The sequence below is a fragment of the Paenarthrobacter sp. NPDC091711 genome, from assembly GCF_044756605.1.
Lineage (GTDB): Bacteria > Actinomycetota > Actinomycetes > Actinomycetales > Micrococcaceae > Arthrobacter.
This window is the reverse complement of sequence record NZ_JBIVTF010000007.1, coordinates 1-111,719: the sequence shown is the minus strand read 5'-3', so window position 1 is coordinate 111,719 and position 111,719 is coordinate 1. Positions and strand designations below refer to the sequence as shown.

Below are 111,719 nucleotides of genomic sequence, written 5' to 3'. Positions count from 1 at the left end.
GACCTTCTTTGGGAAGAGAACAGCCCTTGGTCAACCTGATGTGGTTGCCCAAGGGCTGTTGGCAGATCAAAGAGGGTCAGGACCCCACGCAGCGCGGGCTTCCGCCGAGGCCAGTACCCTCCCGGGCTGCGTGGTGCTTAGATCGAGTATTCCGGAGCGGCCCAAACGATAACTTCGGGGTGCTCGTAGAAACGGTAGCCCTGGCCGCGGACCGTGCGGACAGTGTTGGCGAGGCGGCCGAGCTTGGAGCGGAGGCGCCGGATGTGGACGTCGATGGTGCGCTCGTTGGGCACCTCTTCGGCGTTGCGCCACAGGCCTTCAAGCAGCTCGTCGCGGCCCACGGTGCGGGTGCCGTTTTCAACGAGGTAGTTGAGGAGTTCGAATTCCTTGAACGTCAGGTTCAGGGATTCGCCGTCGAGGTGCACTTCGCGGCGTGCGAGGTCAATCAGCACGCCGGAGGGGCGGGATTCCTGCTGGGGCGCGGGGCGGGCAGCTTCGGTGCGCTGGCGTGCGGCGACGGTGGGGTCGCCGAAGGTGGAACGCACGACGTCGAGTGCTGAGCCGGGTGCCCCGGCGGGGGCAACTGCGACGGCGGCGTAGCTCTCCGCGCCGGTCACGAGGGACTGTGCGTAGGCCCGGATTTCCTGGGCGAGCTTGGCGATGGACGTTCCTGCCGCGGCTGCGGTGTCTTCGTCAATACCCATGTACAGGACGAATCCGCGGGCCACGTTGTCGTTGGCAACGGGGCGGAGCTTGTCCGACTGCGCAATCACGGGTGTGGGGGCAGTCATGGGTGCCGGCTCTGCCGTGGGGACGGCGCGCAGCTGGCCGTAGGAGTTGGGGTTGTAGCCCTGCGGTACGTAACCGGGGGCCTGCTGACCGGCCCCTTGCGGTGCCGGAGAGTATCCGGGGCGGTTACCGAAGCCGGGGCGAAGCCCTGCGTTCGATGCGGCCTTGTTGGCGTTACGGACGGAGATGTGGACGTATCCAGATGCAACTGACATGGAGTGCTTACCTCAAAAGTGAATAGCCGTCATCGCGGCTTCGAATGCTGGTTGTCCCCGCAATGAGTTTGGGGAGGGGCGCCCAACGCTGGGCTAGGGGGCGAATGCCTGAAACTTCTTGGGGTGGAAAGTTAGGCTTGCATTCGACAACAGCGGTCATCATGGCCAGCGGGTGTGCTGGGCCAGGTTGCTGCGGCTGCAGGTGCTGTTGAGTTCTTGTTCACATTGGAAGTGTGCAACGTAACAATGGCAACACGCAAGTAACAAAGCGCCGAACCGTCCACATTTTGAGACACAGAGGTCTATTGTGCCGCAAATCACAATTCAGCCGAGGGTATAAATGAATGGCATTTCATTCGGTCGCAGAGAGAAATATTCGCCGGAAAGTGAATATTATTCGGCGGATCGGGCATGATGTGCACCGTCCTTCCCGTGAACCGCCGCGCAGCGGAATCTCACGATCTGAAACATTTGTTGTCCAATCGCGGAAAGCCTCCGCCAACAAATTTTCCTGAAAAATCTGCTACAAGCCGTAGAACCTGACGCCACGTCGCCTCAAGTACAGCCGCGGAAAGGGTGTCCTGATTCTCCCTCCTCGCTAGTGTTGACTTCACAGCGTCCTCACAGGACCGGCAAAGCGCTGGCTAACCAGCAGAACGGAGAGTTGTCCCATGGCCTCCTCGCACTCCATGACCAACAACCTCCCCCAGCTGTCCCACCCGGACGGTTCCCCGATCCGCGCCCTGGTGGTGGACGACGAACCAAGCCTCGCCGAGCTCATGAGCATGGGCCTGCGGATGGCGGGGTGGTCCGTGGCCGTGGCCGGCGACGGTCCCGAGGCTGTGAAGCTTGCAAAGGACTTCCGCCCTGACGTGCTGGTCCTGGACGTCATGCTCCCGGGCTTCGACGGCGTGGAAGTCCTCAACCGCATCCGCACCTTCGCCCCGGAAGTTCCGGCACTGTTCCTCACGGCGAAGGATGCCGTGCAGGACCGGATCGTTGGACTCGCCGCCGGTGGTGACGACTACGTCACCAAACCGTTCAGCATGGAAGAAGTCCTCCTTCGCCTCCACCGCCTTGTCCAGCGTTCCGGGGTGGCCGCCATGGACACTGCCGAGCTTGTGGTGGGTGATCTCACCCTGAACGTGGACACCCGCGAAGTCACCCGGGCCGGCGAGGACATCCCGCTCACTGCCACACAGTTTGAGCTTTTGCGCTACCTCATGGAGAACCCCAAACGGGTGGTCAGCAAAGCCCAGATCCTTGACCGCGTGTGGGACTACGACTTCGGTGGCCAGGCCAACATTGTGGAGCTATACATCTCCTACCTGCGCAAGAAGATCGAAGCCAACCATCCGCCCATGATCCACACCATTCGTGGCGCCGGATACGTCATCAAGCCAGCGGACTAGGCGTTGAGCACGCTTTCAGGAGTGGCCAGAAGCTCAGGAAACTCACAGCGCAGCTGGCTCAACCCGTCCACCTGGCATTTGCGCACCCGGCTGGTCCTGGTGGCAATGGCCCTGTTGGTCGCCATTTGTGGAGCCGTCGGCGTGGTCAGCTACGCGTCCATGGACATGGTTTTTAACAAGCAGCTCGACAGGCAATTGGAGCAGGCGTCCAGCCGCGCGAATGACTTCGGCAGGCCGCCGTCGAACTTTCCCACGAACCCCTCCGGAAGGCCTGACCCGCTGGAAGCGCGCGGCCAGGCCGCGGGTACGCTCAATGCGAGGATCGATGGATCAACCGTGAGAAGTTCCGGGCTGATCGACGCCCAAGGAAACCGCGTTTCACTCTCCGCAGCCGACGAGCAAGTCCTGTTGTCGCTCCCCAAGGACAACCTTCCCGTGGATCGGTCCCTGTCCAACGGCGATTACAGGCTGGTGGCAGTGGACACCAACGGCGACGTGATCGTGACAGGTTTGCCTCTGGCGGACAAGCAAAGCGCCGAGGCCTCCCTGGTGTGGACCATGGTGCTGGTTTCGTTGGGCGGATTGGTGCTGATCGGACTCGCGGGAACCGTGATTATCCGGCGGACCATGCGGCCGCTGGAGCAGCTCTCCGAGGTAGCCACCAAGGTTTCGCGCCTACCTCTCGACGCCGGTGAGGTGGCACTAGCGGTGCGCGTACCGGCGTCGGCCGCTCATCCCGGAACGGAAGTGGGCAGCGTCGGCCATGCTTTGAATCTGATGCTGAACAACGTCTCCAACGCACTGGAGGCACGGCAGGAAAGCGAAACCAAGGTGCGACAGTTCGTCGCTGATGCATCGCACGAACTCCGCACACCGCTCACCGCGATCCGTGGCTATACCGAGTTGCTGAGGATGACCGAGACTTTCACCGATGACGGCAGGAGGTCCTTGGCGCGTGTGCAAAGCCAATCCGAACGCATGACCACCCTGGTGGAGGATCTTCTGTTGTTGGCCAGGCTGGACGAGGGCCAGCCCGTGAAAGTCGAGGACGTGGACCTCACCCAGTTGGTGATCGAAACCGTCAGTGACGAAAAAGTGATGGCACCGGACCACATCTGGCAGCTCCAGCTCCCCGATGAACCTGTGACGGTCCGCGGCGATGCAGCGCAACTGCACCAGATGCTGGCCAATCTTCTGTCCAATGCGCGCAAACACACGGACCCCGGCACCACCGTGGTCACGGGCGTCATGCTCTCCGCTGATGGCAGCGCCGTGGTCACCGTGACGGACAATGGCCCGGGCATTCCGGACGATTTTCAGGGCCGCATATTCTCCCGGTTTGCCCGCGCTGACGCCGCAAGGTCAGGCTCCGAAGGCACCTCCGGACTCGGCTTGTCCATTGTGGATTCGATTGTTGCCGCCCATGGTGGCACCGTGGAAGTGACCTCACGGCCGGGCCGTACCGAGTTCGCCCTCCGGCTTCCCACCGTCGGCAGCGAACTCGCATAACGAATCCGGCAAGGCGACTCACCGGCGCCGTGATCTCTGTTACCTAAATGTGACTTCTCGGGAAACCTCCTGTACCGTCGAAAGGGTGGGTCGCCCCAAGCAGGCCCACATCCGGGATGCGCCGAGCTCTGCCACTTCCCGGAGTCCGTTCTTTCTCCGAGGCAGAGACGGGGGACCCAGAGTCTCCGGACCCAGGCATTTTGCCGGTCCTTGGGGTGAAGCCGCAGCGTGATGCGCGGCCGGATGACCTCATCCGAACCCGACAGCTAACTCCGCAGGCGCTGAGAGGTAATCACATGTCTGAATTTAACGATCAGTCGCGCCCTTCCGCGCGTCACCGCGACGAACACAACGCACCGTTGACCAAGTCGCAAGCTGTCCTCAAGAACGCCGCCCGCCAGGGCAAGTCCGGCCACCGCATGTCAGTTGTAGCCGGTGTCGTAGCGGCCGCACTGGGCGTTGCATCGCTCGGAACCGCCGCAAACGCCGCACTGACCCTCCCTGAGGCGAGCCGCGTTGCCGGGACCCAGGCCGCCGCGCAGGTCAGCACCAACAAGTCAGCTGAAATCGCCGCTTCCCTGGATGCTGCCGCCGCCAAGGGCGCAACCGACCGGGCTGCCGCGGACAAGGCAGCTGCTGAGAAGGCCGCCGCCGAGAAGGCTGCCGCTGACCAGGCAGCAGCCGCGCAGGCCGCTGCCGAGAAGGCAGCCGCTGACCAGGCCGCCGCCCAAGCGGCCGCTGAGAAGGCCGCCGCTGACGCTGCTGCCAAGCAAGCCGCCGACGCCGCTGCTGCCGCCGCCGCCGCGGAAGCTGCAGCTGCTGCTGCCGCCCCGAAAGCCGTGGACGACCCCGCTGCTGCCAAGGCGTACGCACTCAGCATCCTGGGCAACTACGGCTGGAGCGCAGCTGAGATGACTGCCTTGAACACCCTGTGGGAGAAGGAATCCAACTGGAAGACCACTGCCACGAACGCTTCGAGCGGCGCCTACGGAATCGTCCAGTCCCTGCCGGCCGGCAAGATGGCCTCAGCTGGTGCTGACTGGCAGACCAACTACCAGACCCAGATCAAGTGGGGCCTGAACTACATCAAGGAGCGCTACGGATCCCCGTCCGCCGCTCTGGGCTTCCACTTGGCCAACAACTGGTACTAAGCCAGACTGCTTGATTGCCGCGCCCGTTGCCGCCGTTCGCACCAGTACCCACTGGAGCGGATGGCGGGAACGGGCGCGGCTTTTGCCGTTTCACAGGTGCTCCCCCGGTTCACAGGCACGGCCCATGGTTCACAGTGGGGTCACAGCTTCCGCCTAAAGCACTCATATTCGGCGGCGCCATTCTGGAAGCATGACGCTTACAGATCCCCGGCCGGTACTCCACCAGCAGCTGCAGCGCTCCCCCGTGGACACACGCGCGCCGGTTCCCGTCCTGGACATCGCCATCCCCGTGTCCAATCAGGAAGCCCGCCTGGAAGAGCAGTTGCGCAGGCTCCACGGGCACCTCATGGACACGTTGCCGCACACCTTCCGGATCACTGTGGCGGATAACGCCAGCACGGACAGCACCCTGAGGATCGCCGAACGTCTGGCGAGGGAACTCCCGGAGATCAAGGTGGTCCATCTGGATCTAAGGGGCCGCGGAAACTCGCTCCGCCGGGTCTGGCTTTCCTCTCCGTCTCCCCTGCTTGCGTACGTGGACCTGGACTTGTCCCTCGACCTTTCGGCCGTGGCACCCCTTCTGGCCCCACTGATCTCCGGCCACTCGGACCTCGCCGTCGGCACGCGGCTGGCAAGAGGTTCGCAGGGGAGATTCAGCCACCGCCGTGACGTCGTTGCGCGCGCATACAATTTTCTGCTGCGCGTGCTCACCGGTGCACGCTTCTCCGATGCGGAGTGCGGCTTCAAGGCCATACGTGCCGATGTCGCCCATCAGTTGCTCCCCCACACCGGCGATGACGCATGGTTCTTTGATACCGAGCTCCTGATCATCGCCGAACGCTGTGCTCTGCGCATTCATGAGGTCCCCCTCGACTGGACCGACGATCCCGACTCGGGCATCGACGTCGTACGCACCCTCCTGACCGACCTCAAAAGGCTGGCGAAACTGACAAGGAAGCTGCACCGCGGGACAATCCCCATCGACGGGCTACGCGCCGAGCTGGGCCGCGGAGCTCAGCGGTGCTGACCTCCGGCGCTGTCCACCGCCTGGAACGCTACGCCTCCGGTTCGGCCTTCACAGCACCACGCACCGCAGCAATGGACGCGGCGACATCACCGGCATCAGTGGTCCAGTTGCTCACCGAGATGCGCAGGATTTCCCGGCCGCGCCACGACGAACCGGACATCCACACAGCCCCCTCCGCCATGAGGCGCTGGGTGACACGGTGCGTGCGATCGTCGCTGCCGAAGCTCACCGAAACCTGCGTGAACACGACGTCGTTGAGCACCTCCACGCCAGGGATCGCGGACAGCCCTTCAGCCAAGGCACGGGCGTTCGCCGCCAGACGCTCCACCATGGAGATCACGCCGTCCCGGCCCAGTTGCCTGAGTGCGGCCCACACCGGAATGCCACGAGCACGGCGCGACATTTCCGGGACCTTCTCGAAGGGGTCCCCCGGTCCGGCATCCGTGGCAATGAGATAGCTCGTGTGCACGCTGAAGGCGCGCCGCAAGGCTTCCGGGCGCGCCACGATGGCCAGCCCACAGTCGTAGGGGACGTTGAGGGTTTTATGCGCGTCCGTTGCCCACGAATCGGCATCCTCCACACCGGCCAACCGGGCACGCAGCGTCGGGCTCACAGCGGCCCACAAACCAAAGGCGCCGTCCACGTGGACCCACGCTCCACGATCATGGGCCACGGCTATGGCTTCCTCCATGGGGTCAAAGGCCCCGGAGTGGAGGTTGCCCGCTTGCAGGCAAACCAACGATGGGCCGGGTTGCTGATCCATCGCCTGGGCCAGGGCATCGGGGAAGATCCGGCCTTCGTCGTCGGCATCTACCGGAACGCAGGCGCCCAAGCCGAGGTATCGCAACGCCAGATCCACTGCGGCGTGCCGTTCCCGGCCTGCGAAGGTTGTGATGCGCGGTGCTCCACTGAGGCCAAGGGCTTGGAGGTCCCAGCCTGCCTCGTCCATCAGGTACTGACGACCTGCCGCCAGCCCTACGAAATTCGCCGTGGTGGCGCCCGTGGTGAATCCGACGTCGGCTGTTGAGGGCAGGTGAAGGAGGTCCAGAAGCCAGGCAGCGGCAGATTCCTCGATGGCTGCAGCCGCAGGGGTGGCGAACCGGAGCCCGGTGTTCTGGTCCCAGGCGGAGACCAGCCAATCGGCGGCCATGGCAGCGGGCAGTGTTCCGCCCATGACCCACCCAAAGAATCGCCCGGACTGGATCGCCATGAGTCCGGGTTCAGCAAGTGCGGCGAGCTCATCAACAACTTCTGCCGCATCAGTGGCCCCGTCGGGGAGACGCGCCAGGATGCTCTCGGCTACCTGGTCGGCGTCAGTGGAAGGGCGGACGGAACGTGTGGGAACAGACGCCAGCCAGTCACCGGCGTGGACCATGGCCCGCTCCAATGCAGCACCGTACGCCTCCGGCATCGCAGACATGCGCACAGCCTACGCCCGGTTCAGCGCTTGGAACAGCCTGAAATGGGTTGGGAAGAAAGTGAGCGACGCGTTGCCTCAGCAGCCCAGCGCAATTAGAGGGTGAGCGTCAGGAGGTGCCCGCCGTCGTCGTCCTTCACTGCGGTGACCGTCACTGCCGAGTAATCCGGGATCCGCCACATACCCGGTTCCAGTTCCGCATTGTGCGTGGCAGCGGCCTTGCCCACCACAACGGTCCGCATCCCCGCTGCACGGGCCGCCGCAATACCGGCAGGCGCGTCCTCGAAAACCACGACGTCGGCAGGGTCGGCTCCCAGGAGCGCCGCCGCCTTAAGATAGCCCTCCGGGTGCGGCTTTCCGCGGGTGACTGACTCGGCGGTGACCGCGGTGGATGGCATGGCGAGCCCCGCCGCCTGCATACGGATCTCCGCAAGGATCCGGTCCGCGGAGGTGACCAAGGCGATGGCCTCATCAGGAAGTCCCGCCAGGAGGGCCTCGGCCCCGGGAAGGGCGATCACCCCATCGGTCCGGGAACGCTCCATCTGGCCGAGCTCAGCGGTCAAAGCCTCAAAATCTGCACCGGCCGGCGCGTACCGGCGAACAGTATCCCCGGCTTGGACGCCGTGGGAAGTGCGCAGGATCTCGTCAAAATCCAGGCCGTACCGCTGGCTGAACTCGAGCCACACTTGCTCAACTATCGCCGTCGAATCCACCAGTGTGCCGTCCATGTCGAAGAGAACGGCACGGACGGTCAGCACTGAGGATTGGGCAGCGGGTCCAGTGTGGGCGGCGGGATCGGCAGGATGGCTCATGGTTCCATCCTGCCGCACGCTCATGGGGTGGTGCCGAAGTGTGACTTAGCCGTTGGGCCGCTGCGGGAGGTACTGCACCGCCCATTTATTGCCGTCAGGGTCCGCGAAATAGACGAAGTGACCCCAATCCTGGACGTCGATATCGCTGACGTCCACGCCGTTGGCCTTGAGTTGCTCATGTGCCTTGTTGATGTCCGCCACCACCACTTGGAGGCTTGGCGCTGTTCCGGGAGGGGCGTCACTGAGACCCTCCCCGATAGCGATGGAGCACGCCGAGCCCGGCGGTGTCAGCTGCACGAAGCGGATGCCGTCCATGGGACGCTCATCGAAATCGGCGTTGAAACCAACCTTGTTGACGTAGAAATCCTTCGCGCGGTCGACGTCGGAGACAGGGACAAACACCAGTTCAAGTTTCCAGTCCATGCGCCACAGGCTAACGAAGCCCGATGAAAACCGGTAGGGGGCTTTCTTAACCCGCTACGCCGTAGAGGCGGTCTCCGGCGTCGCCCAGGCCAGGCACGATGTACGACTTCTCGTTGAGCTTCTCGTCAATCGAGGCCAGGACGATCTTCACGTTGGCGTCGGAAAGCTCTTCTTCCAGCTTGGACAATCCCTCCGGAGCGGCCAGCAGGCAGATGCACGTCACGTCCGAGGCGCCACGCTTGAAGAGGAACTTGATGGCCTCACGCAGGGTGCCACCAGTAGCAAGCATGGGGTCAAGGACGAAGATCTGGCGGCCGGTGAGGTCCTCGGGGAGGCGCTCGGCGTAGGTGATGATGTCCAGGGTTTCTTCGTCGCGGGCCATGCCCAGGAAGCCAACCTCGGCAGTGGGGACCAGCTTGGTCATGCCCTCGAGCATGCCAAGGCCCGCGCGCAGGATGGGGACCACCAGCGGAGTGGGCTTGGTGAAAGCCGTGCCAATGGTGGTGGTGACGGGGGTTTCGATCTCTACTGGCTGCGTCTTGACCTCGCGGGTGGCTTCATATGCCAGGAGGGTGACGAGTTCTTCAGTGAGCTGCCGGAAGACCGGTGAAGGGGTGTTCTTATCCCGCAGAACGGTGAGCTTGTGAGCGACCAGCGGGTGGTCCACGACGAGTGTGCGCATCCCCCAAAACTATCATTGAGACATGAGCGCCACCGAGCCGTATCACGCAGACCACATGGCCTGGATGGGCCTTGCCCTGAACGAAGCCCGGTTGGCGTTGAAAACTGACGACGTACCCATTGGTGCCGTGGTGTTGGGGCCCGACGGCGGCGTGCTGGGTTCCGGACGCAACGAACGGGAAGCGCACGGGGACCCGACCGCCCACGCCGAGGTTGTGGCGATTCGCCAGGCCGCTGCTTCGTTGCGCCAGCGCGCTCAGGATTCCGGTGCCTCCGATGACGGCTGGCGGCTTCAAGACTGCACCCTGGTGGTCACCCTTGAGCCCTGCTCAATGTGTGCCGGGGCCATTGTCCTGGCCCGGATTCCGCGCGTTGTATTTGGTGCGTGGGATGAGAAGGCAGGCGCGGTGGGCTCCGTGTTCGACATCCTCCGCGAGCGCCGGCTCAACCACTGGGTAGAGGTCTACGCGGGGGTTCGTGAGGAAGAATGCTCAGCCTTGCTGAAGGACTTTTTCGCAACGCACCGGGTGCCCTAGCTCGTAGGGGGTTGGAGCGCCTCCAGGACGGCGGCGGCCGTGGTGTCCCAGCCGCTGAGGTGTTCGCGGGCTCGGAGGGCGTTGCTGCGCCAGGCGTGCTGCAGGGCTGGATCGGTGAGCCAGGTCCTTAGCGTGGTGGTCAGGGTGCCTTCCTGCGTCAGGTCCAGCGCGGCGCCTGCCTCTGCGTGGCCGAGGGCTTCCACAGCACCGGTCCCCTGCCGCACAAGCACGGGGACGCCATGAGCCAGCGATTCCGTGACCACCATGCCGAAACTCTCGGAGCGCGAGAGAAGGACGCTGAGGTCCGCTTTGTGCCACTGCGCTTCGAGGGTTGGGCCGGTCAGTTCACCTGTCACCTTGATGCGGTTCTCCAGCCCGTAATGCTCGACGGCGGCCCTCACCTCGGCTGCGTAGCTCGCGTCAGCGTTCTCCGAGCCGATGAGGGCTGCGGACCATTCCACGTCCTGCAGGGTGGCCAGGCACTCCACGAGTTCGAGCTGGCTCTTGTTGGGAAGCAACGCCGCGACGGCGACTATATGCGGTGGCTGCGATCCCTCGGCGAGGTCTGCTTTGTCGGCCCCGGGCGCGGCGATGACCATCCTCTGCGTCCCATGCCTCGTCTCGAGCTCAGCCGCTGCATGGGCGCTGGGGCAGATGATTCCCGTGGCGGCAGCCAACGCCTTTTCCTCAAGCTCGGGGTGGTCCGCCAACGCCATGTGGGACAGTATCCACACCTGGGTTCCGGCGTTGATCGCGCCGGAGATCTCGTCCGGAGCCCCACTCGCTACCAGTCCGTCGGCAATCACTGTTGTGCCGCCGTCGAGCATGTCAGCGAGACGTTGCCGGTCCGCGAGGCTCCCGACCGGCCATTCGCCGTCGACCGTTATTGTCTCAACGGTGACGCCCAAGGCGGTCAGGTGCTCGGCGAGCTTGGCGTTGTACTTGTTGCCGCCGGAGCCGTGCCGGACGTTCCCCGGGACCAGGAAGCGGATGCGCACTTACTTACCGGGTTACTTGACCGGGAGCTCCAGCGAATAGCCTGCCCAAGCGTCAGGGTTTTCGCGGAGGACCACGTCAATGCCGGTGAGGGCCGGACCATCCGCGGTGTCCTGGATTTGGGCGGCCATGGCGTCGGCAATGTGCTTCGCGAGCGCCTCCGTGGTGGAGAGTTTACCCTTGAAGGCGGGGTGCTCGTCCAGGTTCTTGTAGTTCAGGTCAGCGAGTACTTCCTCGAGGATGCCGCCGGCGGCACCGATGTCCAGGACGATCGCGTCGTCGTTGACATTGGGGCGGCGGAAGGTGACCTCGGCGACGAACGTAGCCCCGTGCAGTCCCTGGGCTGGGCCGAAGGCTTCGCGGGGAAGGCTGTGGGCGATCATGAAGTGGCGTCGGACGGTCAGGCTGAACATGTATTAATCCTCCGGCTGGGGGTAGGCGACCACGTGGCAGAAACCGCCGGGCCGCTCGAACAGTTTTGTCAGTGTGGTGGGCAGGTTCCGGAACAGGCACTCGCTGGTCAGGAAGGTGTCGAAGAGCGGGTCCTTCAGCTCGATGGCCGCCTGCTCGAGGCGCTCGGCGTTGGTGCGCCGGTGCCTGCGTGGGAGGGCGACGGCGCCCACTTGGCTGGAGCGGATGTTGAGCCGTCGGGCGTGGAAATCCTCGCCGAGCGGCAGCGTGACTTCCTTGTCCGCGAACCATGAAAGTTCGATCACGTCCGAGTCGTCGCCGGCCAGTTGCAGGCTCAGCTTGAGGCCCTCGTTGGAGGCGGAACAATGGAAGACGATGTCGTTGTCGCTTTTTGCATTCTCTGGTTCGGCGAAGTCGACGTTGATGGTTTCTGCCAGCTTCCGCTTCTCCGGATCCGCATCCACCAACTGCAGGCGGCCCAGCGGATACTTCCGCAGGAGCGTCGCCAGGACGCCACCCACCAAACCACCACCGACGACGGCGACACGGTCTCCCAGCCTCGGCCCGGCTTCCCAAAGCGCGTTAATGGCGACTTCGACGATGCCCGTGAGAACGGCGCGTTTCGTAGGGACTTCCTCTGGGATTGCCGTGAGTTGGCTGGTGGGAATCACATAGAAATCTTGGTGTGGGTGCAGGGTGAAGACCGTTTTTCCCCGCCACTCGTCCGGGCCTTCTTCCACAATGCCCACGTTCAGGTAGCCGTACTTGACCGGGCCCGGGAAGTCGCCCTCCTGGTGCGGGGCCTGCATCAGGTCAGCCACCCGCTCCGGGACGCGGCCTTCGTGGACCACTCGCTCCGTACCTCGGCTGACACCTGAGTACAGGGTCCTGACCAGGGCTTCGCCTTCTTGGGGTTTGGCGATGGTCTCGGAGCGCAGCTCGCCGTCGCCCGTCTCGGTGACCCAGTAGGCGTGAGCTTCGTGTTCGTGTTCTAGTTCGTGTTCCCGCGAAATCGTCATGGTACTTACGAATCTATCGGTGGGGCGCTGCGGACGGAAGTTGGCTGTGCTTTGTCCTGTTCTTCCCGTTGGTCCGCGGGGCCTCGTTTTGGGGAACCGGGCTGAACTCCGGTACCCTATTTCAGTTGGTGACGTGTCCGAGCGGCCGAAGGTGCAACACTCGAAATGTTGTTTGGTGTAAAAGCCAACGTGGGTTCAAATCCCACCGTCACCGCCAATGAGAAAGGCCCTGCTTCCCTTTGTTTATGAGGGATGCGGGGCCTTTTGTTCTGCACGGGTTGGGGCCGGCAGCCAAAGCCACCGAGAGATTGCCACCCGACATCAAGACCTTCGTTAACCTTGATGTTGCTCAGCTGACCACTGCTCGTAGAGTGCTTCCTGGTCTGCAGCGATGAGCTGAAGGTTGCCACACTGCCGGCAGGCGAGTGCCTTGATTGGCACAGTCCGCACCTTCCCGAATGCTCGAGCAGACCCAGACGTTGCGACGAATACTTCGCCCTTTCCCATCCCCGTCTCCGGGTACAGATACAGGGGGCCGAACAAGGAGTCTGCGTTGCAGGCCAGACAGAGCCGGGGAGGTTCTTGCTTCGTGTCGCTCATGGTCCAACTCTAAACACCTTTTGTCATCCCTGACCGGACGAGTACCGTGAGGTCCAAGCGGTGGCTCTGTCGGCTGCCCTGTTTTGGGGGGAAACATGAGAATTGGTGACGACGCAGGTCCATTCTGGGCCGTACTCTTGATGGGCGCCGCTGGTCTCGCGATGACTGCACTCATGCTTAAAGCTTTAGTTCAGATTGCGCAGCGCCCGGCCTTCGATCCTATGACGCGAGCTATCTGGATTCTTATCGTCCTGGTTGCGCCTGTTCTTGGGGCTATCGCGTGGTTTTGGATCGGGCCAAAGGAAATCGAACCATCCTCGCGGGCGAGGTAGTCGTGAGAAGTGAGATCTCGGCACTATCACTTGCGCAAAGCCGCGAGATCTAACCCTTCGGCGTGGGCAGGCGTAGATTGATCCCGGATGCCTTAAGACACCCTCGGAACCGCACTGACCGCGGAGGCAATAATGGCCGGGACCACTAACAAGACAGGCAAAAGCACCGACTACGCGTTCGTCACTGTGTGGCGTGTGCCCGGAACCCGTGAGGAAGTAGTCAACGTCCTCGGCGACGCAAGCACGCTCAAACAGTGGTGGCCCTCCGTCTACCTCACCGTGACACCCGTAGCTCAAGGTGGCCCGGATGGCGTGGGCGCCAGCTTCGACCTGCACACCAAAGGCTGGCTCCCTTACACGCTCAAGTGGCGGCTCACAGTCACAGAACCCGTCACCTTGGACGGCTTCGCGCTCACCGCCAAAGGGGATCTCAACGGTACCGGCCGCTGGACCTTCGAGACTGACGGCCCCGAAGTGGTGATCACCTACGACTGGCGGGTTAGTGCATCCAAGCCCCTGCTTCGCCGCCTGAGTTGGCTGTTCAAACCGGCGTTCTCTGCCAATCATCACTGGGCCATGGCTCGCGGTGAGGAGAGTCTGAAACTTGAGCTTCGCCGTCGACGTTCATCTGCGGGCTCAGCAAGCGCTCCGGAGCCGCCGAAGCCAACGTTCGTTCGGTCCTTGAGGGGTAGCTCTCGGTACTTTCAGGCTGCCAAAGCGCCGGGAGCTCACTCCTCGGCGCAAGTATCCACATAGACACCAATCCGAGACCAGGTCGGCGCCGAACTCCCGATAGAATCAAGACGCTGACAGTCAGGCAGCGGCCACAGAGATGAGGGAGGACCCGTGCGCACATCACAGCCCCGGGCACCCTTTCATGCGTTGCGTTCAGGCGTCATCTCGCTGATTGTGGTTCTTCTCGCCGCAGGAGCTCACATTGTGGGTGGCGGAGAACTTCCCACAACACCGGTCCTCTTGGCGCTCGTTGCGCTGACGGCCCTGGCTGCCACGCTGGCCACTCGGTTCAAGCTGAATCTTGTCACCATGGCCGGAATCTTGGGCGCAGGACAGTTGGCGCTTCACGAGGCTTTCACCGCCTTGGGCCCAATATCGGCAAACGTGCAGGAAACAAAACACCACCTCGGCGCTGAACCTTTGAGCGCCGGGCTGGACATCGCGGCTACACATACCCATGAGCTCGGCACAGCATTCGGCACCATGATGTTTGTAGGCCACGTCGTCGCCACCGTTGCTTCTGCCGTGGTCCTGGCCAAGGGTGAAGATGCCTTGTGGCAACTCGCCGTCTGGCTGCGGCCGTTGCTCTCCTTGCCCACGTTGGTGTTCAGGCCCGACGCCGGCGCCTCGCCTGTCGCAGTTGGCGCACCCGACGTCTTCATCCCCCGCCCTTGGCGGAACCTTAGGCAAGACAGCCGCCGCGGCCCGCCCGCCGTCGTCGTACTTCCTTAGTTCCGCCCGGCACCTTCTGCGCACAACAAATCACGCGCTGCAACAGCACAGCCTTTGCATGGTGACGGGCCTCAAACCCGTACCCCGCGCCGCTTCATCGGCGCCCCCGAAAGGCACTTCCCATGAAATCCACGATTCGCCGCACCCTGTCAGCTACCGCCGTCGCCGGTGGAACCGCTGCCCTGATGATGGCCGGTCTGGCCGGAGCATCCGCCCACGTCGGAGCCGACCCCAACAAGACCGCAGCTAACTCGTACGCGCTGGTGACCTTTGGAATCCCCCACGGTTGCGACACGTCCGGCACCACCAAAGTGGCCATTTCACTCCCTGAGGAACTGAACGACGCCCAGCCCACGGTCAACCCCAACTGGACCGTGGAAAAGGTAACCGAGACGCTCGCTGAGCCCAAGAAACTGGATGACGGCACCACCATCACCAAGCGGACCAGCCAGATCGTTTACACGGCCAAGGCGCCGTTGGATCCGCACCTGCGCGACGCCCTTGTTTTGTCGGTCAAGCTGCCGGACGCAGCGGGCAAGACCATCTACTTCCCCACGCTGCAGACCTGCGAGACGGGCCAAACTGACTGGTCCGAGATCGCCAAGGAGGGCCAGGACCCGCACGATCTCAAGGCTCCGGCACCGTCGGTCACCATCACGGCGGCCGATGCCGCAGGCGACCACCACGCTGCAGAAGCCGTCTCCACCGAGCAGGCCGCCGCTGTAACTGACGACGGCTCGCAGGCGCGAAGCTGGGCCGGCCTGATCGCAGGCATCGCTGGCTTGGGTCTGGGCGGCGCTGCGTTCTTCCGCAGCCGCTCCGCCAAGCCGGCCGTGGCCAAAGCCGACACCAAGTAGTTGACGACGGTTTGGCGCCCGGAAGATCACAATCCGGGCGCCAATCCGCACTCCTGACCGTGGCTGAATTGACTCGGATCAGGGCCGGGGCAAGGCTGGTGCCCATGTGGACTCAGCGCATCAAAACCGGACTTGTGACGACGACGGCAGCCGCTGCGCTGCTACTTCTTGCTGCCTGCGGGCCAAGCCCCAGCCCGTCGGGAAGCAGCAGTGCCCCGCCAACCTCTTCGACGCCTTCGGCCTCATCTCCCTCGGCATCAGCGACGCCTTCCGCAACGGCGACGACGACGCCATCCCCCTCCGCGACAGCAACCTCCGCTGCACCCGCAGCACCCGCGCTGTGCAAGGCGGCATCGCTCACCGCCGCAACGGACGCCACCGGCGGCGGCGCGGCCGGCAGCATCTATGAGAAATTGATCCTGACCAACTCCGGCAGCGCCCCCTGTATCTTGGAGGGCTTCGCAGGAGTCTCACTGACTGCCGACGCCAACGGTGAACCGATCGGCGAACCGGCAACCCGGGAAACCACAACCCCGGTCACCAAAATAGAACTGGCTCCGGGGAAGTCGGCGTGGGCCGAAATCCGTTACACGCAGGCCGGCAATTACGGCGACTGCACCAAGGTGGCCGCCGCCGGCTTCCGCATCTACCCGCCGAACGACACGGCCTCACTGTTCATCCCGGAGCCCCACGATGCGTGCAGCAACGCCGGCATCAAGCTCCTGACCATCACCGCTTTCCAAGCAGTCTGACCGTCTCCTCACGGCTCCGGCTTATTCTGTCGGAGCCGTGAGGCATGATGGAGGAATGCAGGAGCCGAAGGCGTCGGATGGCGCTATCAGCCGTTTCAGCCAGGCAACCAGGGAATGGTTCCTCGGCGCTTTTTCCGAGCCCACGCCCGCGCAGGATGGCGCCTGGAACGCGATCTCCTCGGGCTCCCATGCCCTGGTAGTGGCGCCTACAGGTTCCGGCAAAACCCTTGCGGCTTTCCTGTGGGCGCTCGATCGCCTTCATTCCAAGCCCACTGACACCCTGCCAGGTCTTGAGACTGTCCCAGCCAATGGCAAGGGCAGGGCAAAGCGGCCTAAAACCAAGACCCGCGTCCTCTACATCTCGCCGCTCAAGGCGCTGGGTGTGGATGTGGAGCGGAACCTCCGCGCACCCCTGATCGGCATCACCCAAACAGCCAAACGTTTAGGCCTTCCCGCACCATTGGTGACGGTCGGCGTCCGTTCAGGAGATACGACGGCGGCAGATCGCCGCACGCTGTTGACCAACCCGCCGGATATCCTCATCACCACGCCGGAATCCCTGTTCCTCATGCTGACCTCCCGTGCACGGGAAACGCTCAGCGAAGTGGACACCATCATCATCGATGAAGTGCACGCCGTAGCCGGCACCAAACGTGGCGCCCACCTGGCCGTTTCCTTGGAACGCCTGGATGCTCTGCTTCCGAAGCCTGCGCAGCGCATCGGGCTCTCGGCAACCGTTCAGCCGCGCGAGCTGGTGGCGCAGTTCCTGGCCGGCCAGGCCCCCGTGGAGATCGTCGCTCCACCATCCAAGAAGAACTGGAACCTCACGGTCACCGTACCTGTGGAGGACATGTCCGATCTGCAGGGCGCTGCCGGAGCGTTCGACTCCGGGCCGGCGTCGGGATTGCAGCCTCAGGCGTCCATCTGGCCGCACGTTGAGGAACAGATTGTGGATTTGGTCCTGTCCAAGCAATCCACCATCGTGTTCGCCAACTCCCGTCGCTTGTCAGAACGGCTCACAGCCAGGCTCAATGAGATCTACGCCGAGCGCCAGTTGATGGCGGTAGGCGGCAGCGAGTGGGCCGCCCCCGAATCCAACCCGGGAATCCCGGCCTCGACGGCAACCCCGGCACACATGATGGCTCAGGCCGGAAACACAACTGGCGCCGATCCTGTTCTGGCCCGCGCGCATCACGGCTCGGTGTCCAAAGACCAGCGCGCCATGATCGAGGACGACCTCAAGTCCGGCAGGCTCCGGTGCGTGGTGGCAACATCGTCGCTGGAACTCGGCATCGACATGGGTGCTGTGGACTTGGTGGTCCAAGTTGAATCTCCCCCATCCGTAGCCAGCGGTCTGCAACGCGTCGGGCGTGCCGGACACCAGGTTGGTGAGATCTCCGAAGGCGTCCTCTTCCCCAAGCACCGGGCCGATCTCCTCCACACCAGCGTCACTGTTGAACGCATGCTCAGCGGGCAGATTGAGCGCCTGAGCATTCCGGCCAACCCCTTGGACATCCTGGCCCAGCAAACAGTGGCCGCTGCCGCCCTGGGCAGCATCGATGTTGAGGACTGGTTCAGCACTGTCCGCCGGTCAGCGCCGTTTGCGAGCTTGCCACGCTCGGCATTTGAGGCCACGCTGGACCTTCTGGCCGGCCGGTACCCCTCAGACGAATTCGCCGAGCTCAGGCCCCGCATCATCTGGGACCGGCACGCCGGGACCATTGAAGGCAGGCCCGGAGCCCAGCGCCTAGCCGTCACATCCGGTGGCACCATCCCGGACCGTGGACTCTTCGGCGTGTACATCATCGGTACGGAAGTTGAGGGCTCGGCCTCCCCCGCCAACGCAGACGGCAGTGAACCCACCGCGTCGGCGCGTGCAGCCAAGGGTGGACGCCGCGTTGGTGAGCTCGACGAAGAGATGGTCTACGAATCCCGGGTAGGCGATGTCTTCGCGCTGGGTGCCACCAGTTGGAAGATCGAGGACATCACCCACGATCGCGTGCTGGTCTCCCCCGCGTTTGGCCAACCTGGCAAGCTTCCGTTCTGGAAAGGCGACTCCCTTGGCAGGCCCGTGGATCTGGGCCGCGCACTGGGTGCCTTCATCCGCGAACTCTCCGCAGCCGACGAGGCCCCGGCTATGGAACGTTGTCAGGCCAGCGGCTTGGATGCCTTCGCCGCAAGCAACCTGATTCAGTACCTCAGGGAGCAAAAGGAAGCTACGGAAATTGTTCCCAGCGATCGAACCTTGGTGGTGGAACGGTTCCACGACGAACTCGGCGACTGGCGGGTAGTCCTCCACAGCCCGTTTGGCATGCCCGTTCATGCCCCGTGGGCACTTGCGGTGGGCCAACGGCTCCAACAGCGCTACGGTCTGGACGGATCGGCCATGGCAGCCGACGACGGCATCGTCCTACGCGTGCCCATGATGGAGGACGAGCCACCCGGTGCAGAGCTCTTTCTGTTCGACCCCGAGGAACTCGAACAAATCGTCACCGCCGAAGTGGGCGGCAGCGCGTTGTTTGCCTCGCGGTTCCGTGAGTGTGCGGCCCGCGCTTTGCTCCTGCCCCGCCAAAACCCGGCCAAGCGTCAGCCTCTGTGGCAGCAACGCCAGCGCTCAGCCCAGTTGCTGGATGTCGCCAAGAAGTACCCTTCCTTCCCCATCGTGCTCGAAGCCGTCCGCGAATGTTTGCAGGATGTTTACGATCTACCCGCCCTCAAAGACATTGCGGCTTCCGTGGAGCGCAGGGAACTCAGGATCGTGGAGACCACCACGCAGCAACCCTCCCCCTTCGCGAAGTCCCTGCTGTTTGGGTATGTGGCCCAGTTCCTTTACGAGGGCGACTCCCCCTTGGCCGAACGCCGGGCTGCCGCCCTGGCCCTGGACTCCACCCTCCTCAACGAACTCCTGGGTCGCGTGGAACTGCGCGAACTCCTGGACGCCGCAGTCATCGACAAGACCGAGATGGAGTTGCAGCGGCTTGCGCCGGACCGGCGGGTTCGTGGCATGGAGGGCGTGGCGGATCTCCTTCGGCTGCTTGGCCCGCTCAACGTTGAGGAAGTCGCAGAGCGGCTGGAGGGTGCCAAAGCACCCGAATCGTCCCTCCAGCCTGAAGCACGAGCGCCGTCACCAGATCGGGCAGAACCCAATGACGCAGAGCTCGCAGAGGAAGCTTCCGTCGTAACACCCCACGGCAGCGTAGCGGACGCCGGGGCACACCTCACGGCATTGCAGAAAGCCAACCGCGCCCTGAAGGTAACCATCGGCGGCGTCGAGCGTTTTGCTGCCATTGAGGACTCGGCGCGGCTCCGTGACGCAATCGGCGTTCCGCTGCCCATGGGTGTGCCGCTCGCCTTCATTGAGCCTGTCAACGATCCCTTGGGCGATCTGGTTTCCCGGTACGCGCGCACCCATGGTCCCTTCACTGCCTCAGAAGCTGCGTCCAGGCTGGGGCTTGGCGTCGCGGTGGTCAATACGGCGCTGAAACGCCTCGCTGATGATGGTCGAGTGGTGGAAGGCGAGTTCCGGCCCCACGCGGTCGCCGAGCAGCCTGCAGAACGAGCCGACTCAGAGCTCATGACCGTGGACGCCCCGCCGTCCAGTGAATGGTGCGATGCCGAGGTCCTGCGGAAGCTGCGCCGTCGTTCCCTCGCTGCGCTGCGGGCCGAGGTGGAGCCCGTGGACACGGCCGCCTATGGTCGATTCCTGCCGGCCTGGCAGAACGTGACCGCGCCAGGCAAGTCCCGAAGCCAGGCTTTGCGGGGGCTGGACGGCATCATCACGGCAGTGGACCAATTGTCCGGCGTGCCCATCCCGGCATCCGCGTGGGAACCCCTGGTCCTCGCGAGCAGGGTGGCGGACTACAAACCGGCCATGCTGGACGAACTCATGGCAGCTGGCGAACTCCTTTGGTCCGGGGCAGGGTCCCTGCCAGGGAACGACGGCTGGATCAGCCTGCATGTAGCCGATTCCGCTGAGCTGACGCTCAACCCGGACCCCGAGTTCGAACCCGGCGACGCCCAGCAACGGCTCTTGGACCACTTCAGCGCAGGTGGTGGCTACTTCTTCCGGCAACTCACGGAGGTGGCCGGTGGCATGGATGCGGTGTTGAGCGACGACGCCGTGGTTTCCGCCCTCTGGGATCTCGTCTGGGCCGGCCGCGTCACAGGGGATACTTTCGCTCCGGTGAGGGCCATGATCGCCGGCGGGAAAACCGCGCACCGGCAAGTGGCCAAAGCGCCGAGAGCCCGCGCTCCGCGAATGAGCAGGCTTGGCCGTTCACATGGGACGGGATTGTTGGGCTCTCCCGGGCTCACGGGTGGTCGCTATGGCTCGGTGACAGGCGGCATCGCGGCTGCGCCACCGTCGGCCGTGGGTCGTTGGTCTGCGCTACCCGCGCCGGAACTGGACCCCACCATCCACGCCCGCGGCACCGCTGAACTGCTGCTGGACCGCTACGGCGTGGTCACCCGGGGCTCGGTCATGGCAGAGAACATCATTGGCGGCTTCGGGCTTATGTATAAAGTCCTGGCTCGTTTGGAGGAAGCCGGGCGTTGCAGGCGCGGTTACTTCATTGAGCATTTGGGGGCCGCCCAGTTCGCTGTCCCCGCCACGGTGGACCGTCTCAGGTCCTTCACCGAGGACGCGCGCATCTCCAAAGCCGAGCCTTCCGCGCTTGCCCTTGCCGCGACAGATCCCGCCAACCCCTACGGTGCTGCTCTTCCGTGGCCTGCTCTCTCTGTCGACGCCGGTTCCGGTCACCGCCCGGGGCGCAAAGCCGGTGCGCTGGTGGTGATGGTGGACGGCGCGTTGGTCCTTTATGTGGAACGCGGCGGCAAGACCCTGCTCACTTTCAGCCAGGACGAGGCCGTGCTGACAGTTGCGGCCCAGGCATTGGTGGATGTGGTCCGCCGCGGTGCCGTGGACAAACTCTTCATGGAGAAGGTCAACGGTCACGATCTCCTGGAAACTCCCATCGCAGTTGCCTTGGCGGCTGCGGGGGCCTACTCCACACCGAAGGGACTCCGAATCCGTGCCTGAAGGCGATTCCATTTGGCGGGCTGCCTCACGCCTGAACGAGGCATTGGCAGGGAAGACCATCAACGCCTCCGACTTCCGTGTGCCGCGCTTCGCCACCTTGAACCTGGCGGACTGGACCATGACCGAGGTCGTTCCCAGGGGCAAGCACCTGCTCATGCGCTTAGCGGGCCCGGTTGACGAGGAACCCGGCGCCAGCAGAAGACCCCGCGCCCTGACCATCCACTCCCACCTCAAAATGGAAGGGAACTGGATGATCTACCCGCCCGGAGGCCGCTGGACGAAACCCGGCCACACTGCGCGGTGTGTGCTCCGCACGGACTCCGCAGACGCGGTCGGGTTCTCACTCGGCATCCTGGAAGTAGTGCCCACTGTTGAGGAAGACAAGATTGTTGGGCACCTCGGCCCGGACTTGCTCGGTCCTGACTGGGACGAGGAAGAAGCCCTGCGCCGGCTTCGCGCCGAACCGGACGTGACTGTGGGCTTTGCCCTGCTGGATCAACGGAAGCTGGCAGGCATCGGCAATATCTACCGTTGTGAGTCGTGCTTCCTCTCCGGCATTCACCCGGCTCTGCCGGTAGGCGACGTTCCTGACCTCGCTAAGACAGTCAACGATGCCAAACGCCTCCTCGGCGAAAATCTGGGCCCGGGCCGGCGAACCACCTTGGGCCCGCGCGCATTGCGCCCCGGATATTGGGTGTACGGCCGGGAACGCCAACCTTGCCGGCGCTGCGGCGCTACGGTACGCCGCGGCCTCCTGGCCGGACCGGACGGCACCGAGGAACGGGACATCTACTTCTGTCCGCGCTGCCAGCCAACTCCCTAATCAAGAAACCCCCTGCTCAAAAAACACACCCAACCGGCCGGACCCGGCCACCTAAAAGCCAGCCAGGTCCGGCCACCCACCGCCGCGACGGCTGCGCGCATCTGCCTGCCCGGCCCGCTACTCCAGGAAGCTCCCCAGCCGCCCCAGCAATAGCCGCCGGACTCCGCAAAGATGCGCGCCGCCGTCGGACGTTTTTTACGCCATCCGCCACCACTTTTGGTTGGTGGTACCGGCGCAATCCCATAGTTGCAGTTTCGCACCGTTGGATGAGTTCCAGTCGGCTACGTCCACGCATTTGTTGGCCTGCGGGTTCACCAGATCCCCGGCACTGTTGAGGACGAACTGCTGTGCAGGGCTGCCGTTGCAGCTGGTGAGTTGCACTGGTGCGCCGTTGGCCGTCGATCCCCACGCCACGTCCATGCACTTGCCTAGTGAGCGGATGGTGCCGTTGGCAGCAAAGGTCCATTGCTCCGAGGCGGAGGTGTCGCAGTCCCATAGCTGCAATGGGGCCCCGTCCGTAGCTTGCCTACCAGCTACATCGATGCATTTTCCGGTATAGCCCTGGATTCGTGTGCTGGACGCAGAAGCGGGCGTCGCCGGAACCGAAGCAAGCTCGTAGACGCGGACGTAATCAACCAGCAGGGTCTGGGGAAACGCCGTGCCCGAATCCGGCGCTCCCGGCCAATGGCCGCCCACGGCAAGATTCAGCAGAAGGAAGAAATTGTGGTCGAAGACCCATGGTCCGGAAGTTGTGGCTTTGGTTTTCCGTGAGTAAGAGATTCCGTCGATGTACCAAGTGATGGAATCGGGCCCCCAGTCAACGGTGAACGTGTGGAAAGCATCGCTCAGGGCCTTACCGCCGGGCAGTGTGTAGCTGGCATTTGCGGCGTTGGCCCCCGAGTATCCGGGTCCGTGGATGCTTCCCCAGACCGTCCCGGGTTCTTTGCCAACGTTTTCCATGACGTCGAGTTCCCCGCTGGAGGGCCAGCCGTCGGAGAACACGTTGTCTCCGAGCATCCAGAAGGCGGGCCACATGCCTTGGCCTTTGGGCAGTTTAAGTCGGGCTTCGAACCGGCCTTGAGTCCGGCTGAACTTGCCGGCGGTCAACAGCCGGGCGGAGGTGTATTGGCACGTCCCGTAGTGGCACTCATATCCGGCAGGGTTTTCCTTGCGGGCAGTAATGGCCATGTTGCCCTGACCATCAGCTGCGGCATTGCCGGTGCTGTTGGTGTAGTACTGCAGTTCGCCGTTGCCCCATCCGGATCCTCCGGTGTCGTGGGTCCATTTTTCGGGGTCGGGCGCCGTGCCGGCGGGGGCATTGAATTCGTCGCTCCAAACCAGTGATCCGGGGGCTGGCATACCAGCGGCGGCCTGGGCAGATGGCTCCGGAGCAATGAGGGTAGCTGCGATGGTCAGGCCGGCGACGAGCATCGTCAGGGGCATGAGTCTTCGCTTCATGGTGCCACTCTGAAGGCCCGCCCCTGTGGCGCGCAAGCCTTTTCGATGCGACACGCAAAACGTCACGGCAAAGAAATAATCAACGCGGGTTTTCTTTTCAATGCCGTAACGAGGATGAAATGTCGGCGGGAGAAAGTGGAATAAGGAACCGATTGGCTTTGACAAGAATTTCAAGCCCATTGGCAGTAAGGACATTCCGTTCGCAACCGAATTCCTTCCCTTGAGCATCGACGATGCAGCTCCAGGCGCGTCAGCCGTGTCCTCCCAAATTCGCTCTGAAGAGCGTGTGGACATACTGGCGCGCCTTGGCCTTTTCCCCAGCAGTTACCGGAGGCTAAAGATGGGCATTTACAGACAAATACTGGTAAGGATCCTTGCAGTTCTGGTGGTTTCCTTCGGAGTGATCTACATCAGTTGGCGCTGGTCGAGCACTGTGGCCTGGGATGCTTGGTGGATCTCGCTGCCTCTCGTGGTCGCGGAGACTTACAGCCTCGGCGAATCGGCGCTGTACGCCGTGACCATGTGGAACGCACGACGACGTCCGCCTCCCCCGCCTGCCCTGCCGGGCAGATCGGTGGACGTATTCATCGCAACGTACAACGAACCACTAGACCTGGTGATGAAGACGGCCATTGCGGCCAGGGACATGGAGTACCCCCACGAAACGTGGATTCTTGACGACGGAGATCGGGCCGAATTTGCTGAAGCAGCCCGGCAGATCGGCGTCGGGTACATCACCCGTGGCCCCGAATGGGATGGCCGGCAGCGCTTCGCAAAGGCGGGCAACGTCAACAACGCCCTGTCCCTGACAACGGGCGAGTTCGTGGCCATCTTCGACGCAGACCAGGTCCCTGAGCCGCGCTTCCTGGACCGCGTCCTCGGGTATTTCGACGCCGAAGAAGTGGCCTTTGTCCAGACGCCGCAGCACTTTTGGAATGTTCCGGAGCGGGACCCGTTGGGAAGCCAGGCGGAACTCTTCTATGGACCCATCCAGCAGGGCAAGGACGGCTGGGACGCAGCGTTCTTCTGCGGTTCCAACGCTGTCCTTCGCCGGGAAGCCCTCATGGCGCTGGGCTTGACCCGTTACACCCGGACAGCCACGGAGCAGACGTGGCGTGCCTTGCGCAGGGGCCGGTCCAGGCTTCAGGATCTTCATGGCGAACTGGGTAGGCGCCATCCTGCCGCCATGCCGGTCGCGGAACAGGCGTTGGAGGCCGTGGCGCGTGCGGAGCATCAGGTGCGCAGGGGCGATGTCCTTGCCGAGATCACTTTTGAGCTCCGCGTCGCCTTCCATGCTGCCGCGTTGGCGGTGCCCGATGCGATGGACGATGTGGTGCCGGAACTGGACGCGGTCCTGGAATCCGTGGATGTTGCGCACACGGACCAGGCCTTGGCCATCCACCCCATGGATACCACCACCATTACCGAGGACATGGCAACGGCCATGCACCTTCACGCGATGGGGTGGGGCAGTGTTTACCACCACGAGATCCTGGTCCACGGACTGGCCCCCGAGGACGTGTCCACCATGCTTTCGCAGCGGCATCGTTGGGCGGCAGGCACCATGCAGGTGTTCTTCAGTGACAATCCGGTCTTGCTTCGGGGCCTCACCGTGGCCCAACGGCTCATGTATCTGGGCACTATGACGAGTTATCTCAATGGCTTCGCCGCCCTGAGCTACATCGCAGCGCCTGTGGTGTTCCTGGTGGCTGGGACCTACCCGCTGACTGCCAGCCCGGTGGTGTTCTTCTGCCTCTTCCTGCCCTTCTTCGTGACCTGCCAGCTGCTTTTCCAAGTAGCGGGCAACGGTTCCAAGGGACTGTGGCGCGGCCAGCAATGGTCCTTCGCACTGTTTCCCACCTGGATAGCGGCCACGTGTTCCGGTGCGGCGGCGGTCTTCCTTGGCAAGCACCTCACGTTCTCGGTGACGGCCAAGAGCAAGCAGGCTGCAGGACGCGGTTTTCAGCACGTCAGGCTGCAAGTGGCAGCCATGGCATTGCTCGTTGTGTCCTCGCTCATCGGCATTGCCCGAGTGTCCTTCGGGGAAGCGCCGCTGTATCCCACCCTCATCACGCTTGCCTGGGTTGCTTTGGACCTGGCGCTGTTGAGCGTGGTGATCGGCGCGGCAAGGTACCGCGGCCCCGGCGATCACCTGGAGGAGCCGATGCCCACCCCGAAGGAACTCACCAGCGTCCTTGGGACCCCCTCCGAATCCAAAAACTGACAGCAACCACTCGCCGTTCCACCCCCCAGCAAGGAGCGACCCCCATGTCCATGCTTTCCCCTGCCCCGATGACCATTTCCTCCGCACAGAAGACAGCGGATCTGACCAGTCTGGAGCTGACCGTAACCGGCGCTTTGGATGCCACTACCGTTCTCGCCGTTCGCCAAGCGTCCGCCAAGGCCGCCGCGGACGGCCCCATCCTGGTTCTGGTGGATGTCGATGCGGTGACATCCGTGGGAGCCTCAGGCGTCGTAGGGCTGCTTGAGGTGCTGCACCTGCTCCGACTTCGCGGCGGCGATCTCCGCCTTTTCGGTCATTCCAGCGAGCTGCAGGAAACCCGCCTCCAAGCCCATTTGGGTCATGTGGCCCGCGTCTATGCAAACCGTCAAGACGCGGTCGACGGCGGCACGGCACTTGTGCGGCCACGCGGAGTTGCGCCGCGCTTGAGTTGGCGGAGTCTCTTCGGGCGTCGCCATCGTTCCCTGGGCTGGGGCTGACCATGGCGCCGGTTCCTCCTGCCTTCACGGGACATCCGAACAGAAAACGCCGGCGGGCCAGCCTGCTCATTCCTTTGGTGGTGACTGCCCTGGCTGCCACCGGTTTGAGTTTCGCTTCCCAGGAAGTGGTCCCGGTTGTCCAGGCTTTATCCCTCTGCCGGGCCGGGGACGCTTCCACCATGATCCCCAAGGATGGAGTGCTTCTGGGCGTGAACCTGGATTGGGACTCGGAGACCTTGTCCGAGCACCGGGAAAACCTCGGCCATGATCCGGCGGTGGTGGTGCAATTCTCGGATATCCCCTACGACGACGAAACGTGGGCACACACCACCAATGCCGTCACCCAGGTCCGCCCCACTGGCGGCGTGTTGCTCCTGACACTCGAACCGCACGGCGGTTTGGAGACCATGAGTGAGGAAGTGATCGCCAAACTCGCCACCGACTTACGGGACATCAACGATCAGGGGACGCCCGTCGTCGTACGTTTGGCGCATGAAATGAACGGTTCCTGGTATTCCTGGGGTCAGCAGCCGCTGCGTTATGTTGAGGTGTTCCGCAAGGTGGCCGCCGCCGTGCACTCACAGGCGCCGGGTTCGTCCATGATGTGGGCCCCGAACTATGGCGGCGGCTACCCGTTTACTGGAGGCCAGTTCGCGGCGCGTCCGGGCACGCCGGATTTCGCAGCTTTGGACACAGACCATGATGGTGCGATCACCATGGCCGACGACACCTACGCGCCCTACTATCCAGGGGACGACGCCGTGGATTGGGTGGGAGTTTCCCTGTATCACTGGGGCAATCAGCGGCCTTGGGGGAACAACGATATCTCGGAGCCGGGCAAGTTCCTGGCCATGCTGACCGGCACGTACAGCGGCACCGCCGGTGACGACAGTTCCGTCCCGGATTTTTATCGCGTGTACGGTGTGGACCACAACAAGCCGGTGGCCATCCCGGAGACAGCAGCCATCTTCACCCCGGCCCGCGCCGGGGCGTCCGAACTGGACGTCAAGCAAGCGTGGTGGCGTCAGGTCTTTTCGGATGAAACCCATCAAAAATACCCGCAATTGAAGATGATCAACTGGTTTGAGTGGAAGAAGTACGAGATCGAAATTAACGACGACGTCGACTGGCGGAGCGCTGGTTCGCCCGCCATCCGCGATGCCTTCAGTGAGGACCTGCCGGACTGGTTGGAGTACGGCGAGGATCTGGAGGCGTGCCGTTAGACGGGCGATCCGTTAGTGCCTGCGTGCTGAGGCCTAAGCAGCCGATGCGGCCTCCACGGTTTCCGTGGGGGCCGTAGCCTTGGGACGTTCGGGCACCATGAATTTGGGAAGCAGCACCTGCACAATGGGGCCGATGGCCAACGCGTAGACCACCGTTCCAACCCCGACGGAACCGCCCAGCAGGAAGCCCACAGCAAGGACAACCACTTCGATGCCTGTGCGGACCAGGCGCACGGACCACCCGGTGCGGCGCACAAGTCCGGTCATCAGCCCATCGCGGGCGCCGGGTCCAAGACGGGCACCGATGTAGCAAGCGGAGGCGATGCCGTTGAGGATCACGGCACCGGCGAGCATGGCGATCTGTCCGCCCAGGTGTGAGAACTCCGGGATGAGCCACAGCCCAAGATCGGCGAAGAGTCCCACAAGCACGGCGTTGGCGATGGTTCCGATCCCTGGCATCTGCCGGAGCGGGATCCACAGGAGAAGGACCAGGAAGCTGACTGCGATGACCACAACACCAATGCTGAACCCGGACTTTTCGGAGACGCCCTGGTGGAACACATCCCAGGGGTCCAAGCCGAGCCCGGCACGGATGAACATGGCCAAGGAGATGCCGTACATCGCGAGGCCGATCAGGAGTTGGGTGATTCTTCGGGTCATCATGGGTTCCATCCTCCGATAAAACTGGCCTTGCATTCCATAGCCAGTTTGAAATACTGGTCTGATGTCCGGCTCACTGAACCCCACCGCGCTCGTTCGCCTCCTCGGCTCCTGGAATTCCGGCGCCCTGCCCGCCTACCGCGAGCTGGCCGACGTCGTGCGTTTGCTGGTGATGGACGGACGCATCCCACTGGATGTGGCCCTGCCCAGCGAGCGGGCGCTGGCGCAGACGCTTGGCCTCAGCCGCACCACGGTCACCGCCGCGTATGCGAGCCTGCGCGAACAGGGCTTCCTCACAGCAGGTCAGGGCAGCCGTGGCCGGACGTGCATCCCCCACCGCACCGCGCCGGTGAGCGCCCCCGGACTCGCAGTCCCGGAGGGACTGTTGGACCTGGCTTATGCATCACTCCCGGCCGCCGGCGAGGTAGTGCACCGCGCCTTTGCCGACGCACTGACCGAGTTGCCCGCCCTCCTGCCGGGCTTCGGGTACGACGCCGTGGGCGTTCCGGCGCTCCGCGAAGCCATCGCCGCTAAGTACACGGCTGAGGGGGTCCCCACCACCCCTGACCAGGTCCTTGTTACCTCCGGCGCGCAACATGCGCTCAATATCGTCCTGCGCACTTTGGCCGGCAAGCAGGACCGGGTCCTGGTGGAACATCCCACGTATCCCAACGCTTTGGACGCCATCCGCGCCGCCGGGTGCAAGCCCCTTCCAGTCGCGCTGCCTGCACTAGAGTCGAGTACCTCTCCAGCCTGGGATATTGATGCGATGGTGGCCACCATGAACCAGCAGCGCCCCGCCATGGCCTACTTGGTGCCCGACTTCCACAACCCCACCGGGCGCATCATGTCAGACCTGCAACGGCGGCGCCTCGCGCGGGCCGCCGCTGCCTCCGGGACCGTGTTGGTGGTGGATGAAACGCTGCGCGGGTTGAACCTCGACGGCGTCCGCACGGCACCGATGTCCACCTTCAGTCCCGCCGTGGTTTCCATCGGATCACTCAGCAAGTCGCATTGGGCGGGGCTGAGGACCGGGTGGATCCGGGCAGACGAGGGCTTGATTGCCCGCTTTGTTTCCACGAGAACAGTCATGGATCTGGGCGGGCCGGTGGTGGAACAACTGGCGGCGGCACGCCTGGTGCGGGCTTTCGCCGAACCGCTTGATGCCCGGCTCGCGGAGCTTCGGCATCAGCGGGAATCCCTGCTGGGGTTGCTTGCGGAGCGCTTGCCGGAGTGGGAGGTTGAACGCCCCCGCGGTGGCCTCACAGCCTGGTGCCACCTGCCTACACCGTGCAGCACTGCCTTGACGGTGCTCGCTCCGGATTTCGGCGTTCGATTGGCGGCCGGACCACGGTTCGGGGTGGGTGGCGCGTTCGAGCACTACCTGCGCGTTCCGTTCACCTTGCCCGCCGCGCAGTTGGAGTTCGCCGTCGGCGCCCTCCGGGCCGCCCAGGACAAGCTCGATGCCTCGCCCCATCTCCGCAGGACCCTCAAGGCAGAGCGGCCAGCCGCCGTCGCGGTCGCCTAGGTTGCCGGGCCGGCGGCCGGTTCCGCTGTTGGTACCCAACTGAGTCGCAGTTGGGGTCGTTCTCAGCGCTGGGAACGACCTGATCTGCTACCTGGTTGGGGCCGGGCCTGCGGATCGAGCCGCCCCGCCCATGCGCTGCTTCGCCGTGTTACTGCCGGGTCCGACCGGAACATGCGTGGTGGCTTTGGCGAGCCCGAAGAGCGGCATGCCGTTGTACACCACTTCAATGCCCGACGCCGGCACCTGGTACGTCTCATGCCACACGCCGATGTCGCCGCTGCCTGCGATCTCCTTCATGAACTTCCGCCATGGACCCAGGTGCGGGGAGTCCTTGTCCGCAGCGAAACGCCTCAAGTGCTCCGGGCTTTCCCAATAGCTGAGCAGCATGGTTGTCCGCCCGAACCATTGCTCGCTGCCGAGGAGCCCGGCGTCCGGGTTCTTGGCGAGGTGCTGCATCATGGTGGGCATGGCCGCCGCGACCTTGGCCACGCGGGCCACTTTCCACCAGCGGTTTGCGCGCATCCCGATGAGGAAAACGGTGACCGTTTCGCGCCCGACATCCGCAGTGAAGCGGCCTGGGAAGATCTCCTGTGCCATGAGAATCCTTCAGTTGGGACAACGTCGAGTTCCCGGATCCGGGTTTCGTAACGTTGTTATGAAACAATGTTATGAAACACTTGAGGGTATGGCAAGACCCGTAATTCATGATCAACACGTTCAGGATCGGCTTCTCGCGGTCACCGCTGAACTAGTGGACCGCGAAGGTCCGGCGCGCGTCACCCTTCGCGACGTGGCCGCTGCCGCAGAGACGTCCACCACGGCCATCTACTCGCTGTTCGGCGGCAAAGCCCAACTGCTAAGGGCCGCCGTCGACGACGGTTTTCGCTCCTTTGGAGAGTCCCAACGCGAGGCCGCCAAGGACGGGCTGTTGGGATTGGGCCGGGCCTACCGCGTCTGGGCGCTGGACCACCCGGCCCTTTACCGCCTGATGTTCGGCGGCGCACTGGCCGCCTACGTTGATTGCAGCCCGACGCCGGAAGTCGCCTCCGAGTCGATGCTCCCCTTGGTGGAGGCGGTGGTCGCCGCCCAGTCAGCGGGAGCCTTACGCTCGGACGAGCCCACACTCGTGGCCATGGCCATCTGGGGGCAGGTCCACGGACTCGTCAGCTTGGAGCTGGCGCAGATGAACGATCCCGGGACGGACTGGCCGGGAATCTACGAGGCCGCCCTGGATTCCGTGGCTCGGGCCTGGGCGGCCTCACCGGGCTCTTAGGCGTACACCTTCTCCAGGAATGCGCCCCAGGCCTTGGCCGTGAGTTCCGAATCGCCGGAGCCGCTGAACTCGTGCACCGTCATGCCTACCGGAGCGCCGAAAGCGTTCCTGCCGAAGAAGCGGTACAAGGTGTCGGCAGTCCTGAGGCCCAGGAAGTTCTCGTTGGAAAAGTCCACTTCCCCGCTCAGCCGGCCTACGCCGTCGACGTCCACATCCACGGCAGTACCGGCGGCCGCGCCCTCCACACCGAGCGCCCGCTTCAGCTGCAGGAAGCCGTCCGGCGTCTGCGATGACGCGGGTGCCTGGACATCGGTGAAGACCACGGGCTTGCCATCGAAGTACTGAAGATACTGGCCGAGGGTGTGCAGGTAGAACTCTGTGTGCTTACTGGCGCCGTCGTACTGTTCGTCCCAGTTGTCGGCAAAGATGCCACTGTGAACGTAGTGCAGCTTGGCGCGGCCACCCTCGAGCGGCTCAAGGATGTGCTCCAGCTGGTTGAACCATCCGTCGGGGCCGTCCATCCGGGACACCAAGTGGCTGGGGTATTCCTCGGTGGTCTTGACGTCGGGCCACTGATCCGTGGGGAACATCCAGGCGGGAGTGTCCTTGGTGACCGCCTGCCACACCCGCTCGGGAGTGCCGGGCAGTTCGGTGTCCGCTACGATTTCGAATTTCCGGTTGTCAGTCATTGCTTTGATCCTTTTCTGCTGATTGCTCCGGGGAGGCTTGGGTTTTTTTAAGTGCAGGGTGAAGTACGACGACGAGGCGGTGCTTACGTGCGCCGCCGGCCACGGCGGCAGCACCGCCGTCGTGGTACTTATCCACAAGTTGGGTCACCGCCACGCCGAGCTCTTCCGCGAACGCTGCCCGTTCGGCAGCAGAGCGGAAAGTGATCTCGCCATCGATCGCGAAGCTGGCCAGCTTCTTCTTGGCCACCGCAGCACCGGCGATGAGTTTGCCCATCTCCTGCACAGTGCGGGAGGCCAGTGCCAGCAGCCAGAAAGCCGAAAACCGGTCAGAGAAGCGCCGGGGGTCAGGCGCCACGGACGCCAGCGCGACGGGCGAGATCAGGTAGGACGCCGCCGTGGCACGCAGCACCCTCTCGGTGACGTTGCCCTTGCGTCGCTCTTCCACCAGCTCCACCAGCCCGTGGCGTTCCAGTGCTTTGAGGTGGTAATTCACCTTCTGCCGGGGCAGCCCCACCTTCGCGGCCAGTTGCGTGGCGGACGCAGGTTCCACGAGCTCCTGCAGGATACGGGTGCGGATGGGGTCCAGCGAGGCTTCCGCCGCGGCCGGGTCCTCGATCACTTCGATGTCCAACATGCTTCAAGTATGTCTACCGACAACTTTTATTGTCAAGAACTTTTTTGTGTTCGGTTAGCCCTTCCGTTGTGAGGCCCGCTCTGCGCGATTCGCACACGTCTAGGGGCGCAGAGCAGGCCCCACAACGCGTGGCCGGTAGAATTGTCCGGTGATGCAATCCCCCCTCCCCGTGCGCGACGGCGTGAACGCGACCCGCCTGCGCCTGCCGGACGAGGGCCCCTGGACCACCGCCATGGACTACATGATGCACCGCTGGGGACACATCGACCCCCAAGGCATCGAGGACCGGTTCGACGCCGGCGAAATCGTGGGCGAGGGCGGCGTACCCCTGGACCGCAGCACCAAACTGGAGGACCACACCTTCATTTGGTACTACCGCACTCTCCCACCGGAGACACGGCTGCCCGTGGAAATCACCATCCTTCACCAAGACGAGCACATTCTGGTGGTGGACAAACCGCATTTCCTCCCCACCACGCCCGGCGGCACCTACATCCAGGAATCCGCGCTGGTCCGGCTCCGGAACCTGCTCGACCTCCCGGACCTCATCCCCATGCACCGTCTGGACCGCATGACCGCCGGCCTGCTGCTGCTCTCCACCAACCCGGAAACGCGCGGCAAGTACCAGGTCCTCTTCGAGAAGCGCCAGGTCCAGAAGGAATACGAGTGTGTGTCCGCCGCGACGCCCGCCGCAGGTTTTCCCGCCGTCGAGTTCCCTGTGGTTGTCCGCAACCGCATGACCAAGTCCCGCAGCTACCTGCTCGCCGAAGTCATTCCGGGTGAACCGAACGCTGAAACGCGCATTGAACAGACAAAAACGTTCGACGCCGGAACTCACCAGCGCGCGCTGTACCGGCTGGAGCCGCACACCGGAAAGACGCACCAACTCCGCGTGCACATGGCCTCGCTCGGGCTGGGAATCGTCAACGACGCCTTCTACCCGGACCTGCTGGACAAGGCACCGGACGACTACTCCAAACCCTTGCAGTTGCTGGCCCGTGGCATTACTTTTGTGGACCCCATCAGCAAGCAGCCCGTGGAATACCGCAGCCAACTGGAGCTCAGCGAAGCCCAGTCCTGACCCGTTTTTCCGAGCCCGTTCCCTCCGTTACGACGCAGGGATACCATGGGTTTGCTGGGCAGAATCCGGGAGTCGCCATGGCACACTTCACTGACATTCCGGGCGACAGGACCGCTTCGGTCCTCGCCTACTCCGCAGCCGCCGTGGGCGCGGCCGGCGTCCTGACGCTCGGAGCCATGTATGCCGTTGAGGTGCCCAACGGCGGGCCTTACGTCTTCGGGACCATCAACGATGCCACGGGTGCGGCGTTCAACGTGCTCGTCATCCCGGTGATACTCCAAGTCCGCAAGCGCCTTCCGAAAACAGCGTGGACCGAACCGCTCACCTGGGCAACAGTGGCCGCCTGCGCGGCGGGGGCCACAAGTTCCGCGCTGCTGGTACTCAAAGTCCTGGACTTCGGACCGTCAACGGCAATTTCCGTGGCAGCCATCGTGATCCAAGGTGCCTGGTTCTTGGTGGCGAACAACAAGCTTCTCCACGGTGAGGACTACCCGAAGGGTCTCGCGAAGCTTGGCCGGTTCATCGGCGGAGCACTGTTGATCGGGCTACCCGTTGCCGGACTCGGTTTTCTTATCCCCGGGCCGGAGTGGCTCCGTTACGCAGTGATGGGAGTGGGCTTCCTCGCCGGAGCTTCCGCCTGGGTGGCATGGCCGTACTGGTATTTCAGGGCAGGAAAGTTCCTTGGGCACCGACGCATTGCTGAAACGCGGAGCCGCATCCGGCCCGAACCTGCTTGATGCTCAGCAGCGTCTAGCCCCGAAAAACATCCCGGAAGACCGCCGTCGTGTCATCCGAGAACAGCACGAACTCCACCAACTCCAGTGGGCTGTCTGTAGAGGCACGCGCTGAAGACGACGACGAAAACGACCTCACGGCGTCGAACGCCACCTCCGCGACTTGGCGCGCATCCCAACCATAGATACCGGCGCTGATCGCAGGGAACGCCACTGACCGGGCACCAAGCCCTGCCGCCACCATCAAGCTTTGGTGGAAGCACGAGGTGAGCAGGGCCGGATCTGTCTGTCCGGCATGCCGGTTGGGTCCCACAGTGTGGATCACCCAGCGGGCAGGGAGCCGAAAAGCAGGAGTCGCGACAGCCGAACCCACCCGCAGCCCGTCCTTCAGTTGCGTCCGCCTCAGCTCGCGGCACGCCTCCAGCAGCTCCCCGCCCGCAGCCCTGTGGATAGCGCCGTCCACTCCCCCTCCCCCGAGCAAAGAGGAGTTAGCGGCGTTGACGATCGCATCAACAGAACGTTTAGTCAGATCACCTTGCAAAACGTCGATTCGCATGGCGCCAGTCTCACTCCGAAGCGGCGGACACGGCAAGTGCGGTACCTTGTGCCCATGGACATCACCGCCCCGGAAACATGGGGATCCGCGATTTACCTGTGGATCGTCCCCATTGTGCTGGGCGACGCCATCTTCCCGCCCATCCCCTCCGAAATGGTGGTCATCACCGGCGGGGCGCTCGCAGCCGATGGCCACGCGAACTTCTGGCTCGTCCTGTTCCTGGCCGCATTCGCGTCCTGGTTGGGTGACATGGCGGTGTTCATGCTGTTCAAACGGCGTATCAGCCACGTTCTGGACAGGTGGGCATGGGGCCGGCGCGTCCACCGCGGGATCCACGAGGCCATCGCAAAAGCTGGCCGCTCGTCAACCTACGGCGCCATCATCGGCGCGCGCTTCATCCCCGGCGGCAGGCTCGCCACCTCATCCGCGGCAGGCATCGCCAACGTCTCGGTGCGCGGGTTCAGCCTCTGCGCCGGCCTCGGGGCAGTGCTGTGGGCCGTGTGGCAGGTAGGCCTGGGATACTTCACCGGCTCCACCACCAAGCTCCCGTTTTGGGCCAGCTCACTCATAGGAGTGGGACTGGGCCTGGTGATCGGCGTGGTGGTTGGGTTGATCGTCACCCGGCGCCGCGGCAGCCGCTCCCCCGTGGACGAACCGTTCGACGCCGACAAGCCCGGCGACGTCCCGCAACCCGAGTAGGGCCGGGGTCCTGAAGCGGGGTTTCTAAACCGGTGACCAGCGTCCGCGGCTACGGCGCAGCACGTAAAGGCTGCCGGTCAAAGCAACACGCTCGACGGCGTCACGCATCATGGCTGCCGACGTGCGGGCTTCGTGGTTCTCGCCTGAGTAATCGCGGTCATCCACTGTGAAGCGGAGGCTGAGCTGAGGTACCCCACCCACAATGTCCAGCTGGTTCGATTCCACGTGGTGGCGGGTTTCCAGTGCTTCCACCGCGGCGGCCATCACCGATTCAGGTGCGTTGCCCGGTTTGAGGCCAGTGATCTTCAACTTGGTCTGGAACGACGGCATCCCACTACCCTAACGCCCTCTCACATCCCACGCCCTTCAGCGGATCCCTCTCTCACCGGGTGAGAGAGGGATCCGTCGAACCCCGAGGGATGTGAGAGAGGGTGCTAGCCGGTGTTGCGGAGGCCGGCGGCTACGCCGTTGACGGTGATGAGCATTGCACGCTGGAGCCGTTCATCAATCTCGCCTCCGGAAAGCTGGTCCTCGCGAACGCGCCGAAGGAGCTCCACCTGCAGGTAGCTGATGGGGTCCAGGTACTGATCGCGGATTTCCAGTGAACGCTTCAACGTCGGCTGGGCATCCAGGAGTTCAGTCTCGCCGGTGAGGCGCTCAATTTCGGCCACAGTGAGCTCATACTCATCGCGAATCATATGGAACAGCCGGTGCAGTTCCTCCGGGACCAGAGACGAAACGTAGTGACCCGCAATTTCCATGTCCGTCTTAGCCAAGGTCATTTCCACGTTGGAGATGACCGAACGGAAGAAGTGCCAGCGGTCCATCATTTCCAGCAACTGATCCGTGTCTCCGGCCTCGCGTGCGGCCTTCAAACCGGAGCCCACACCGAACCAGCCCGGAACAATCTGGCGGGACTGGGTCCAGCCGAAGACCCACGGAATGGCCCGCAGGCCACCGAGTCCAGCACCGGAATCCGGACGCTTGGAGGGACGCGAGCCAATGTTCAAGGAACCAAGCTGCTCCACCGGTGTAGAGGCCAGGAAGTAGGCCGGAAGCTGGGAATCGTCAATCAGCGTGCGGTAGCGGGCGAACGCTGCGTCCGAGATGGTTTCCATGACGTTGGCATAGCGCTCACGCTCATCTTCGGAGGTCCGCGGAGTGCGGTGCAGTGCCGAGCCCTGCATCACCGCGGCCAAGGAGAGCTCCAGGTTTTCGCGGGCGAGTTCAGGCAGGGAGTACTTGTCCGAGATGACCTCGCCCTGCTCGGTGAACTTGATTTCGCCTTCCAGCACGCCGTTTGGCTGTGCCATGATGGCATCGTATGTGGGTCCGCCACCGCGGCCCACGGATCCTCCGCGGCCATGGAAGAGACGAACCCGGACGCCATGCTTGGCAGCCACATCGCGCAGCTTGCGCTGGGTCTTGTGGATTTCCCACTGACTGGTCATCACGCCCGATTCCTTATTCGAATCGGAATACCCCAGCATGACTTCCTGGACATCGCCCCGGAGGCGGACCAGCTCACGGTAGGACGGATCGGACAGCAACTGGTCAACGATCTCCGCTGATGCACGGAGTTCCTCCACGGTCTCCAGCAACGGAGCGAAACCGATCTTGGCGCGCGGCTTCCCGCCAAAGAGGTCAATCAGTCCGGCCTCGCGTGCCAGGACTGCTGCGGCGAGAACATCATCTGCGCCGCGGGTCATGGAGATGATGTAGGTTTCCACGACGTCCGGGCCGTAGGTGTGAAGGGCCTGGCGGATGCTCCGGAAAACATCATAGGTACCGTCGGCTGTACCCTCCAGCTTGATCGGGTGTCCGGAGAGAGGACGGCGGGAAGCCAACTCTGCGCCCAGGAACTCGAAGCGCTCTTCACGGGTCAGTTCGCCGTAAGGCCTCCCGGCACCGAGCCTGTCCACCAGCTGGCCCACAGCATCGTGGTGGTAGTCAGCGTGTTCACGGATGTCCAAGGTTGCCAGGTGCAAACCAAAAGCAGCGATGGCACGGCGGACGCGGGCCAACGCTCCGTCCGCCACCAATCCAGCCGAGTGGTTCCGCAGCGAATCCTCCAGGAGCCCGAACTCAGCCAGCAGCTCAGGCGTGGTGGCGTAGTCACGGCCTGGTTCGTGATGGCTCGACAACGACACCCGACGACCGGTGTTGATCAGCTTGGCCTTGATGCAGGTCAGCTTCAGCCTGTAGGGCTCCTGAGCATTCAGTTCGAGAATGCGCTTGTCCAGGCCGGGAAGGTTCTTGAGATCCACAGTGATGGAGTCCAGCAGCTCCTGGTCGGCCCCGAAAAGTGCCGTGGAGTTGGAAAGAACCGAGATGAGTTCATCGATCAAGGCAATGCTGATGCGCACGGCGTTCTGGTTCTGGAGCTGCAGAATTTCGCGGGTGACTGCTGCGGTGACGTTCGGGTTGCCGTCACGGTCGCCACCGATCCACGAACCAAACTTCAAGGGCGCGGCAGCAGCGGGAAGTGAGACACCGTGCTCAGCCAACAGCTCTGAGAGGTCCGTCAGCATCTCCGGCATGGCATCGGTGAGGATGCTGTTCAGGTAATAGATGGCATTCCGTGCCTCATCCACCGGAGTGGGACGAACTTGGCGGAGCTCGTCGGTCTGCCACATCTGATCGATGATTTCGGCGAGTTGACGGTCCTGGCGCCGCCGCGCCGAGGTCCCCTCCGTAGTGGGTTCGGCGAGGACGTCCGAAAGCTTGCGAACCTTATCCAGTACAGAGCGGCGAGAGGCCTCGGTGGGGTGCGCCGTGAAAATGGGGCGGACATCGAGTTCGTTGATCACATCCTGCAGGACCTGCGGGCCAGCCTGGCCGGCGATCTCCGAGACCGCTTTCGCCAGCCATCCGTCCTTTTCCTGCCGGGTGCGCAACCCCCGAACACGGTGGACCTGCTCGGCCGCGTTGCTGAGGTGGAAGTAGAACGCAAAGGCGCGGACCAAATCAGTGGCCTGGTCCAGCGGCAGGGAGGCGAGCAGTTCACGGACCTGGGCAACGACGTCGTGCGCGCTCCACGGCCCGGTGGCATCCGCGCCGCCCCGGGCGGCTTCCTTGGACTCCTTGGTCAGCAACCGCACCTGCTCCACGAGCTGGAGCAGTTCGGGTCCGTGTTGGCGTACCAGGGACTCACCGAGAAGTGTGGAAACGCGACGCACGTCGGCACGCAGTTCGGCAGCGAGATCGGTGTCTTGATGGGCAGTGTGAACCATAGATACATACCTTCGGGATCTGGTTGGGCCCGTACACTGCGCTGGATACTGTGAGCCGGATTACTAATGTTTCCTACGGGATCTTACCCGCACCTAACTCAACACAAGGAATGCGTCTCAGATTTTGACCTGGCCCTCTGCCGGCTTCCGGCCAGGCCGTGGCAGCACAACTCTTCCGCCGAGCACTTCCCGGCCTGCCGTTCCCGGACCCGCGGACAGGGACTCGTGCCGGCGCTGCCTCATCTCCTCAATGGCTGCGGCCGCTTCCATCCTTGTAGGCGCACCCGTGGCAGGCTCAATCATGGACAAAACGCTCCCCAAGGTGCCGGTGGCTCCTTTTGAAGGAACACCCTTCTGCACCAGCCGCGTACCGGCCCAGATTGAACCCATAATGAGCGCCAGACTGACCACGGCCGTAAACACTGCCTCAATCCCCATGGGCTCAGGGTACGCCCCACCAGGATGGGAGCACAGCCATTTCTAACCTCTCAGTACACGGCTGAGAACCTCTTGGAGGCCAACCCGGGTCCGCTCAACGTATAAGTGAGGACCCTCTCGCCCTTGGTGGGCCCGTCCTTGCTGCGCTTAATGCCTGCTCCCAGCTGAAAACTCAGCTCGGTGCGCTGTACCGAGTCGGTGGAACAAATAGCCACACTCCGGCTCTCGAACCTGCAGGTCCATCCGTCCGGTGCCTTAAACGAATCTTCAACTATCCACGAGTTCTTCCCCACTGAGAACACCGCTTTGCCGGTGCTCAGAGGGGCAGCCCCCGAGACCCTGAAGTCGATTTCCATGACGGTGCCGTTGGAGTGGCTGTTCCCCGCCTCACGCACAGAGCCATCTACGACAGCTGGAGCAGTAGCCGGCGGAACTACCAAAGGCGCGGCAGGTGTGGTGGTCACCGGTAAGGGGACAGGGGACGGCGCGACCAGTGGTTTAGTCGGAGTCTCCGGCGCGGGTTCTTCTGCCACCACGGGCGGCACGTCCACGGGCGGCGCTTCAACGGGTTGCACGTCCGCAGGTAATGGTGCCGCCGGCACGGCCAAAACGGGCGCCGGCGCTGCCGTTGGTGAAGGCGGAGTAGTTGGCGAAGATGCACTGGTTGGTGAAGGCGCGCTGGTTGGTAAAGGCGCGGGCATCACCGGAGCCTCTTCCCGTGGAGCGATGGCGGACTCCACTGCCCGCTGCTCCATGTAGGCATCCGGAGTCAATTGGTCAACGATGCCCACAGCCCCTAGTACGAGTCCCACCGCAGCTGCGGCAATGACAACCATCACGGCCGGTTGAGCAAGGGCAGGGAGCGCCGCTGCCGCCTTAACGGGCAGCATGCCACCCACTACACCAAGTCCAGCCCCTTTCCCTGCCCACAGTGCGGCCGGAATTCCTGTCACCAACGGCAGGAGCACTGCCCTCATGCTCCCCTGGACGTCCTGCAGTTCCGCAAGGGCCGCCGTGCACCTTGAGCAGCCGTTCAGGTGCTCCCGAATCTTGCGCTCAGTGGCGTTGGAGACTCCACCGCGGATGTAGTTGCCGAGCTTCGACGCGTATTGGGAACATTCAGTGTCAGTTTGCTCCGAGATGTGGCATTGCAGGTACTGCCTCCTGAGACCTTCGCGGGCGCGGAGGGCAAGAGCAGAAACGGCGTTGGCGGAGAGACCCAGAATCGGTGCCACGGCCGCAGGTTTCATGCGTTCCACGTCCAAGTACCACAGCACGGCCTGCCACCGTTCGGGCAGGGAACGGAATGCCTTGGCAATGGTGTGCGACTCGAATGCACCGATTGCCGTGTCCGAGTCCGCCAAGGCCTGGTCCAGGACGGATTCGTCGCCGCTGGGCACGACTTTGCCGGCCTTGCGATTCCGATGGTGGGACAACCGCGCCACTGTGGACAGCAGGTATGCCCTGAAGAACGTGTCCGGCCCTTTGCCCGCAATGAGGCTTTGCAGGACAGATTGGAAGGCCTCTGCCACCACATCCTCGGCGTCACTCTGGTTGTCCACGTTGCGTCTTGCAACGTTGGATGCAACGGACACATGGCGTTCGTAGAGGCCGTCGAAGGCAGCCAAGTCTCCACTGCGGACCAATTCAATGAGTTGACCGTCGTCGACGCCGAATTTGTTGCTCGCATGTGACGTGCGTGCCATCTATGGCACCCCCAAATCGTAGAGAACCCTGCCCATATATATGGAGTGAGGGCAGAACCCGAGTCGTGACGCCAGTTTGTACAAAGTCTTTAGCAATCGATTCTCCGGAACGCTTCCGTCACGAAAAGGCCCTTTTGCGCACTGTTCGGATATGACATCGTTCCGGACAAAGCCAGGTGCCGAGTACACGTTTTTGCAGCATCATTTGCTGCGCAAATGGCGGACCGCCAGCTACCAAAGGGGGTGGCGGTTCCGCGCGGATTGGTTTCTGCCGGAAGTCCGAACAGTTGTCACTTCCCTCGCGAGCAGTACGGTAGTTCCCGCCCCCGCAGCAAAATTGCTGGGTGCTGCGCGCGCCAGGAATGGCGTCAGCATCAGTGAAACCCTGAACGACTTCCGTGCCCTGTTCACCGCAGCGGAGCGGGCTCTTGACGTCGATGCCCTCCTGTCGATCGCGGAAGGATGGGCCGAGGTGGCGGAAACAGCCCCCACCATCTCCTGCACCGACGTCTATACCGGCCTCGCCACCCAGGCCCACTTTCAACGACGAGTCCACGAGGTGTCCGCGCTCGGCGCGCAGTGGCCGGATTCGCATGCGCTGGCCATCATTTCGCTGCCCCATCCCCGGGATAGCCGCAGCCATTGCTGGACCCTCCTGGCCCGGCTTGGGGATGCCGTCAATGGTGAGCTGAAAGGAACCGGAGCGACGGCAATGTACCAAAATTCCGCGGTCCATATCCTCTTTTACGTCAGCGACAGCAACCTGTCGCAGCTAGCGGAATGCAAGACGGCTTTGGAGGCCCTCGGCGATGGCCGCCTATGCCCTGCGCACATGAATTTCTTCCCGCTATCCGAGGCTGCGGCAACTGCTGCCACCACCACAACTGCCGCACGGGACTCCTCGAGTTAGCCGGATTTGACCAAAAACCGTTCTGCAGCGTAACGAACCGCGCAATACAAACACTCACCTTGTGACGGAACACATCCCAAGGACTCTAAGGACCTTCCAATAATGAATAACCAGCTCCACCCAAGAACCTCGTCACTGGTGGCTGCCGTGCTGGCCGCTGTCATGGCCGTCCTGGGCCTGGGACTCTCGGCCCTTCCAGCCAGTGCTAAGGAGATCCCTGACGCCGAGATCACCCTCAGCACCGGTTCCACAGTCACCGGGCAATGGGATCAAGTGGATCTGACCTGCGAATGGTCCGTCCCGGACAACTCGCAACCCGGGGACACGTTCACTTTGCAGCTTCCCCCCGAACTGCGGTGGTTCGGCGCTGCCACTTTTGACCTGGACACTCCCGATGGCCAGACGGTGGCAACAGCTACGGCCAACGGCTCCGGCCTTGTGGTCTTCACGCTCACCGACTTCGTCGCGTTGCATCCGCTGGACGTGGGCGGAACGTGCTCTTTCGTCACGCAATACTCCGTGGATCCGGCAACAGGGGGAACAAAGGAACTTAGCTTCGTTTTCGGCGACAGCGTGGTTCGCGTCCCTGTGAACATCGAACCATGCACGGAAGACTGCCTCCCGGATGTGCCTACAACTGCGGGAAAGTCGATGTGGTGGGCGGACCCTGCACAATCAGAATTTCAGTCGGTCCTCTACATGCCGCCCATGGCGTCAGCGAACAACGATGTAGTGCTCACCGATGTCCCCGCAGCCGGAATGGTCATCGACTGCAGCCGGGTAACACCGCGCGTCGGCAAGGTGCGGGGCGAGGCCGGCAACATCGTTGAGCCCTACGACAACGAGCAGTATCCAGCGACCATCGAATGCACCCCTCAGTCGCTCACGGTCAGCTGGACCGGTCTTCCCAAAGGGGAGCACGTGGAGCTCTTTGTGATGACCAAGGTTTCTGACCCTTCCCTGGACGTCTACGAAAACAACGGGACAGTGACCATCTCCGGCGAGGAAAATCCTGTGGGAGCCCAAACGCGCCGGAGCAATGCCAGCGGAACCGGGCAAGGGACAGCTGCAGCAACGCCAACACCCACGCCCAGCACCACCGCACCCACTCCCACTCCCAGCACCACGGCACCCACGCCCACTCCCAGCACCAGCATCAGCACCGCAACATCCACCCCCGCACCGAGCATCAGCAGCAGCCCCGCTGTTGCGGTCCTTCCGACAGAACCAAGCGAATCGGCGCAGGTGAAGAACCCGGCGCCGTCTGCCACGTCGGAACGGCTGGCCAATACGGGTGCACAAGGTCAGGCGTTCATCTTCCTGGCTGTGGCGCTTCTGGTCGTGGGATCCCTGCTCGCCTTTGCCGGTGCCCGTAAATACCGGCACCGTTCGCACTAACAAGGCGAGCAAACGCCCTTCGGGGCAAGACGGCGGGGATGGGCGTGGCACGTGGTGCCAAGCCCATGGTGGCCGTCCTTCAATCCCGGCTCGCGCTGGCATGGGTTCAGGGCCAGCGCGAGCCGATCCACAGCAGTGGAGTCCTGCCCCACGCGGGTGTGGATTCCGGGAATGCCCGCGCCCGGCGCATAGTTGAGGCAAGAGCATCCGCCGCGAACTGACGCGAACACCAGCTGAGGAGAACCATGAGCTCGCCCACCACCGCAACCGACGCCCAACTTGCACGTTGGGAGCGGTTCCGTGCAGGTCGACATGCAGCACTTGCCACCGAGCACGGCTGGTTGACGCTCACCTCTTTCCAATGGCTCGAGTCCCAACCGTCCGGGGTGGAACTTGTTCCGGGCCTCTGGTCTACCGACGGCACCACGGCTTTCCTCACGGCGAGCGCTGCGGATGGACTGACCGTGGTTGAGACAGGACAGACCGTGGAGGGAACCATCACGGCGACGTTGCAGGACGAAGAGTCGCTCATGTGGGTTCAGTTTGGGGGCGACGACGGCAAGCAGGTTGTGGTGGAACTTGCCATGCGTGCGGATAAGTACGCGGTTCGCACGCGCGACAACAGCTCGCCCGTGTTGACAGGGTTCAGTGGTGTCCCCACATACGAGTACAACCCCGACTGGGTGATCCAGGGACGGTTCGAAGCTTACGCCGAGCCCATTGACGTCCCCATCGGCACGGCCAACCCCTTGGTGGATGGCGTCCACCGGTCAGTGGGCGAGGTGGTGTTCCAGATACCCTGTGTTCCCCACGAAATACGGCTGCACGCCGAGGAGGAGAAGCTGGGTGCGCTCAACGTCACTTTCCATGATGAAACCAACGGTGAGAGCACAGATGAATGGCGTAAGGTCTTCATTCCCCGGCCTCGCCCTGATGGGTCCGTAGTGATCGATTTCAACCGTGCCATCAACTACCCCAGCGCCTTCACTCCCTATGGCACCTGCCCCATGCCTGTCCGGGGCAACTCGCTGGACGTGCGCGTGGAAGCGGGCGAGAAGCTCCCCCAGGAATGAGGGACGGGGAGTGAGAGACGGGGCCTAGGTGATGGCTGAAACCCCAGTCACCGCACGGCCCACGATCAGGGAGTTGATCTCGTAGGAGCCTTCGTACGTATAGATCGCCTCTGCGTCGGCAAAGATCTTGGCAATGCGGTAATCGGTGACGATTCCGTTGCCGCCCAGGATGGAACGGCCCAAGGCCACGGTTTCCCGCATCCTGGCGCTGCAGTAGGCCTTGGCGAGCGCCACCTGTGCCATGTCGGCGCCACCGTGGCGCTCCCCTTGGGCGTCTGTGAAGATATCCTCCTGCAGCTGCGCTATGCGGACCATCATCCCCATGCTGGCCACCGCGTTGCCGAGCATGTCCACCAGGTGTTGTTGGATGAGCTGGAACTTGGCCAATGGCTTGCCGAACTGCATGCGTTCAACGGCGTACTGCCGGGCGACGTCGAATGCTGCCAGTTGTTGGCCTACTGCTTGCCAGGCGACCATGATGCGGGATCCGCGGAGGAGATGGTTGGTGTCCACGAAGCTGCTGATGCCGGCGAAGCGGTCCGCTTCAGCTACCTCGACGTCCTCAAAGACGATGTCGGCGTTCTGCACCGTGCGGAGGGCTATTTTGTTCTCGATGCGGCTGCGGGTGATGCCCGGCAGGGAAGCATCAACAATGAAAGCACGCACTGAGCCGTCGGCTTCGTCCTTGGCCCACACCAGCATGTAGTCGCAGAACGTCCCGTTCCCTATCCAGCGTTTGGCGCCGTTAATCACCCAGTAATCGCCGCCGTCGGGTTCTGGCCGCTCAACACGGCGGGCGGTGGTCTCCATCCCGCCGGCGACGTCGGACCCGTGGTTCGGTTCTGTGAGGGCGAAGGCTCCGGTGGTGCGGAGGTTGGAGGCGTCGTCGAGGTAGCGGTCCTGTTGAACATCGCTGCCGAAGTCGTACAGCGATTCCACGAAAAGATCGTGGTGGACCATGAAGAACGTGGCGATCGAGGTGTCAACGCGTGTCATTTCCGCGATCACCAGTCCGGCAAACAGGTGCGTGTACCCGCGTTGGGCTGGGGCGCTGAGCCGGAGGGCCGCGAGTTTGGGAAGGATGTGTTCCGGGAATTCCGCCTTCTCCCACCATTGGCCGGCGTAGGGGGCGATCTCGGAGGCAAGGAATGCCCGGAGTTCGTTGAGTTTCCGCTGTTCTTGAACACTGAGCAGCGATTCGAAGTCGAAGAAGTCGGCGGTGGGCAGCTCGGCCACGGATGAGGAAACGGACCCGGCTGTCCCCGGCGCTGAGCCCGGGGCGCTGCTGTAGTCGCCCATCATTTGAGTCCCATGCGGATGGCGCCATCGAGCCGGATGGTTTCTCCGTTGAGCATGGCGTTCTCCACGATGTGGGCCGCCAGGTTTGCGTATTCCGCGGCACGGCCGAGGCGGGCGGGATGCGGAACCTGCTGTCCGAGGGAGTCCTGGGCTGATTGGGGAAGTCCGGCCATCATGGGTGTTTCAAAGATGCCGGGCGCAATGGTGGCCACCCGGATCAGGGAACGGGCGAACTCTCGTGCCAGGGGCAGCGTCATGGCTGCTACGGCGCCCTTGGATGCGGCGTAGGCAGGCTGGCCGATCTGGCCTTCGAAGGCGGCGACGGATGCTGTATTGATGATGACGCCGCGCTCGGGCCCACCCAGTTCCGTGGAGACGGGTTGGGTTTCCACCATGGCTGCGGCGGCCAATCGAATCACGTTGAAGGTGCCCACGAGATTGATCTGGATGACCTTGTTGAAGGTTTCCAGCGGCAGCACGCCATCACGGCCAAGGACTTTTCCGGGTGTCGCAATGCCTGCGCAGTTGACCACGATCCGGAGCGGGCCCATGGAGGTGGCGGCGTGGACGGCGGCTTGGATTTGGGATTCGTTGGTGACGTCTGCGGGAGCAAAGACCGCACGCGGGGCCTGCTCTCCTGCACCCGAATCCAAGGCGTTGAGCTCGGCCGCGTAGGACTCGCCGGCTGACTGTGGCAGATCCACCAACACCACCGAAGCTCCGGCGTCGAACAGTCGTTTGGCGGTGGCAGCGCCCAAACCTGACGCCCCACCAGTAATCAGTGCAACCGTACCCTTGATGTCCATTCATCCTCCTTGATGCAGACCCAAATCCGTTAATGAATGTTAACTGGAATTGTGGCCCGGCGCACACTTCCCTGCCGCGTCCGGCTCATCCCCCGGCCCGGATAGGCTGTTTCCATGTCCAGCCAGATCGAGCCAGCAGGGATTCCGGCCCCCTCCACAGATGCCGCCGAGTGGGCAACGCGTGCCAACCGGGCGGCCCGATCGGTGACCCGAAGCTTCGGCGGGCGCCTGCTGTTCCTGCCCGGAACCCACATCGGCGCCGTGAGCTTGCCCACTACCATCCGCAGGAGCCTCTCCGGCCCTTGGCATTATTGGTGGCAGGCGCACTACGTCGATTGTTTGGTGGACGCGGGGCGTCGCGAACTTGCCACTAAAACAAAGTTCGACGGCGGCTCCCGGCCTAGCGCCGGCCGGCTCGCTTCGCGGCTGGTCACCACCATCCGTTTGCGGAATCTCCTGCGCTTCGTGAACGACTACTACGACGACATGGCGTGGCTGGCCCTCGCGACCCTGCGCTTGGAGAAGCTGGCGGAGGAGACCAGGAAACCTGGTCGCCGGCGCAATGCGTATGTCCAAAAGTGCTTGACCGTGCAGTTTGATTCCGCTTCCACGGACCATCTTGGCGGTGGCACTTTCTGGAGCACCAAACGGGATTTCAAGAACACTCCGGCCACCGCCCCGGTGGCCCTCTACTACGCCCGGACCGGCCACGCCGAGCGTGCCCAGCAGTTGGTGAACTGGCTCAACAGCAAGCTCCTCCACCCGGACCGAGGCCTTTATCAGGACGGGCTTCGGATCAGTGACGGCGAGGTGGTGGTGGATGGGGCCATTTACACCTACAACCAGGGCCCGGTCCTGGGCGCGTTGCTGGAGTTGGGCGGAGAAGACAATCTGCGCAGGGCCGCCCTCTTGGTGGACGCTGTGCGACGCGAGCTGACGCTTCCCGGCACGCTGGTGGTCCGCGGCGACGGCACCGGCGATGGCGGCCTTTTTACCGGCATCCTGCTCCGTTATTTAGCAATGGCTGCCCGGGACGTCAGACTTCCATCCACCGCCCGCGAGACGGCCAGATCCTTGGTTCAGAGCACGGCGGAAGCGTTCTGGACAGGCCGTCGCGAGAACCCGGACCTGGACAATGCCCGCAAGGGCAGTCCTGCGATCGTGTTCTCTTTCGACCCCCAGCGGCCGGCGAGCCAAACGTATCCCGCCGGGACCGCCGTCGAGCTTTCCACCCAACTTCAGGCGTGGATGGCGCTGGAAGCTGCGGCCACGCTCTAGCTACCGCTGGAGCCGGGACGTTTCCTTTGCGGGTACGGGGTTTCGTGACGGGCCAGCATCTCCACGAAACCGGCGATCTTGCGCGCCCGGGTCTCAGCCCGTTTGACCCCGTTGGTGCGGTGGATGAGGGCGAAGCGGTTCTGGGAGGTCAGGACGTCATACATGGCTTGGGCTTCAGGGACGGCTGCGATGGCTGCGGCGAGGTCTTCCGGGACAACCGAGTCGGCGGGCCCTGCGTAGGCGGCTTCCCAGCGGCCGTCGGCTTTTGCGGCCTCGACGGCGGCACGGCCGGCGTCGGTCATTTTGCCCTCGGATTCCAGGCGCGCAATGTGCCCTACGTTCCGCACGGACCAGATGCTCTTGCGGCCCCGTGGCGTCATGCGTTGCATGTAGCTTTCGGCGTCGCGGCTCTTCGCCTGGCCGTCGATCCAGCCGAAGCACAGGGCTTCGTCCAGGGCGGCGTCGTAGTCCAACTCTGTGACCGTGCCGCCCTTCTTGTGCAGGATCAGCCACACGCCGGGGCTCTGGGCGGCATTCGCCGAAAGCCAGTCACGCCAAGCGGCGCCGTCACGGACAAGAAGTTCTTCAAGCTCAATGGGCATGGATTCATTCTGCTGTGAACGGCAGATACGGCATAGGCTGAAACGCGGAAGCCCTGACAAACCCAGGAGGAGCAATGTTGCGATCCCGCCCCATCCACTACACGTCCAGGCACGAGGAGTGGTCCGCCCTCCTGCAAGCGCTGGGTCTGGTCAGAACCGTGGACGACGGCGATTGGCGGGAGTTCGACGCCGGTTCGGGTCGCCTTGCGTTGGCCGCCGTGCGGCACGGCCACCCGCTGGATGGTTCCACGGTGTTTGGCGTCGAGGTTGGAAATCTGGAGGAGTTTGCCCGGCGTACCGAGGAAGCCGGCACCCAGGCAGAACTCCACGAGGGCCCGGACGGAACCACTGTGCAAATTTCTGCGGACGACGGGTTTGAGTTTTTCGCTTTCCCCGCGGAACGGGCAACGGATGGCTCTTGGGCTACGTCAGGCGACGCCCACCCGGCACTGACCGTGGTGGCCACCTGGATCAGCCCTTTGGTGGGCCTGGCAGTCAACGCGCTCAGTAATATCGGCGCCCGGCCCCGGAGCGAGGACGATGAATCGGCCACGTTCACCACCAAGAACGGTGGAATCCTGCGGGTGATCCACGGAGCCGATGGCGCCAACGGCGATCTCGCGTTCGAGTACGACGACGGGTTGGAAGCACTGCTGGACCGCCTCAAGGAAGCAAAAGTCGAGGCAAGGATCAGCGAGGGTGTCCTGTACATCGCCAATCCTGATGCCTCGGGTGGCGCGGCACCGGCGTCGATCGTGGTGGAAAGCCCACCGGTTGACCGAAAGCCGGCACCGCAAGCGAGCTAAAACAGCTAGTTCAGCCAGTTCAGCTTGTTCAGCTAGTTCTCCAGCGCCCCGTCACACAGGCGGGCAACCACCTCGGTGAGCATGGTGAGTCCGGCCACAATATCCTGGTCGGTGGTGTATTCGTGCTCGTTGTGGGAGATGCCATCAACGCTGGGCACGAACAGCATCACGGTGGGAACGATGTCCTTCATGTTCGTGGAGTCGTGCCCGGCGAGGGTCATCACTTCCTTGTTGGACAGCCCCAGGTCCGCGGCAACCTTGGCCGCGAGCTCCACGCCTTCGGGCTGGTACGGGGTGACGGCCCAGGAGTGTGAGTGGTTTTTCTCCACGGTGACGTTGGCCAGTTGTTCGATCTCCGTGATGCGGGCATGCAGCAGGGCGTCGGCCTCGGCCAGGATGGCTTCGTCGGCGCTGCGCAGGTCCAGCAAGAGGTTCACGCGGGACGGCACCACCACGGGCGAGTTGGGGTACACGTTGAGCTGACCCACCGAGGTGTGCAGGACACCCGGGAAGCGGTCGGCGAGTTCGCGTGCGGCAACCACCAGCATCGAGGCCCCGAGCAGAGCATCCTTGCGGTCCGCTATCACCGTGGAACCGGTGTGTGCCTGCTCGCCGTGAACCACGAACTCGTACTTGTTGGCGGCCCAGTTGGAGCTGACCAGCCCGATGGTGACGCCGTCGCGCTCCATGCTGCGGCCCTGTTCGATATGGATCTCGGCGCAGTACGCGGCTTCCGGCCCCTCATACGTTCCGCGGCACCCGATCGCGTCCAAGGCATCGCGCACGGTGACCCCGGCGGCGTCCTTGGTGTTGAGTGCGTCCTCGAGTTCCAGCTTGCCGGTGTAGACGGACGAGCCCATCATGGAGGGCTTGAAGCGGCTGCCTTCCTCGTTGAACCAGTTGACGACGGCGAGGTTGAACGTGGGTGCCGTGGCGCCGGCTTCCCAGCGGGCGGCCAAGCGGAACGCGGCGTGGGCAGCAGCGAGGACGCCATACGCGCCGTCGTAACGTCCCGCCGTCGGCTGTGAATCCATGTGTGAGCCCACCACCACGTAGGGCGCACCGGGCACAGCTTCGTAGAGGCCCCACTGGTTGCCGGCGTGGTCGAACTTCACCGTGAAACCGTGCTCCTCCAGGAGTCCGGCGAGCCAGCGGCGCTGCTCGCCGTCGGGAATGGTTGCCGCTTGGCGGTCCACGCCGCCGTTCTCCGTGGCACCGAAGGCGCTCATGATGCGGAAGTCCTGCACGAAGGCGGTGTCCTGGGTGGTGAAACTTGTGGTGATGGTCATGGTCTCCCCTATGAGCTTTGGGTTGCTGATACACGGCTCGATGAAACACGGGCAGCGTACGGACTTTCCGAGGAAGGTTCCGCGTGGAAGTGGGTTGATTGGTAGGTAAAACGGCCGCCGACGGCGGTGGCCAGGACCTGCAGTTCGCTGATGGCAGGCGCCGTCAACGGTGAAGCGGACAGGACGGCGAAGTCGGCAAGCTTGCCGGGTGTCAGCGTGCCTTTCTCGGCCAGGGACCCCGTTGCTGCGGCGGCACCGGAGGTATACGCGGCGAGTGCCTGGTGTGGGGTGAGGCGTTCGGCCGGGTTCCCGAAGACAGCCCCGGACCCGGTCCCGCGGTCCACGAACGCCTGCATGCCGCGGAGCACGTTTCCGTCGGCTACCGGCCGGTCCGAGCTTCCCGCGAGCATCACACCTGCGTCCAGGAAACTGGCTGCCCGGTAGGCCCAGGGCAAACGATCCGGCCCGAGGGACGCGGTCATGCCGTCCCCACCCTCGCGGAAGAAACTTGCTTGGGGTGTCACGGCGATTCCTGCGTCCGCGAGCCTTGCCAGCTGCTCGGGGCGTGTCATGGAGGCGTGTTCGATCCTGTTCGGCAAACGGCGCTGCCCATACACGGCCTGGCAGTCGGTGATGATGTCCACGGCCAGGTCAACGGCCCGGTCCCCGATGGCGTGGGCCGCGATGGACCACCCGGCGGCGTAGGCGGCCTCGATGCGTTCCCTCAGCTGGGCCGGATCCGCTTGGAAGTAGCCGACGTTGCCGCGGTTGTCCTTGTGTCCGTGGCTGCAGAACTCGTGGCTCACGGCCGCGGTTTCGCCCAGGAGCGAGCCATCCAGGAACACCTTCGCGGGACCCAGCGACAGGTAGTCATTGCCGAATCCGCTGGTGATGCCAAGGTCCAGCCCGGCCGGTGCGGCACCAGCACTGTCAGAAGCATGACCGCCCAGGCCATGCAGCACATCGAGCACGGGCATGACCTGAGCCCGGGCATGCAACCGGCCGTTGGCCGAAGCGCTCTGGTAGGCGGCGAGCTCGGCCGGGCTGTGCCCGATCCACCCGCCGCCCACCCCGGCCTCGGTGAAACTCGTGATGCCCTCGGAGGCGTAATACAACGTGGCCCTCTCAAGGGCGGCTTCGATGTCCTCCAGCGAATACGGCAGGATCAGCTGCTGGATCAGTTCCTGGGCCGTCTCCTGGACCAGTCCCGTGGGATGTCCCGCTGCGTCGCGGACGATCGCTCCGCCGTCGGGATCCGGGAACGACGGCGACTCCGCACCTGCCAGCCGCAACGCGGCTGTGTTGACCACGGCCATGTGCCCGGAGTTGTGCCGCATGAACAGCGGCCGCTCCCCCGTGATGCGGTCCAGCTCGGCGATGTCCGGGAAGGACCCGCCGTGCTGGGTCTGGCTGAAACCAGTGGCGAAGAGCCAGCCCTCGCCGTCGATCCCGGGGCTGGCAACAGCGCCCCGAAGCAACTCATACAGCTCCTCCAAGCCGCGGGCACCGGAGACGTCCAGCTCCGCCAGGCCAAGCCCAAACCACGTGGTGTGGCAATGGGCATCGATGAAGCCTGGAGTGACGGTGGCACCGCCAAGATCGAGCACCTGAACAGCATCCAAGCCATCCAGATCCTCGTCCAAGCCCACGATGCGGCCTTGCCAGATGCCCAGCGAGCCGGCCACCGGGCGGTCCGGATCCATGGTGATGATCTCTGCGTTCCGCAGGAGGAGGTCGAGTTTCATGTCCGGTTCTAGCGGTGGGAGGTGGTGACGGATTTGATGCGCGTGTAGTCCTCAAGTCCATAGACGGAGAGGTCCTTGCCCGTGCCTGAATGCTTGAATCCGCCGTGGGGTGCTTCGGCCGGGATCACCTGGTGGCAGTTGATCCAGACGGCCCCGAAGTCGAGCTCGTTGGATACGCGGGTCACCACTCCATGGTTCTCGGACCACACGCTGGAGGCCAGCGCGTACTTGGTGCCGTTGGCGAGTTCGATCGCTTCTTCCTCGGTGGCGAACGGCTGGACGGTCAGCACGGGGCCGAAGATTTCGTCGCACACCACCTCGTCGCTCTGGAAGACGCCGTCGATCACCGTTGGCTCAAAGTGGAAGCCGGTTCCGGTGCGCTTGCCGCCGGAGAGGACGCGGGCGTTGGCGGGCAGGCGGGACATGAAGCCCTCTACCCGCTCCAACTGGGCGGCACTGTTGAGCGGGCCAAGATCCGCATCGGAACCGCCCACCTTCAAGGCAGAGGCGGCGTCAGCCAGGGCTGCTGCGAACTCCGTATGAATGTCCTGGTGCACCAGGACGCGGGTCACCGCAGTGCAGTCCTGCCCGGCGTTGAAGAAGGCAGCCAGTGCGATTTCGCTGGCAGTCCGCTGGATATCGACGTCGGCAAACACCACGGCGGGCGCCTTGCCGCCAAGCTCCAAGTGCACGTCCTTGAGCGTCTTGGACGCCGCGGACATGACCTGCGCACCGGCCCGGGTGGAGCCCGTAATGGACACCATCTCCGGGATGTCGTGGTCCACCATCGCAGCGCCGGCTTCGCGCCCGCCGCACACGATGTTCACCACACCGGCCGGGTAGACCTGCTGTGCCAGTTCACCCAGGACCAGCGTGGACCAAGGGGTGGTATCGGCAGGCTTGAGGACCAAGGTGTTGCCCGCAGCGAGGGCCGGACCGATCTTCCAGATGGCCATCATGAACGGGTAGTTCCACGGCGTAATCTGGGCAACCACACCGATGGGTTCGCGCCGGATGGTGGACGAGAAACCCTCCACATACTCGGTCTGGGCCGTACCGGAAACCACCCGGCACGCCCCGGCGAAGAAGCGCAGTTGGTCCGCGCCGCGCAGGATTTCGAGCTCTTTGGTGAGGGCGGAAGGCTTGCCGGTGCAGGCAACCTCAGCCTGGAGCAGACGGTCAACGTTCGCCTCGATGAGGTCGGCCAGCTGCAACAGCAGCGACTGGCGTGTTCCCGGCGTCGTGCGCTTGTAGCTCTTGAAAGCTGCGGCAGCGGCCTGGAAAGCGGCGTCGACGGCGGCAGCATCACTGTCCGGCGCGGTGCCGATCTGCTGGCCCGTGGCGGGGTCGAAGAACGGCAGGCTGGCCGCGGCGTCCACGGACTCGCCGTTGATGATGTTCTGAAGCTGGATCACGGTGAAGGCTCCGGTCAGTTTGTTGAAGTCTTGGGGGAACGCGTGGTGGGGTCCTGCGGCAGGTGCAACAGGGCCGGGAGGCCGGAGTCGACGGCGCGGCGGAACGCGGCTGCGAAGTCCTCCGTGCGGTCCACACGCTCGCCGTAACCGCCGTAGGAGCGGGCGAGTGCAGCGAAGTCCGGGTTGGTCATGTGCGTGCCGGAGGGCCGGTCCGGGTAGTGCGCTTCCTGGTGCTCGCGGATGGTGGCAAAGATGCCGTTGTCCACCACCAGGACGATGAACGTGGCGCCGTAGCCCATGGCCGTGGCGATCTCCTGGCCGTTCATCATGAAGCAACCGTCGCCTGCCACGGAGATGACCTGGCGGCCCGGGCAGGCGAGCGAGGCTGCCACGGCTGCCGGGATACCCATGCCCATGGCGCCGTTGCGCGGAGCGGCCAGGGAGTTGGCCGAGTTGTGGTCCAAGTACCGGGCGGGCCACAGGGCGTGGTTCCCGGCGCCGAAGGTGAGGACGGCGTCGTCGGCCATCTCCTTCTTGAGGACCTCCATGGCGACGCCCAAGTCGACGCCGATGCCGCCGTCGGGCTGGGGCGTGGAGAACGTGAGCTGATCGGCGCGGGCGCTGGCGAACCAGCCTTCCTCGCGGTTGACCTCCATAGCTGTGGCGGGGAGGGCCGCAGCGAATGCGGTGACGTCCGCAATGATGTGCTGGTCCACGCGGCCGAAGTGGCCCAGGAGGTTGGCATCGACGTTGACTACGACGGTTTCGGCGTCGAGTCCGCGCTTGTAGCCGTCGGAGAGGACGTCGCCGCGGACGCAGCCAACAAAGACGATCAGATCGGCGTCGTCCAGGCGCTGGGCGTTGGCGTCGCTGCGGCCGTAGCCCAGGAAACCGGCGTAGGCGTCGCTGCGGTGCGGGACGGCGTCGTAGGCGCGGAAGTCGGCCACCACCGGAATGCTGTTACGGCTGGCCCAGGCGGCCAGCTGCTCGCCGGACTCCTGCGTCCAGCCTTCACCGCCGACGACGATGAGCGGCTTGCGTGCCTTCTCCAGTTTTTGGGTGAGGCCTGACAGGTCTGCCGCGGCAGGCTCCGGACGGGCAACCTTGCGGGGTTCCACCGTGGCGTTCTCCACGACGTGCACCAACACGTCTTCCGGGAGGCCGATCACCACGGGGCCGGGGCGTCCGCTCAGGGCGGTGAAGATGGCGTCGTCCACCACGCGGGCGGCGGAAGCGGCGTCGTCGAGGGTCACAACCTTCTTGGCGGTGCTGCCGAACCAGGCGTTGATATCGAATTCCTGGAAGGACTCGCGGCCCCGGTCGGCCACCGGAATCAGGCCGACGAACAGGATGAGCGGAGTGGCGTCCTGATAGGCGGAGTGGACGGCGATGAAGGCGTTGGCTGCACCCGGACCACGGGTCACCATGGCAACGCCGGGCAGCTCAGTCAGACGACCTTCGGCGAGTGCCATGAACCCGGCACCGCCTTCCTGGCGGGCCACCACGTTCTGGATGGGCGAGCCGTGCAGGCCGTCAAGGACATCGAGGAAGCTCTCGCCGGGAACGGTGTACACACGCTTGATGCCTGCGCGTTCGAGTTGGCCAACAATCAAGTGGCCGGCGGTGGTGGTGCTCAATGCTTCATTCCTTCTTCTTCGATGGAAAGGGCGGGGAGGAACAGACCGGAGAGTGCCGTCAGTACGGAAACCACCAGCAGGATGATGGCGCCGGGCCAGAAGGAGTTGTTGGCTGCCACCAGCGCGGTGGCGATCAGCGGCACGAATCCGGAGATGACGCCGGCGGTGTTGGAGGTGATGGCGACGCCGGTGTAGCGGACCTTCGTGGCGAACAGCGCTGTCAGTGCCGTGCCGGAAACGGCGTACGGGATGGAAAGGACGGCGACGCCGATCACCATGCCCAGGACAACAAGGACGGGGTTGCGGCTGTCGATGGCGAGGAAGACCGGGATGGCAATGATGGCCGAGGCCACGCCGCCCCACAGGATGACCTTGCTGGCGCCGAACTTTTCGCCCATGCGTCCGGCCCAGATGAGGGCGCCGATCTCCAGGGCTGCAGCAAGCAGGGTGCCCAAAAGCAGCAGTTCAGAGGGCAGCTTGAGGACCTTGGTGCCGTAGAAGACCACGAAGCTGGTGATGAGGTAGAAGCCACCGATGCCGAGCAGTGCCGAGCACATGCCCACCAGGATCTGGCGCCAGCTGTTCTTCAGGACGCCGCGGATGGGAGCGTGTTCGGTCTCGCCGGACTCCATGAGGGCTTCAAATTCGGGTGATTCGCTGAGCCGGCTGCGGATCCACAATGAGATGGCAAGCAGCGGGATGGCGGCAATGAAGGGGATGCGCCAGCCCCAGGCGTCAAAGTTGCTCTGGCCCACCAGGAACAGCATGCCGAAGAAGCCACCGGAGGACAGGATGGTGCCGATCGGGGAACCGATCTGCGGCAGGGCGGCGTAGCGTGCGCGCTTCTCCACCGGAGCATTCTCGACGGCGATAATCACCGCGCCGCTCCACTCACCACCCACGGCGAGGCCTTGGACGATGCGCAAGGCAACCAGCAGGATGGGAGCTGCCAGGCCGATGGTCATGTAGTTCGGAAGCAGACCGATGAGGCCGGTGACAATACCGATGCCCACGATGGTGACCATGAGGATCTTCTTGCGGCCAACCTTGTCTCCAAGGGCGCCGAAGATGAAACCACCGATCGGACGGGCAACGAAGCCCACCGCGAGAGTGGCGAAGGATCCCATGGCCGCCACAAAGGGGTCTTGGGAAACGAAGAACTGTGCGTTGAACACCAGCGCAGCGGCTGTGGTGAAAAGGAAGAAGTCGTACCATTCCAGTGCAGTGCCCACGAGGGCAGCCAGGGCCACCTTCTTGGTAACGCTTTCATCGACGACGCGTACTGCCGTGGGACTGGCGTCCGTGGCTCCGCTGACCGTGCTTGCCATAGTTACTCCATGAGTGCGAACGGGACCGGACGCTGGGGGTGCCCGGGCAAATTTGTGTGACTCAATCCATAGTGCCAGTAGTTTTTCCCAAAAAAACTAGCAATCCACCACGGAATCGCGGCGCTAGAATGTGTGGATGCACAATTCCGAGACATCCGGGCATTCTGTTCGCTGGGCCGAGTTGGTGGACGAGCTTGAAGGCAGGCTGGACACCCTGGCCCAGGCCTTCACCACGAGGGTCCGGGAAATCCCCGAATACGGCGAAAGCCAAGTGACTGTCCTGGAAATTCAGGAGACCGCACGGGAGACCTTCCGGCGGCTGATCAGCGGGCTGAGGAATGGCAGGGCGGACAGCCGCGATGGCCTGCTCGACTTCGCTTCGGACCTCGGCTCCAAGCGCGCCCGGGCCGGCATCCCACCGGAGTCCCTCACCTCTGCCGTGCGGCTGGACTTCAGCATTCTTTGGGCCGAACTGCTGGAGATCGCCCACACTGAGGACGCCGCCTTGCTGGCCACCAGGGTGGACCAGGTGTGGAGCGTCGTGGACGAATTCGCCACCCGGACGCACACCAGCTACCTGACCGAGCGCGTCAGGATGGCGCAGGAAGAATCCAGCATCCAACGCGAGTTCATCGCACGCCTGTTCAACCAGAGCAGCCCATCCCTGGAAACCTCCTCCCAGGTAGCTGCGGCACTGGGCATCAACCCCGAATCGCGCTTCGCCTTGGTGGCAGCAAGCGGCGAACCCGGTGCCCGACTTCGCGCCGCAACGTCCCAGTTCGGATCGGGGCAGCACACCCGGCAGCGCTTGTTCCTCCACGAGTCCGGCGGCAACACCTATGTTTTCTGGGCGCTGCCGGCTGTTCGGACGCGGGGTATTGAGCCCCTTGGCGAGACGCGCAGCCCTGAAGCCGAAGGCCAGCAGCTGCCGCCCGGCGTCGTCGATGTCCCGTGTGGCTACGTGCCCGAGGTCCTTGGACTGCGGGCCCTTCCAGGGGCCGCCCGCACCGCTGAGAGCCTGGCCGCTCTGCTGCGGCCACGGGATTCCGGTCCCCTGTCAGCTGATTCCGCGTGGGCGCGGCTGGCCCAGCAAAACCTGCAGGACGCAGGCCTGGACCTCGCCGCAGAACTCGAAGAAGCCTTGGCCGAGTGCCGGGGCGGCGAGCGCGAACGACTGCTGGAAACGGTCCGGAACTACCTGGCCACCGGCAATGTCACCGTCACGTCCGAGCAGCTGTTTTGCCACCGCAACACCATCCTCAACCGGCTCAACCGCTTCCAGGAGCTGACGGGAATCGACCTCGCCGTCCCAGCAAAAACGGCACGGCTGGTGGTGGCGTGGGCTTAGCGCTTTCGCGGCCCGGCGGCGCCCGGTGTGTGTTCTCACATTCCTGGCCGCGGTTTGCTGGAGATTATGCCATTGATGGTGTGATCCGGCACACACCATAGTTGTAGCTACCTTGCACCGGACATTCGTCCCCGCACCCCATCCGGAGAATCAGATGGCCCACACGGTAGATACTTCCTCCGCATCCACATCCAGGCTGGACCTGGCCAAGATGCGCAAGATTGCCCTTGCCAGCGTTATTGGCACCACCGTCGAGTGGTACGACCTTTTCGTGTTCGGAACAGCGTCGGCCCTCGTCTTCAACAAGATCTTCTTCCCCAGCTTTGATCCGATCGTCGGCACCATGCTGGCCTTCGGCACGTTCGCTTCCGCCTACATTGCCCGCATGGTGGGCGCCATCATCTTCGGCCACTTCGGTGACCGGCTGGGGCGCAAATCCATGCTGCTGGTCTCCCTCCTGACCATGGGAGCGGCAACGTTCGCCATTGGCCTGCTGCCGGACTACAACAGCATCGGCATCATGGCACCACTTCTGTTGCTCTTCCTCCGCGTCATCCAAGGCCTGGCCCTCGGCGGCGAATGGGGTGGTGCAGTACTGATGACTGTTGAGCACGCCCCTCCCGCACGTCGCGGCTTCTACGGTTCCCTGGTCCAGGTTGGCGTTCCCGCAGGCACCCTGATCGCCAACGTGGCCTTCCTGATTGTGGCCTCCACGGTCAGCACCGAGGCCCTGTACTCCTGGGGCTGGCGTATTCCGTTCCTCGCCTCGGTCCTCCTGGTCACCGTGGGCATCTACATCCGGCTGCACATCGAGGAAACGCCGTCCTTCCAAGCCGTCAAGACCGCCGGCGCCAAAGCCAAGATGCCGTTCGCCGCGCTGATGGCCAAGTACTGGAAGCAGGTTGTCTTGGGCGGCGTCGCTACCCTGTCCACGGGCAGCACGTTCACCCTGCTGGTGGCCTCCGGCGTCTCCTACGGCAAGAAGGAACTCGGCCACTCGGAGAGCCTGATGCTCTGGGTGGTTCTGGCCTCCTGCATCCTGGGGCTGTTCCTCATCCCGTTCTTCGGGAAGCTCTCCGATAAGTTCGGCCGCAAACCCATCATCTTCGCCGGCGTGGCAGCCGAGGCCGCCCTCGCGTTCCCCATGTTCTGGCTCATGGACACCAAATCGGTGGCACTGCTGTTCGTCGCCTACCTGGCCATGATGACCGCGTTCTGCGCCAACTACGGCCCCATCGCCACGTTCCTTGCCGAGCTCTTCGGATCCAAGGTCCGCTACTCCGGCCTCTCCGTGGCTTACATGCTGTCCGGCCTCCTGGGCAGCGCCGCCACCCCGTTCGTCACCACATGGCTCCTGGGCATGACGGGCCAGAGCTCCTCGATTGCCTGGTACATCATGGCCGCGGCCGGGCTGTCCTTGGTGGCTCTCTTCCTGCTGACCGAAACCCGGTACGGCAACATCGACGCCGTCGATGAGGCACCGGCGTCCGCTGGCTCCACGGAAGCCGCGGCAGCGCGGTGACCGTCACCACCATCGAGCGCCTGGCCGGCATCCCCGGCCAGGCGCCCGCCGTCGGGCCCTTTTCCCCGGCGGTCATTGCCAACGGTTTTGTCTTCACCTCCGGCCAGATCCCTGCGATCACCGGCCTGGACCATCAGCCTGACAGCTTTGAAGGGCAAGTCCGGCAAACCATCCAGAACCTCGCGGGCGTGTTGGAAGCCGCTGGGTCCAGCCTTGAACACGTGGTCAAGGTCAACACCTACCTGACCAGCCAGGACCAGCTCGAGGAGTACAACCGCGTGTACGTGGAGTTCTTCGGCACCGCCAAACCGGCCCGGACCACCGTATGCGTGAGCCTGTGGGGCGTGTCCTTGGAAATCGAATGCGTGGCTGTCGTTGCACAGAATGTCCCTGCACAGAAGGTCCCCGCACAGAAACCGGAGGTAACCCCGTGAGCCCAACACTCCTGCAGGACCTGAGCGATGTCAGCTACCCCACCATCGGGCACTTCCTTGAGGATGGCTTCGTCTCCCCCGCCATCCAGTCGTTGCTGGCAAACGTGAAAATTGCCGGCCCCGCCGTCACAGTCCGCATCGCAGACCACGACGCCATTGCCATGAACCACGCACTCTTGGCACTCCGTCCCGGCGATGTGCTGGTGGTGGACATGGGCGGCGACCACCAGCATGCGCCCGTGGGGGCCGTCACGGCAGCCGCAGCGCTTGCCCAAGGAGCAGCCGGCGTGGTGGTTGATGGCGTGGCCACCGACGTCCTGGAACTCCGGGAGACCGGCCTGCCCGTGTTCGCCCGCGGAACATCGTGCCTGACCACCAAGCGCCTGTACGGAACCGGCTCCGCCGTCAATGTCCCGGTGCACTGCGGAGGCGTGCAGGTCAACCCCGGAGACCTGGTCCTAGGCGACGATAACGGGCTGATCATCCTCTCCCCCGAAGCGGCAGTCAACGTGCTGGGGAAAGCGCTCGCATCCGACGCGGCGGAGCCCGCCATCCTTGCCCGCATAACATCCGGGGAGCCGCTCGAGTCCATTCTGGCCCTCTAATACCGCCGAGAGCGTAACCACGCAGCCAGCGGAACGCCACCAAGGAACTTCGGCTGGGGATGGGGTAGAACTTAACCATGAGCGTACGTACACCCGACCCGTATCCAGGCTGGCTTTCAGATGAAGACCTCTTCGAAGCCCGCGGCCGACTCCCCATGGTCTATGTGGAGGCTGTCCCGGTCAGGCTGGATCCGCTCGGGTATGTGAATGAAGTTGGCACGCTCCTGCAGGGCGACGCCGACGGCAACATGGTGCGCTACCTCGTCTCCGGCCGCGTTCTCTACCGCGAGACCATCCGCGCAGCGCTCCTGCGGCACATGGAAAAGGACCTCGGTCCCCTGGCGTTCCCGCAGCTGCCCATCAGCCCCGTGCCCTTCACGGTGGCCGAATACTTCCCTGCACCGTCGCAGACCGGCTTCACCGACGACCGGCAGCACGCCGTCTCGCTGGCCTACGTCATCCCGGTGACCGGTGAATGCGAACCGCGCCAGGATGCACTGGAACTCACGTGGATGACGCCCCAAGAGGTGCTGAGCGAGAACGTCCAGCAGGAATTCGACGGCGGACGCGGGAACCTCGTGCGGCAGGCCTTGGCTTTCTCGGGCATCGTCCTCTAGCGGGTCCCCGCCCCCGCGCCACCCGGTCTTTGTAGACTGGACGGCGGACCCCACGAGAACCAAAGGACTTCCGATGACTCACAGCCCAGCCACACAGCAGTACATGGAAAAGCAGGCTGGGGACCTGCAGCCCGGAGATTTTGTGTTCCCGCCCGGTGACGGGCCGGCCGAGGAAATCAGCACCATTGAGGTGCAGAACGACGACTTTGGCGTAGCAGCCTTGCTGCTGGTGACCATGGTCGACGGCGGCACGGTGCGGATCGCGGTCGGGTCCAGTGTTCCTGTGGGCGACGGCGTTGCGGCCGGCTCTGGTGATGCTTCTGACCCCGGCAACCCTGACTCCAGCACGCCCGCGGAACCCGACGCCGAAGCGCAAGCCGGTCCCGCCGTCGTCGTGCCTCCCCGCCCGGAGACACCCCCGGCGCATACCGGCCCCAGTGCCGAAGAACTGGCCCTCATCCCGGAGCCGGACGGCACCCCGGAAGCCGTGGTGCGCGCCGCGGCTGCCGACCACAAGGGCAAGAACGGCGTGCAGGTACTGTCCGAACGGCTGGCGAAGGGCATCAACACCAAGTCCGGAAGCTGCCTCCGCGACCTCAGCGATCTCGCGTTCGATCTGTGCATTGTGCTGCGGGATCCGGATCACGCGTTGGCTGTTGCTGACCTCCTGAACGTTCTGCCCTTTGACGGAAACCTGGACCGCTGGGCGTCCATTGAACGGGCGCTGGCCCTGTCCAGTTTCATCTGCCGCGAAGCCGGACAAAGTGATCGTGCAGCGGTCTACGAGAAACTGCTGCGCGCCCCCGAGTCCCAGGAAGAGGATCCGTTCAAGGCCCGGATCAATGCCCGGGTACGCCAGCGTTCACTCAACGAACCCAACTTGTACGACAAGGAAATCTTCCGCGCGATCGACAACGGCAACCACGAAGCCGAGCGCGAATGGCGTTTCCTGCGCCTCGAGGCGCTGATGTTCCTGCGTGCCCACGGCGGTTCGAAGACCATCGGCGAAGAAGAGTTGGCGCGTCGGATCGGCAATGAACTGGAATCGGTGCGCGCCTAGGTTTCCTGACCCGCGGATTCCCGGAATTCAAGGCCTGTTTTATGGGCGCGAACGGCGGTAGATTCGGGGCCATGACGAACAATCTGAGCGTTGTGATTAATGCCGACGCGCAGCAGGTTTGGACAATGCTGCGTGAACCGTCCCTGGTCGCTCAATGGCACGGCTGGGAAGCTGACGACCTCACCGACGAAATCAAACAGATCTACTTCAACACGGACGTCGTGGAAGGGCCCGATCATACGAGCCTGACCGTCAACGGCGGCGATGTCTTTGAGCTCCACCCCGTCTCCGGCGGCACCGAAGTGAGAGTCACCAGGGTTGCCCTGGATCACGACTCCGAGTGGGCCGACTGGGACGAGGACATCACCCAGGGTTGGCTCACTTTCCTTCATCAACTGCGCTTTGCCCTGGAGCGGCATCCGCACGGGCACCGTCGGACGCACTTCGTCTCCGTCTCCGGCAAAGGCGGTCCGGCCATTGAGAAGCTGGGGCTCGGGGATCTGCCGCCCGTTGGGGAGGAGTACTCGCTCACGCTTGCCACCGGCGAGAAGATCTCGGGCAAAGTCTGGTTCAAGAGCCGGCACCAGGTTGGCCTCACCGTCCACAGCTACGCCGAGCACGGCGAAGGGCTGCTGATTGTGGCTGAGCAGCTGCCCATCCCGGAGAAAAGGCCCGACGGCGGGTCCATGGTGATTGCCTCCACCTACGATTTGGGGGCCCACACCTTGGCCGAGATCCGGTCCTCGTGGGACAACTGGAAGGCTGAGAAGAACGGGTCCTAGGGTTTCCTGGGCAGGTTACTGAGGGTAAAGCTGGCACACTTGGTAGCGTGCCAGCTTCCGTTTCCGCTTCCGCGTCTGTGTCTTCCCCTCCTCCTGCGCTGCCTGACTTGGCTGCCCGGCAACCGGAGTTCTCCTTTTCCGTGGGCAAGCGCCTGACGGAAACGTGCGCGCCGTCAGACCCTCAGGTGGACGCCAACGGCGGCGCTTTCCTGGGCCGGACCGGAACCATCACCACACCGCACGGAACCATCCAGACGCCCGCGTTCATCGCCGTCGGGACCAAAGCCACCGTGAAAGCAGTGCTGCCCGAGTCCATCGCTGACCTCGGCGCCCAAGCTGTGCTGGCCAACGCGTACCACCTCTACCTCCAGCCCGGGCCGGAGATCCTCGACGCCGCGGGCGGGCTGGGTTCCTTCATGAACTGGTCCGGGCCAACCTTCACCGATTCCGGCGGATTCCAGGTGATGAGCCTGGGCTCGGGGTTCAAGAAGGTCATCGACATGAAGAATGTGGACAGCTCCGGACCTGATGATGCTGTGGCTCCGGGCAAGGAACGGCTGGCACACATTGACGACGACGGTGTCTGGTTCAAGTCGCACCTCAACGGGGACAGGCACCGCTTCTCCCCTGAGATCTCCATGCAGGTCCAGCACCGGATCGGCGCGGACATCATGTTCGCCTTCGATGAGCTGACCACCCTGCAGAACTCCCGTGCGTACCAAGAGGAATCCCTGGAGCGGACGCGTTTGTGGGCCCTGCGCTGCTTGGAAGAGCACGCTTCCCTGACTGCATCCCGGGTGGGTAAGCCCTACCAGGCGTTGTTCGGCGTGATCCAGGGCGCCCAGTACGAAGACCTGCGCCGCAAAGCCTGCCAGGACCTCGGAGCCATGCCGTTTGATGGTTACGGGATCGGCGGGGCACTGGAGAAGGAAAACCTGGGCACCATCGTGCGGTGGTGCAACGAGGAACTCCCCGAGAACAAGCCCCGGCATCTCCTGGGCATCTCCGAGCCGGACGACATTTTCACCGCCATCGAGAACGGCGCCGATACTTTCGACTGCGTCTCCCCCACCCGCGTGGCCCGAAACTCGGCGTTCTACACTCCCTTTGGCCGGTTCAACCTGTCCGGGGCGCGCTATAAAAACGATTTCGGGCCACTACAGGATGGCTGCGACTGCTACACCTGCGTGAACTACTCGCGCGCCTACATCCACCACCTGTTCAAAGCCAAGGAGATGCTCTCGGCAACCCTGATCTCCATCCACAACGAGCGCTTCGTGGTGAAGATGGTGGACGATGCCCGCCTGGCCATCGAATCCGGGGACTTCTTCGAGTTCAAAGCGGAGACGCTGGGCCGGTACTACTCCTGACCCTTCGCGTCGAGTTCCTACGCCGCGGCTACCCCGTAGCTGGGCTCGCGCTTCTTGATCCAGCCGACCACCAGCACGGTGACCGGGACGAACAGAAATTCCACGGCGGTCTTGTACACGAAGCCAACCAGGACGTAGTTCAGGAATGAGCCCGCGTCCGTAATGCCAATGACCGACGCCGCGATGCTGCAGAAGATCAGGGTGTCCACGAATTCGCCCACCACGGACGAGCCCATGAGGCGTGCCCACAGGCTCTTCTCGCCGGTGCGGGCCTTCATCTTCACCAGGATCCAGGAGTTGATGGTCTGCCCGGCAAGGAAGGCCAACAGCGAGGCGAGGACAATCTGCGGGACGGGTCCCAGCGCACCTTCGATGGCAGCCTGCTTGGCCGTGCCGTACTCGTCATTGAAGCCGGGCAGCACAATGATGATCCAGTAGCAGAGCGACGCGAACACCGAGAGAGCGAACGAGGTGATGATCGCTTTGCGTGCAACTTTGAAGCCGTAGACCTCGCTCATCACGTCGCCCAGGATGTAGGCGATGGGGAAGAGGAAGAATCCGCCGTCCGTGATGATCGGCCCGAGCACCACGCCTTTGGAAGCGCCAATGTTGGACAGGATCAGCACCACGGCCATGATGGCCAGCATGATGCCGAAATACGGGGAGCCGATCGACGCGAAGCGCGGCGCGGGCTTGCTCAAGGTACTGGAGCCTGAGGGCGAGGGCATGGGTCATCCATTTCGTAGTGGTTCGCGCAGGCTCCCTGATTGTGGCGCCCCGCTGTATTAGCACTGTGGTTGGTGGGGCATCCGGCCCGGCACCGGTTCCATTGTCCCACCCTTCGCCCAAACGCTCGCTCACATCCCGCGTGCTTCAAGCCGTCCCTCTCTCACATCCCGCGCGCTTGAGGCCAACGCTCTATCACCTCCCCTTTTGAACACGTTCAGAAATAATGGCATACTCATTCTTGAACACGTTCAAAACATTCCGTGAGGAGCATGGCATGGCCGCAAAGAGTGAACAGACCCGCCAACTCGTGGCCGACGTCGCACTGAAGATGTTCCGCGAAATCGGCTTCGAAAAAACCACCATGCGTGCCATTGCGCAGGAGGCGGGGGTATCCGTGGGGAACGCCTACTACTACTTCGCTTCCAAGGACGAGCTCGTGCAGGAGCTGTACATCCAAGTGCAGGATGAACACGCAGTGGTCGCGGCGCAGGCCCTCGAAGGGGTTCAGGATCTCGCTGGCCGCCTGAAAGCAGTGCTGCACACCGGCGTCGACGTCATGGCGCCGTACCACCAGTTCGGTTCCGACTTCATCGCGACGGCGATCCGGCCGTCGTCGCCCGTCAACCCGTTCGGTGAGGCGTCCACCGCCGCCCGCGAGGCTTCGCTCGCGATCTTCCGGTCCGCCGTCGAAGGTTCCTCCCCCGCCGTCGCGAAGAAGCTGCGCGGCGACCTGCCTGAGTTGCTGTGGCTGGCGTACATGGGCGTCGCACTGTTCTGGGTGTACGACAAATCCGAGGAGCATCGCCGCACGCGCAAGCTGATCGACGGCGCGGCTCCACTGGTGGCGCGCGGCTTGTCGCTGGCGAAAATCCCCGGCGTGAGCAAGGTATTCGACGACGTCCTGGGCCTCGTCCGCAACGTCAAGGAGGACTCGTGATGCACCGGACTGTGGTTCTCGCAGGTGCGAGCGGCTTCATTGGCAGCTACTTCAAGCAGCGTTTTCTTGAAGAAGGCTGGCAGGTACGGACCGTTGGGCGTGGCGCTTCGGCTGACGCGCAATGGAACGACGACGGCGCCATCACCAAAGCGCTGGACGGCGCCGAACTGCTGGTGAACCTCGCCGGACGGTCCGTGAATTGCCGCTACGACGATCGGCATCGCCGGGAAATTCTGGAGTCCCGGGTTCTGACCACGCGGACGTTGGGCCTGGCTGTTGCTGCGTGCGCCGAACCTCCCAGGACGTGGATCAACTCAAGTACCGGCACCATCTACCGGCACGCGGAAGACCACCCGCAGTCGGAGGCCTCAGGCGAACTGGGCCATGGGTTCTCCGTAGACGTGGCCCGTGCCTGGGAAGAGGAACTGGCTGCGGCTGATATCCCTGCCACCCGCAAGGTGCCGCTCCGCATCGCGATTGTGCTGGGACCCGGCGGTGGCGTGATGGGTCCGTTCCGGAACCTCGCCCGGCTTGGCTTGGGCGGGCACATGGGACCGGGAACACAAAAGTTCAGCTGGATTCATGTGGAGGACTTGTTCCGGACGGTGTTGTTTGTCCATGAGCGGCCTGAGCTGACCGGCCCGGTTAACGCAGCATCGCCTTACCCCGTGGACAACCGCGAGCTGATGTCGCTGGTCCGGCAAAGCATGGGTGTCCCGTTTGGCATCCCGACCCCGGCCTGGCTGCTTGAGGCCGGAGCCGTCCTCATCCGGACGCAGACTGAGCTGGTCCTCAAGAGCCGCTGGGTGGAGCCCCGGAAACTGCTCGACGCCGGGTTCGCGTTTGATTACCCCTGCCTTACCGGCGCCCTCAACCAGATCGCGAACCCCACACGCTCTCTCACATAACCGCCCCTTCAGCCGAACGCTCTCTCACATCACCACCCCTTCAGCCGAACGCTCTCTCACATCACCACCCCTTCAGCCGAACGCTCTCTCACATCACCACCCCTTCAGCCGAACGCTCTCTCACATCACTCGGAGGTAATCGTGAGCCAGGAACCATGGACCGACGAAGAGGAGTACGCGCTGACAACAAGACGCCCAACCGGAGGTTGGCGATACGGATCCGAGGACCGGGTGGTGCTGGGTGGTAAGGGGCTGGCAGGTGGAATCGCCGTCGCGCATCTGACGTTCTGCATCTTTTGGGGCATCCAAGCACCGGGATGGGCCATCATTTTCTTCGGTTACAGCCTGCTCCCGGTATGGGCAATCGGCGCCGCGGTGGGCTCACTCGTAGGGGTGGCGTTGCGTCGAGTCCGGAGTCAGTGGCTTCACGTTGCCGCGTTCTTCGCAGCGGGGTTCCTTATCTGCGCACCTTTCGGCGCACTTTCATCCACAGGCCCGCTGTTACTCTCTTTATCCATCGCCTTCGCCGCCGGCGTCGGCCGCCTCGCTGTCTGGAAGCTGGTACGAATCAACCACGCCGGCGATCCGACGTACCGGGGAACATCCCTCTCATAGTCGGCGTAGGGCTGGCCAAACCGCTCCCGGAGCGCAGCCTCTTCCCACAGCGCACCCAGGTGTTCCACCAGCATTCCAGCAGGCAAAGTCACCACAGCCCAAGCAGAACCTCGGTTGACTGCAACTCCCGCATGGATAAGCCACCACCCCAGGTACATTGGGTGGCGACTCAGGGCATAGAGTCCGCTGGTGACCAGGTCCTCGGGGTGGCCCAGGGAAAAGTTTCCGGTCGTTTTACGCCGGCGCTCCGCGACTGCCCACCCGGTGATCCCCGCGCCAACCAATGCCAAGCCAACACCGGCTGCTTTGAGCCGGGCATTGGGCCCTGCGACGCGAGCGGGGCGCAGGCGATTGAGGACTTCATCAAGCACCAGGCCAACAACCTGTCCTGGCGGCAGCGGGATCCTCGCTGCCTCCTGCAGCACTACGCGAGCTGTTCGACGAACTGCGCCCATGCCACGAAGATAACTCCGGCCGTTCCCGAAAGCTACTGAGAGAGCGACGCAACCAAACCCGAGGGACCTGAGAGAGCAACGCAGCCAAACCCGAGGGACCTGAGAGAGCGACGCAACCAAACACGAGGGACCTGAGAGAGCGACGCAACCAAACCCGAGGGATGTGAGAGAGCGACGTGCCGCGTAGCCGAGCCGCCGCCGTCGAGCCCTTGCGTTCACAGGTTCGGGGCCGTACCAGACTCAATCCGAAACCTAAGGAAGTGTTAGGAAATCCCCCGCGAGCTAGGGCTGTGCCGTGCATCACCCATAGTTTGGAACATGTCCTCTTCACCCCGGAGGGCCTTTCTTAGTCGACGAAGAGCCATGCGCAAGGACGCCATGAGCACGAGCTTCATGGACAGAACGAACTCATGCAAGACACGGCCGCTGCAAAACGCTGCCGTCCAGGAAGGTTCATTGATGAGCACCCAACAAGCTGCACCTCTGAGCGAAGCCGCCCAGACACGTAAAGCCGTGAGCAACATCCTCAAGGGCTCCGCGGGCAACCTCGTGGAGTGGTTCGACGTTTATGTCTATACCGCTTTTGCCGCGTATTTCCAGTCGCACTTCTTCAACTCCTCGGACGATTTGCAGGCAGGCCTTGAGGCGATGGCTGTCTTCTCGACGTCGTTCCTCATGCGCCCGATCGGCAGCTGGTTCTTCGGCCGCTACGCCGACCGCAAGGGCCGCAAAGCTGCGCTGACACTCAGTGTGACCATGATGTCGGCCGGCTCCTTCGCCATCGCGATCCTGCCAACGCAGGACGTGATCGGCCTCTGGGCACTGATTTTGCTGGTATTTATCCGCATGATCCAGGGCTTCTCAGTGGGTGGCGAATACGGGACCAGTGCTACGTACATGTCCGAGGCTGCAACGGCTAAACGCCGCGGCTTCTTCTCGAGCTTCCAGTACGTGACGCTCATTGGCGGGCAGATGCTGGCCCTCCTGGTGCTGGTGATCCTGCAGAACACCATGAGCAAGGAAGACCTGACCGCGTGGGGCTGGCGGATTCCGTTCGCCTTGGGTGGCGTCGCTGCGCTTGTTGTTCTCTGGCTTCGCCGCTCCATGGAAGAGACCCTTTCCGCAGATCAACTCCGCGCAGCCCACGTCAAGGTTGAGGGCGAGGCGCAGCCTGGCACCATGAAACTGCTGTTCACCAAGCATTGGAAGCCGCTGCTCATCTGCATTGGCATCACGCTCGGCGGCACCGTTGCGTTCTACACGTACACCAACTTCATCCTGAAGTTCATGAACGATACGTCCGGCATCGCCAAGACCGACACCTCCGTGATCAACTTCTGGGCGCTCTTCATCTTCATGCTGCTGCAGCCTGTGTACGGCATGCTCTCGGACAAGATCGGCCGGAAACCGCTGCTGATCTGGTTTGGTGTGACCGGGGTGCTGTTCACCTGGCCGCTGCTCTCCGCCCTTGCCGGAACCAAGGATCCGTTCGTGGCGTTCCTGCTGATGTTCGGCGGCCTGCTCATGGTGGGTGGCTACACATCGATCAACGCGCTGGTGAAGGCTGAACTGTTCCCGGCATCCATCCGCGCCTTGGGCGTCGGACTCGGCTACGCGATTGCCAACTCACTCTTTGGTGGCACCGTCCCGCTGATCGGCGCTGCCCTGCAGAAGTCGGGTCAGGTGGACATGTTCTTCACCTACGTCACCGCCGCGATCTTCATCTCGCTGCTGGTGTACATCTTCGCGCTGAAGAACAAGAAGCCCACGCACTTGGATGCGGAGCAGGGCAACGCCTTCGTGGCCAAGGGCGCTGTGAAGGAAACCGACGACGACGGCATGAAGGATCGCGTCAACGCCTGACCTGGCTGCCGTGTGAGGCCCGTTCTGCGCACTTTGGATACTCCGAAGGGCGCAGAGCGGGCCTCACAACGTTAAGCTCTAGTAGCGAACCACCACCTCCGAACCAACCCTCCGAACCGAAGGACCCAGCCCGTGCACGTGCTCATCGTCGAGGATGACGACGCCATGGCGTCGGCCTTGAGTGCAGCCGTAGCCTCCGCCGGGCACAAACACACCAGGGTGGCCCGCGGCGAGGACGCACTACTGGCCCACCGGCAGCACGAGGTGATCCTGCTGGACCTTGGCCTTCCGGACATGGACGGTTTGGAGGTTCTGCGGAAGCTGCGCCAAGTCACAACAGTTCCCATCCTGATCCTGACGGCACGCGACGACGAGAGAAGCGTTGTCCTGGGCCTTCGTTCGGGGGCAGATGACTATCTGGTCAAGCCCGTGAAGCTCGTGGAATTGCTCGCCAGGATCGAAGCCGTGACCCGACGAACCAGCCGTTCCGGCCATCAAGCCCCGCACAACATCGTCCTCGGAGAACTGGAAGTAGATCTCGATCGGCGCGTGGCCGCCGTCGGGGAACGGCAACTCGCCCTGACCGCCACGGAGTTCGACCTCCTGAGCCTTCTTGTCAGGAACGCCGGTTCGGTGGTCACCCGGGAACAAATTCTGGACGCACTCTGGGGCGACGCGTTCGTGGCGCATTCACGGTCCTTGGACGTGCACCTGACGGGCCTCAGATCCAAGCTCCAACTGCCTGGATTCATCATCAACGTCCGCGGCGTGGGCTATCGCGTCGAGCAACCGTGAAAGTCCGCGTCCTCGGCATCCTGAGCCTGCTGGTGGTGATCATCGTGGTGACGGTGTCCAGCGTGATCCTGACATCGGCCAGCCGGGAACTCACCCAGGAACTGCAAATCAACCGCGTCGCAGCCCTGAACCGCTTTGCCCAACTGGCCAGCGATGCCGCCGAGGACAACGACACCACCCAACTGCAGCGCGAAATGGATCGCTATTCCGAGCTCTACGGTGAGGGAATCCTGATCCGGCTCCAAGAAAAGACACTGGGCTCCGGCGGCCTCACTGCAGACCGGCCCGAGGCCAGGGACGCACTCAACCGGGCGAGCCTCAACCTCAGCGACACTACCCTCAACCCCATCCGCGCCTTCGGATCTGGCACGGACATCATCTCCCGGTCCTTCGGCACCGCCAGCCAGGTGCTCGGCGAGGTGGTCCTTGAAGTGGACCTCGACGCTGCCCGGCAGAAGTTACGGGAGCGGTGGCTCGTCGTCGTGCTTGCCGCTTTGGCACTGGGTGCACTGCTCCTGCTGGCGGCATCCCGCATCACCGGCTGGGTCCTGCGCCCAGTCCACAGACTGAGCAAAGCCGTCCACGAGTTGGAAACCACGGGCAAAACCAGCCAGCTCCCGGAGGCGGGCCCACCGGAACTGCGCGAACTCAGCCGCTCTTTCACGGCTATGGCCGGCACCGTGACGGAGAGCATGGAGTCCCAGCGCCGGCTCATCGCCGATACCTCGCATCAGCTCCGAAACCCTGTTGGCGCGCTGCGCTTGCGCATCGATTTGCTGCAGCTAGCGTTGCGGTCGGACCCGGAGAAGGAGGCGGCGGCGGGCGTCGTTGCGGAGCTTGAGCGGGTGGAGGAAATGCTCGACGGCGTGCTGAAGCTGGCCGCGGCGGAACACCGCGCCTTCGAAGGGTCGTCCCGTGTGGAGCACACCGAGCACAAGCGTCTGGCCGTCATCGATCCCTACCCAGTCCTGCAGGGCGAAGTGGAAAGGGCGACGCCGGCCGCTCACCGTGCCGGATCAGAGCTGACGTTGGAGGGCCCTGCATCCGAAAGCCACATCGTGTGCGACCCCGACGAACTCGCGCACATGGTGGGCGAGCTCCTCACCAACGCCATCAAGTACGCACCCGGCTCCCGCATCACGGTGGCGACCCAGCAGACGAGCGGAGGCACCGCCGTCGTAATTTCCGACGACGGTCCCGGCCTTCCAGCCGAACAGCTCGCTGAGTCCACCACCAGGTTCTGGCGGGCGCCGCAGCACAACAACATCCCCGGGAACGGCTTGGGCATGACCATCGTGGAGCGGCTGGCGCAGGCGAACGGTGGGCGACTGATCCTCCAAACGCGTGAGCCACACGGGTTGGTAGCCCGACTCGAATTTGCCGGGCCTGGGGATGGTTCTCATGCCTAAGGCACCCACGATCTCCCGGCGAAACGCCATCAAAGCCGCCCTCGCGATTGGTCTGGGTGGCAGCCTGCTCGCGTCGACCACAGCCTGCACGCCGGAAGAACAGCCAAAGGAACTCACTGTTGCCGGTGGTGAGTCCGGTGGCTTTTACCTGGAGTTCGCCACCCTTCTCGCGGACTTGCTGCAGCGGGAAGGTGCGGCCGCAAACGCCGCCGCGCTGACCACTGGCGGGAGCCTTGAGAACATCCAGCGGGTTGTGTCCGGCGAGGCGACCTTCGCCGTCGCGCTGGCCGATGCGGCAGCGCAGGCCGCAGCGCCCGCCGGGACGCCGGCGCAACCTGAAGACCTTGTGGCACTGGGCAAGGTGTACCAGAACTATGTCCACTGCATCGTGCGGGAGGACAGCGGGATACGGACCCTCGCAGACCTCGCCGGGAAGATCGCGGGAGTGGGTGAAGTGGGCTCGGGGACCACCCTGACCGCTGGACGGATCATCACAGCTGCGGGACTTTCCGAACCTCCCCGCACCGTTAAGCAAGTGAACCTCGGCTTGAACCAGGCGCTGGCCTCATTGCAGGACGGTTCGATTGACGTGATGATCCAATCGGGAGGGGTGCCCACAGCTCCCATCGCGGCCGCAGCCAAGGACATTGGCCTTCGGCTCCTGGATATTTCCGAGCTCATCCCGGCAACGCGCGCGGAGTCGGGGTTCTTTTACGACCGCGTGCTGATCCCCGCCAACAGCTACGGTAACGCTCCCGCCGTGTGGACAGTGGGCGTTGCAAACCTGCTCCTGTGCCGCAGGGACCTGGCCGATCATGTTGTTCGGCGGACAGTGGAGTTGCTGGTGGAGCAGGCTCAGGATCTGGTTCCGACGTCGAGCACCGGCGTCCAGTTCCTGAGTCCGGAAACCCTCATCAACACCGCGGGTATCCCGCTGCATCCGGCCGCCGAGGCCGCCTACCGGACGTTGCACGGCTAGCCTCGTTTAGGAGTCGAACCGGAGCAACTGCCAAAATGGTGTCATGACTTCTGCCGTTGCCCCTGCCATTGCCCTGACCATTGCCGGCTCCGAAGCGACCGGTGGCGCCGGCGCGCAGGCCGACCTCAAAACCTTCCAGGAACTTGGCGTGTTCGGCATCGCGAACCTTACGTGCATTGTTTCCTTCAACCCGAAGGACAACTGGAACCACCGCTTTGTGCCGGTGGACCAGCAGGTCATTGCGGACCAATTGGAAGCAACGACGGCGGCCTATGGTGCCGCTTCCGGCGCACCTTCGGTGTTGGACACGGTGAAGATCGGCATGCTCGGAAGCCCGGCAACCGTCAGCACCGTGGAGAAAGCGCTGGCTGATGCTTCGTTCGCCAATGTGGTGCTGGACCCGGTCCTGATCTGCAAGGGCCAGGAGCCGGGCCACGCCCTGGATACCGATCAGGCCCTGAAGGCCCAGATCCTGCCGCTGGCCACCTTCGTCACGCCGAACCACTTCGAAGCCGAGTCGCTGTCCGGACTCACCATTACCGACGAAGAGTCGCTCAAGGCTGCAGCCATCCGCATCCACGAGATCAGCGGCGCAGCAGTCCTCGCCAAAGGCGGGGTAAGGCTGGAAGGCCCGGACGCCGTCGACGTCTACTACGACGGTGAGACTCTGGAAGTCCTGCGCGCGCCGAAGGTTGGCGAAGTCGCTGTGTCCGGTGCCGGATGTTCGCTGGCCGCTGCTGTAACTGCCGAACTGGCCAAGGGTGCCACTCCGCTGGAAGCCGCGCGCACCGCGAAGGCTTTCGTGACGGCCGGAATCAAGAACCGGGTGTCCTCCGGCGCTCCCTTTGACGCCCTGTGGCAAGGCGGGGCTCTGTCCTAGCCTCTCTCGTTACAGACAAAAGCAGCCGCCCCGGAACACTTCCGAGGCGGCTGTTTGTCTTTGCGTGAAGGTTTCTTTGCGTGAAGGCTAGCGCGAGACCTTGCCCATGAGGGAGGCGATCGGCCGCAGGAACAGGGGCCGGGCCAGGAACCAGGCCGCCGCCGTGAAGACGATGGATGCCGCGAAAATGCCGAAGCCCCACCAGCTGGTGTTGTCGTCATTGGAGGCGTACATGTGGTTGAGGTTTCTCAGCGCACCGGTTGCCAGCACCAGGGTCACGTGGACGATCACGAAGGCGACGAAGTAGATCATCACCGGGAAGTGGATCTTGCGGGCCAGCTCGATGGGGTAGAACTTGTTGATCGCGGCCTTCTTGGGCCACGCCCCGGACATCCGGATGCCCGTGATGATGGCCAGCGGGGCTGCGATGAAGACCGTGATGAAGTAGGTCAGGAGCTGAAGGCTGTTGTAGTTGTTCCAGCCGTTTTCAACGGGCCAGTTCAGCGATGCGTACTGCAGTCCGGCTGAGACGGCGTTCGGGAAAACGTCCCAGTTGGTGGGGACGATCCGCAGCCATTGGCCGGTGGCGAAGAGCAGCACAATGAAGATGATGCCGTTGAGGACCCAGAGCGCATCCAGCGTCAGGTGGAACCAGAGGTCCAGGCTGATCTTGGTTGGCGGGTTCTTGGTCTTGATGAGGCCCTTGTTGTTCCGGGTCCAGTTGGCGGCGGGGCGTGTAGTTGTCCGCACCTGCCAGCCGGACCGGATGATCAGGACAATGAAGAACATGTTGAGGAAGTGCTGCCAGCCCAGCCAGGCGGGGAAGCCGGTGGGCGAGCCTTCAGGAATTGCGGAGTGCCCCGGGTAGTCGGCGAGGAACTGCTGCACGGGCTGAAGGGTCCGGAGCCACTGCGCAACGAGCACCAGGATCAGTGCCACCACCAAAGCTCCTGCGGTGACGACGACGGGTTTGAACCACCTGTTCGACGTGATCCCGGACGACTTGCTTGAAACGGACATCAGGCCGCGTTCCTCTCTGGCTTGTTTGGCTGCGACCAGTTGGCGCTATATAGCGATTCAACCAGTTGCAGCCCGACGGTAAAAACGGCACCCGGGTTTCGGGGCGTCTCGCGTCAAAAATCGCAGCATTCGGATACATGCCGCAATATGCATTTCTAGAACAGACTTCCAGAATTATTTCCTGTGTTTCAGGGGACAGTCAAGGCTTGATGCTGGCTATGTGGATTATTTGGAAGGTAGGATTTCAAAAAATCGCTGTTCGACACTCCGGTCTACGCCCTGCCTTCGAGAGGAGCCCACAGCATGGTCCGCAAGACATCCGAAGTAGCCAGTAACGCGGGCTCCTGGCAGTGGACCCGCACCGCTGCCACCCAACGCAATCTGCTGGATGCGGCCACCGAAGTGTTCGTGGATCATGGATTCACCGACGCAAGCATCTCGGACATCGTGGCCCGCTCCGGGTCCAGCGTGGGCAGTCTTTACCACCACTTCGGGGGAAAGACCGAGCTCTTCCTCGCACTGTGGAACGACTACCAAAATGAGCACGAGCGCCTGGTGGCAGCCGCTGTGGCCAAAGCGAGGAAAGCCGGCGAGGACGATCCCCTCGCCCTGTTCAACGTAGGCAGCCGCAGCTACTTCGACTACACCTGGAAACACCGGGGCCTGGAGCGCGTGTTCATTGAGGGCGACACTCCCCCGGGCTTCGAGGTTCTCCGGCGGGAACGCGGACGCGAGTGGGTCCGGCAGAACTCCGTGCTCCTCGGCGCCAGTGACGACACCCTGGGCCGCCTCACCGTAGCCGTGATCACGGACATCATCACGGTGGCTGGCCAGGAAGTGGCCCTCAGCGCATCCAAGCGCGAGGCCGACGAGGTTGTTGATGCTGCGGCCGTGCTGGTGGGCCGCCTGGTCCGCTGATCCTCGCTCACCCCGCGGGCTCCCTCCCGAGCTCGCCCCCAAAAGCGCCACCAGCATGACACCACTCGGCCCAGACCATGATTTGGGCGCACAACCCGGAGAAGAATCCTTGACCGGGCATGGGTTCGGCTCAATAGAGTGAGACGCATGAGTCTTGAATGGGAACAAGTAATTGTCGATTCGGCCCGACCGGTGGAGCTTGGACGTTGGTGGGCCAACGCTTTGGGTTGGGTTGTGATCTTCGAATCTGACGATGAGTTCGAAATTCGTTCGGCACCGGACCAGCTGCCTGGGTTGGTCTTTGTGCCGGTAACAGATTCGAAGGTAGCGAAGAATAGACTGCACCTCGATTTTCGTCCGGATGATCCAGCGGCCGAGGTCGAACGGATGATCGCTCTAGGTTCCCGCAGGGTCGATGTTGGTCAAGGCGAGCAGCCGTGGACTGTACTTCAGGATCCGGAAGGCAACGAGTTCTGCATTCTGGGAGCCCGAAAGAAAGTCAGTTCCGATAGTTGAGCGTTCGGGCAGTACTTCGCAGGCTCACGGACAAGCAGTAGCTTCGGTGAATCGTGAGAACATCATCGAATGACCGACAGTACTTCGCTTGAACTGCCGCCCCTCTACGAGTCTCTTACCTGGCTCACCCCACTCTCCGAAGAACGCGCTGCGCATCTTGTGGCGTTCCTGTCCGACCCGGCCCCGGCTGAGGTTCTGGACATGGGGTGCGGATGGGGTGAACTTCTACTTCGGGTTTTGACGTCGGCCCCGCAGGCACGGGGACGTGGAGTGGACAGCGCTTCCCGCTCCATAGATCGAGCGAGGCAACAAGCATTGACTCGTGGGCTGCTCGACAGAGCGACGTTTGATTCGACGCCTGGGTTGGAAGCCCGGAATCGCCCCGCGGACGCTGTCATCTGCATCGGTGCGAGCCAGATCTGGGGGCCACCGGTAGAGGACGCGCAACCGCTCGACTACGCCGCAGCCTTGCGCGCCCTTCGAGCACTGGTGCTTCCCGGCGGCCGGCTCGTCTACGGCGAGGCGATCTGGTCAACAACACCTCATCCAGCTGCCACCGCCCCTCTGGCTGGACGTGATGACGAGTACCTAACGGAAGATGCCTTACGCGAGCAGATCCGCGCCGCCGGTTTCGAGGTGGTGGACCACGACCAGGCAAGCATTCAGGAGTGGGACGTTTTCGAGGCCGGGTATCGCGACAGGTTTACCCGTTGGCTGGAAGCACATGATGCCGATCATCCCGCTGCAGAGCACGTCCGTCAGCGATATGAGGAACAGCGTGCTGCATATGAAGAGGGCTACCGAGGCGTACTCGGGATGGCGTATTTCTGCCTAAGGGGGTAGGAGTCCACTGCGGCTCACCGTCATGTGACGCACCGACGTGCTGGCGTTCCACCAAGGACCTTCACCGGGCGTCGAACTTCTCGGGGGCAGGGCCAGTTGGGTTCGGATTCTGCTAAATGCCCTGACGGCGCGCTTCATTTCCAGGCATCGATGAAATCCGCGACTACCGTGTTGCCCATACGGCGCGCGTAGTCAGATGCGGTCAGGCCTAGGTATTTTTCGTCAGTTCCGTCGTCCGTTGTTAGAGGATCTGCGCCCGCCTGCAAAAGGACTCTTACCACCCCCATCCCGTCTGAGGACTCCGCCGCCGTCATCAGAGCTGTAGTTCCGCAGGGTTTCTCGTCGATGCTCGCTCCTGCAGCAATAAGCAGTTGTGCAACTTCAGCATTTCCATAGTCGGCGGCACGAGACAGTGGTGACCACGGCAGTCTGGGTTCCCTGACGTTAGGGTCGGCTCCAGGGGCAAGGAGATGACGGATTGTCTCGGTGTTCCCTGGGCCCGCGGCGTTGAGCAATGGGCTGAACCCCGAATCATCCATGACATCGACCGGACACCCAGCAGCGAGCAGCACCCGAATGATCTCGGTGTGGTTCCGCGACGCAGCCGCGTGCAGCGCGGACCATCCGTCGGAACCAGCCTCAGCAGGTGAAACGCCCTGGGCAAGCAGTGAACAGACCTCGCCAAGATCTCCAGTTCGGGAAGCACGCACTAATGGCGGGAGGCCTTCCAGAAATTCCATTTCATCAAGCTCGTCCTCATCAAGCTCGTCCATGCCGTACCTCCCTAGTTTCTACAAGATCTAACCATGGCGTCATCGGCCCAGTCGCAGATCATTCAAGCCCACGATGTGCCCGTTAGCCGACGCCTATTCGGGCACTGCTATCAGCGTCTCAACGCAGAGACTAACGGCCCGTAAATGATCTGCGCCATGATTATGCCCATGACATCGGATCTTGATTGGGCACGCTTCCACGAAGCATTCGGGGAGGACCCCGGCGTGCTCCCTGACGGCGAGGTGGCAGGGAGTGTAGAGCATGACTGGGATGCGCTGTTTACGATGCTGCACCGCAGCGGCTGGAAGGTGACGACCAGCGATGGCTATTTGCCGCTGCCGCCGAATAGACGCGGTCTTGCCGAGTTTGAGATTTTTGCAGTTTGCCCCGTGGACGGAGTACGCGTCAACTTCTTCCCAGGACCGCATGGCGTATTTTTCGACGTCGACCTCCGGGAGCTCGTCAACCAAGCCGCAGTGGACGGCCTAGCCCACGTGATGCGAAAGCTCGGAACAATGCTTCGTCGAGATGTCGTGCTTAGAGACGAAGGTTCGAGCGGCGCCCCAATCATTCGCTACGCGACTGCAACAGACCTGTTTTCAATAAGTTAGATGCAAAACGACGCCTTAGCAGCCGCGGCCCGAGCAGACCTCAGCCCGCCCGGTAGAGGATCCCTCACCGGGCGCCAAGGAATTCACGATGATTCCAAGAAACAGAAACGCCACCAACCGGAGGGATCTCCAGCTCTGGGTCCCCGGTTCTAACCAGACACATCATCCGGTGACCGAAAAGAGCGGCATAAGTCGCTTGCCTCGCGAAGATGTCTAAGAGGTGATGGGCTGCAGATGCGTCCTTGCCTTCGAAAGTTTCATACCCGTCAATCACGAGAACTAGCCCGGTATCCGTGGCCGTCCATCCATAGGTTTGAACGGCCACGTCGCTGAGGCAATCGTTGAGGGCAGCCAGGTTCGAGCCGTAGTAATCCGGGAAATCCAGAGCACGGGCAAGGTCCTGGTGGAGGTCACCCCGAGATCGCCAGGCAGCAGCGTCAACCTGAACGACTTTATAGCGGTGGTTTCGTAGCCACGACATTGCTTCGTCGAGGATCGCTTGCTGATGAAACAGATTGATGAAGCCGTTCTGGACCAAGAGAAAGTCCATCGGATGATTCAGCTCGTCGGCCAGGTCCCAAATTGCCATGAGTGAAACTGTATTGCCTCTCGGTTCCTTCATGTTGAAGCCCGCAACCCCGGCTGTCCGCCCACGTAGTGCGTTCGAACGAGGATCCGTCCGGATTCTTTTGGTTACTCTCGGTTGTATGGATACTCCCTATCAACCGAATGAGACAGGCCTCGATGCCTTGGACGAACTCGACCACGTCGACTGGAACCGACTGCAGCACGCGTACGGATATGGCGTCGTTTCCTTGGAGGGCTCCAACACGTCACTCGGCATCGCCGGTGACGTAGCGCGGTCATTAGTTACGCTTCGAGATGACCCATCCTTCGCAATTGGTGACGGGCTCTACTCCAACGTCTGCCACCAGGGCACGGTCTATGAAGCAACTGCCTATGCAGTGCCCTTCATCGCAGCAGTTGCCGCGGGCGATGTCACAGACGAGATCCGCGTACCTTTGCTGGCGCTCCTGGGTAACATCTCGATTGGAGGAAGCTGCGTAGCTCCCCACGGGTCTCACTCAGGTGCCTACGGAGATCACGTAGACGTCCTCGTCACTGATTCGCTCGCCACCTCGATGAGACGCTTCTCAGCCGTCCGGGCACCCGCGCTCGTGGCATTGATCCAAGCCATCCAGTCGCTTCTCGATCAACCAACCGACGTACACCGCGATGCAGTTGAGTCCGCCATCCACTTTGCAATTGCGCCGCCCGTCCAACCCTGAAAGCAGCGCCCGTAAGCCGGTCCTCAATCGGCCGCCGTTCAGACCTATTTAGCGATCGTAGGAAGTCCCGGCGTTCCAGAATTACTAGTTTCCCGTAAGCCCCACCCGGGAACTGCCCCAAACGAATCCAAAGGGACGTGAGAGAGCGAACGGCCCAACCACGCGGGATGTGAGAGAGCGACCAATCCAGGGGGGTCAGCGCTCGGAGTGGGCCGCCAGGAAGCTGTACACCTCGGTCTCGTCCACGCCGGGGAACGCTCCGGGAGGCATGGCGGCCAGCAGGTGAGAGTGGGCACGGGCGGAGGGCCAGGCGTTCCCGGCCCATTCGCTCGCCAAAGATGCCGGGGGGCGCTTGCAGCAGGTGGGATCCGGACAGTTGGACGTGGCACGCGCCGTGGTCTCGCGGCCTCGGAACCATTTCACATGCTGGTAGGGCACGCCGATGCTCAGCGAGAATTCACCTGCCGCCGATCGCTCAGTACGGGCCGTGCACCAGTAGGTGCCCGACGGCGTGTCCGTGTACTGGCTGTAGGCGCTGAATTTGTCCGGGACATCGAACACGGCGCGCGAGGTCCATGCCTTGCACGACGGCTGCCCCTCAATGGCCCCCGTGTGGTCTTGCGGGAAGGCCACGCCATCGTTCTCGTAGGCCTTGTAGATGATGCCGGACTGGTGGGTCTTCTGGAAGTGGGTGGTGATGCCGAGGTGCTTGGTGGCCAGGTTGGTGAAACGGTGCGCAGCGGTTTCGTAAGACACAGCGAAGGCGTCGCGGATGTCCTCCACGGCGATTTCCTTGGCAGCCTTGGCCTTCTGCAGGAACTCCACCGTGGCCTGCTCCGGCAGCAACAGCGCCGCGGCAAAGTAGTTAGTGGCCACGCGCTGGGCTAGGAAATCTCCGTAGTTCCGGGGAGTTTCGTGCCCCAGGACGTAGTGTCCCAGCGCCTGGAGCAAAACAGACCGCGGATCGTGATCCTGCCGCTGGTTCTGGGTCAGATAAATTCTGCGGTTCTTCAAATCGGTCACGGACCGCGTGGAGTGCGGCAAATCGCCCACGTGATGCAAGGAAAAGCCGAGGTTCTCGGCAATGTCCGCAATGACGTGCTGGCTGAGCGGACCAGCGGTGTAGCCAACCCCTTTGAGGACCTTCTGCGCCTCCGCCTCATACTCCGGAAAATAGTTACCGCGCTCGCGCATCATGGCACGCAACTCGCCGTTAGCGCGGCGGGCTTCTTCCGGCGTCGCGACCTGCTCGTTAAGTTTGCGTTCCAGCTCCTGAAGCAGCCCCACCTGCGACTCCAGCACATCCAGCGGAAGCCGCGAGCTGATGCGGATTTTCGGCAGGTTCAACGACTCGTACAGCGGCCCGCGCTGGTACCGTTCGAGCTCGATTTCCAGGGCCGCCCGACGGCTCGGCGGCTCCGCCCCCAGCAGCTGATCGATGGTCACGTTGAGGGACGCGGCGAGCTGCTGCAGCAGCCCCAGTTTGGGTTCGCGCTTGCCGTTTTCGATGAGGCTCAGCTGGCTTGGTGCGGTCCCGACGGCGGCACTCAAGTCGTCCAGCGTCAGTCCAGCCTGCTTGCGCAGATGGCGCACGCGGCGGCCAAGGCTGATGACGTCCAGTTCAGGGGACGCAGGGGACAACGACGGCGACGCGACTTCACGATTCCAGCTCACAGGAGACATTTCTTGAGAATACGCGAAGAAGTGCATTTCTTTCCACTGTTTTCCTCTAGTAAGTCCCTTGGAAGTGCAGAAAAGTAGGTCTTACGAAAAGAAATACAGAACCCGGGTAGCCGGCCGATGCAGCAAAGGCGCAGCGGAGGCCGGCCCGGGCACTACATAGGAGATCAAGATGACCGCTTCATTTGAACCCGCAGAGCCGTCCGCAGAGCAGCAGGCCGCAGCGCTGGAACTTGAATGGTCCGCCAACCCGCGGTGGGAAGGCGTCACCCGTGATTACTCGGCCACCGACGTCATCCGCCTCCGCGGTCGCGTCTCCGAAGAGCACACCCTGGCCCGCCGCGGCTCGGAGAAGCTCTGGAAGCAGCTCACCGAGGAAGCTCCCACCGGCGGCTATACCAACGCACTCGGAGCACTGACCGGCAACCAGGCCGTTCAGCAGGTCAAGGCCGGCCTCCGCGCCATCTACCTTTCGGGCTGGCAGGTGGCAGCTGATGCCAACCTTTCGGGCCAGACCTACCCGGATCAGTCCCTGTACCCGGCCAACTCGGTACCCCAGGTTGTCCGCCGCATCAACAACGCCCTGCTCCGCGCAGACCAGATCGAGTATGCCGAGGGCGTCAAGACCGTTGAAGACTGGCTGGTCCCGATCGTCGCCGACGCCGAAGCCGGTTTCGGTGGCCCGCTGAACGCTTACGAGCTCATGAAATCCATGATCACCGCAGGTGCCTCGGGCGTTCACTGGGAAGACCAGCTCGCATCCGAAAAGAAGTGCGGCCACTTGGGCGGCAAGGTCCTCATCCCCACCCAGCAGCACATCCGGACCCTGAACGGAGCCCGCCTGGCAGCCGACGTCGCCGACACCCCGACGGTGGTCATCGCCCGCACCGACGCCGAAGCAGCAACCCTGATCACCTCCGACGTTGACGAGCGCGACCAGGAATTCATCCTCCGCGAAGGAGGACAGCCGGTTCGTACCGCCGAGGGCTTCTACAAGGTCCGCAACGGAATCGAACCCTGCATCGCCCGCGCCAAGGCCTACGCCCCGTACTCCGACCTCATCTGGATGGAGACCGGCACCCCGGACCTGGAACTGGCCCGCAAGTTCGCCGAATCGGTCAAGGCCGAGTTCCCGGACCAGATGCTCTCCTACAACTGCTCCCCGTCCTTCAACTGGCGCAAGCACCTGGATGACACCACCATCGCGAAGTTCCAGCGCGAACTCGGTGCCATGGGCTTCACGTTCCAGTTCATCACCCTGGCCGGCTTCCACGCCCTGAACTACTCGATGTTCGATCTCGCCCACGGCTACGCCCGTGAAGGCATGAGCGCGTACGTCGAGCTCCAGGAAAAGGAATTCGCCTCCGAGTCCCGCGGCTACACCGCCACCAAGCACCAGCGCGAAGTCGGCACCGGCTACTTCGACGACATCGCAACCGCGCTCAACCCGAACGCATCCACCCTCGCACTGGTCGGATCGACCGAAGAGGGCCAATTCCACTAACCAACACGCCCACGGTGAGCTGTTCGCTTCGCTCACCGGAAGGCACGACGGCGATTGTCGCCTCCGCCCTGCGGAGCGGTAATGCTCTGCCTGCCTATTCCCCACGTCCCGGTTTCGACCTCGCTGAGCGAGGACGGACCGGGACGCAGGGCCCCTTTTACGCAGGCTGCCGCATCACCGCACCTCCGGCCTCGTGGGCACCTCACGTAAGTACCGCCGTCGAACATTTGCTTCTCATAGGAGAGATTGAAATGAACAGCTTCACTGACAACTTCACTATCAATGGCATCACTATCACCGCGCAGCCCATTTGCCGGCAGAACGAGGTCCTCACGCCGGACGCCCTTGAGTTCATTGGCAAGTTGCACAGGGCTACGGCGGATCGTCGTCAGGAGCTGATGCAGGCACGGCACACCCGTCGTGGGCAGATCGCCGCCGGCCAGGATCCGCGGTTCCGCCCGGAAACTGAAGGTATCCGCAATGATCCGTCGTGGCGTGTCGCTCCCCCGGCACCGGGTTTGGAGGACCGTCGCGTGGAGATCACGGGTCCGGTGGATAAGAAGATGACCATCAACGCCCTGAACTCGGGTGCGAAGGTGTGGCTGGCCGATATGGAAGACTCCTCGACGCCGACGTGGCGGAACGTTATCCAAGGCCAGCTGAATCTGACTGATGCGCTGGAGCGTCGGATTGATTTCACGTCCCCTGAGGGCAAGGAGTACAAGCTCAAGTCCGCCGAGGACCTGCCCACCATTGTGGTCCGTCCGCGTGGCTGGCACCTGCCGGAGAAGCACATGCTCATTGACGGCAAGCCGATCGCCGGAGGCATTGTGGACTTCGGGTTGTTCTTCTTCCACAACGCCCGCCGCCTGCTGGCCCAGGGCAAGGGGCCGTACTTCTACCTGCCGAAGATCGAGAACCACCTCGAAGCACGGCTGTGGAACGACATCTTCGTCCTGGCACAGGACCTGCTGGGCATCCCGCAGGGCACCATCCGCGCCACGGTGCTGATCGAAACCATCACTGCCGCGTTTGAGATGGAGGAGATCCTGTACGAACTCCGCGACCATGCGAGCGGTTTGAACGCAGGCCGGTGGGACTACATCTTCTCGCTGATCAAGAACTTCCGTACCCGCGGACCGCGTTTCGTGCTCCCGGACCGCGGCCAGGTGACCATGACCCAGCCGTTCATGCGCGCCTACACCGAGCAACTGGTCCGGGCGTGCCACCGCCGCGGTGCCATGGCAATTGGGGGCATGGCAGCAGCGGTCCCGAACCGGAAGGACGAGGCCGCCAACCAGGCGTCGTTCGAGAAGGTACGCGCTGATAAGACCCGCGAAGCCAACGACGGTTTTGACGGCTCATGGGTGGCTCACCCGGACCTGGTGCCGGTATGCCGCGAGGTGTTCGACTCAATTCTCGGAGACCGCCCCAACCAGCTGGACCGCAGCCGCGAGGACGTTACCCCGGACGACCGCGCACTGATCGACATCGCCAGCACGGAGGGCACTATCACCGAGGGCGGGGTACGCCTGAACATCGAGGTAGGCATCCGCTACATCGAGTCCTGGCTGCGGGGCAACGGGGCTGTGGCCATCCACAACCTCATGGAAGACGCCGCCACAGCTGAGATTTCCCGATCCCAGCTCTGGCAGTGGATTCACTCCCACGCCATCATCGAGAACGGTGACGTCATCACCCGCGAATTGGTGGAGGATCTGCTGGACGAGGAGTTCGCCCGACTGGAACGCTTCGATGGAGACCGCTTCGCTGATGCCCGTGCCATCTTCGAGGAAGTCACCCTGGCCGAAGAATTCCCTACCTTCCTGACCATCCCCGCGTACGCCCGTTTCCTCACCGAGGCCAAGGAAGAGGCCACAAAAGAGGAGCTCGTCGCCGCCTAGGTCCAGGACCTGAGTAGCGACACATCAAGCCCCGACGCTGGGCTGCCTGCACTCTTCGCAACAAGTGACCCCGATGGTCGGGGAGGCAGCCCAGCAGCGGGGCTTCTCTGTTAACCCTGCCGGGCCACCCAGCGCACGGACAACGTGGTGGACACGCAGAACGCGAGTACCGAGCCGAGGATCACGAACAACGGCACCGTCCAGCCGTCGGTCACACTGTGCACGTAGCCAATTACCGTGGGAGCCAAGGCAGCGAAGCAGTAGCCCACCCCTTGCACCACGGCGGACATCTTGCCGGCGGCGGCCTGGGATTGCGCGAACTTGATGATGGCTATGAAGATCACCGTGATACCCCCACCTTGGGCAACGCCGCCCAGCGAGGACCACAACCACCACAGCGAAGGCGCCAGCAGCAAGCCCACGGGAACCGTTAGCCACAACGCGCTCAAGGTGACCGCCACCGTCGTCGTACTGGCGAAGCGAGCCAAGAGCGGCACGCCCAAGCCGCCCACGATCGCGAAGATCTGGAACAGCGAGGACCCTGCACCGGCTTCGGCGGTGCCCATGGCGAGTTCGTCGGACAGGAAGCTGGGCAGCCACGCGGTGACGCCATAGTAAGAAAAGGCCTGCCCCGCGAAGCCGAGTGTCAGGCCTACCGTCAACCAGCCCACACCCGCAACGGGACCGGACGAGGACGCCGGAGGAACAGGAACAGCTGCAGGAACAAAGGCCCGGCGCGCCCCCACGGTGGGCACCCAGAACAGGATGGCCGCCAACGACAACAGGGCGCTCGCGGCCAGGGCCAGCCTCCACCCCACCAGCTCAGCCAAGGGTGCAGTCGCCACGGAAGTGAGGAACGAGCCGATGTTGAGGGCAGCGGTGTAAACACCCATGGCCGTTGCCTGACGCCTCGGCGCAAAGTCGCGCCGGATGATGAGCGGCACGGCGATGTTGCCAATGGTGATGGCCACGCCGATGATGACTGTGCCAGCCATGACCAAGGCACTGCCGCCACTGGAGCGGATCACCACCCCGGCAAGCACACCGAGCAGCGTCAGCATCACGGCGAATTCAGCTCCGAGGCGTCGTCCGGCCAGCGAGGCCAAGGGGGAAGCGAGGGAGAAGCAGAGAACGGGAATGCCGGTCAGCAGACCGAGTTCCACCGGCGAGAACCCCAGGTCCTGACGCAGGGAATCCACCACGGGGGCCACGGCCACAAAGGGTCCGCGCATGTTGAGGGCGATGAGGCCGATGCATGCGAGGATCAGCCAGCCGCGGGGAATTTTGGCAAAGAAAGTAGACATCACTTTCATTGCTATCACGCCACTGCCCGTGATCCGGCACCAAACAAGGCTTAGCCCGTCGCTTGGAGCGTGGCCTCAATCACTGCCGGGGACAGGACATACTGGGTGACCATTTGGCTGGCACCCAGGATGGCGGCGCGGTCGCCGGCCATGGAAATGCCGATGCGCAGGTGAGTTGTGGCCAGCGGCAGGGAGCGCCGGTAGACCACTTCACGAATGCCGGCCACGAGGTGTTCGCCGGCTTCTCCCACGCTTCCGCCGATGATGATCATGGACGGGTTGAGCAGGTTGACCACGGTTGCCAGCACATCGCCAACATCGCGTCCCGCCTGCCGCAGCGCCTGAATGGCCTGCAGATTTCCTTCACCCACCAGCCGCAGGACGTCGGCACCGGTGGAAGCTTCCAGCCCTTGGGACTGCAGTTGACGCGCGACGGCGGGACCTGAGGCGAGCGCTTCGAGGCAGCCGTGGTTGCCGCATCGGCAGAGGACGTCGTCGCCGCGGGGAACCCGGACGTGGCCGAGGTCGCCGGCGGTGCCGTTGGCGCCCCGCTGCAGTTCACCGCTGCTGATGATGCCCGCGCCGATGCCGGTGGCCACCTTGATGAACAGGAAGTTGTGATGGTCCGGCCAGTACGCGGTTCGTTCGCCGAGGGCCATGATGTTGACGTCGTTGTCCACCAGAACGGGTACAGGCAGCGAGCGCTGGACGTACGTGACGACGTCGAATCCGTCCCATCCCGGCATGATGGGCGGCTTCACGGGCCGTCCCGTGTCGTGCTCTACGGGCCCGGGCAAACCGATGCCCATGCCGGCGAGGTCGCCAAGTTCGCGGCCCGCCTCGGTAAGGAGTTCACGGCCTGCGGAGACGACGCGGCCGAGGACAACCTCAGGTCCGTCGGCGACTTCTTGTGCGAGTCGTCGCTCCGCGAGGATGCTGCCACTGAGGTCGGTGACGGCAACAATCACGTGGGTTGCTCCGACGTCGACGGCCAGGACGACGCGCGCGGCGGGGTTGAAAGCAAAGCGCGACGGCGGCCTGCCGCCGCTGGAGCTCGCCTCACCTGCGGGGCCTACCAGGCCGGAAGTGATGAGGGCATCGATGCGGGAAGCGACCGTTGAACGGGCCAGCCCGGTGGTGACTGCGAGCTCGGCCCGTGTTCGGGCTTGGCCGTCGCGGAGGAGTTGGAAGAGATCGCCAGCACGCGAGAGATTACCGGCCTCCTGACCGGAGGCATTTCCGGCGTCGTGAGTGGTGGCGGTTGTCATGCCTTTAGTGAAGCACGATTGCTTATGCGTGTCATGCAGCAGAAGTTTGTCGGCAATATTTCAACTTTTGCTTGACGCTCGTCAAAAGTCCCCCTAGGTTGTGATGAGCAGCACATCAGTCCGCTTACGAAGAGGTAACTGAACTTGTCCAGCCAGCCAAAGGCACCGCAGCAGGCACTTCCCCAACCCATGGGTGTTGGCGTCCTCGGCGCCGGTCCGGTCACCCAGGCCATCCACTTGCCATCCCTCGCCCGATTGGGCGACATCCTCACCGTCCGCCACATCATGGATGTGGACCCCGCCGTGGCTGAGTCCGTTGCAGCCCGGGTCGGTGCAACGCACAGCACCAGCATTGACGCACTCCTCGGCGACCCCGCTGTGGACATCGTGGCCATCTGCAGCCCGCACCAGTTCCACGCAGAACAGGTCATTGCCGCCTGCCGCGCCGGCAAGAAAGCGGTCCTTTGCGAGAAGCCCTTCGCCATGAACGCCGAGGAAGCCGCGCAGATCTCCGCCGTCAGCGCGGAAACCGGCGTGCCCATCATCGTTGGCGCCATGCACACCTTTGATCCGGGCTGGCTTGCTGCCCAAGAGAACTGGGATGACCTTCCGGAAACGGCCCACACCATCCGCTCCTCGATCGTCCTTCCGCCCAACGCACGTTTTGAAGATTTCGCCACGGAGATCATCACCCGCCCGGCCGGCGGCGCTCCGGACTACACGGACCCCGAAGTCATCAAGGGCGCACTCCGCGGCGGCGTCATGGGCTTGGCCATTCACGACCTCCCTTTGATCCGCAGGTTCACTCCTGACTTCAAGGACATGGAGGTGCTCGAGGCACGCCATGTCCGCCCCTTCGGCTATGTCATCTCCCTCCGGACACCCACGCGGACCATCGAACTCCGCGCAGCCATGAACAACACATGGAAGCCGGAGTGGAGCTTCGAGGCATTTTCCGACGACGCCGCCCTCCGCATCGATTTCACACCGTCCTACGTCCAGGCCGGCTCCGCCGTGGCAACCTTCACCCGTGGTTCGCAGACAACTGTGCACGGGCCCTTCGAACACAACGGCTACGAAGGTGAATGGCGTGAACTCGCTGCCCTGGCCGCCGGCACCAAGCAGCCACCCTCTGCGCAAACCCTGATTGACGATCTCACTTTCGCACTGGACATCGCCGAGGCCACGGTGGCCAACGTCGAGAGCCAGCACGCTGTTGCCGAAGGAGCCCACGCATGAGCGCCGCCGACGGCATCAAGCAATACACCGTCCGGGCCACTCCCGAGGCGCAGGAGGCTGGCGCTGTGGCACTGGCAGTCGCCTCCCTTCCCGAGTCCTTCGGCCCGGCCGCCGGCAACAACCAATCAGACGTCCACGTCATCTCCGGACAGCCCGGTTGGACTGCTGAAGCCGCGGAAGCCATCACCGCTGGAGCCCGCGGCGTACTAGTGGTCAACCCTGCGCCCGAAGGCGTTGAAACCCTGGCTGTCGCCGCCGCACGACACAACACGGTGGTGGTCCTCGACCAGCGCTGGGCCTCCAACCCGGCCATCCCTGCGGCCGAAGACGCGGTCCGTTCCATGTCCGGCCGCGCGGCCCTCCTCGACACGGTGGCCACCGCAGCCGTGGGAACCGACTCCGGCGAGTTGTTCGCGGACCATCTTGCCGCCGTCGTCCGCATTGCGGGTCCGCTGGCGAACCTCCGGCACCTCAGCCGCGGACCTCACGGCTACACCACCACGGCGGTCCTCGCCAACGGTGCGCCGGTTGCCATCCAAGGGGTCGTGACGAACGCACGCCCGGCGGCGCTGGACTTCAGCCTGTTGACCGACGACGGCGGCGTCAGCGTCACGCTGCCGGAACCGGTGGCTGCCTGGCCGGCAATGGTCAAGGTCACCGGCCCACAAGGCGAGCTGCTTCTTCCCACCATCTACGAATCTGCTCACCGCGCCACGTGGCGCCGGCTCAAGGAACACCTCGACGCCGGCTCCAATTCCTCCGATCTGCACCGCTTCGCGGCGCACACGGAATCCATCACAGCCCTTTCCTAACCCGAGCTTTACACCAAACAGCACTACCAGTCATTCACTACGCATTGCCCTACTCAAAGTTGAGCTGGACCGGCCCTGAAAAACGCCTCGCAGCGTTGCCTGTCCCGAAAGGAATCACTATGAATGTTCAGTCCGCAGCCTCCCGTTCCTTCTCCCGCCGCGGTTTCCTCGGCCTGACCGCGGCGGCGGCTTCAGTGCCGCTATTGGCCGCCTGCGGCGGCGGCTCAGCCACCCAGGGCGGAGGAGGCGGCGGCGCCGGTGGGACCGTCAAGTTCTGGGACATGCCCTGGGCAACGCCCGCCTACAACGACTCCGCCAAGAAGATCGCTGAAGGCTTCGCAGGTGCCAACAACGCCAAGGCCAACTACCAGATCATCCAGTGGAACAACTTCTACCAAACCTTCTCCTCGGCCATCGCGTCCAAGACCGGCCCGGCAGTATCCACCGGTGGCGGCTTCCAGGCCTTCCAGTTTGAGCAGCAGGGCCAGATCGCGTACGCGGACAAGGTCATTGAGAAGCTGAAGTCCAACGGCCAGTTCGACGATTTCCTTCCCGGCGTGCTGGATCCGTTCAAGTCGGACAAGGGTTACGTCGCCGTGCCGTGGCAGCTGGACATGCGCGTGTTCTGGTACCGCAAGTCCCTGTTCGAGAAGGCCGGAGTCTCACTCCCCACCGACTGGCCGTCCCTCCTTGAGGCCGGCAAGGCCCTGAAGAAGGTGGGCGCGTTCGGCTTCGCCACAGGTGCCGGCTCGGGCAACAACTACGGCAATCACTCCATGATCATGATGATGGTCAACAACGGCGGCGGCGTTTGGAACAAGGACGGCGAGCTGGACCTGCTCAACGACCGCAACGTCGAGGCGATTGAGTTTGTCCGCGAACTGGTGTCCAACGGCATCGTGGATCCCGCCGCCGTCAGCTACACCACTGACAACATGTCCGCGCAGTGGAAGGACGGCAAGGCCGGATTTGGCCTGTTCCAAGTCAACGTTCCGCAACGCGTAGGCGACACTTCAGGTGACCTGCTGGTGGCCGACCCCATCACCGGCCCGCATGGCGACAAGGCCACCATCGTGTTCCCGAACAACATCATGATGTACAAGAACACCCCCTCGCAGGAAGCTTCCGAAGAGTTCCTGGTCTACTACTTGGGCCAGCTCAAGGAACTGTGGAAGCAGAAGCTCATGTCCGCGCTTCCGGTGTTCAAGTCCATCACCGAGCTCCCCGAGTTTGCCGACGATCCCAACAACGTGAAGATCGTCAAGGACTGGCAGCCGATCGCCAAGACCTTCGCTGCACAGGGCAGCACCCTCAATGCCAACCTCGCAGCATTGGACGGCGGCCAGGCACTGAACCAGTTCAGCCAGTCGATCCTCACCGGCCAGGCAGCAGATGCCAAGAGCGCGCTGCAGGCCTTCCAGTCCGGCCTCGAATCGGTCCTGAAGAAGTAGAACGGGACCGGCCATGACATCCACCACCGCACCATCAGGCCTGTCCCGGGCCCGCCGGGGGCTCGCCCCCGGCGGCTCGGGGGCCTCCCCGGGAAGACGAAAGAGCAAGCTCAGCGCGCAAACCACGCGCACCTTCTTCTGGCTCCTGATTCCCTCCGTGGTCCTGCTCGTCCTGATCCACGGCTACCCGCTGATCCACGCCGCAGTACAAGCCACCCACGACGGCGACCTGCTCCAGACCGGAAACTTCGTAGGCGGCGAGAACTTCGCCAATGTCCTGTCCTCGCCCGCGTTCTGGAAAGCAGCACAGTTCACCCTCTGGTTCACCATTGTTGGCGTGTTCGGCTCGTGGCTGGTGGGCCTGGGGCTCGCCCTGTTGCTAAGGACCAAGATCCCGGCAGGGAACACCTTCAAAGTGCTGCTGCTCCTGCCATGGGTTGTGCCGATCGTGGTCTCCTCCACGGCCTGGAACTGGCTCGTGGCAACCCCTGACAGCCTGATCCCCTCGATCTTCCGTGGCCTGGGCTTGGGAACCCCGCTGTTCCTGGCAGATCCCACCCTGGCCTCCATCACCGTCATGGTGTTCAAGGTCTGGGTGTCCTTCCCCTTCATGATGATGATGATCTCCGCGGCCCTGGCCTCGGTGGACACCACGGTCTACGAAGCGGCCAGCATGGACGGTGCCAGCCCCTGGCAGCAGTTCACCCAGATCACCCTGCCGCTGATCGCCCGTTCCACCTACATCAGCTGGATCCTCATGACGATCTTCTGCGTCAATGACTTCCCCACCATTTACCTACTCACTGGCGGCGGCCCCGTCAGCGCCACCACCTCCTTGGTGGTCCTCGCCTACCGCACCGTCTTCCAGGACTTCGCCACCGGCCCCGGTGTGGCCATCGCCTTCCTCATGACCATGACCCTGGTAGTCATCTCCGTCATCCTGTACCGCCAGATCCGAAAGTCGAGCGTCGAATAATGAGCGCTGTACTCCACGCCCACCCCGAATCCGGCCCGGCCCTCGGCATCACCGACACCGGCAAGACCCGCCGCGTCCTCTCCGAAGCCGGCATGCGCGGACGCTGGTGGCGGTTCGTCCTGATCCTGGCCATCACCGTGATCGTCCTGGTCCCCATCATGGTCACCGTGGTGCTGGCCTTCACCCCCGGTGTGAACAGCACGGCCACCGGCTTCACGTTCGAAAACCTTGCCAACGTTTTCAACGGGACGCTCGCCGCGACCTGGCTGCAGAACAGCCTGGTCACCACGCTCTCCACCGTGGTGGTTTCCGTCGCCGTCGCCGCACCCGCCGGATACGTCCTCTCCCGTGGCCGGTCCAAAGCAGTCTCCGGCTACTCCCTGCTGCTGTTCGTCATGCAGTCACTGCCCATCATCACCTCGGTGGTGCCGCTGTTCATCCTCTTCGCAGGCATGGGCCTGGTGGACAACCTGCTGGGCATCACCATCATCTACGTGGGCTCCACCATGACCGTGGCCACCTGGATGATGGCCGCCTACTTCGATTCCATCCCCATCAGCCTCGAAGAAGCATCCTGGATTGATGGCTGCTCCGTCTTCGGATCCTTCACCAAAGTGGTGCTCCGGAACTCACTGCCAGGCATCCTCTCCACCGCCATCTTCGCCTTCCTGCTGGCATGGAACGACTACCTGGTGGCCATCGTGTTCCTCCGCTCCAACGAGATCTTCACCCTCCCTATGGGCGTCCAATCCTTCTTCCAGCAGAACGCCACCGACTGGACATCCGTGATGGCCCTGGCCGTGGTGATGATGCTTCCACCGATCATCGTCTTCGCCGCACTGAACAAGTACTTCAGCGTCGGCGGAATCGGTGGCTCCCTCGCCGGGCGCTAACTAGACTGGCGCCAAGTCCCTGAATTCCCGGAAACACCCACTCCCGAAAAGGAACCCAATGTCGTATTCACTCCAGCTGTACACCCTCCGCAACGCCATCCAGGAGGACCTGCCTGGAACCATCAAGAAGGTGGCCGAGATCGGTTTTACCCAGGTTGAGCCCTACAACTTCGTGGCCACCGCTTCCGAGCTGGGCGCCGCGTTGAAGGAAAACGGACTGACCGCTCCTTCCGGCCACGCACCCCTGTTGAGCCAGGACCAGGACGAGATCTTCGCGGCCGCCAAGGAACTGGGCATCACCACCGTGATCGATCCTTTCCTTCCGGCTGAGCATTGGCAGGACGCCGAAACCATCCAGGCCACGGCTGCCAAGCTCAACGCTGCAGCCAAGAAGGGCGCTGAGTACGGCATCCGCGTGGGTTACCACAACCACGCCTGGGAGCTGGAGTCCACCATTGAGGGCAAGACCGCCCTGGAATACTTCGAAGGACTGCTTGATCCGGAACTCGTCCTCGAAGTGGACACGTACTGGGTAGCCGTTGGCGGCCAGGATCCCGTGGAACTCCTGGCCCGCCTGGGCGACCGCGTGAAGCTCATCCACATCAAGGACGGCCCGGGGAACACCGATACCAAGGCCCAGCAGCCCGCCGGTCAGGGCACCATTCCGGTGCTGGATGTCATCGCAGCAGCCAAGTCCTTGGAGGTTGGCGTGGTGGAATTCGACGACTACTCCGGAGACATCTTCCAGGGCATCACGGAGAGCTTGAACTACCTGACCGCCGCGGCCAGCGCCGAGGCAGCAGAAGGAGCCGTTTCCCAGGAGGCCAAGGCATGAGCTTCGCTCCCTCCACCCGCAAAGGCCCCGTCGGTGTAGCCGTCATCGGCGCAGGCAACATCTCCAAGCAGTACCTGGACAACCTCACGGTCTTCCCTGACCTGAAGGTCCTGGTGATCGCGGACCTCTTCGTCGAGGCCGCCGAGGCACGGGCCAAGGAATACGGGATCGCCGAATTCGGCACGCCCGAGCTGGCACTGAACCATCCCGACGTCGAAATCATCGTGAACCTGACCATCCCGGCAGCGCACGTCGAGGTGGCCACCGCGGCGGTCAACGCGGGCAAGCACGTCTGGACTGAGAAGCCCTTCTCACTGGACCGCGAGTCCGGACTTGGCCTGCTCAAGGCAGCAGATGCGGCAGGCATCCGCCTCGGCACCGCCCCGGACACGTTCCTGGGTGCGGGCCTTCAGACGGCCCGCCGGATCATCGAACGTGGGGACATCGGCACCCCGCTGACCGGCATGACCACGTTCCAGACCCCCGGCCCCGAGTCTTGGCACCCGAACCCCGCGTTCCTGTTCCAGCACGGCGCCGGTCCCCTGTTCGACATGGGCCCGTACTACCTCACCGCACTGATCCAGACCTTCGGATCCATCCGCAAGGTGGCCGCCGTCGGCTCCTCTGCCAAGGCGACCCGCGTGATCGGTTCCGGGCCTAAGGCGGGCGAGGAATTCGCCGTCGAGGTTCCCACCCATGTGTCCGCGATGGCGCAGTTCGAAGGCGGCCAGTCCTCGCACAGCGTGTTCAGTTTCGAGTCGCCGCGCCTGCGGATGGGCTTCGTGGAGATCACGGGCTCGGAGGCTACGCTGTCATTGCCGGACCCGAACTACTTCGACGGCGAGTTGAAGCTGTGGCGTCCGGGGGCGGAAGAACCGGAGATCATCCCTGCCACCGGGCCGGCCAACGGCCGCGGCCTGGGTGTGTTGGACATGGCCCGCGCCTTGCGTGCCGGCACCGCACACCGGGCCACGGGCGATCTTGCTTACCACGTGCTGGACAGCATGGCCTCGATCGCCGAATCCGTGGAATCGGGCACGTTCGTGGATGTCGTCAGCAACGCACCTGCTTCGGCGGCCGTCCCTGAGGACTGGGCACCGGAAACCGCAACACTCTAGTAACTGAAGCGAACTGCGAGGAACCACACCATGACCACCCCCGCCCACCCATCCGACCACACGCCTGCCCAGACGCGTCAACCACTCGGCGTGGCCGCCATTGGCTACGCCTTCATGGGTAAGGCCCATTCGAATGCGTGGCGGAACGTGGCCAGTTTCTTCGACGTCCCGGCCTTCGAGCAGAAAGTGCTCGTTGGCCGGGACGCCACCCAGGTGGCAGAGGCCGCAGCCAAGTACGGCTGGGCCGAGTCCGCCACTGACTGGCGTTCGGTGATTGAACGGGACGACATCCACATCATCGATATCTGCGCGCCGGGCTGGATGCATGCCGAAATCGCTATCGCGGCCCTCGAGGCGGGCAAGCACGTACTCGTTGAGAAGCCGTTGGCCAACACCCTGGGCGAAGCTGAGTTGATGGTGGCCGCGGCCGCCTCCGCCCGGGCCAACGGCGTGCAGTCCATGATCGGCTTCAACTATCGCCGCGTCCCCGCCCTGGCACTGGCCCGGGAACTCATCGCCGAAGGGCGGCTCGGGACCGTTCGGCACGTCCGCGCCGCCTACCTCCAGGACTGGCTCTCCGACGCCGAGTCCCCCATGACGTGGCGCCTCCGCAAGGAAACCGCCGGCTCCGGTGCGCTCGGCGACATCGCCTCCCACGCCATCGACCAGGTCCTCTTCCTCCTGGGCGATGCCGTTAGCGAGGTCTCCGGCCGCCTGCACACGTTCGTGGACCGCCGACCCGGGCCTGACGGCGGGCTCGAAGATGTAACCGTCGACGACGCCGCCTGGGCCACGTTGACCCTCGCCTCCGGAGCAATCGCCTCAGTAGAGGTTTCCCGCGTAGCGACGGGCCAGAAGAACTCCCTCAAACTCGAAATCTACGGCGACAAAGGCACCATACTTTTCGACCTTGAAGCCCTGAACGAACTCGGCTTCCTGGACGCCACCGTGCCCGTCCGCGAACAGGGCTTCCGGCGGATCCTGGTCAATGAGCCCGAACACCCCTACCTCGAGGCGTGGTGGCCGCAGGGCCACATCATCGGCTGGGAACACACCTTCACCCACCAGATCCGGGACTTCCTCACCGCGATCGCCGCAGGTGAGCCGCCGTCGCCGTCGTTCGAGGACGGCCTGAACGTCCAGCACATCCTCGCAGCGGTTGAAGAGTCCGCCGCCGCCAAAAGTTCACTGATCCAGCTCAACGCAACCACTATTGAAGGAGCCTGACATGCCCCGCCCGTACACCCTGTTCACCGGCCAGTGGGCCGACCTCCCGTTCGAGGAAGTCGCGCGCCTTGCCTCGGGCTGGGGCTACGACGGCCTGGAAATCGCCGTCTCCGGAGACCACCTGGACGCCTGGCGCTGGGACGAACCCGGCTACGTCGAGTCCAAACTCGCCATCCTGGAAAAGTACAACCTGAAGGTCTGGGCCATCTCCAACCACCTCAAAGGCCAAGCCGTCTGCGATGACCCCATCGACTTCCGCCACGAAGCCATCGTCGGCTCCCGCGTCTGGGGCGACGGGGAACCCGAAGGCGTCCGCCAACGCGCCGCCGAAGAAATGAAACACACCGCCCGCCTCGCCAAAGCACTCGGCGTGGACACCGTGGTCGGATTCACCGGCTCCTCGATCTGGCAATACGTCGCCATGTTCCCGCCCGTCCCCGAGAAAGTCATCGACGCCGGATACCAGGACTTCGCCGACCGCTGGAACCCCATCCTGGACGTCTTCGACGAAAACGGGGTCCGCTTCGCCCACGAAGTCCACCCCTCCGAAATCGCCTACGACTACTGGACCACCGTCCGGACCCTCGAAGCGATCGGCCACCGCGAAGCCTTCGGACTGAACTGGGACCCGTCCCACTTCATGTGGCAGGGCATCGATCCCGTGTCCTTCATCTGGGACTTCAAGGACCGGATCTACCACGTGGACTGCAAAGACACCAAGGTTCGCCAGACCGGCCGGAACACCGTGATGGGCTCCCACCTGCCCTGGGGCGATCCCCGCCGAGGCTGGGACTTCGTCTCCGCCGGACGCGGCGACGTGCCATGGGAATCCTCCTTCCGGGCCCTCACCGCCATCGGCTACAACGGACCCATCTCTGTTGAGTGGGAAGACGCCGGCATGGACCGACTCCACGGTGCCCCCGAAGCCCTCGCGGCGCTGAAGAAGTTCGACTTCCCCGCCTCGCAGACCTCCTTCGACGCCGCCTTCAGCAGCAAGGACTAGGACCAACCGACGTGATCCGCACCCTTCAACCAGGTCAGCGCTGCGAGGTGTGGATCGCGTCGGTAACTGGCCAGGCCGAGCTCGTCTACAGCACAGACGAGATCCTTCTCGAAGCACCGAACTGGACCCTGAACGGCAGCTCACTGATTCTCAACGGGGGCGGAAAGCTGTGGCGCCTGGACGTGTCCAGTGGCTCCGCGGCCGAGCCCGTGGAGGTCCCGCTCACCGGTATCCCGGACCTCAACAACGATCATGTCCTGGCGCCTGATGGAAAGAGCATCTTCCTCTCCGCCAACGACGGCCACATCTACCGCGCTGCGCTGTCCGGTGGCCCAGCCACCAGGATCACGGACGACGACGGCTCCTTCCATTTCCTCCACGGCGTCAGCCCGGACGGCAAGGAACTGGCCTACGTGGGCATCGAGGCGGGCGACTTTACGCAGCCGGGTCGCCTGATGACCATAGCGCCCGACGGCGGCGCTACCGCCCGCGTTGATGTCGGGTCCGGTCACTGCGACGGCCCGGAGTACTCGCCGGATGGGAAGTGGCTCTACCTGAACAGTGAGTCCTTCACCTCGGCACCCGGCCACGCCCAGCTTGCCCGAATCAGGGCCGACGGCAGCGGCTTCGAGCAGCTCCTCAAGTCCGATACCGTCGACTGGTTCCCGCATCTCTCCCCCGATGGCCGCTTCGCCAGCTACATCCGGTTCCCCAGCGGAACGGAAGGCCACCCCGCCGACTTGCCGGTCGACGTCGTACTCGTTTCGACCGAGGACTGGACCACTCCCCTCCATACATGGCCACTTTTCGGCGGCCAAGGTACCCTCAACGTCAACAGCTGGTCGCCGGATTCCGTGCGCTTTGCGTTTGTGGCGTACCCAATTTCTGACTCAACAAAGGACTAAGCACGTGACGCTCAGCAATGGCACCTCCGATGGAACAATCCGCTGGGGAATCCTCGGCACCGGTTTTATCGCCGGGCTCCAAACGAAGGACCTGAAGGAGAACGGCTTCACGGTGCAGGCCGTGGGGTCCCGTTCACTGGAATCGAGCAAGGGGTTCGCCGAACAGTACGGCATTGCCACCGCGCACGGCAGCTATGAGGACCTGGTGGCTGACCCGTTGATTGACGTGGTGTACATCGCCACTCCCCATCCCATGCACCATGAGAATGCCTTGCTGGCGTTGAACGCGGGCAAGCACGTGCTGGTGGAGAAGTCGTTCACCATGAACGCCCGCGAAGCGCAGGACATCGTGGATCTGGCCGAATCGAAGGGCCTCGTCGCCCTGGAAGCGATGTGGACACGATTCCTCCCCCACATGATCCGCATCCGCGAACTCATCGCTGCCGGCACCATCGGAGAGGTCCGCAAAGTGGTGGCCAGCCACAACCAGAGCCTCCCCCAGGACCCTGCACACCGGCTCAACGATCCCGCACTCGGCGGCGGAGCACTGCTGGACCTGGGCATCTACCCGATCTCCTTCGCGTTCGACATCCTCGGCACCCCGGCCGCAATCCGTGCCAGCGCCACTATGTCGGCCACCGGCGTGGACCGCCAAACGGCGGCGATTTTTGATTACGACGGCGGTGCGCAGGCTTTGGTGGACTGCGAACTCGATGCGGCCAGCGCCAACCGCGCCATGGTGATCGGGACCGAGGGCTGGATCGACATTGAACACACGTGGTACAACCCCGTGCCGTTCACGGTTCACGCCGTTGATGGCAGTGTTGTTGAACGGTATGAGCAGCCCGTCGGCAGCCGTGGAATGCAGTTCCAAGCTTCTGAGCTGGAACGCCTGATCCGCGCAGGAGAGACCGCCGGAACCATCTTGCCGCCGGGTGAGACCGTGGCCATCATGGCGGCGATGGATGAGATCCGCCGCCAGATCGGGCTGAGCTACGAGGCTGACGCTGTAGTGGAAGGAAAATGAACAATGACTGAGTCACCGCGGCACGCTGAACTCCGCCAGCAGGAAGAAGAGCTGGTCTTCGCATCGTTCGACAACCACGACGCCTGGCGGCTGGGCTCGCTGATCGCCAACCACGCCATCGCGTCCGGGTTTGGAGTGGCGATCGATATCCGCCGCCACAACATCGTGCTCTTCCGCTGCGTTTTGCCGGGAGCCACCTCAGACCAAGAGGAGTGGATCCGCCGCAAGTCTGCTTCCGTGCTGCGCTTTGAGCACAGCACGGCGTTGTTGTCCGAGCAGTTTTCTGCCCGCGGTCATAGCCCTTTGGGTGGTGGCTGGCTTGCGCATGAGGACTACACCTTGGCAGGAGGATCGTTCCCCATCCGCGTCCGCGGAGCAGGCGTGATCGGCGCGATCACCGTATCCGGGCTAACGTCCGATGAAGACCACCAGATGGTGGTGGACGGGATCCGGAACTACCTGAAGACGGTAGGGGTTTAGGGAGAGCTTGGCATTCTCACCTTCGAAGGCCGCTGGGCCGCCCCCATCACAAAAGGTAACCTCCCGCCGTCGCCCCCGGGACCGCCGCCTATTCTGGGCAGTAACTGCCGACCCAACCCGAAGGACGTCCATGCCACGCCCCGAACAGCCCCTCCGCAAGCTTGGTTTTCTCACCATCGGCCTGTTCGACGCTGCTGATCCGGCTGCCGGCCACCGGTCCACGCTGGAGATCATCGAGCTCGGTGAGCAGTTGGGGTTCGACAGTGCCTGGCTCCGGCACCGTCATTTGCAGTTCGGAATCTCCTCCCCGGTAGCAGTCATGGCCGCCGCCAGCCAGCGCACGTCAAGGATTGAGCTCGGAACCGCGGTAACCCCGCTGGGTTGGGAAAACCCGCTGCGGCTGGCCGAGGATCTGGCCACCGTGGATCTGCTCGCAGGCGGACGGATCAATCCGGGGCTGAGCGTGGGCGAACCGATGCACTACGACACCGTGAAGCATGAGCTGTACCCGGGTTCCTCAGAATCAGAGGACTTCTCATACGCCCGCGTGGAACGCTTTGCCCGTCTGGTCGCTGGCGACAAGGTCCGGGACTTCTCCGGCAAACAGGGCGTTGTAGAGGAATTCTCCAACCGGGTGGAGCCGCACTCCCCCGGACTGCGCAGCCGCCTCTGGTACGGGGCGGGCAGCATGCAATCGGCCGTCTGGGCCGGAGAAAACGGCTTCAACCTGCTCTCCAGCAGCGTGATCTTCCCGGACAAGGACCAGGAGCCGGACTTCACCAAGGTCCAGCAATCGCAGATCCGCGCGTACCGCAAGGCAGCCGCCGCAGCCGGCAACACCGCCCGGGCATCGCAAGGCTTGGTGGTCATTCCCACGGATTCCGCTTCCAGCCACCAACGGGAGAAGTACCAGCGATACGTCGATGAACGCACTCCCCGCACACAGTCCCCGCAGGGACCGAAGGGCATGATGTTTGCCCGGGATCTCATAGGCACCAGCGACGAAATCGCCGAGCAACTATATTCACACGCAGGATTCCAGGAAGTGGACGAGGTGGCGTTCGCACTGCCCTTCAGCTTCGACCACGAGGACTACGTGCAGATCCTCACTGACATCGCAGGGAAATTGGGGCCAGCCTTGGGGTGGAAGCCAGCCCAATGAGCGCTGGAACCGCGACGTACAACGAAGCGAAGGCAAACTGACGGATGAGCCTCGGTTGCGTTCTACCGCTCCAGGTCAGGGAATCGCTTTGAGCGGGGTCCGACGGCATCCGTGACCGCACTGTGGTTGGTGGCGTTCCTGATAACCGGGCGGTCCTTCGCAGGAACATGTGCGCCTTTGTGCCGGCCCGGTCTGGGTGGCCGCAGGGCTGCGATGACAACGAATGCGAGGATGACTGCTACAACTGCAGCTAAACCAATAAGTAAACTACTATCCATGCTGCCACTTTATGGGCACATTGGCGTGGGTCACCGAAGCTCCGCCCGCAGGAAATCCGCGTCTGAGGGCTCACCGCCCCTTCAGCACATATCGCCTTTCAGGACGCCCGACGCCGTACTTGAGTCTGACCTCCAGCGCCCCCTCGTCGTGGAGGTACTCCAGGTAACGGCGGGCGCTGACACGGGACGTGCCGAGTTGCTCGGCCAGCTCCGCTGCGGAGAGATCCCCCGGCGCTGTTTTCAGGGCTGATTCAACCAGTCCGAGGGTTTCCACGCTGCAACCCTTGGGCAGGGTCCGTTCGGAAGCAGATAGCCCAAAGACCTTGTTCACATCGGATTGCTCGGCCTCCACCTTGGAAGCATCCAGCCCTTGGTAGGCGCTGAGGTAATGCTCCAGGCGTTCCTGCAGATCTGCTTGGGAGAACGGCTTGATCAGGTAGTGCACGATCCCGCCGCGCAACGCTTTTCGGACTGTCTCCACTTCCCTGGCGGCGCTGATCACCAGTACGTCCAGGTCAGGGGCCACGTCCCGGAGCTGGTGCATGAGGTCCAAGCCGTTGGCGTCCGGAAGGTGGATGTCCAGCAGCACAAGGTCAGGTTGTAGCCGCTCGGTTTCCACCAGGGCCTGCGCCCCTGTATGTGCAGCGCCCACCACCTCAAAGCCGGGCGTCCTTTGGATGAATCCGGCGTGGACCTTGGCCACCATGAAGTCGTCGTCGACGATCAGTACCTTGATCACGGCTGCGCAGCCCCTTCGCTGGAATGTGAGACGTGCTTGCTGAACCGTGCGGTGAACACAGCTCCCTTGTCATTGGACACCATCAGGTCACCTCCGGACCGGCGGCAGATCACCCGCGACAACGCCAACCCAAATCCCCGGGCATCGCCCGGTCCCGGGTCTTTGGTGGAGAAGCCTTGGCGGAAGATGTCTTCCGTGGAGCCGGAAGGCACGCCTGGACCATTGTCCTGGACGGTGACCGTGACGCCGTCCGTCGAGCTGACCACCAACACCCGCACCGATGCCCCGGCGCGGCCGGTCACGGCGTCGAACGCGTTATCCACCAGGTTGCCCACCACGGTGGTGAGGTCCCTGGAGAGTTCTTCGCCCACCCGAGGCAGCGCGGACTCTGGGTCAAGCTGCAGTTCCACGCCCCGTTCGGTGGCCAGGCTGGCTTTCGCGATGAGGAGGGCGGCGAGCGCGGGGTCCTGGATGCGGCTGGTGACGTCGTCGTTGAGCCGGGTGCGGTCCACGGTGGCGCCGTTGACGAACTGCACCACGGAGTCGTATTCGCCGATTTGGATGAGGCCGGAGATGACGTGGAGTTGGTTGGCGAACTCGTGGGCTTGGGCCCGGAGAGTGTCCGTGACGGTGCGGGTGGCGCCTAGTTCGCTTTCCAAGGACGACAACTCGGTCCGGTCCCTCAGCGTTGTGACGGAGCCGATGTCGCGGCCGTGCGAGCGCAGTGCCACGCGGTTCATGACCACCAGCCGCTCCCCCACGAGCACCAGCTGGTCGGGGTCTGATTGTTCACGGGTGAGGACGATTTTCAGCGCGGGGTCCACGTGGAGGGATCGCAGCTTCTTCCCTACGCAATCCGCTGGCAGGCCGAGGAGTTGGCGGGCGCTTTGGTTGGCCACGGTGATGCGTTCGTGGGGGTCCAAGGCGACCACTCCTTCCTTCAGGCCTTGCAGCATCGCTTCACGGTTTTCCACGAGGCCGGTGATTTCCCGTGGTTCCATGCCCAGGGTCTGCCGTTTGACGCGCCGGGACAACAGGAGGGAGCCCGCGACGCCCAGGATGCTGGCCACGCCCAGGTAGGTGAGCAGATTGGGAACGGCATCACCCAGGCGCTCGATGGTGGACGGATAGTTCCGGCTGATGGAGGCGATGCCGATCATTATTCCGGAGTCATCCAGGACCGGGACGTGCGCGGAAAGCACCGCACCACCGCTGCCCGGCAACACCCCGGTCCATGCCCGGCCTTCCATGACCCGGCTGTCACCCCGCGGCAGTTGCTGGCCCAACAAACTGGGATCGGACGAGGCCACCACTGTGCCGTCAAGCTTGGCGAGGGCCACGTGGGATGATCCGGAAACCGTACGCACAGATTCGGCCACGGCGGGGAGGGCTGAACCAACGCGAGGCTCGGCGGAAGGGAGCAGGGCACGCACTGTGGGGTTGTTGCCCAGGGCCTCAGCTGCGGACAATGCCCGGCGTCCCTCTGTCCGTTCGAAGGCCGCAGCCGACTGGGCCAGCGAGATGGCAACCACAGCTACCAGGACGGCCAGGACAATGAGCAACTGCAGCACCAGGTACTGCCCTGCCAGGGACATGCCTCTTCTTTGAGACAGTCGAGTCAGTCGTGTCACTGCTGGTTTCCTTTGGGTGGAGCCGGAGACGGGCGGGCTACCGGGGCCCGCTGCGTGGCGTATCGGAACTATACCCCAGGGGCACAGAAGACCAGCTCAGAGGGCCACATCCCGTGAACGCAATGAACTTAAAGATCACTGCGAACACAAGAGTGATCCCTGTCACGTACGCACCTAGCATCAAATCAAGGGGGCACAACGCTGATCGCCCTGCACCGATTTTTCAAAGATGAGAAGAGGAACACCATGCGCCAGATCCGCGCATTGCGAGTCGCCGCCGTCGCTGCCGGCATCGCCCTGATGGCCACCGGCTGCGGTGCCACAGGTAAGTCCACCGGTTCTGAAAGCTCCGGCGCGGCCGCAGGGCCCATCACCGGTCTCCAGATCATGGTTCCCAACACCCCTGGCGGCGGCTACGACACCACCGCACGGGCAGCCGCCAAAGTCCTGGATGACGAGAAAATTTCCACCAACACCGAGGTGTTCAACCTTGCCGGCGCCGGAGGCACCGTGGGCCTGGCCCGCATCGTCAACGAAAAGGGCAACGGTGACCTCACCATGCTCATGGGTCTGGGCGTCGTTGGGGCGAGTTACACCAACAAGTCCGAGTCGAAGCTGACGGAGACCACTCCGCTGGCGAAGCTGATCGAGGAACCGGGCGCCATCATGGTCAGCAAGGATTCCCCGTACAAAACCATTGATGATCTGGTGAAGGCGTGGAAGGCCAACCCTGGCTCCATCGCGGTTGGCGGCGGTTCTTCGCCCGGCGGCCCGGACCACCTCCTGCCCATGCAGTTGGCTGGCGCTGTTGGCATCGACGCCACCAAGGTCAACTTTGTTTCTTACGACGGCGGTGGCGACCTTCTGCCCGCCATCCTCGGTAACAAGCTGGGCTTCGCCGCTTCCGGCGCCGGCGAGTACCTTCAGCAGATCAAGTCCGGTGAGATCCGGGTTCTGGCTACCAGTGGCGAGAACCGCTTGGACGGCGTGGATGCTCCCACGTTGAAGGAATCCAACATTGACCTGGTCTTCACTAACTGGCGCGGCGTGGTGGCCCCTCCGGGCATCAGCGAGGACGACAAGAAGTCCCTGATCGCAGCCCTTGAGAAGATGCACGCCTCGGCAGGTTGGAAGGAAGCACTCAAGACCCACAGCTGGTCCGATGCTTTTGTTACCGGTGACGAGTTCCAGACCTTCCTGACAGACCAGGACAAGCGCGTAGCGGATGTCCTCACCAAGCTCGGGTTGGCGTGAGCTCCATAGCCACAGGCCTTAAAGGCCGCGCCGAGCTGGGGGTAGCCCTCCTGCTCGGCGCGGTGGGCGTCCTGGTCTTCCTGGACGCGAACGGCCTGGTGACCCCGTACTCCCAGTCGGACCCCGTGGGTCCGAAGACTGTTCCGTTCATTGTTTCCGGGCTGCTGATCATCTGCGCCATCCTCCTCGCCATCAACGTCCTCCGCGGCGGCAAGGGTGAAGCCGAAGGCGGAGAAGACGTTGACCTGGCACACCCCGCCGATTGGAAGACCGTCCTCCCCTTGGCCGGCGCCTTCATCCTGAATATCCTGCTCATTGACTGGGCCGGATGGGTGATCTCCGGGACCCTCCTGTTCTGGGGCAGCGTCCTGGCCTTGGGCAGCCGCCGCTACATTCGTGACGGCCTCATTTCAGTGGCTCTGGCCCTGCTGACCTTCTACGGCTTCTACCTCGGTTTGGGCATCGCCTTGCCTGCCGGACTCCTGGAAGGAATCCTCTAATGGACGTCTGGTCCTCCCTCATGGACGGTTTTGCCACCGCCCTGACCCCCATGAACCTCCTGTTCGCCGTGATCGGCGTGCTCTTGGGTACCGCCGTCGGCGTCCTTCCGGGCCTGGGCCCGGCCATGACTGTGGCTCTGCTGCTTCCGGTGACTGCGGCTTTGGAGCCCACCAGCGCTTTCATCATGTTCGCCGGCATCTACTACGGCGGCATGTTCGGCGGTTCCACCACGTCCATCCTGCTTAACACTCCGGGGGAATCGTCGTCGGTGGTGACGGCGATCGAAGGCAACAAGATGGCCAAGGCGGGCAGGGCCGCGCAGGCACTTGCCACCGCGGCCATCGGCTCCTTCATCGCCGGCACCATCGGCACCGCGCTTCTGGCCGTGTTCGCACCCATCGTGGTCCAGTTCGCCGTGAGTCTTGGCGCTCCCAGCTACTTCGCCATCATGGTCCTCGCCCTGCTGGCCGTCACTGCCGTCCTCGGCTCGTCTAGGCTCCGCGGCTTCGCTTCACTCGCCCTTGGTTTGGCTATTGGCTTGGTAGGCATCGACTCGGTGACCGGCCAACGCCGCCTGACCTTCGGCCAGCCTCTGCTGGTGGACGGCCTGGACATCGTGGTGGTGGCGGTCGCGATCTTCGCCGTGGGTGAAGCCCTCTGGGTTGCCGCCCATCTGCGCCGCACACCGCTGCACGTCATTCCCGTTGGCCGTCCCTGGATGGGCAAGAAGGACTGGCAGCGTTCCTGGAAGCCTTGGCTTCGCGGCACTGCTTTCGGCTTCCCGTTTGGCGCGCTTCCAGCTGGTGGCGCGGAAATTCCTACGTTCCTTTCCTATGTCACGGAGAAGCGGCTCAGCAAACACCCGGAGGAATTCGGCAAGGGCGCTATTGAAGGTGTCGCCGGACCTGAAGCTGCCAATAATGCGGCCGCTGCCGGAACGCTGACCCCGATGCTTGCCCTGGGCCTGCCCACCAACGCAACGGCCGCCGTAATGCTCGCTGCCTTTACGTCTTACGGCATCCAGCCGGGTCCGCAGCTGTTCTCCAGCCAGGGACCTTTGGTCTGGGCACTCATCGCCAGCCTGTTCATCGGCAACTTCCTGCTCCTGCTCATCAACCTGCCCCTGGCGCCGGTCTGGGCCAAACTGCTGCAGCTCCCCCGCCCTTACCTCTACGCAGGCATCCTGTTCTTTGCCACCTTGGGTGCCTACTCGGTCAACCTGCAGGCGTTCGACCTGGTGATCCTGCTGGTTCTCGGCGCACTCGGGTTCATGATGCGGCGGTTCGGACTCCCGGTCCTGCCGCTGATCCTCGGCGTGATCCTGGGGCCGCGCATCGAAGGCCAGCTCCGCAAGACGCTGCAGTTGAGCGCGGGCGATCCTGCCGGCCTCTTCAGCGAACCCATCGCGATAGTGGTCTACATCATCGTGGCGATCATCCTGGCATGGCCGTTCATCTACAAGCTCATCCGCCGCAACGGTCCTGCGAAGAAACCCCTGCTCCCCGCCAACTCGGGCGCTGCAGACTACAGCGACTGAACCATCCACTTCCAGCACAAACAGGAGAAACCATGACCATCGTGGTGGGATACGTCCCCACACCTGAAGGCGAAGCGGCACTGACGCAGGCCATCGCCGAGGCCAAGAAAAGCAACGACACCCTGCTGGTCATCAACTCGTCCAAGGGCGACGCCCTGGTGGATAACCGATACGCCCAGGAGCCCGATATCCAGAGCATCGAGGAGCGCCTCGCCGAGCACGGTATCCAGCACATCATCAAGCAACCGGTCCGCGGGCACGACGCAGCAGCCGAGGTCCTGGACGCCGCGGACGACAATGACGCCAGCCTGATTGTCATCGGCCTTCGCCGCCGCAGCCCGGTGGGCAAGCTCATCATGGGCAGCGTCTCCCAACGGATCCTGCTGGAGGCCGACTGCCCGGTGCTCGCGGTCAAAGCGGACTAGGGGGAGTTTTCGTCCAGCTAATGCCCTTAAGATTCGTTCTTAGGGGCATTAGCTGTACAAAAACTCACAAGGGGACCACGTGACTGAGACCATCCGCACCGCAACAACGCACGACGCCGGGAAGCTGGCTGAGCTTGCCGCCGTCACCTTCCCGCTGGCCTGCCCGCCGGGCTCCTCGCCGGCCGATATCCAGGCCCATCTGGAAAAGACGTTGAGCGAAGCCAACTTCACGGAATACCTCGCCGACGCGAACATCAGCATCCTTGTCCTCGACGACGACGGGCAGTTGAACGGGTACACGCTCCTGGTTGCCAAGCCGGCCAGCGACCCCGACGTCGCTTCCGTGCTGTCTGCGCTCCCCTCCACGGAGCTGAGCAAGTGCTACGTCCACCCGGACCACCATGGCAAGGGCGCCGCATCCCGGCTGATGCAGGCCTCCGTGGCCCATGCTGCAGACAAGGGAGCGGCCGGCGTCTGGCTGGGCGTCAACAGCGAGAATGCCAAGGCCATCCGCTTCTACGAGAAGAGCGGCTTCCAGCGGGTAGGAACAAAGTCGTTCAAGCTCGGCAACACGGTGGAACACGACTTCGTCATGGAGTACGAGCTCTAAGACGTTAGCCGAACAGGTCTCCCGTCAGCGGCGGCCGGGGGTCACTCCTCAGCTCCAGTCCGGCAGGAAGTCCGGTGACAGTCCCGGACGAGCCGGAGGCCTGAAGGGTGATCCTCGAGCGCCCCAACAGCACGTTGTCGGCGCGGAAGGACCCATATGCTTCCGGCAGGATGGGCGCCAAGTGCAGGACGTTCCGCGTGAAGTCGGGGTCGAACCTGAGCAGGATCCGGGCGAGTTGGATCGGCGCCGCAGCTGCCCATGCTTGGGGGGAACACGCCGTCGGGTACGGTACCGGCTCCGAAAAGTCGCCCCGGTCAAAGCCGCAGAAAAGTTCGGGGAGCTGACCGCCGAAGTGTTCGGCGGCCTCGAACAGTCCGCTCGCAACCCGGCTGGCTTCTTTCACGAAGCCGTACCGCATGAGGCCGGTGGCAACCAGCGCGGTATCGTGCGGCCAGACCGAGCCGTTGTGGTAGCTGACCGGGTTGTAGGCACCCATGTCCGAACCGAGCGTCCGGATGCCCCACCCGGTAAACATTTCCGGTGACATGAGCCGCTCTGCAACCAGCGGCGCCTTGTCCTCGTCCACAATGCCCACCCACAGGCAGTGCCCCATGTTGGAGGTGCAGGAGTCCACGGGCTTCTTGTCCTTGTCCAGCGCCAGCGCAAAATAGCCCTTGTCCGGGAGCCAGAAAGCCTCGTTGAAGGCGGCTTTCAGCGCTTCGGCGCGGTCTGCGCAACGGCGTTCGACGGCGGTATCACCCGCCGCGCGGGCCAGCAGCGACCGCCCCACGTAAGCCGCGTAAGTGTAAGCCTGCACTTCACAGAGCGCGATAGGGGTTTCTGCCATGCGCCCGTCGGCAAAATTGATGCCGTCCCAGGAGTCCTTCCATCCCTGGTTCACCAGCCCGTGGTCATTGGGTCGCTGGTACTCCACGAATCCGTCTCCGTCGCGGTCGCCGTACTGTTCGATCCATTCGATGGCGCGGTCCGCGTGCGGGAGGAGGGAATCGATGATGTCCGCGCCCAGCCCCCACCTGCTGAGCTCTCCGAGGGTGGAGACGAACAGCGGTGTGGCGTCTGCTGTCCCGTAGTAGGCGGTCCCGCCCAGGGCGAGTCCGGCGGTGACCCCAAGCCGCACTTCGTGGGGAATGCGTCCGGGTTCTTCCTCGGAGTCGGCGTCCACCGTGGTTCCTTGCAGTGCTGCCAGAGTCTGCAGGGTTCCGGCGGCCAGGTTGGGATCCACCATGAGGGACATGTAGGAGGCCAACAACGAGTCACGGCCGAACAGTGCCATGAACCAGGGTGCTCCTGCGGCCACGGCTGCACGGCCCGGGTGCGCGGGGTCGAAGATGCGCAGGGAGCCCAGGTCCCGTTGGCTGCGTTCCAGGACGTCCTCCACATTGCTGTCCGTCACGGCGATCCGGGGAACGTGCTCTTCCCATTCCACGTGACGCCGGACGCCCGGGGTGTGATGCAGCGGTGTGGTCTCGGTGAAGGGGTCAGTTGGGCCCTTTCCGTTGACCAAGGGGAGAGCGATGATGCTGGTGGTCCACTGGCTGCGCGCCGGAATACTGATGTGGAATCTCAACCCGTCGTCGGATACCTTCGCCCCGGAGGCCCGGAAGGACACACCCCTCCGTTGACCGCTGGAGTGCAGGGACTCAATGTGGAGTTCTTTCTTGTGGGTCTTCTTCGTTGGCACCCCGGCCTTGCTGGTGCGGCCGCCTTTCACGTCGAAGAGATCCGCCAAGTCCGCGTCGATCAGCAGTTCAACCTCACAGGGGGCGTCCTGCGAGGAGTAGTTCCTGATGGTGACGTCGTCCCGTAGTCCGGCACCTACATGCCGTTGATGCTGCACTACCAAGGGGCTGTCGAACCTGCCATCAGCGGAGCACGCCCGGCCCACGTATTCCGCTTGGAATGCTGTGGGGTTGCGGGCCACCAGCGGTTCCCTGAGCGCGCCATTGATCCTCAGGATCCACCGGGACACAATCCGGGTGTCCTGATAGTAGGCACCTTGGGAACCCCCGCCGTGGATGTCACCCGAATGCGAGGAGATGCAGAAGGATGAACCTTCGACGACGGTCACGGCACCGAGTTCGGACGCCCCGGCTTCTGTGTCTTCGTTCCAAGCGGTCATGGCCGGAAGGCCTCCTCGGGAGTCTTGCTGGAGGGCTTGTATTGTTCGATCACCTTGGCGTAGAGGTCCAGGTGATCTGCTGCCATGCGGGTGGCATTGAAGTATTCATCCACGGAGCGCCGGCACTCCGCCCGGCTCAGCTGGGCTGCAGCGTCCACGAATCCAGGTAAGTCGTCCATCCCACCCAGATATCCGGTGACTCCTTGAGTGACGATTTCCGGTGCGGCCCCCATGGGAGTGGCAACCACGGGGGTGCCGGTTGCAAGGGCTTCGATCATGACCAGTCCGAACGGTTCGTGCCACTGAATGGGATTGATGAGTGCTATCGCCCCGCCCATGAGCTCGTATTTTTCCGGATCGGAAATCTCGCCGAGCAATTCTTCCTGTGGCCCGAGGACCGGCTGAACCACGTCCCGGAAATACTCCAGCTCATCCTTGGCGTGCATCTTGGCGGCGATGCGTAATGGCACTCCGGCTTTCCGGGCTACAGCCACCGCCTCCAAAAGTCCTTTGTCGGGGCACATCCGGCCCACGAAACACACATATCCGCCGTCCCCCGCTCCGAGGGAAACCGTGGAAAGGTCCAGCCCGTGATGGATCACTGCGGAGATCTCCACGTCGTGGATCCTGCTGCACTGATCATGGGAAATGGCGATGATGGCAGTGTCCTGTGCCATGTCCCGGTACAGGGTGGCCGCACGTGGAGAGAGCTGCCCGTGAATGGTGGTGACCACCGGGACACCCTTTGGACGGTGGGCGTAGAGCGGGCCGGCCAAGGTGTGGTCATGGATGATGTCCACGGTACCCATGCCGCGGTATGCCTTAATGACATGCGCCACCTCGCTCAGCGTGAGGCCTAGTTCTTCAGGTTCGCTGGGGCCAAAGCCCGGAAGCTGCGGCACAGGGCAGCTGCTGTCCGAGGCCGTTGCCAACAGGACTTCGTGGCCGGCTTCGGACAACGCACGCGCCAACGCGTCCACCACGCGCTCTGTTCCGCCGTATTTTTCCGGCGGTACGGTAAACCAAGGTCCAACAATGAGTCCGATGCGCATGCGGTTTGTCTCCGCGTGAACCCCCAAGCCAAAGGCTGTCTGCATAACCCGTTTCAAGAGTATTGGGCTTCTGTTGGAACAACAACGGGTGAGGAAAATAACACCCCTGTGAGGAATGCCCTGCCGGCCCACAGAGTTGCCAACAGCATGAAGATTGAGATCTGGTCAGACGTCGCGTGTCCGTGGTGCTACATCGGCAAGCGCCGTTTTGAGACCGCCCTGGCACAGTTCCCGCACCGCGATTCCGTGGACATCGAGTGGAAGAGCTACCAGCTGGACCCTTCCGTCCCGGAGCACTATGACGGCACGGAGCTGGATTACCTGAGCAACCGCAAGGGCATGGCTCCGGAGCAGGTCAAGCAGATGTTCGCCCACGTCACGGAGACGGCAAAGGGCGAAGGCCTGGACTACCACTTCGACAAGGTGGTGGTGGCCAACAGCTTCACGGCGCACCGGCTGATCCACCTTGCCGCCTCCCATGGACGACAGGATGCAGCCAAGGAACAGCTGCTCAGCGATCATTTCGAGCACGGCAAGGACATCGGCAGCAAGGAGTACCTCACGGAACTCGGTGCCTCCATCGAATTGCCGGCCGATGAAGTGGCGGAGCTTTTCACTACGGACAAGTTCACCGATGACGTGAACATGGACATCAACGAGGCCCGCGCCATCGGCGTCACCGGCGTCCCGTTCTTCGTCATCGACCGCAAGTACGGCATCTCGGGCGCCCAGCCCGCCGAGCTGTTCAGCGAGGCCCTGAACCAGGCATGGCAGGAAGCGAACCCGCTGATCCCGGTGGGCGCCTCCGACGCTGAGGCCTGCGGCCCTGACGGCTGCGCGGTCTAAGTAGCCCCCGCCGTCGTGCGTTCACCCAACTGAGTAGCAGTTGAGGTCGTTCTGAGTGCGCTGAATCATGCGGTGATCGCAACACCTGAATATTGAAGGGTGTCGATTGCCATGGTGAAGTTCACGAATCGTTTGGTCGCTGAGGTTGTTCAG

General features: G+C 63.5%; 107 protein-coding genes, 1 tRNA gene, 1 pseudogene and 1 riboswitch. Of the genes and pseudogenes, 69 read left to right on the top strand and 40 right to left on the bottom strand.

Annotation, left to right across the window (positions count from 1 at the left end; genetic code table 11):
• Positions 1–137: 137 nt before the first annotated feature.
• Positions 138–1,004 carry a winged helix-turn-helix domain-containing protein gene (locus tag ACIQH5_RS12755; protein ID WP_024819583.1) on the bottom strand — a complete coding sequence of 289 codons (867 nt, stop codon included), beginning with the start codon at positions 1,002–1,004 and terminating at the stop codon, positions 138–140.
• Positions 1,005–1,675: 671 nt separating this feature from the next.
• Between ACIQH5_RS12755 and ACIQH5_RS12750 the strand changes: the two genes are divergently transcribed.
• From ACIQH5_RS12750 to ACIQH5_RS12735, 4 genes are all read left to right on the top strand, one after another.
• Positions 1,676–2,416 carry a response regulator transcription factor gene (locus ACIQH5_RS12750; RefSeq protein WP_024819582.1) on the top strand — a complete coding sequence of 247 codons (741 nt, stop codon included), beginning with the start codon at positions 1,676–1,678 and terminating at the stop codon, positions 2,414–2,416.
• Positions 2,417–2,419: 3 nt separating this feature from the next.
• Complete coding sequence (locus ACIQH5_RS12745) at positions 2,420–3,925, top strand: ATP-binding protein (protein WP_400403720.1); 1,506 nt, start codon at positions 2,420–2,422, stop codon at positions 3,923–3,925.
• 109 nt (positions 3,926–4,034) lie between these two features.
• A riboswitch (cyclic di-AMP (ydaO/yuaA leader) is annotated at positions 4,035–4,220 on the top strand.
• A 1-nt stretch (position 4,221) separates the two neighbouring features.
• Positions 4,222–5,076 carry a hypothetical protein gene (locus ACIQH5_RS12740; RefSeq protein ID WP_400403717.1) on the top strand — a complete coding sequence of 285 codons (855 nt, stop codon included), beginning with the start codon at positions 4,222–4,224 and terminating at the stop codon, positions 5,074–5,076.
• Between the two features lie 190 nt (positions 5,077–5,266).
• Positions 5,267–6,103 carry a glycosyltransferase gene (locus tag ACIQH5_RS12735; protein WP_400403714.1) on the top strand — a complete coding sequence of 279 codons (837 nt, stop codon included), beginning with the start codon at positions 5,267–5,269 and terminating at the stop codon, positions 6,101–6,103.
• A 28-nt stretch (positions 6,104–6,131) separates the two neighbouring features.
• Here the strand turns inward: ACIQH5_RS12735 and ACIQH5_RS12730 are convergent, their stop codons facing one another.
• From ACIQH5_RS12730 to upp, 4 genes are all read right to left on the bottom strand, one after another.
• Positions 6,132–7,523, bottom strand: coding sequence for a pyridoxal phosphate-dependent decarboxylase family protein (locus ACIQH5_RS12730; RefSeq protein ID WP_400403712.1), 1,392 nt, complete (start codon positions 7,521–7,523; stop codon positions 6,132–6,134).
• A 92-nt stretch (positions 7,524–7,615) separates the two neighbouring features.
• A complete protein-coding gene (locus ACIQH5_RS12725) occupies positions 7,616–8,332 on the bottom strand; it encodes an HAD-IA family hydrolase (RefSeq protein WP_400403709.1) in 717 nt (238 codons plus the stop codon).
• Between the two features lie 45 nt (positions 8,333–8,377).
• The gene (locus tag ACIQH5_RS12720; protein ID WP_026005392.1) at positions 8,378–8,755 is read right to left on the bottom strand and encodes a VOC family protein; all 378 of its coding nucleotides are present in this window, start codon (positions 8,753–8,755) and stop codon (positions 8,378–8,380) included.
• Positions 8,756–8,801: 46 nt separating this feature from the next.
• The gene (gene upp, locus ACIQH5_RS12715) at positions 8,802–9,437 is read right to left on the bottom strand and encodes a uracil phosphoribosyltransferase (RefSeq protein WP_017198151.1); all 636 of its coding nucleotides are present in this window, start codon (positions 9,435–9,437) and stop codon (positions 8,802–8,804) included.
• 22 nt (positions 9,438–9,459) lie between these two features.
• Here upp and ACIQH5_RS12710 point away from each other — a divergent pair, with 22 nt between their 5' ends.
• Entirely contained in the window at positions 9,460–9,972 is a 513-nt protein-coding gene (locus ACIQH5_RS12710) for a nucleoside deaminase (protein ID WP_400403705.1), read from the top strand.
• Here ACIQH5_RS12710 and ACIQH5_RS12705 read toward each other — a convergent pair.
• From ACIQH5_RS12705 to ACIQH5_RS12695, 3 genes are read right to left on the bottom strand one after another with little or no spacing between them, the layout of a single operon-like run.
• The gene (locus ACIQH5_RS12705) at positions 9,969–10,970 is read right to left on the bottom strand and encodes a glycosyltransferase family 4 protein (protein ID WP_400403702.1); all 1,002 of its coding nucleotides are present in this window, start codon (positions 10,968–10,970) and stop codon (positions 9,969–9,971) included. The genes ACIQH5_RS12710 and ACIQH5_RS12705 overlap by 4 nt on opposite strands.
• 12 nt (positions 10,971–10,982) lie before the next feature.
• Positions 10,983–11,381 (bottom strand): 6-carboxytetrahydropterin synthase, encoded by a 399-nt coding sequence (locus tag ACIQH5_RS12700; protein ID WP_024819572.1) that lies wholly within the window; start codon positions 11,379–11,381, stop codon positions 10,983–10,985.
• A 3-nt stretch (positions 11,382–11,384) separates the two neighbouring features.
• The gene (locus ACIQH5_RS12695; protein WP_400403700.1) at positions 11,385–12,398 is read right to left on the bottom strand and encodes a zinc-binding alcohol dehydrogenase; all 1,014 of its coding nucleotides are present in this window, start codon (positions 12,396–12,398) and stop codon (positions 11,385–11,387) included.
• Between the two features lie 127 nt (positions 12,399–12,525).
• Here ACIQH5_RS12695 and ACIQH5_RS12690 point away from each other — a divergent pair.
• Positions 12,526–12,615, top strand: a tRNA-Ser gene (locus ACIQH5_RS12690).
• A 116-nt stretch (positions 12,616–12,731) separates the two neighbouring features.
• Here ACIQH5_RS12690 and ACIQH5_RS12685 read toward each other — a convergent pair.
• Complete coding sequence (locus ACIQH5_RS12685; RefSeq protein WP_400403698.1) at positions 12,732–12,998, bottom strand: hypothetical protein; 267 nt, start codon at positions 12,996–12,998, stop codon at positions 12,732–12,734.
• 95 nt (positions 12,999–13,093) lie between these two features.
• Here ACIQH5_RS12685 and ACIQH5_RS12680 point away from each other — a divergent pair, with 95 nt between their 5' ends.
• From ACIQH5_RS12680 to ACIQH5_RS12650, 7 genes are all read left to right on the top strand, one after another.
• Entirely contained in the window at positions 13,094–13,330 is a 237-nt protein-coding gene (locus ACIQH5_RS12680) for a PLD nuclease N-terminal domain-containing protein (RefSeq protein ID WP_400403695.1), read from the top strand.
• Between the two features lie 132 nt (positions 13,331–13,462).
• A complete protein-coding gene (locus tag ACIQH5_RS12675; protein ID WP_400403692.1) occupies positions 13,463–14,086 on the top strand; it encodes an SRPBCC family protein in 624 nt (207 codons plus the stop codon).
• 90 nt (positions 14,087–14,176) lie between these two features.
• Positions 14,177–14,797: a hypothetical protein gene (locus tag ACIQH5_RS12670; RefSeq protein ID WP_400403689.1), complete on the top strand. Its 621-nt coding sequence runs from the start codon at positions 14,177–14,179 to the stop codon at positions 14,795–14,797.
• Between the two features lie 122 nt (positions 14,798–14,919).
• Complete coding sequence (locus tag ACIQH5_RS12665) at positions 14,920–15,654, top strand: YcnI family protein (RefSeq protein ID WP_400403686.1); 735 nt, start codon at positions 14,920–14,922, stop codon at positions 15,652–15,654.
• A gap of 104 nt (positions 15,655–15,758) precedes the next feature.
• A complete protein-coding gene (locus ACIQH5_RS12660) occupies positions 15,759–16,406 on the top strand; it encodes a DUF4232 domain-containing protein (protein ID WP_400403997.1) in 648 nt (215 codons plus the stop codon).
• A gap of 55 nt (positions 16,407–16,461) precedes the next feature.
• Positions 16,462–21,444 carry a DEAD/DEAH box helicase gene (locus ACIQH5_RS12655; RefSeq protein ID WP_400403684.1) on the top strand — a complete coding sequence of 1,661 codons (4,983 nt, stop codon included), beginning with the start codon at positions 16,462–16,464 and terminating at the stop codon, positions 21,442–21,444.
• Positions 21,437–22,267 (top strand): DNA-formamidopyrimidine glycosylase family protein, encoded by an 831-nt coding sequence (locus ACIQH5_RS12650; RefSeq protein ID WP_400403682.1) that lies wholly within the window; start codon positions 21,437–21,439, stop codon positions 22,265–22,267. Before ACIQH5_RS12655 ends, ACIQH5_RS12650 begins: the two co-directional genes overlap by 8 nt.
• A gap of 195 nt (positions 22,268–22,462) precedes the next feature.
• Here the strand turns inward: ACIQH5_RS12650 and ACIQH5_RS12645 are convergent, their stop codons facing one another.
• Positions 22,463–23,725, bottom strand: coding sequence for a ricin-type beta-trefoil lectin domain protein (locus ACIQH5_RS12645; protein WP_400403679.1), 1,263 nt, complete (start codon positions 23,723–23,725; stop codon positions 22,463–22,465).
• A 340-nt stretch (positions 23,726–24,065) separates the two neighbouring features.
• On the opposite strand from ACIQH5_RS12645, the gene ACIQH5_RS12640 reads away from it, so the two are divergent.
• Genes ACIQH5_RS12640 through ACIQH5_RS12630 form a run of 3 tightly spaced genes read left to right on the top strand, consistent with a single transcriptional unit; the run spans position 24,066 to position 27,669 of the window.
• Positions 24,066–25,949: a glycosyltransferase gene (locus ACIQH5_RS12640; RefSeq protein WP_400403994.1), complete on the top strand. Its 1,884-nt coding sequence runs from the start codon at positions 24,066–24,068 to the stop codon at positions 25,947–25,949.
• Positions 25,950–25,993: 44 nt separating this feature from the next.
• Positions 25,994–26,446 carry an STAS domain-containing protein gene (locus ACIQH5_RS12635; RefSeq protein ID WP_400403676.1) on the top strand — a complete coding sequence of 151 codons (453 nt, stop codon included), beginning with the start codon at positions 25,994–25,996 and terminating at the stop codon, positions 26,444–26,446.
• 2 nt (positions 26,447–26,448) lie between these two features.
• Positions 26,449–27,669 carry a glycoside hydrolase family 26 protein gene (locus tag ACIQH5_RS12630; protein ID WP_400403674.1) on the top strand — a complete coding sequence of 407 codons (1,221 nt, stop codon included), beginning with the start codon at positions 26,449–26,451 and terminating at the stop codon, positions 27,667–27,669.
• 33 nt (positions 27,670–27,702) lie between these two features.
• Here ACIQH5_RS12630 and ACIQH5_RS12625 read toward each other — a convergent pair whose 3' ends face one another.
• Entirely contained in the window at positions 27,703–28,332 is a 630-nt protein-coding gene (locus ACIQH5_RS12625) for a YitT family protein (RefSeq protein ID WP_400403672.1), read from the bottom strand.
• A gap of 61 nt (positions 28,333–28,393) precedes the next feature.
• Between ACIQH5_RS12625 and ACIQH5_RS12620 the strand changes: the two genes are divergently transcribed.
• Positions 28,394–29,857 carry a PLP-dependent aminotransferase family protein gene (locus ACIQH5_RS12620; RefSeq protein WP_400403670.1) on the top strand — a complete coding sequence of 488 codons (1,464 nt, stop codon included), beginning with the start codon at positions 28,394–28,396 and terminating at the stop codon, positions 29,855–29,857.
• Positions 29,858–29,944: 87 nt separating this feature from the next.
• Here ACIQH5_RS12620 and ACIQH5_RS12615 read toward each other — a convergent pair whose 3' ends face one another.
• Entirely contained in the window at positions 29,945–30,454 is a 510-nt protein-coding gene (locus ACIQH5_RS12615; protein WP_400403667.1) for a DUF4188 domain-containing protein, read from the bottom strand.
• 88 nt (positions 30,455–30,542) lie between these two features.
• Here ACIQH5_RS12615 and ACIQH5_RS12610 point away from each other — a divergent pair, with 88 nt between their 5' ends.
• Positions 30,543–31,130 carry a TetR-like C-terminal domain-containing protein gene (locus tag ACIQH5_RS12610; protein ID WP_400403665.1) on the top strand — a complete coding sequence of 196 codons (588 nt, stop codon included), beginning with the start codon at positions 30,543–30,545 and terminating at the stop codon, positions 31,128–31,130.
• Here ACIQH5_RS12610 and ACIQH5_RS12605 read toward each other — a convergent pair.
• Both ACIQH5_RS12605 and ACIQH5_RS12600 read right to left on the bottom strand, forming a co-directional pair.
• On the bottom strand, positions 31,127–31,819 hold the full coding sequence (locus ACIQH5_RS12605) for an SRPBCC domain-containing protein (protein WP_400403663.1): 693 nt from the start codon (positions 31,817–31,819) through the stop codon (positions 31,127–31,129). The two genes, ACIQH5_RS12610 and ACIQH5_RS12605, sit on opposite strands and share 4 nt — an antisense overlap.
• Entirely contained in the window at positions 31,812–32,453 is a 642-nt protein-coding gene (locus ACIQH5_RS12600) for an ArsR/SmtB family transcription factor (protein WP_400403660.1), read from the bottom strand. Before ACIQH5_RS12600 ends, ACIQH5_RS12605 begins: the two co-directional genes overlap by 8 nt.
• A gap of 151 nt (positions 32,454–32,604) precedes the next feature.
• Between ACIQH5_RS12600 and ACIQH5_RS12595 the strand changes: the two genes are divergently transcribed.
• Both ACIQH5_RS12595 and ACIQH5_RS12590 read left to right on the top strand, forming a co-directional pair.
• Positions 32,605–33,534: an RluA family pseudouridine synthase gene (locus ACIQH5_RS12595; RefSeq protein ID WP_400403991.1), complete on the top strand. Its 930-nt coding sequence runs from the start codon at positions 32,605–32,607 to the stop codon at positions 33,532–33,534.
• Between the two features lie 77 nt (positions 33,535–33,611).
• Positions 33,612–34,271 (top strand): hypothetical protein, encoded by a 660-nt coding sequence (locus tag ACIQH5_RS12590; RefSeq protein ID WP_400403658.1) that lies wholly within the window; start codon positions 33,612–33,614, stop codon positions 34,269–34,271.
• A gap of 13 nt (positions 34,272–34,284) precedes the next feature.
• On the opposite strand, the gene ACIQH5_RS12585 is transcribed toward ACIQH5_RS12590, so the two are convergent.
• Complete coding sequence (locus ACIQH5_RS12585) at positions 34,285–34,824, bottom strand: O-acetyl-ADP-ribose deacetylase (protein WP_400403655.1); 540 nt, start codon at positions 34,822–34,824, stop codon at positions 34,285–34,287.
• A gap of 54 nt (positions 34,825–34,878) precedes the next feature.
• Here ACIQH5_RS12585 and ACIQH5_RS12580 point away from each other — a divergent pair, with 54 nt between their 5' ends.
• The gene (locus ACIQH5_RS12580) at positions 34,879–35,523 is read left to right on the top strand and encodes a DedA family protein (RefSeq protein ID WP_024819549.1); all 645 of its coding nucleotides are present in this window, start codon (positions 34,879–34,881) and stop codon (positions 35,521–35,523) included.
• A gap of 24 nt (positions 35,524–35,547) precedes the next feature.
• Here the strand turns inward: ACIQH5_RS12580 and ACIQH5_RS12575 are convergent, their stop codons facing one another.
• The 4 genes from ACIQH5_RS12575 to ACIQH5_RS12560 form a co-directional block, all read right to left on the bottom strand.
• Positions 35,548–35,853, bottom strand: coding sequence for a hypothetical protein (locus ACIQH5_RS12575; RefSeq protein ID WP_024819548.1), 306 nt, complete (start codon positions 35,851–35,853; stop codon positions 35,548–35,550).
• 104 nt (positions 35,854–35,957) lie between these two features.
• Complete coding sequence (gene ppc / locus ACIQH5_RS12570) at positions 35,958–38,756, bottom strand: phosphoenolpyruvate carboxylase (RefSeq protein ID WP_400403652.1); 2,799 nt, start codon at positions 38,754–38,756, stop codon at positions 35,958–35,960.
• 117 nt (positions 38,757–38,873) lie between these two features.
• Positions 38,874–39,194 carry a hypothetical protein gene (locus ACIQH5_RS12565; protein WP_400403650.1) on the bottom strand — a complete coding sequence of 107 codons (321 nt, stop codon included), beginning with the start codon at positions 39,192–39,194 and terminating at the stop codon, positions 38,874–38,876.
• 50 nt (positions 39,195–39,244) lie between these two features.
• Positions 39,245–40,900: a sigma-70 family RNA polymerase sigma factor gene (locus tag ACIQH5_RS12560; protein ID WP_400403648.1), complete on the bottom strand. Its 1,656-nt coding sequence runs from the start codon at positions 40,898–40,900 to the stop codon at positions 39,245–39,247.
• Between the two features lie 151 nt (positions 40,901–41,051).
• Between ACIQH5_RS12560 and ACIQH5_RS12555 the strand changes: the two genes are divergently transcribed.
• The 4 genes from ACIQH5_RS12555 to ACIQH5_RS12540 all read left to right on the top strand — a co-directional run bounded on the left by ACIQH5_RS12555 (position 41,052) and on the right by ACIQH5_RS12540 (position 44,281).
• Positions 41,052–41,810, top strand: a complete 759-nt coding sequence (locus ACIQH5_RS12555; RefSeq protein WP_400403645.1) for a hypothetical protein — start codon at positions 41,052–41,054, stop codon at positions 41,808–41,810.
• A 102-nt stretch (positions 41,811–41,912) separates the two neighbouring features.
• Positions 41,913–43,208, top strand: a complete 1,296-nt coding sequence (locus ACIQH5_RS12550; RefSeq protein ID WP_400403643.1) for an Ig-like domain-containing protein — start codon at positions 41,913–41,915, stop codon at positions 43,206–43,208.
• Between the two features lie 38 nt (positions 43,209–43,246).
• The gene (locus tag ACIQH5_RS12545; RefSeq protein ID WP_400403640.1) at positions 43,247–43,429 is read left to right on the top strand and encodes a hypothetical protein; all 183 of its coding nucleotides are present in this window, start codon (positions 43,247–43,249) and stop codon (positions 43,427–43,429) included.
• Between the two features lie 24 nt (positions 43,430–43,453).
• Complete coding sequence (locus ACIQH5_RS12540) at positions 43,454–44,281, top strand: DUF1684 domain-containing protein (RefSeq protein WP_400403637.1); 828 nt, start codon at positions 43,454–43,456, stop codon at positions 44,279–44,281.
• Between the two features lie 24 nt (positions 44,282–44,305).
• On the opposite strand, the gene ACIQH5_RS12535 is transcribed toward ACIQH5_RS12540, so the two are convergent.
• Positions 44,306–45,580 carry an acyl-CoA dehydrogenase family protein gene (locus ACIQH5_RS12535; RefSeq protein ID WP_400403989.1) on the bottom strand — a complete coding sequence of 425 codons (1,275 nt, stop codon included), beginning with the start codon at positions 45,578–45,580 and terminating at the stop codon, positions 44,306–44,308.
• Positions 45,580–46,386, bottom strand: coding sequence for an SDR family NAD(P)-dependent oxidoreductase (locus ACIQH5_RS12530; protein WP_400403635.1), 807 nt, complete (start codon positions 46,384–46,386; stop codon positions 45,580–45,582). The genes ACIQH5_RS12535 and ACIQH5_RS12530 overlap by 1 nt, the downstream gene beginning before the upstream one ends.
• A gap of 114 nt (positions 46,387–46,500) precedes the next feature.
• On the opposite strand from ACIQH5_RS12530, the gene ACIQH5_RS12525 reads away from it, so the two are divergent.
• Entirely contained in the window at positions 46,501–47,664 is a 1,164-nt protein-coding gene (locus ACIQH5_RS12525; RefSeq protein ID WP_400403633.1) for a glycoside hydrolase family 76 protein, read from the top strand.
• Here ACIQH5_RS12525 and ACIQH5_RS12520 read toward each other — a convergent pair.
• Positions 47,661–48,266, bottom strand: a complete 606-nt coding sequence (locus tag ACIQH5_RS12520) for a YdeI family protein (protein ID WP_400403630.1) — start codon at positions 48,264–48,266, stop codon at positions 47,661–47,663. The genes ACIQH5_RS12525 and ACIQH5_RS12520 overlap by 4 nt on opposite strands.
• A 74-nt stretch (positions 48,267–48,340) precedes the next feature.
• Here ACIQH5_RS12520 and ACIQH5_RS12515 point away from each other — a divergent pair, with 74 nt between their 5' ends.
• A complete protein-coding gene (locus ACIQH5_RS12515; protein WP_400403627.1) occupies positions 48,341–49,072 on the top strand; it encodes a hypothetical protein in 732 nt (243 codons plus the stop codon).
• Between the two features lie 32 nt (positions 49,073–49,104).
• Here the strand turns inward: ACIQH5_RS12515 and ACIQH5_RS12510 are convergent, their stop codons facing one another.
• From ACIQH5_RS12510 to ACIQH5_RS12490, 5 genes are read right to left on the bottom strand one after another with little or no spacing between them, the layout of a single operon-like run.
• Complete coding sequence (locus ACIQH5_RS12510; RefSeq protein WP_400403624.1) at positions 49,105–50,361, bottom strand: M20 family metallo-hydrolase; 1,257 nt, start codon at positions 50,359–50,361, stop codon at positions 49,105–49,107.
• Positions 50,362–50,369: 8 nt separating this feature from the next.
• Entirely contained in the window at positions 50,370–52,106 is a 1,737-nt protein-coding gene (locus ACIQH5_RS12505; protein WP_400403622.1) for an amidohydrolase, read from the bottom strand.
• Positions 52,107–52,114: 8 nt separating this feature from the next.
• The gene (locus ACIQH5_RS12500; RefSeq protein WP_400403619.1) at positions 52,115–53,521 is read right to left on the bottom strand and encodes a gamma-aminobutyraldehyde dehydrogenase; all 1,407 of its coding nucleotides are present in this window, start codon (positions 53,519–53,521) and stop codon (positions 52,115–52,117) included.
• Between the two features lie 14 nt (positions 53,522–53,535).
• The gene (locus tag ACIQH5_RS12495; RefSeq protein WP_400403617.1) at positions 53,536–55,158 is read right to left on the bottom strand and encodes a thiamine pyrophosphate-dependent enzyme; all 1,623 of its coding nucleotides are present in this window, start codon (positions 55,156–55,158) and stop codon (positions 53,536–53,538) included.
• Positions 55,155–56,486 carry an MFS transporter gene (locus ACIQH5_RS12490; RefSeq protein ID WP_210064650.1) on the bottom strand — a complete coding sequence of 444 codons (1,332 nt, stop codon included), beginning with the start codon at positions 56,484–56,486 and terminating at the stop codon, positions 55,155–55,157. The genes ACIQH5_RS12495 and ACIQH5_RS12490 overlap by 4 nt, the downstream gene beginning before the upstream one ends.
• 136 nt (positions 56,487–56,622) lie before the next feature.
• Between ACIQH5_RS12490 and ACIQH5_RS12485 the strand changes: the two genes are divergently transcribed.
• From ACIQH5_RS12485 to tgt, 8 genes are all read left to right on the top strand, one after another.
• Positions 56,623–57,834 carry a PucR family transcriptional regulator gene (locus tag ACIQH5_RS12485; protein WP_400403615.1) on the top strand — a complete coding sequence of 404 codons (1,212 nt, stop codon included), beginning with the start codon at positions 56,623–56,625 and terminating at the stop codon, positions 57,832–57,834.
• Between the two features lie 154 nt (positions 57,835–57,988).
• Entirely contained in the window at positions 57,989–59,356 is a 1,368-nt protein-coding gene (locus tag ACIQH5_RS12480) for an MFS transporter (protein WP_210064653.1), read from the top strand.
• Positions 59,353–59,790, top strand: a complete 438-nt coding sequence (locus ACIQH5_RS12475; protein WP_400403613.1) for a RidA family protein — start codon at positions 59,353–59,355, stop codon at positions 59,788–59,790. Before ACIQH5_RS12480 ends, ACIQH5_RS12475 begins: the two co-directional genes overlap by 4 nt.
• Entirely contained in the window at positions 59,787–60,395 is a 609-nt protein-coding gene (locus ACIQH5_RS12470) for an RraA family protein (RefSeq protein WP_400403611.1), read from the top strand. Before ACIQH5_RS12475 ends, ACIQH5_RS12470 begins: the two co-directional genes overlap by 4 nt.
• Before the next feature lie 77 nt (positions 60,396–60,472).
• On the top strand, positions 60,473–61,012 hold the full coding sequence (locus ACIQH5_RS12465; RefSeq protein WP_024819523.1) for an NUDIX hydrolase family protein: 540 nt from the start codon (positions 60,473–60,475) through the stop codon (positions 61,010–61,012).
• A 73-nt stretch (positions 61,013–61,085) separates the two neighbouring features.
• Positions 61,086–62,072, top strand: a complete 987-nt coding sequence (locus ACIQH5_RS12460; protein WP_400403608.1) for a DUF6707 family protein — start codon at positions 61,086–61,088, stop codon at positions 62,070–62,072.
• A gap of 71 nt (positions 62,073–62,143) precedes the next feature.
• Positions 62,144–62,854: an SRPBCC domain-containing protein gene (locus tag ACIQH5_RS12455; RefSeq protein ID WP_400403606.1), complete on the top strand. Its 711-nt coding sequence runs from the start codon at positions 62,144–62,146 to the stop codon at positions 62,852–62,854.
• Positions 62,855–62,901: 47 nt separating this feature from the next.
• A complete protein-coding gene (tgt, locus tag ACIQH5_RS12450) occupies positions 62,902–64,224 on the top strand; it encodes a tRNA guanosine(34) transglycosylase Tgt (protein ID WP_400403604.1) in 1,323 nt (440 codons plus the stop codon).
• Between the two features lie 17 nt (positions 64,225–64,241).
• Here tgt and ACIQH5_RS12445 read toward each other — a convergent pair whose 3' ends face one another.
• The gene (locus tag ACIQH5_RS12445) at positions 64,242–64,952 is read right to left on the bottom strand and encodes a queuosine precursor transporter (protein WP_400403602.1); all 711 of its coding nucleotides are present in this window, start codon (positions 64,950–64,952) and stop codon (positions 64,242–64,244) included.
• A 275-nt stretch (positions 64,953–65,227) separates the two neighbouring features.
• Here ACIQH5_RS12445 and ACIQH5_RS12440 point away from each other — a divergent pair, with 275 nt between their 5' ends.
• The 3 genes from ACIQH5_RS12440 (at position 65,228) to ACIQH5_RS12430 (ending at position 67,413) form a co-directional block, all read left to right on the top strand.
• Positions 65,228–65,890, top strand: coding sequence for a TetR/AcrR family transcriptional regulator (locus ACIQH5_RS12440; protein ID WP_400403600.1), 663 nt, complete (start codon positions 65,228–65,230; stop codon positions 65,888–65,890).
• Entirely contained in the window at positions 65,890–66,798 is a 909-nt protein-coding gene (locus ACIQH5_RS12435; protein ID WP_400403986.1) for a TIGR01777 family oxidoreductase, read from the top strand. The genes ACIQH5_RS12440 and ACIQH5_RS12435 overlap by 1 nt, the downstream gene beginning before the upstream one ends.
• A 141-nt stretch (positions 66,799–66,939) precedes the next feature.
• On the top strand, positions 66,940–67,413 hold the full coding sequence (locus ACIQH5_RS12430; RefSeq protein WP_400404017.1) for a hypothetical protein: 474 nt from the start codon (positions 66,940–66,942) through the stop codon (positions 67,411–67,413).
• 71 nt (positions 67,414–67,484) lie between these two features.
• Here ACIQH5_RS12430 and ACIQH5_RS12425 read toward each other — a convergent pair.
• Positions 67,485–67,868 (bottom strand): annotated as a pseudogene (locus ACIQH5_RS12425) (methyltransferase family protein); the annotation flags it as partial.
• A gap of 459 nt (positions 67,869–68,327) precedes the next feature.
• Between ACIQH5_RS12425 and ACIQH5_RS12420 the strand changes: the two are divergent.
• The 5 genes from ACIQH5_RS12420 to ACIQH5_RS12400 all read left to right on the top strand — a co-directional run bounded on the left by ACIQH5_RS12420 (position 68,328) and on the right by ACIQH5_RS12400 (position 73,794).
• A complete protein-coding gene (locus tag ACIQH5_RS12420) occupies positions 68,328–69,731 on the top strand; it encodes an MFS transporter (protein ID WP_062073748.1) in 1,404 nt (467 codons plus the stop codon).
• A 132-nt stretch (positions 69,732–69,863) separates the two neighbouring features.
• Complete coding sequence (locus ACIQH5_RS12415; RefSeq protein WP_091326206.1) at positions 69,864–70,526, top strand: response regulator transcription factor; 663 nt, start codon at positions 69,864–69,866, stop codon at positions 70,524–70,526.
• Positions 70,523–71,935: a sensor histidine kinase gene (locus ACIQH5_RS12410; protein WP_400403597.1), complete on the top strand. Its 1,413-nt coding sequence runs from the start codon at positions 70,523–70,525 to the stop codon at positions 71,933–71,935. Before ACIQH5_RS12415 ends, ACIQH5_RS12410 begins: the two co-directional genes overlap by 4 nt.
• The gene (locus ACIQH5_RS12405) at positions 71,928–72,914 is read left to right on the top strand and encodes a TAXI family TRAP transporter solute-binding subunit (RefSeq protein WP_400403595.1); all 987 of its coding nucleotides are present in this window, start codon (positions 71,928–71,930) and stop codon (positions 72,912–72,914) included. Before ACIQH5_RS12410 ends, ACIQH5_RS12405 begins: the two co-directional genes overlap by 8 nt.
• 43 nt (positions 72,915–72,957) lie before the next feature.
• Complete coding sequence (locus ACIQH5_RS12400) at positions 72,958–73,794, top strand: hydroxymethylpyrimidine/phosphomethylpyrimidine kinase (protein WP_400403593.1); 837 nt, start codon at positions 72,958–72,960, stop codon at positions 73,792–73,794.
• 87 nt (positions 73,795–73,881) lie between these two features.
• Here the strand turns inward: ACIQH5_RS12400 and ACIQH5_RS12395 are convergent, their stop codons facing one another.
• A complete protein-coding gene (locus ACIQH5_RS12395; protein WP_400403591.1) occupies positions 73,882–74,814 on the bottom strand; it encodes a cytochrome b/b6 domain-containing protein in 933 nt (310 codons plus the stop codon).
• A 303-nt stretch (positions 74,815–75,117) separates the two neighbouring features.
• On the opposite strand from ACIQH5_RS12395, the gene ACIQH5_RS12390 reads away from it, so the two are divergent.
• From ACIQH5_RS12390 to ACIQH5_RS12380, 3 genes are all read left to right on the top strand, one after another.
• Complete coding sequence (locus ACIQH5_RS12390) at positions 75,118–75,732, top strand: TetR/AcrR family transcriptional regulator (protein ID WP_400403589.1); 615 nt, start codon at positions 75,118–75,120, stop codon at positions 75,730–75,732.
• Positions 75,733–75,879: 147 nt separating this feature from the next.
• Positions 75,880–76,248 (top strand): VOC family protein, encoded by a 369-nt coding sequence (locus tag ACIQH5_RS12385; protein ID WP_400403588.1) that lies wholly within the window; start codon positions 75,880–75,882, stop codon positions 76,246–76,248.
• Positions 76,249–76,317: 69 nt separating this feature from the next.
• Positions 76,318–77,091, top strand: a complete 774-nt coding sequence (locus tag ACIQH5_RS12380; protein WP_400403586.1) for an SAM-dependent methyltransferase — start codon at positions 76,318–76,320, stop codon at positions 77,089–77,091.
• A gap of 134 nt (positions 77,092–77,225) precedes the next feature.
• Here the strand turns inward: ACIQH5_RS12380 and ACIQH5_RS12375 are convergent, their stop codons facing one another.
• Positions 77,226–77,864: an ankyrin repeat domain-containing protein gene (locus ACIQH5_RS12375; protein WP_400403584.1), complete on the bottom strand. Its 639-nt coding sequence runs from the start codon at positions 77,862–77,864 to the stop codon at positions 77,226–77,228.
• Between the two features lie 168 nt (positions 77,865–78,032).
• On the opposite strand from ACIQH5_RS12375, the gene ACIQH5_RS12370 reads away from it, so the two are divergent.
• Positions 78,033–78,476 (top strand): hypothetical protein, encoded by a 444-nt coding sequence (locus ACIQH5_RS12370; RefSeq protein ID WP_400403583.1) that lies wholly within the window; start codon positions 78,033–78,035, stop codon positions 78,474–78,476.
• A gap of 64 nt (positions 78,477–78,540) precedes the next feature.
• Here the strand turns inward: ACIQH5_RS12370 and ACIQH5_RS12365 are convergent, their stop codons facing one another.
• Positions 78,541–79,065 carry a barstar family protein gene (locus ACIQH5_RS12365; RefSeq protein WP_400403581.1) on the bottom strand — a complete coding sequence of 175 codons (525 nt, stop codon included), beginning with the start codon at positions 79,063–79,065 and terminating at the stop codon, positions 78,541–78,543.
• 118 nt (positions 79,066–79,183) lie between these two features.
• Between ACIQH5_RS12365 and ACIQH5_RS12360 the strand changes: the two genes are divergently transcribed.
• Positions 79,184–79,765, top strand: a complete 582-nt coding sequence (locus ACIQH5_RS12360) for a hypothetical protein (protein ID WP_400403580.1) — start codon at positions 79,184–79,186, stop codon at positions 79,763–79,765.
• A 195-nt stretch (positions 79,766–79,960) separates the two neighbouring features.
• Here ACIQH5_RS12360 and ACIQH5_RS12355 read toward each other — a convergent pair whose 3' ends face one another.
• The gene (locus tag ACIQH5_RS12355) at positions 79,961–81,475 is read right to left on the bottom strand and encodes a helix-turn-helix domain-containing protein (protein ID WP_400403578.1); all 1,515 of its coding nucleotides are present in this window, start codon (positions 81,473–81,475) and stop codon (positions 79,961–79,963) included.
• A gap of 142 nt (positions 81,476–81,617) precedes the next feature.
• On the opposite strand from ACIQH5_RS12355, the gene aceA reads away from it, so the two are divergent.
• Both aceA and aceB read left to right on the top strand, forming a co-directional pair.
• On the top strand, positions 81,618–82,949 hold the full coding sequence (gene aceA / locus ACIQH5_RS12350; protein WP_400403577.1) for an isocitrate lyase: 1,332 nt from the start codon (positions 81,618–81,620) through the stop codon (positions 82,947–82,949).
• Between the two features lie 251 nt (positions 82,950–83,200).
• Positions 83,201–84,853, top strand: coding sequence for a malate synthase A (gene aceB, locus ACIQH5_RS12345; protein ID WP_400403575.1), 1,653 nt, complete (start codon positions 83,201–83,203; stop codon positions 84,851–84,853).
• A gap of 110 nt (positions 84,854–84,963) precedes the next feature.
• Here aceB and ACIQH5_RS12340 read toward each other — a convergent pair whose 3' ends face one another.
• Together ACIQH5_RS12340 and ACIQH5_RS12335 are read right to left on the bottom strand one after the other, a co-directional pair.
• Complete coding sequence (locus tag ACIQH5_RS12340) at positions 84,964–86,157, bottom strand: CynX/NimT family MFS transporter (protein WP_400403574.1); 1,194 nt, start codon at positions 86,155–86,157, stop codon at positions 84,964–84,966.
• Positions 86,158–86,207: 50 nt separating this feature from the next.
• Positions 86,208–87,425 (bottom strand): ROK family transcriptional regulator, encoded by a 1,218-nt coding sequence (locus ACIQH5_RS12335; RefSeq protein ID WP_400403572.1) that lies wholly within the window; start codon positions 87,423–87,425, stop codon positions 86,208–86,210.
• Between the two features lie 189 nt (positions 87,426–87,614).
• Here ACIQH5_RS12335 and ACIQH5_RS12330 point away from each other — a divergent pair, with 189 nt between their 5' ends.
• From ACIQH5_RS12330 to ACIQH5_RS12270, 13 genes are all read left to right on the top strand, one after another.
• Positions 87,615–88,664 (top strand): Gfo/Idh/MocA family protein, encoded by a 1,050-nt coding sequence (locus ACIQH5_RS12330; RefSeq protein WP_400403983.1) that lies wholly within the window; start codon positions 87,615–87,617, stop codon positions 88,662–88,664.
• Complete coding sequence (locus ACIQH5_RS12325) at positions 88,661–89,476, top strand: hypothetical protein (RefSeq protein WP_400403571.1); 816 nt, start codon at positions 88,661–88,663, stop codon at positions 89,474–89,476. The genes ACIQH5_RS12330 and ACIQH5_RS12325 overlap by 4 nt, the downstream gene beginning before the upstream one ends.
• Positions 89,477–89,595: 119 nt before the next feature.
• Entirely contained in the window at positions 89,596–90,927 is a 1,332-nt protein-coding gene (locus tag ACIQH5_RS12320; RefSeq protein WP_400403569.1) for an ABC transporter substrate-binding protein, read from the top strand.
• Between the two features lie 13 nt (positions 90,928–90,940).
• Entirely contained in the window at positions 90,941–91,903 is a 963-nt protein-coding gene (locus ACIQH5_RS12315; protein WP_062070051.1) for a carbohydrate ABC transporter permease, read from the top strand.
• Positions 91,903–92,796: a carbohydrate ABC transporter permease gene (locus ACIQH5_RS12310; RefSeq protein WP_400403567.1), complete on the top strand. Its 894-nt coding sequence runs from the start codon at positions 91,903–91,905 to the stop codon at positions 92,794–92,796. The genes ACIQH5_RS12315 and ACIQH5_RS12310 overlap by 1 nt, the downstream gene beginning before the upstream one ends.
• A gap of 58 nt (positions 92,797–92,854) precedes the next feature.
• Positions 92,855–93,631, top strand: coding sequence for a sugar phosphate isomerase/epimerase family protein (locus ACIQH5_RS12305; protein ID WP_400403566.1), 777 nt, complete (start codon positions 92,855–92,857; stop codon positions 93,629–93,631).
• Positions 93,628–94,749 (top strand): Gfo/Idh/MocA family protein, encoded by a 1,122-nt coding sequence (locus ACIQH5_RS12300; RefSeq protein WP_400403564.1) that lies wholly within the window; start codon positions 93,628–93,630, stop codon positions 94,747–94,749. The genes ACIQH5_RS12305 and ACIQH5_RS12300 overlap by 4 nt, the downstream gene beginning before the upstream one ends.
• A 30-nt stretch (positions 94,750–94,779) precedes the next feature.
• Positions 94,780–95,976, top strand: a complete 1,197-nt coding sequence (locus ACIQH5_RS12295) for a Gfo/Idh/MocA family protein (protein ID WP_400403562.1) — start codon at positions 94,780–94,782, stop codon at positions 95,974–95,976.
• A gap of 1 nt (position 95,977) precedes the next feature.
• A complete protein-coding gene (locus tag ACIQH5_RS12290; protein ID WP_400403561.1) occupies positions 95,978–96,979 on the top strand; it encodes a sugar phosphate isomerase/epimerase family protein in 1,002 nt (333 codons plus the stop codon).
• 11 nt (positions 96,980–96,990) lie between these two features.
• Positions 96,991–97,884: a TolB family protein gene (locus ACIQH5_RS12285; RefSeq protein ID WP_400403560.1), complete on the top strand. Its 894-nt coding sequence runs from the start codon at positions 96,991–96,993 to the stop codon at positions 97,882–97,884.
• A 4-nt stretch (positions 97,885–97,888) separates the two neighbouring features.
• On the top strand, positions 97,889–98,911 hold the full coding sequence (locus ACIQH5_RS12280; protein ID WP_400403558.1) for a Gfo/Idh/MocA family protein: 1,023 nt from the start codon (positions 97,889–97,891) through the stop codon (positions 98,909–98,911).
• 3 nt (positions 98,912–98,914) lie between these two features.
• Positions 98,915–99,391, top strand: a complete 477-nt coding sequence (locus ACIQH5_RS12275) for a heme-degrading domain-containing protein (protein ID WP_400403556.1) — start codon at positions 98,915–98,917, stop codon at positions 99,389–99,391.
• Positions 99,392–99,521: 130 nt separating this feature from the next.
• On the top strand, positions 99,522–100,553 hold the full coding sequence (locus ACIQH5_RS12270) for an LLM class flavin-dependent oxidoreductase (RefSeq protein ID WP_400403555.1): 1,032 nt from the start codon (positions 99,522–99,524) through the stop codon (positions 100,551–100,553).
• Positions 100,554–100,615: 62 nt separating this feature from the next.
• Here ACIQH5_RS12270 and ACIQH5_RS12265 read toward each other — a convergent pair whose 3' ends face one another.
• The 3 genes from ACIQH5_RS12265 to ACIQH5_RS12255 form a co-directional block, all read right to left on the bottom strand.
• A complete protein-coding gene (locus tag ACIQH5_RS12265; protein WP_400403553.1) occupies positions 100,616–100,831 on the bottom strand; it encodes a hypothetical protein in 216 nt (71 codons plus the stop codon).
• Positions 100,832–100,901: 70 nt separating this feature from the next.
• The gene (locus ACIQH5_RS12260) at positions 100,902–101,570 is read right to left on the bottom strand and encodes a response regulator (protein WP_062070025.1); all 669 of its coding nucleotides are present in this window, start codon (positions 101,568–101,570) and stop codon (positions 100,902–100,904) included.
• On the bottom strand, positions 101,567–103,165 hold the full coding sequence (locus tag ACIQH5_RS12255; protein ID WP_400403552.1) for an ATP-binding protein: 1,599 nt from the start codon (positions 103,163–103,165) through the stop codon (positions 101,567–101,569). The genes ACIQH5_RS12260 and ACIQH5_RS12255 overlap by 4 nt, the downstream gene beginning before the upstream one ends.
• Positions 103,166–103,447: 282 nt before the next feature.
• Between ACIQH5_RS12255 and ACIQH5_RS12250 the strand changes: the two genes are divergently transcribed.
• The 5 genes from ACIQH5_RS12250 (at position 103,448) to ACIQH5_RS12230 (ending at position 107,528) form a co-directional block, all read left to right on the top strand.
• Positions 103,448–104,455, top strand: a complete 1,008-nt coding sequence (locus ACIQH5_RS12250; RefSeq protein ID WP_400403549.1) for a Bug family tripartite tricarboxylate transporter substrate binding protein — start codon at positions 103,448–103,450, stop codon at positions 104,453–104,455.
• The gene (locus ACIQH5_RS12245) at positions 104,452–104,955 is read left to right on the top strand and encodes a tripartite tricarboxylate transporter TctB family protein (RefSeq protein WP_091326250.1); all 504 of its coding nucleotides are present in this window, start codon (positions 104,452–104,454) and stop codon (positions 104,953–104,955) included. The genes ACIQH5_RS12250 and ACIQH5_RS12245 overlap by 4 nt, the downstream gene beginning before the upstream one ends.
• Positions 104,955–106,493, top strand: a complete 1,539-nt coding sequence (locus ACIQH5_RS12240; protein WP_400403546.1) for a tripartite tricarboxylate transporter permease — start codon at positions 104,955–104,957, stop codon at positions 106,491–106,493. The genes ACIQH5_RS12245 and ACIQH5_RS12240 overlap by 1 nt, the downstream gene beginning before the upstream one ends.
• Positions 106,494–106,525: 32 nt before the next feature.
• Positions 106,526–106,918 carry a universal stress protein gene (locus ACIQH5_RS12235; protein ID WP_011773451.1) on the top strand — a complete coding sequence of 131 codons (393 nt, stop codon included), beginning with the start codon at positions 106,526–106,528 and terminating at the stop codon, positions 106,916–106,918.
• A gap of 79 nt (positions 106,919–106,997) precedes the next feature.
• Positions 106,998–107,528, top strand: coding sequence for a GNAT family N-acetyltransferase (locus ACIQH5_RS12230; protein WP_400403543.1), 531 nt, complete (start codon positions 106,998–107,000; stop codon positions 107,526–107,528).
• A 4-nt stretch (positions 107,529–107,532) separates the two neighbouring features.
• On the opposite strand, the gene ACIQH5_RS12225 is transcribed toward ACIQH5_RS12230, so the two are convergent.
• A complete protein-coding gene (locus ACIQH5_RS12225; protein ID WP_400403540.1) occupies positions 107,533–109,668 on the bottom strand; it encodes a glycogen debranching N-terminal domain-containing protein in 2,136 nt (711 codons plus the stop codon).
• Positions 109,665–110,720: a glycosyltransferase family 4 protein gene (locus ACIQH5_RS12220; RefSeq protein ID WP_400403537.1), complete on the bottom strand. Its 1,056-nt coding sequence runs from the start codon at positions 110,718–110,720 to the stop codon at positions 109,665–109,667. The genes ACIQH5_RS12225 and ACIQH5_RS12220 overlap by 4 nt, the downstream gene beginning before the upstream one ends.
• Before the next feature lie 147 nt (positions 110,721–110,867).
• On the opposite strand from ACIQH5_RS12220, the gene ACIQH5_RS12215 reads away from it, so the two are divergent.
• A complete protein-coding gene (locus ACIQH5_RS12215; protein ID WP_400403534.1) occupies positions 110,868–111,566 on the top strand; it encodes a DsbA family protein in 699 nt (232 codons plus the stop codon).
• Positions 111,567–111,719: the final 153 nt, after the last annotated feature.

Coding starts and splice junctions, on each gene's coding strand:
- ACIQH5_RS12755 (WP_024819583.1), bottom strand. CDS start 1,004: ATGTCAGTTGCATCTGGATACGTCCACATCTCCGTCCGTAACGCCAAC.
- ACIQH5_RS12750 (WP_024819582.1), top strand. CDS start 1,676: ATGGCCTCCTCGCACTCCATGACCAACAACCTCCCCCAGCTGTCCCAC.
- ACIQH5_RS12740 (WP_400403717.1), top strand. CDS start 4,222: ATGTCTGAATTTAACGATCAGTCGCGCCCTTCCGCGCGTCACCGCGAC.
- ACIQH5_RS12735 (WP_400403714.1), top strand. CDS start 5,267: ATGACGCTTACAGATCCCCGGCCGGTACTCCACCAGCAGCTGCAGCGC.
- ACIQH5_RS12730 (WP_400403712.1), bottom strand. CDS start 7,523: ATGTCTGCGATGCCGGAGGCGTACGGTGCTGCATTGGAGCGGGCCATG.
- ACIQH5_RS12725 (WP_400403709.1), bottom strand. CDS start 8,332: ATGAGCCATCCTGCCGATCCCGCCGCCCACACTGGACCCGCTGCCCAA.
- ACIQH5_RS12720 (WP_026005392.1), bottom strand. CDS start 8,755: ATGGACTGGAAACTTGAACTGGTGTTTGTCCCTGTCTCCGACGTCGAC.
- upp (WP_017198151.1), bottom strand. CDS start 9,437: ATGCGCACACTCGTCGTGGACCACCCGCTGGTCGCTCACAAGCTCACC.
- ACIQH5_RS12710 (WP_400403705.1), top strand. CDS start 9,460: ATGAGCGCCACCGAGCCGTATCACGCAGACCACATGGCCTGGATGGGC.
- ACIQH5_RS12700 (WP_024819572.1), bottom strand. CDS start 11,381: ATGTTCAGCCTGACCGTCCGACGCCACTTCATGATCGCCCACAGCCTT.
- ACIQH5_RS12695 (WP_400403700.1), bottom strand. CDS start 12,398: ATGACGATTTCGCGGGAACACGAACTAGAACACGAACACGAAGCTCAC.
- ACIQH5_RS12685 (WP_400403698.1), bottom strand. CDS start 12,998: ATGAGCGACACGAAGCAAGAACCTCCCCGGCTCTGTCTGGCCTGCAAC.
- ACIQH5_RS12680 (WP_400403695.1), top strand. CDS start 13,094: ATGAGAATTGGTGACGACGCAGGTCCATTCTGGGCCGTACTCTTGATG.
- ACIQH5_RS12675 (WP_400403692.1), top strand. CDS start 13,463: ATGGCCGGGACCACTAACAAGACAGGCAAAAGCACCGACTACGCGTTC.
- ACIQH5_RS12665 (WP_400403686.1), top strand. CDS start 14,920: ATGAAATCCACGATTCGCCGCACCCTGTCAGCTACCGCCGTCGCCGGT.
- ACIQH5_RS12660 (WP_400403997.1), top strand. CDS start 15,759: ATGTGGACTCAGCGCATCAAAACCGGACTTGTGACGACGACGGCAGCC.
- ACIQH5_RS12655 (WP_400403684.1), top strand. CDS start 16,462: ATGCAGGAGCCGAAGGCGTCGGATGGCGCTATCAGCCGTTTCAGCCAG.
- ACIQH5_RS12645 (WP_400403679.1), bottom strand. CDS start 23,725: ATGAAGCGAAGACTCATGCCCCTGACGATGCTCGTCGCCGGCCTGACC.
- ACIQH5_RS12640 (WP_400403994.1), top strand. CDS start 24,066: ATGGGCATTTACAGACAAATACTGGTAAGGATCCTTGCAGTTCTGGTG.
- ACIQH5_RS12635 (WP_400403676.1), top strand. CDS start 25,994: ATGTCCATGCTTTCCCCTGCCCCGATGACCATTTCCTCCGCACAGAAG.
- ACIQH5_RS12630 (WP_400403674.1), top strand. CDS start 26,449: ATGGCGCCGGTTCCTCCTGCCTTCACGGGACATCCGAACAGAAAACGC.
- ACIQH5_RS12625 (WP_400403672.1), bottom strand. CDS start 28,332: ATGATGACCCGAAGAATCACCCAACTCCTGATCGGCCTCGCGATGTAC.
- ACIQH5_RS12620 (WP_400403670.1), top strand. CDS start 28,394: ATGTCCGGCTCACTGAACCCCACCGCGCTCGTTCGCCTCCTCGGCTCC.
- ACIQH5_RS12615 (WP_400403667.1), bottom strand. CDS start 30,454: ATGGCACAGGAGATCTTCCCAGGCCGCTTCACTGCGGATGTCGGGCGC.
- ACIQH5_RS12610 (WP_400403665.1), top strand. CDS start 30,543: ATGGCAAGACCCGTAATTCATGATCAACACGTTCAGGATCGGCTTCTC.
- ACIQH5_RS12605 (WP_400403663.1), bottom strand. CDS start 31,819: ATGACTGACAACCGGAAATTCGAAATCGTAGCGGACACCGAACTGCCC.
- ACIQH5_RS12600 (WP_400403660.1), bottom strand. CDS start 32,453: ATGTTGGACATCGAAGTGATCGAGGACCCGGCCGCGGCGGAAGCCTCG.
- ACIQH5_RS12595 (WP_400403991.1), top strand. CDS start 32,605: ATGCAATCCCCCCTCCCCGTGCGCGACGGCGTGAACGCGACCCGCCTG.
- ACIQH5_RS12590 (WP_400403658.1), top strand. CDS start 33,612: ATGGCACACTTCACTGACATTCCGGGCGACAGGACCGCTTCGGTCCTC.
- ACIQH5_RS12585 (WP_400403655.1), bottom strand. CDS start 34,824: ATGCGAATCGACGTTTTGCAAGGTGATCTGACTAAACGTTCTGTTGAT.
- ACIQH5_RS12580 (WP_024819549.1), top strand. CDS start 34,879: ATGGACATCACCGCCCCGGAAACATGGGGATCCGCGATTTACCTGTGG.
- ACIQH5_RS12575 (WP_024819548.1), bottom strand. CDS start 35,853: ATGCCGTCGTTCCAGACCAAGTTGAAGATCACTGGCCTCAAACCGGGC.
- ppc (WP_400403652.1), bottom strand. CDS start 38,756: ATGGTTCACACTGCCCATCAAGACACCGATCTCGCTGCCGAACTGCGT.
- ACIQH5_RS12565 (WP_400403650.1), bottom strand. CDS start 39,194: ATGGGGATTGAGGCAGTGTTTACGGCCGTGGTCAGTCTGGCGCTCATT.
- ACIQH5_RS12560 (WP_400403648.1), bottom strand. CDS start 40,900: ATGGCACGCACGTCACATGCGAGCAACAAATTCGGCGTCGACGACGGT.
- ACIQH5_RS12555 (WP_400403645.1), top strand. CDS start 41,052: ATGACATCGTTCCGGACAAAGCCAGGTGCCGAGTACACGTTTTTGCAG.
- ACIQH5_RS12550 (WP_400403643.1), top strand. CDS start 41,913: ATGAATAACCAGCTCCACCCAAGAACCTCGTCACTGGTGGCTGCCGTG.
- ACIQH5_RS12545 (WP_400403640.1), top strand. CDS start 43,247: ATGGGCGTGGCACGTGGTGCCAAGCCCATGGTGGCCGTCCTTCAATCC.
- ACIQH5_RS12540 (WP_400403637.1), top strand. CDS start 43,454: ATGAGCTCGCCCACCACCGCAACCGACGCCCAACTTGCACGTTGGGAG.
- ACIQH5_RS12535 (WP_400403989.1), bottom strand. CDS start 45,580: ATGGGCGACTACAGCAGCGCCCCGGGCTCAGCGCCGGGGACAGCCGGG.
- ACIQH5_RS12530 (WP_400403635.1), bottom strand. CDS start 46,386: ATGGACATCAAGGGTACGGTTGCACTGATTACTGGTGGGGCGTCAGGT.
- ACIQH5_RS12525 (WP_400403633.1), top strand. CDS start 46,501: ATGTCCAGCCAGATCGAGCCAGCAGGGATTCCGGCCCCCTCCACAGAT.
- ACIQH5_RS12520 (WP_400403630.1), bottom strand. CDS start 48,266: ATGCCCATTGAGCTTGAAGAACTTCTTGTCCGTGACGGCGCCGCTTGG.
- ACIQH5_RS12515 (WP_400403627.1), top strand. CDS start 48,341: ATGTTGCGATCCCGCCCCATCCACTACACGTCCAGGCACGAGGAGTGG.
- ACIQH5_RS12510 (WP_400403624.1), bottom strand. CDS start 50,361: ATGACCATCACCACAAGTTTCACCACCCAGGACACCGCCTTCGTGCAG.
- ACIQH5_RS12505 (WP_400403622.1), bottom strand. CDS start 52,106: ATGAAACTCGACCTCCTCCTGCGGAACGCAGAGATCATCACCATGGAT.
- ACIQH5_RS12490 (WP_210064650.1), bottom strand. CDS start 56,486: ATGGCAAGCACGGTCAGCGGAGCCACGGACGCCAGTCCCACGGCAGTA.
- ACIQH5_RS12485 (WP_400403615.1), top strand. CDS start 56,623: ATGCACAATTCCGAGACATCCGGGCATTCTGTTCGCTGGGCCGAGTTG.
- ACIQH5_RS12480 (WP_210064653.1), top strand. CDS start 57,989: ATGGCCCACACGGTAGATACTTCCTCCGCATCCACATCCAGGCTGGAC.
- ACIQH5_RS12465 (WP_024819523.1), top strand. CDS start 60,473: ATGAGCGTACGTACACCCGACCCGTATCCAGGCTGGCTTTCAGATGAA.
- ACIQH5_RS12460 (WP_400403608.1), top strand. CDS start 61,086: ATGACTCACAGCCCAGCCACACAGCAGTACATGGAAAAGCAGGCTGGG.
- ACIQH5_RS12455 (WP_400403606.1), top strand. CDS start 62,144: ATGACGAACAATCTGAGCGTTGTGATTAATGCCGACGCGCAGCAGGTT.
- ACIQH5_RS12445 (WP_400403602.1), bottom strand. CDS start 64,952: ATGCCCTCGCCCTCAGGCTCCAGTACCTTGAGCAAGCCCGCGCCGCGC.
- ACIQH5_RS12440 (WP_400403600.1), top strand. CDS start 65,228: ATGGCCGCAAAGAGTGAACAGACCCGCCAACTCGTGGCCGACGTCGCA.
- ACIQH5_RS12435 (WP_400403986.1), top strand. CDS start 65,890: ATGCACCGGACTGTGGTTCTCGCAGGTGCGAGCGGCTTCATTGGCAGC.
- ACIQH5_RS12420 (WP_062073748.1), top strand. CDS start 68,328: ATGAGCACCCAACAAGCTGCACCTCTGAGCGAAGCCGCCCAGACACGT.
- ACIQH5_RS12405 (WP_400403595.1), top strand. CDS start 71,928: ATGCCTAAGGCACCCACGATCTCCCGGCGAAACGCCATCAAAGCCGCC.
- ACIQH5_RS12400 (WP_400403593.1), top strand. CDS start 72,958: ATGACTTCTGCCGTTGCCCCTGCCATTGCCCTGACCATTGCCGGCTCC.
- ACIQH5_RS12395 (WP_400403591.1), bottom strand. CDS start 74,814: ATGTCCGTTTCAAGCAAGTCGTCCGGGATCACGTCGAACAGGTGGTTC.
- ACIQH5_RS12390 (WP_400403589.1), top strand. CDS start 75,118: ATGGTCCGCAAGACATCCGAAGTAGCCAGTAACGCGGGCTCCTGGCAG.
- ACIQH5_RS12385 (WP_400403588.1), top strand. CDS start 75,880: ATGAGTCTTGAATGGGAACAAGTAATTGTCGATTCGGCCCGACCGGTG.
- ACIQH5_RS12380 (WP_400403586.1), top strand. CDS start 76,318: ATGACCGACAGTACTTCGCTTGAACTGCCGCCCCTCTACGAGTCTCTT.
- ACIQH5_RS12375 (WP_400403584.1), bottom strand. CDS start 77,864: ATGGACGAGCTTGATGAGGACGAGCTTGATGAAATGGAATTTCTGGAA.
- ACIQH5_RS12370 (WP_400403583.1), top strand. CDS start 78,033: ATGACATCGGATCTTGATTGGGCACGCTTCCACGAAGCATTCGGGGAG.
- ACIQH5_RS12365 (WP_400403581.1), bottom strand. CDS start 79,065: ATGGCAATTTGGGACCTGGCCGACGAGCTGAATCATCCGATGGACTTT.
- ACIQH5_RS12360 (WP_400403580.1), top strand. CDS start 79,184: ATGGATACTCCCTATCAACCGAATGAGACAGGCCTCGATGCCTTGGAC.
- ACIQH5_RS12355 (WP_400403578.1), bottom strand. CDS start 81,475: ATGCACTTCTTCGCGTATTCTCAAGAAATGTCTCCTGTGAGCTGGAAT.
- aceA (WP_400403577.1), top strand. CDS start 81,618: ATGACCGCTTCATTTGAACCCGCAGAGCCGTCCGCAGAGCAGCAGGCC.
- aceB (WP_400403575.1), top strand. CDS start 83,201: ATGAACAGCTTCACTGACAACTTCACTATCAATGGCATCACTATCACC.
- ACIQH5_RS12340 (WP_400403574.1), bottom strand. CDS start 86,157: ATGTCTACTTTCTTTGCCAAAATTCCCCGCGGCTGGCTGATCCTCGCA.
- ACIQH5_RS12335 (WP_400403572.1), bottom strand. CDS start 87,425: ATGACAACCGCCACCACTCACGACGCCGGAAATGCCTCCGGTCAGGAG.
- ACIQH5_RS12330 (WP_400403983.1), top strand. CDS start 87,615: ATGGGTGTTGGCGTCCTCGGCGCCGGTCCGGTCACCCAGGCCATCCAC.
- ACIQH5_RS12325 (WP_400403571.1), top strand. CDS start 88,661: ATGAGCGCCGCCGACGGCATCAAGCAATACACCGTCCGGGCCACTCCC.
- ACIQH5_RS12320 (WP_400403569.1), top strand. CDS start 89,596: ATGAATGTTCAGTCCGCAGCCTCCCGTTCCTTCTCCCGCCGCGGTTTC.
- ACIQH5_RS12315 (WP_062070051.1), top strand. CDS start 90,941: ATGACATCCACCACCGCACCATCAGGCCTGTCCCGGGCCCGCCGGGGG.
- ACIQH5_RS12310 (WP_400403567.1), top strand. CDS start 91,903: ATGAGCGCTGTACTCCACGCCCACCCCGAATCCGGCCCGGCCCTCGGC.
- ACIQH5_RS12305 (WP_400403566.1), top strand. CDS start 92,855: ATGTCGTATTCACTCCAGCTGTACACCCTCCGCAACGCCATCCAGGAG.
- ACIQH5_RS12300 (WP_400403564.1), top strand. CDS start 93,628: ATGAGCTTCGCTCCCTCCACCCGCAAAGGCCCCGTCGGTGTAGCCGTC.
- ACIQH5_RS12295 (WP_400403562.1), top strand. CDS start 94,780: ATGACCACCCCCGCCCACCCATCCGACCACACGCCTGCCCAGACGCGT.
- ACIQH5_RS12290 (WP_400403561.1), top strand. CDS start 95,978: ATGCCCCGCCCGTACACCCTGTTCACCGGCCAGTGGGCCGACCTCCCG.
- ACIQH5_RS12275 (WP_400403556.1), top strand. CDS start 98,915: ATGACTGAGTCACCGCGGCACGCTGAACTCCGCCAGCAGGAAGAAGAG.
- ACIQH5_RS12270 (WP_400403555.1), top strand. CDS start 99,522: ATGCCACGCCCCGAACAGCCCCTCCGCAAGCTTGGTTTTCTCACCATC.
- ACIQH5_RS12265 (WP_400403553.1), bottom strand. CDS start 100,831: ATGGATAGTAGTTTACTTATTGGTTTAGCTGCAGTTGTAGCAGTCATC.
- ACIQH5_RS12255 (WP_400403552.1), bottom strand. CDS start 103,165: ATGTCCCTGGCAGGGCAGTACCTGGTGCTGCAGTTGCTCATTGTCCTG.
- ACIQH5_RS12250 (WP_400403549.1), top strand. CDS start 103,448: ATGCGCCAGATCCGCGCATTGCGAGTCGCCGCCGTCGCTGCCGGCATC.
- ACIQH5_RS12240 (WP_400403546.1), top strand. CDS start 104,955: ATGGACGTCTGGTCCTCCCTCATGGACGGTTTTGCCACCGCCCTGACC.
- ACIQH5_RS12235 (WP_011773451.1), top strand. CDS start 106,526: ATGACCATCGTGGTGGGATACGTCCCCACACCTGAAGGCGAAGCGGCA.
- ACIQH5_RS12225 (WP_400403540.1), bottom strand. CDS start 109,668: ATGACCGCTTGGAACGAAGACACAGAAGCCGGGGCGTCCGAACTCGGT.
- ACIQH5_RS12220 (WP_400403537.1), bottom strand. CDS start 110,720: ATGCGCATCGGACTCATTGTTGGACCTTGGTTTACCGTACCGCCGGAA.
- ACIQH5_RS12215 (WP_400403534.1), top strand. CDS start 110,868: ATGAAGATTGAGATCTGGTCAGACGTCGCGTGTCCGTGGTGCTACATC.